We start from the raw sequence: 81,478 nt of genomic DNA on the forward strand, positions 1-81,478 counted from the left end.
TCGTCGACCTCATGCGGCACTGGAAACGGGAATCTCCCGCCCTTGAGCTTTAGGCGGGGGAGGATGTCAAGGATTCCTCTCTGACTGCCGTCCGGGGCCCTGGTCGTCCGGGTCGATCGACTGGTGGTGCCTACACCGGTTCGATGCCCCGTCGGTCTTCGGCCGGCTGCTCGACCCGGCCGGCGGGCACTGGCGGATCGCCCCGCTGGCCCCCAGCCGGGTCGAGCGGGCGTACCGGCGGGACACCCTGGTGCTGCGGACCGTCCACCACACCCCGGAGGGGAGCGTCGCGGTCACCGACGCGCTCGCCGCCGAGCCGGGCGCCCGCGGGCACCAGCTGGGGATGAACTCGCCCGCGGTCCTGGTCCGCGTGGTCGAAGGGCTGTCCGGGCGGGTACAGATGCACCTCGACTTCGCCCCGCGACCCGAGTACGGGCTGCTCACCCCGTACCTGCATGAGCGATCGGACGGCGCGGTGCTGGCCACCGCCGGGCCGGTGGCGCTCGTCCTACGCGGCACCGGCCGGGTGCTCCGCCCCGACCGCGACCGGGTCGCCCACACCTTCGAGATCTCCGCCGGCCAGAAGGTCGGTTTCGACCTCGCGTACGCCCCGGCCTACGGGAACCCGCCGGCCCAGCTCGACCCGATCACCACGGTCGAGGACGCGGTGCAGGCGTGGGAGGCGTACCGGGAGAGCCACCACTACTCCGGCCAATATCGCGATCGGTCCGCACCAGCGTGACCGTGCTGACCGGCCTGACGTACGCCCGCAGCGGCGCGGCGGCCGCCGCGCTGACCACCTCGCTGCCGGAGCGGATCGGCGGCAACATGCCGCAGGCGCTGTCGCACATCGGCCTGATCAACACGGCCTGGCGCCTGACCGAATTGGCCGGTGATTGAGGCTGTTAACCGGTGGCCCCTGTTAACAGAGGCCCTTTTCTTACGTGTCGATGCTCAGCCAGTGTGGGCTGCGCCGGCCCGGCTCGTACGGGGAGTCGAGGCGCTTGGCCACCACGCCCGGGAGCCCCTGTTCGCGCGCGGTTCGCAGGGCGTCCGCGCCGACGCCCGGGAACCACGGCGGAGTCTGCCAGTGCGGGCCGGTCAGTGCCAGACCGTCGAGCAGCTCACGGCGCTGCGCGTACGGCACGTCGAGGCTGGTCACGCCCTCCAGCCAGAGCAGGTCGACGGCGAGGAACTGGCCGTCCCGCTTGGTGGGCGGCTTCACCCGCCCGCCGGGGTCGATCCGGACCAGCACGCCGTCGAGCACCGCCTCGGTAGGGGCCAGCTCCTCGGCCATCGCGCGTAGCCACGGGTACGCCCCGGTGATCTCCTCGTCGGCCTCGTCCAGCAGCCGCAGCCGGCCGCCCGAGACGTACGCCATCGCCCGCACGCCGTCCCAGCGCAGCTCGTAGCCCCACGCGGCCTCGTCCCTGGGCAGCCGCTTGCCGGGGGTGGGCTGCATCGGGCGGACCAGCTCGGGCATCGGCGTCCAGCCCGCCGGGGCGGGGCCGGTGCGCCGGACCATCCAGTCCCGGCCCCCGGTGGCGAACAGCACGTACCGGCCCTTGGTCCGCTTCCCGTCGAGCACCACGATCACCTCGTCGTCGCGCCACTTCTCCGCGCGGTACGTCCCGGTGTCGTGGATGGTCATCTGCCCGCCGCCGTACTCGCCGGCCGGGATCTCACCGTGGAAGGTCAGGTACTCCATCGGGTGGTCCTCGGTGTGCACGGCGAGGTGGTTGCGGCCGGGGTCGCGGGGCAGGCCGCGCGGCACTGCCCAGGACGCCAGCACGCCGTCGTGCTCCAGCCGTAGGTCCCAGTGCAGGCTGCGGGCGTGGTGCTGCTGGATCACGAAGCGGGGCTCGCGCCGGCCGGCCCGCTTCCGCTGCGGGGTCCGTTCCGGCACCGGCTCGGGGGTACGCGCGGCGTTCCGCTTCCGCCGGTACTCCTCCAGCCGGTCAGCCACCCTCGCATTCTCCGGTACGGCGCGACTGATCGCCCGCTTCCTGCGACTTCTGTCCGTTTCGCCGCGCCGCACCGGGGCGCCGGCATGGGTGCGGCGATCACGGGTAGAACAGCCGCCATGACCAGCCCTGAACAGCCCACCGTCCTGCTTCCCGGCGAGGTCCGGATGCCGCTGCTCGGTTTCGGCACCTGGCAGGCCACCGGCGAGACCGGGTACGAGGCGGTGCTCGCCGCCCTCGACGCCGGCTACCGGCACATCGACACCGCCACCATGTACGGCAACGAGCGGGAGGTCGGCCGGGCGGTCAAGGAGAGCGGGCTGCGCCGGGAGGACGTCTTCATCACCACCAAGCTGCCGCCCGAGCGGGTGGGCCGGGAGCGGGAGACCATCGAGGCGAGCCTGACCGCCCTCGACATCGACTACGTCGACCTGTGGCTGATCCACTGGCCGCCGGACACGCCCGGCGAGGGCATCCCGGTCTGGCGGGAGTTCCTCGCCGCCCGCGACGAGAGCCTGGCCCGGGCTGTCGGGGTGAGCAACCACAGCATCAGCCAGATCGACGAGCTGATCCAGGCCACCGAGGAGAATCCGGCGGTCAACCAGATCCGGTGGAGCCCGTTTCTGTACGACCGGCAGGTGCACGCCGCGCACCGGGATCGCGGGGTGGTGCTGGAGGGCTACAGCCCTCTCCGGGCCACCGACCTGGCCGATCCGGTGCTGGCCCGGGTCGCCACCGCGCACGACGTCTCGCCCGCGCAGGTGGTGCTCCGCTGGCACATCGACCACGAGATCGTGGTGATCCCGAAGTCGGCCACCCCGGACCGGATCCGGGCCAACGCCGACGTGTTCGGCTTCTCGCTGACCGCCCCGGAGATGCGCGACATCGACGCCCTCGGCACCTGACCGGCGTGCGAACCGCCCCCAGGATCCGCCCAGATTCACGGGAATGAGTGCCCTCGGCGTGGCCCGATGGGCACTCATTCCGTGAATCAGTGGGGCCTGTGCGGACGGGGTCGAGCCAGATGTCGTACGACGGCGACGATCGAACCGGCGGCCAGCAGTCCGGCCGCCGCGATCGCTCTCAGTGGACGCTTCATTGATGCTCCTTGGCTTCGCGGCGGGGCACCGGGTTCGTGCCGGGGGACACGGCCGGGAGCGCTCCCAAATCCAGTAAACACATTTACATGTCTGAAACCATTGCGCAACCGTCACCCGACTCGGGATTGCGGCGCGCCGAAGGGTGGGTCACGCCAGGGCCGATGGGGCCTACCGTGCGGCGATTGCGGCGAGTAGTGTCTTGCCTCCAGCGCGTTCCGAACCCCTCCGGAGGCGTACACCACGATGGGCGCTTCCCCCCTGCGCATCCTCGTCGTCGGGGCCGGCATCGCCGGTCTCGCCGTGGCCCGGGCGCTACGCCTGGCGGGGTTCCGGCCCGACGTGACCGAGAAGCTGCCGCCCACCGAGCGGACCGACATCGGCCTCTACCTGCCGGGCAACGCGGCGCGGGCGCTGCGTCGGCTCGACCTGGACGGCCCGTTGCGTCCGCTCGGCCAGGTCATCCACCGCCAGCGCTTCCTCGACGCCGCCGGCGCGCCGCTCTGCGAGGTCGACCTCGATGCCCTCTGGGCGGGCGTGGGGGAGTGCCGCGCCCTGCCCCGCGCCGAGCTGCACCGGGTGCTGCTCACCGGGGCCGGCGGCGCCGTCCGGTACGGCGCTGAGATCAGCACCGTCGAACCGCTGCCCGGCGGCGTCGCGGTCGGCTTCGCCGACGGCGCCACCGCGGAGTACGACCTGGTGATCGGCGCCGACGGGGCGCGTTCGGCGGTGCGCACCCTGGGCGGGCTCGGTGGCCCGCCCCGCCCTGCCGGCCAGGTGCACTACCGGGCGATGGTCCGCGGCGGCCCCCGGGTCGCGGAGTGGACCGCCCTGCTCGGTGAGCGCGCCGGGTTCCGGGTGGTGCCGATCGGCGCCGGCCGGCTGCACTGCTACGCCGACGAGGCCGGGACCACGCTGCCAGCCGACCCCCTGGCCCGGCTGCACGAACTGTTCGGCGCCTACGGCGGCCCGGTCCCCGAGGTCCTCGACGCGCTGGACACGGTGCACGTCGAACTCACCGAGGAGGTCGAGCTGGGGCGCTGGTTCCACGGCCGCGTGCTGCTGATCGGCGACGCCGCGCACGCCACCGCGCCGATCCTCTCCCAGGGTGCCGCGATGGCGTTGGAGGACGCCGTGGTGCTGGCCGAGTCGCTGCGGGCCGCCGGCAGCGTGGAGGCGGCGCTGATCGCGTACGAGAGCCGGCGGCGGCCGCGTACCCGCTGGGTGCGGGACCGGACCCGGGACCGCAACCGGACTCGCGACGTGCCGTCGGCGCTGCGCGATCCGCTGCTGCGCGGGCGCGGCGGGCGCATCTTCCAGGAGCACTACCGGCTCCTCGTGGGCCCGCTCTGAGGCGCCTCCGCCGGGCGGCGGTGATCGTAGCCCGCCACCCCCGGCGGCGTTGCCACCTGCCGGGGACTATCCTCCTTGCGGATGACGGCTGCGCAGATGAACAGCGTTTGCCGAGCGGGACAACCCAGAACCGGAGGCCACTCGTGACCACCGTCGCACCCAAGCCGGTCGTGACCCGGCCCTGGCCGGTCCGCGAGCCGGTCAGGGGTTCGGCCCTCGCGCGGCTGCTGCGCACCACGGACGCGAAGCAGATCGGGATCATGTACATGGTCACCGCGTTCGCGTTCTTCATGATCGGCGGCCTGATGGCCCTGATCATGCGCGCCGAGCTGGCGCAGCCGGGCCTGCAGTTCCTGTCGCCCGAGCAGTACAACCAGCTCTTCACCATGCACGGCACGATCATGCTGCTGTTCTTCGCGACGCCGATCGTGTTCGCCTTCGCGAACTACGTGGTGCCGCTGCAGATCGGCGCGCCCGACGTGTCGTTCCCGCGCCTGAACTCGTTCGCCTACTGGCTGTACCTGTTCGGCGGCACCATGGCCACCGCCGGCTTCATCGCTCCGGGCGGCGCGGCCGACTTCGGCTGGACGGCGTACACGCCGCTGAGCACCGGCGAGCACTCGCCGGGCGTCGGCGGGAACATGTGGGTGATGGGGCTGGCCATCTCCGGTCTGGGCACCATCCTCGGCGCGGTCAACATGATCACCACGATCCTGACCCTGCGCGCCCCCGGCATGACCATGTTCCGGATGCCGATCTTCACGTGGAACATGCTGGTCACCAGCCTGCTGGTCATCCTGGTGTTCCCGCTGCTGGCCGCCGCGCTCTTCGCGCTCGCCGCGGACCGCCTGATCGGCGCCCACGTGTACGACCCGGCCACCGGTGGCCCGATGCTGTGGCAGCACCTGTTCTGGTTCTTCGGGCACCCCGAGGTCTACATCATCGCGCTGCCGTTCTTCGGCATCATCTCCGAGATCATCCCGGTCTTCTCCCGGAAGCCGATCTTCGGTTACAAGGGTCTGGTCGCCGCGACCATCTCCATCGCCGCCCTGTCGATGAGCGTGTGGGCGCACCACATGTTCTCCACCGGCCAGGTGCTGCTGCCGTTCTTCAGCTTCCTCAGCTACCTGATCGCCGTGCCGACCGGTATGAAGTTCTTCAACTGGATCGGCACCATGTGGCGGGGCCAGATCACCTTCGAGACGCCGATGCTGTTCGCGGTCGGCTTCCTGGTGACGTTCCTCTTCGGTGGTCTGACCGGTGTGATCCTGGCCAGCCCGCCGCTCGACTTCCACATTCACGACTCGTACTTCGTGGTGGCGCACTTCCACTACGTGCTCTTCGGCACGATCGTGTTCGCCGTGTTCGGCGGCATCTACTTCTGGTTCCCGAAGATGTTCGGCCGGATGCTCGACGAGCGGCTCGGCAAGATTCACTTCTGGCTCACCATGATCGGCTTCCACACCACGTTCCTGGTGCAGCACTGGCTGGGCAACGAGGGCATGCCGCGGCGGTACGCCGACTACCTGCCCGGCGACGGCTTCACCTTCCTGAACTCGTTCTCCACCGTCGGCGCGTTCATCACCGGCATCTCGACCCTGCCGTTCATCTGGAACTGCTGGAAGTCGTACAAGGCCGGTCCGGTGGTCGAGGTCGACGACCCGTGGGGCTACGGCAACTCCCTGGAGTGGGCCACCAGCTCCCCGCCGCCGCTGCGGAACTTCGACCGGATGCCGCGGATCCGCTCCGAGCGCCCGGCGTTCGACCTCAAGTTCCCGGAGCTGGCCGCCGGGGTGCAGAGCCTGGCCGGCCCGCCGGAAGGTGGCGCCAAGCCGCTGACCAGCGAGTCCAACGGTGGTGCCAGCTACGTGGAGGACACCAGCGGCAACCGCGACCAGCGCTGACCCGCGCTGCCGACAACCGCGCCACGGGCGCCGCACCCACCGGGTGCGGCGCCCGTCGCCGTTTCCGCCCCTGGCTCTGCGGTTGAGGGTCAGGCAGCGGCAGGGGCCAGCTCCGGCTCCAGGGCTGCCGCGGCCGCCACCCGCCGCTGGCGCAGCACGACAGGGAGCACGACCAGGGCCACCAGCGCACCGATCGTGCCGGTGACCGCGAAGCCCCAGAGCGGCGCCGAGGCGTCGATCACCGCGCCGGCGAGCGGCGCGCCGAGCGCGATGCCGACCGTCACGGCCGAGCCGTGCAGGCCCATCGCCTCACCGCGCACGCGGGCCGGGACGAGCCGGCTGACCGCGTCGGCGGTCGAGGCGAGCGTCGGTGCGCAGAGCGCCCCGGCCGGCAGCAGCGCCAGGCAGAGCAGCCACCAGTGCGCCCCGCCCAGCCCGACCGGGATCGTGGTGAGGCTGAGCGCCGCCACCAGGGCCAGCGGGGAGAAGGAACGGCTGACCGCCCCGTACGCGAAGCCGCCCACCAGCGACGCCACCGCCCACACGGTCAGCACGGCGCCGGTCCATTCGACCTCGCCGCCGGCCCGCAGCACGGCGACCACCGCCACGTCGGTGCCGCCGAGCACCAGGGTGGCCGCCAGGCTCACCGCCAGCACGGCCAGCAGCCGGGGGGTCAGCCACTCGCGGCGGGGCACCTTCCGGTACGGGCCGGCCGGCTCTTCGGCGCCGCGGGTGGGCGGGTCGAGCAGCCAGAAACAGATCCCGGAGGCGACGAGCCCGGCACCGACCGCCCACATGGTGAACCGCGGGGAGACGGCCGTCGCCAGGGCCACGGCCAGCGCCGGGCCCACCATGAACGACAGCTCCACCGACATCGAGTCCAGCGCGTACGCCGGGCGGCGCCGCTCGGCCGGCACCAGCGCGGCGACCGACTGGCGGACCACCGAGAAGACCGGCAGGGCCACCAGCCCGGCCACGAACGCGGCCGGCAGCAGCACCAGGTACGACAGCTCCGGCGCGGCGGCCCAGAAGACGCCCTCGGCGATGGTGGTCAGGATGAGCACCGGGCGCAGCCCGCGCTGGTCGACCAGCCGCCCGAGCAGCGGGGAACCGAGCGCGGCGCCGACGGTCGACGCGGCGCCGACCAGCCCGGCGGCGCCGTACCCCCGGCCGAGGTCGAGCACGACGTGGAAGGTGAGCGTCACCCCCATCGCGGTGAACGGGATGCGGGCCAGCACCGACACCAGCAGCAACGACCGGAGACCGGGCAGGGCGAGCGCCTCCCGGTAAGGCTTCAATTTCACGACGGTCCGTACCTCCGGCGGCAATCCTCGGGCCGGGGTACGACAGCCGCAAGCGATTACCTGGTCAAGCGGTCCTGATCACAGGCTCGCCGAGCATGGCGACCCCGGCGCCCTCCATCGTGCGCAGCGCCACGTCGAGCGTCTGCGGCGCGACCGCGGCGGTGAGGTCCAGCAGCACGGTGGTGTGGAAGCCCTCCCCGGCGGCGTCCACGGCGGTCGCCCGTACGCAGTGGTCGGTGGCGATCCCGACCACGTCCACCCGGTCGACGTCGTGCCGGCGCAGCCAGTCGGCCAGGCACTCGCCGCCGTCGGCGTGCCCCTCGAAGCCGGAGTACGCGGCCGCGTGCTCGCCCTTGTGGAAGATCGCCTCGACCCGGTCGGTCGCCAGGTCGGGGTGGAACTCCGAGCCGGGGGTGCCGACCACGCAGTGCCGGGGCCAGGAGTCGACGAAGTTCGGCGGATCGCCGAAGTGCGCGCCCGGGTCGATGTGGTAGTCCTTCGTCGCCACCACATGGTCCCAGCGGCCCGGCTCGGCGGCGAGCAGCCGGGAGATGCCCGCCGCCACGCCCGCCCCGCCGGCCACCGCGAGGGAGCCGCCTTCGCAGAAGTCGTTCTGCACGTCCACGATGATCAACGCGTTGGTCATGTCGGTCTTCCTCCTCAACTCGCGGGTACGACGGTCACCGGCACGGCCGGGTCGCCGCCGGAGAGCTTCAGGCCCTCCCACGGGATGGAGATCAGGCACTGCCGCAGGTGCTCCCGCGACTCGTCGAGGGTGGGCCGCGCGACCGTCTCGCCGTCGACGATGAAGGAGTGCTGGAGCAAACGGTCGTTGGGCTGCCGGTCCGGCACCCCCTGCGGCACGACGAGTTCCTCGGTCGCGGTGCCGCTCGGCTTGTGCCGGCGTACGGCCACCTTCCGGCCGCCGATGGTGGCCTTGTGCTCCGAGCGCTTGACCACCCCGCTCCCCTCCACCTCGACCAGCTTGTAGACCAGGCCGGCGGTCGGCGCGCCGGAGCCGGTCACCACGGCGGTGCCGGCGCCGTACATGTCGACCGGTTCGGCGGCGAGCGCCGCGATCGCGTACTCGTCGAGATCGCCCGAGACGATGATCTTCGTCTCGGTGGCGCCGAGCGAGTCGAGCAGCTCCCGGCACTGCTGGGCGATCACCGCCAGGTCGCCCGAGTCGATCCGGACCGCCCGCAGCTCCGGCCCGGCCACCGCGATCGCGTTGCGGATGCCCTCGGTGATGTCGTACGTGTCGACCAGCAGCGTGGTGTCCTTGCCCAGCGCGGCGACCTGCGAGGCGAACGCTGCCTGCTCGTCGTCGTGCAGCAGGGTGAAGGCGTGCGCGGAGGTGCCGGCGGTCGGGATGCCGTACCGCCGGCCCGCGGCCAGGTTGGAGGTGAACCGGAACCCGGCCAGGTACGCCGCTCGGGCCGCGGCCACCGCCGCCTCCTCGTGCGCCCGCCGGGAGCCCATCTCGATCAGCGTGCGGCCCCGGGCGGCGGTCACCATCCGGGCGGCCGCCGCGGCGACCGCGCAGTCGTGGTTGAGCACCGACAGCACCAGCGTCTCCAGCACCACGCACTCGGCGAAGCTGCCGGAGACGGTGAGGATCGGGGAGTTGGGGAAGAAGAGCTCGCCCTCGGCGTACCCGTCGACGTCGCCGGTGAAGCGGTAGTTGGTGAGCCACTCGGCGCCCCGGTCGTCCACCACGCCGGTGCGGCGCAGGAAGTCGACCTCCTCGGCGTCGAACCGGAAGTCCCGGATCAGCTCGATCAGCCGGCCGGTCCCGGCCACCACGCCGTATCGCCGGCCCGCCGGCAGTCGCCGGGTGAACACCTCGAAGACGCAGCGGCGGTCGGCCGTGCCGTCCTGTAGCGCGGCGCTGACCATGGTCAGCTCGTAGTGGTCGGTCAACAGTGCGGGGCGAAGGGTGCTCACGGCTCCAGCCTAGGAGTTCAGGCCGGACCGGTGCCGTCCTGGCCCGGCAGCGACCACAGCGCGGCCCGCAGCTCCGCCCGGCTGGTCACCCCGAGCTTGCTGTAGACCCGCTGGAGGTGGTTCTCCACGGTACGCGCCGACAGGAAGAGCCGCTCGGCGATGGCCCGGCTGGTGACTCCCTCCGCGGCGAGTCCGGCGATCTCCCGTTCCCGTTCGCTCAGCGTCGGCCGGAGCAGCCGCAGCGCCGGCGTGTCGACCTGGTCGCAGCGGCGGAGCAGGGCGGCGAGCCGTTCCCGGGCCGGACCGGTGCCGGTGGCGCGGCTGCCCCGCATCTTGTGCAGGGCCATCGCGGTCGCTTCGGCGGCGTACACGATCAGGTCCCGGGCGGCGAAGCCGTCGGCGACGGCGAGCAGCTTGGTGGGGGAGCCCTCGACCGCGGCGCGGGCGTACCGGGAGACCAGCGGCGGCAGCACCCCGTCGACCCGCTCGGAGAGCTCGGCGAGGCGCTGCGCCGCGGTACGCCGTCCGCCGTCGACGCAGGTCGGTCCGACCGGGGCCCCGGCCTGCCCGAGCCGCACCAGGTCGAGCAGGACCAGCAGCTCGTGGCCGGCGAGGCCGTCCTCGCGGAGCCGGTCGGCCAGCGTGCAGAGCTGCTTGGTGGCCGCCGGCAGGTCACCGGCGGCGGCGTGCACGGCGGCGCGGGCCTGCTCCAGCCACGGGTACAGCACCGCCATGCCCGGCGCCTGGGTACGGTCGGCCTCGGCCATCGCCTCCGCCGCGTGTGCCGCGTCGCCGCGCAGGGCCGCCGACTGGGCGCGCTCGGCGTGTGCCAGCCCGGCGTAGACCCGGCTCGTCGCGAGCACCGCGCAGGCCCCGAGGCTGGTCTTGAGCGCCTCGTCGCCGCGGCCGCGCAGCCGCGCCGCGTACGCCTGCAGGATGGCCAGGTAGCCGGTGCCGAGCCGGAAGTCTCCCGCGCCAGCCAGGTCGGCGAACTCGTCGGCCACGATCTCGTCGATGCCGGCCAGGTCGCCGGAGAGCGCGAGCTGGGTGCCCCGGGCCAGCTCCATCGCGAGCTGGAGGTAGGGCATGTCGCCCCGCCAGCGGGCCACCTCCGCCTGCACGCGGGCTACCGCGGTGGCGCTGCGTCGGTATTGCCCCTGCGCGGCCTGCAGGTAGGCGATCGTGCACCGGGCCAGCTCCCGCGCGGCGGTCGGCGAGGCAGGCCGGTCCAGCACGGCCTGGGCGAGCCGCAGCGAGGTGCCGGTGTCCAGCCGGTGCAGCCGCATGATCGCCTCGAAGGCGCGGACCCGAGCCTGGTCGGCCGAGTCGGTCAGCTCGTCGCCGCTTGCGGCGATCTCCTCCACCGTGGACTCCCGGCTCAGTCCCCAGTAGCTGACCATGCCGCGGACCGTCAGCCAGCGGCTGCGCCGCCGGTCGTCGCGGATCAGCCCGGCGACCGAGTCGAGGACCTCGATCGCCTCGTCGGGCCGGTCGCCGAACATCAGGATGGTGGCGAGCAGCTCCGCCGCGTCAAAACCGCCGTCGGCCTCCAGCGCCGCCCGGGCCAACCGGGTCGCCAGCGGTACGTCGTACCGGCCGAAGGCCTGGGCGGCCGCGCCGAGCAGCAGCGCCGGATCCTGTGCCGTACCCGAGTCGAGCCGCCATACCGCGACCCGCAGCAGGTCGTCCCGGCGGCGGGTGCCGACCTGCTCCAGCAGCCCGGCCAGCGTGGCCTGCAGCCGCCGGGTACGGCTGACCGGGCAGTGCCGGCGCATCACCTCTCCGTAGAGCGGGTGGGCCAGCCGCACGTCCAGCCGCCGGTCGTCGTGGACGATCGTGATCAGGCCGCGCTCCTCGGCGACCTCCACGTCGGCCGGGTCGACCGCCTTCTCGAGCAGTTGCAGCCCGAGTGGTTCGCCGAAGGCGGCCAGCTCGACCACCGACCGCACGCCGGGGGTGAGCTGGCCGATCCGGGTGTCGATCAGTTCGGTGAGACTGGGCGCCAGTTCCAGCCGGCCGGTCCACTTCCAGATCCCGTACGGGCGGCTCAGCTCGTCGCCTCCGGAGGCGGCCAGTACCAGCTCACGTAGCAGCAGCGGGTTGCCGGCGGAGAGCTGGAACAGCCGGTGCGACGATTTCGCGTCGACCGGCCCGTCCAGGATCGCGCCGAGCAGCCCGGTGGTCTCGTCCGGGCTCATCGGGCCCAGCTCGACCAGGTCGACGAGGTCGTCGGTCCACAGGGCGCGGATCGGCAGCGGGATCTGTTCGCCGTCGCGCAGCGTCCCGATCACGGTCGCGTTCTCGGCGCGGGCGACCAGGTGGACCAGCGCCGCCGAGGGCGAGTCGAGCAGATGCGCGTCGTCGACCGCCAGCACGATCGGCCGGCCGGCGGCCTGTTCCTGGAGCACGTCCACGGCCCAGCGGAGGATGCCGGCGGGGGAGAGCCCCTGCGGTTGCTCGGCGGGGAGCACCTGGACCAGCCCGCCGAACGGTAGGGCCGCGGTGGTGGCGCTGGCCGAGACGGACCAGACCGCGTACCGGTCGGTGGGGAGGTTGGCCACTCCCTCGCGGAGCAGGCGGCTCTTGCCGACCCCGGCCTTGCCGCTGAAGAACAGCCCGCGCCCCTCGAGGCCGCCGACCGCCGACAGCAGGCGGTTGAGTTCGTCAGTTCGGCCGACGAAGTCCCAGCGACTCATCGCTGCAGCATATCGACGGTAATCCGTTCGCGTGCGGACCGTCACGCTACGAGATTGAGTAACCTGTTCATTACTCCTAGGTATCCGGGGTGTTCGGTGTCGGGTGCCTGACACACGTACTCTTCCGGCATCCGGACGCGATGCCGGAGTTTCCACGCGGCCGGCTCACCGCCCGGCCGCCTGACCGGGAGGCGCCTGATGATGCCGGATTCTCTCCCCTCGGTCGGCGTGCCCGACCCGGGCGGGCCGGCCGAGTCGGCGCGCCGCGTGCTGCTGCCCACCCGGCTCGGGGCAGCCGACCCCGGCCCCGACGATCCGCTGGCCGTCGTCGTCGCGGGCCCGGCCGGTGCCGGCCGCCGCGAGCTGCTCGCCGGTCTGCTCGGGGTGGAGCCCGGCATGCTGGCCGTGCCCGCCGGCAGCTATCTGCTCATCAACCACGCCAAGACGCCGACCCGCGCCGCGTACGTGCCGGGCTACCGCCAGCCGCTCTCGTACGGCGCCGACCCGCTCGCCGCCGGCCCGGCGCTCGCCCGCCCACCCCGCCGGGTGGAGCTGAGCCTGCCCGACCCGCTGCTGCGTCGCTTCGCGCTGCTCGACGCGCCCGAGGACGGCCCGCTCGGCGTCGCCGCCGCCCGGGTGCTGCTCGACACGGTCGGCCGGGCCGGCGCCCTGCTCTTCGTGATCTCCGCCGACCAGGCGTTCACCGCCGCCGAGCTGCACCTGCTGGCGGAGGTGGCCCGCGCCCGGGTCGAGGTGGTCTTCGCGGTCACCCCGGGTGCCGGCTGGGCGGCCACGGCGGACCGCCCGACGACGACGGACGACACGGGGGTGTCCGTCGCGTCGGCCGGCTCCTCCCCGCCGCCGGCCCCGGGGGCGGCTGAATGTCCCGTCGACCCGGTGCAGGTCTCGGTCGAGGCGCACCGCGCCGCACTGCTGTCCGCGGTGCCCGAGCTCGCCACCGCCCGCTGGTATCCGGTGTGGGAGGCTGACCACTCGGCCCTGCGCCGCGCCCTGGTCGACTGGGCGGCGGACGAGGGGCTACGCCGGGCCAGCGCCTGCCCGCCGGAACCGCCGGGCGCGCACGGTCGGGTGGCCGTCGTGCCCGGGCTCGGCCCCGGTGGCCTCGCCGAGCACCTGGACGGCCAGATCCGCACCTGCGCCCAACGGATCCGCCAGCACATCGCGCTGGAGCTGGCCAACATCCACCTCCGCGTGGTCCAGGAGATCGTCTTCGGGGTCGGCTGCGCCGGCCTTCCGCAGCTGCTCGACCAGGAGATGGCGGCGCTGTCGCTGCTGGCCACCGCACAGTGCGACGAGGCTGTCCGGGCCGTCGTCGACGACGCGGCGGCCCGGGTCTTCGGCGCGCCCCTGGCCGAGGGGGTGCGCCGCCGGATCATCCACGCGGTGCGGTGGGGCTTCGCCGAGCAGCCGGCCGGCCGGGAGTTGGACAAGGTGCTCCTGATCACCAGCACGGCCGGGGTGGCCGGGCTGACCGGCAGCGGCGCGCTCGACGCGCTGGCCGGCTTCCCCGGCGCGGTGCGCGACGAGGCGCTGCCCCCGGTCGGGGTCGCCCTCTCCGGCGGCTGCTGGCAGCGGTGGCGCGTCCCCGGCAACGACGACACGAACCTCGCGCGCTCCTGGGCGCAGCGGGCGCTGCGCGAGGTCGAGCTGGAGCTGCCCCGCGAGGTGTCCCGGCGCTTCGAGGCGGTGCGACTCTCGCTCGGCGGGGTGCTCACCGATGCGGTCGACCACGGCATCCTGCTCGCCTGAGGTCGGCGTCGCCGGGCGGTCGCCCGGGTCGCCGTACGCGGTTTGGGCGGATGAACAGAGCCGACCCGCCGTTCCGGTTCATCGGTCGCCCGGATCCGGTGGCACGATGGGGGGCATGGCGGCTCCGCAGGTTGCTCCGGTCGAGACGCCGGACACCGATGAGGTGCCGGTCTCCGACCGGCCGTGGGTGACTATCGTCTGGGACGATCCGGTGAACCTCATGACGTATGTGACCTGGGTGTTCCAGAAGCTCTTCGGATACAGCCGGGAGAAGGCCGAGCAGCTCATGCTGGACGTGCACCACAAGGGCAAGGCCGTGGTCTCCAGCGGCGCCCGCGAGCGGATGGAGCACGACGCGTCGCAGCTGCACGCGTACGGGCTCTGGGCGACGGTGGACCGATCGTGAGCATGTTCCGTCGCTACGGCGACCGCTACGTGGCCACCTTCGCGCTGGACGAGGCGCGGGTGCTGCGCAAGGTCGCCTCCGAGGTGGTCGGCCTGCTCACCGACGGCTTCGAGCACGGCGATCCGGTGGTCGGCCGACTCTTTCCCGAGGTCTATCCGGACGACGCGGCAAGCACCGCCGAGTTCCGCCGCTACACCGAAGGGGACCTCAAGACCGCCAAGATCGACCAGGCTGGGGCGATCCTCGCCGCGCTGCCCAACGGCGAGGTCGGAGGCGAGGTACGCCTGGACGCGGAGGCGGCCGAGGCGTGGCTGCGCGCGCTCAACGACGCCCGGCTGGCGATGGGGGTCCGGCTGGAGATCAAGGACGGCACCGACGTGGGGGAGGAACTCGACGACGCGGTCGCCGCGGACCCGACCTCGTCCAGGGTGTTCCAACTGTCGGTATACGCGTATCTGGGATATCTGCAGGAATCCCTGCTCAACGCCCTGCTCGACTGAGTCGTGACGGTCGCCACCTCGCCGCTCCCAGCCGTCAGGCGCTAGGCTGGTCGGCGTGCTGAGCATCGACCGGTCGATCATCGACGCGATCGTGGCCCACGCGCGTCGGGACCACCCGGACGAGGCGTGCGGCGTGGTCGCCGGTCCCGTCGGCAGCGGCACCCCGAGCCGGCACATCCCGATGGACAACGCGGCCCGCTCCATGACGTTCTACGAGTTCGACTCGATGGAGCAGTTGCGGGTGTGGCGGGAGATGGACGACCGCGACGAGGAGCCGGTCGTCATCTACCACTCGCACACCGCGACGGAGGCCTACCCGTCCCGCACGGACATCTCCTTCGCCGGTGAGCCGGGAGCGCACTACCTGCTCGTCTCGACCCGCGAGCCCGACACGGAGGAGATCCGCTCCTTCCGCATCGTCGACGGCGTGGTCACCGAGGAGCCGGTCCGGATCGTGGATGCCGCCGTGGACCCGCACGCCGTCCAGTCCTACATGTTCGGGCAGAGCCCGGCGACGGTCGACTACGAGTGTTCCGGCCGCTGATCTTTCCGGCGCCGGCACATCTTCCTCTTCCCGTCACCTGGCACGACCCGAACAAGGAGCAACCATGGCCATCGAGGTCCGTATCCCCACCATCCTGCGTAGCTACACCGGCGGCGCCAAGGCCGTCGAGGGCACCGGCGACACGCTGAGCGACCTGCTCGCCGACCTGGACTCCCGGCACGCCGGCCTGAAGGCCCGGCTGGTCACCGACACCGGCGTGCTGCACCGGTTCGTCAACGTCTACGTCAACGACGAGGACGTCCGCTTCCTGGGCGCGCTCGACGCCAAGCTGGCCGACGGCGACAGCGTCACCATCCTGCCCGCCGTGGCCGGCGGCGCGTTCGGCTTCGCGGCGGCAGCCGCGATCGCGCAGCACAGTGCCGCCGCTGCGGCAATCGCGCAGCACGGTGCCACGGCGGCGACCGCAGCGCGGTCGGCCGCCCACTGAGGGCGGTCGTCGTGGCGCGGTACGACAGCCTGCTCGAGGCGTGCGGCGGCACGCCCCTGGTCGGGCTGTCCCGGCTCTCACCCACGGTGCCCCACGGGGCGCCGCCGGTGCGGCTCTGGGCGAAGTTGGAGGACCGGAACCCGACCGGCAGCATCAAGGACCGGGCCGCCCTGTACATGGTCCGGGCGGCCGAGGAGTCCGGCCGGCTCCACCAGGGTGACACGATCCTGGAGCCGACCAGCGGCAACACCGGAATCTCGTTGGCCATGGTGGCCAAGGTGCGTGGCTACCGGCTGGTCTGCGTGATGCCGGAGAACGTCTCCACCGAGCGGGTCCAGTTGCTGCGGATGTACGGCGCGGAAATCATCTTCTCGCCGGCCGCCGGCGGCTCCAACCAGGCCGTGGCCACGGCGAAGCAGATCGCGGCCGAGCACCCGGACTGGGTGATGCTCTACCAGTACGGCAACGAGGCGAACGCCCGGGCGCACTACGAGACGACCGGTCCGGAGCTGCTGCAGGACCTGCCCACGATCACCCATTTCGTGGCCGGCCTGGGCACCACCGGCACCCTGATGGGCACCGGGCGCTACCTGCGGGAGAAGGTCGACGGCATCCAGGTCGTCGCCGCCGAGCCCCGCTATGGCGAGCTGGTCTACGGCCTGCGCAACATCGACGAGGGCTATGTCCCCGAGCTCTACGACGCCGGGGTCCTCTCCCGGCGTTTCTCGGTGGGCACCCGGGACGCGGTGCTGCGTACCCGCCAGCTCGTCGAGGTGGAGGGGATCTTCGCGGGCTTCTCCACCGGCGCGATCCTGCACGCCGCCCTCGCGATGGCACACGAGGCGATGCGGGAGGGCCGCCGGGCCGACGTCGCATTCGTGGTCGCCGACGGCGGCTGGAAATACCTCTCGACCGGGGCGTACGGCGGCACCCTCGCGGACGCCGAGGGCGCCCTGGAGGGACAGCTCTGGGCTTGACGGTCCGCTACTCGGGCCGGTCGGCGATACCCGCCGGCCGGCCCGGCCGTTTCCTGCGCGGCCGATCTCTGCCCGGACGAGACGCGTATGGGTGTCACGTTGGTGACAACTTCCGTCAGATGATTTTTGCTGACCGGGCCGGCGCGTAGGCTGCCCACCGTGGCGTACAGCGTCGGTAGAGATCATCGGCGGGGCGGCTGCCGGCGTTTCGACTACGAAGCGTGACATCGAGGCGACCGGATGCGATTGACCGTCCTCGGCTGCGCGGGCAGCTTTCCCGGCCCCGAGTCCCCCTGCTCCGCCTATCTGCTGGAGGCGGAGGGCTTCCGGCTCCTGATCGACTTCGGTTCGGGGGCGCTGTCCACCCTCCAGCGCTACGCCGGGCTGCACGCCCCCGATGCCATCCTCCTCACCCACCTGCACTGCGATCACATGCTCGACGCGGTGTCGTACGTGGTGGTGCGCCGGTACGCCCCGGACGGCCCGTACCCGCCCCTGCCGATGTACGCACCCTCCGGCGCGCCCGACCGGCTGGTCACCGCCTACGGCGAGGAGGACGGCACGGTCGAGGACGTCTACCAGTTCTACGGGCTCCAGCCCGGCACCTTCCCGATCGGCCCGTTCACCGCCACCGTCGACCGGATGAACCATCCGATCGAGACGTACGGTGTGCGGCTGGAGCACGACGGCCGGATCTTCTGCTACTCGGCGGACACCGCGCCCTGTGAGGCGCTGCTGCGCCTGGCCCAGGGCGCCGACCTGTTCCTCTGCGAGGCCAGCTACCTTGACGGCGTGGAGAACCCACCCGACCTGCACCTGACCGGCCGGGAGGCCGGCGAGGCGGCGACCAAGGCCGAGGTCGGCCGGCTGCTGCTCACCCACCTGGTCGCGGCGTGGGGCAGCGAGGCGTACACCGTGGAGGCGGCAGCCGGGGCGTACGCCGGGCCGCTGGAAGTGGCCCGCCCCGGCGCCTGCTACGACATCTGACCCGGCGGCGACGACCTAGGCGTGCCGGCCGGCTCCACCGGCGCCCAGCCCCGACGGGCGGACGGCACGACCGCTGCTCCGGGACACCCGGGGAGGCCGCGGTCAGGGCACCGCATAGGGTGCAGGCATGGCGCGACCTGACGGGCGGCAGCCCGACCAACTCCGACCGGTGACCCTGACCCGGGGCTGGAGCACCCACCCGGAGGGCTCCGTCCTCGTCGAGTTCGGGGCGACCCGGGTGCTGTGCACGGCGAGCGTGACCGAGGGGGTGCCCCGCTGGCGCAAGGGCTCCGGGCTCGGCTGGGTCACCGCCGAGTACGCGATGCTGCCCCGGGCCACGAACACCCGATCGGACCGGGAGAGCGTCAAGGGGAAGGTCGGCGGGCGCACCCACGAGATCTCCCGGCTGATCGGCCGCAGCCTGCGGGCCTGTGTGGACCTCAAGGCTCTCGGCGAGAACTCCATCGTGCTCGACTGCGACGTGCTCCAGGCCGATGGCGGCACCCGCACCGCGGCGATCACCGGCGCGTACGTGGCGCTGCACGACGCGGTGACCTGGCTGGCCGAGCGCAAGGCCCTCGTCGGCAAGGTGGAGAAGGTGATGCACCGATCGGTGGCCGCGGTCAGCGTCGGCATCATCGCCGGCGAGCCGCGGCTGGACCTCTGCTACGCCGAGGACGTGGCCGCCGAGGTCGACATGAACGTGGTCTGCACCGGCACTGGCGACTTCGTCGAGGTGCAGGGGACGGGCGAGGCCGGGATCTTCGCTCGTGAGCAGCTCGACGCCCTGCTGGACCTGGGCGTCATGGGCTGTCTGGAGCTGGCCGACGCGCAGCGGAAGGCGCTCACTTCATGAACAAGGTTCTGCTCGCCACCCGGAACCGGAAGAAGCTCGTCGAGCTGCAGCGGATCCTCGACGGCGCGCTCGGCGCGCACCGGATCGCCCTGCTCGGCCTCGACGACGTCGAGGAATACCCGGAGCTGCCGGAGACCGGCCTGACCTTCGGCGAGAACGCGCTGATCAAGGCCCGGGAGGGCTGCCGGCGTACCGGCCTGCCGACCATCGCCGACGACTCCGGCCTGGCCGTGGACGCGCTGAACGGCATGCCGGGCGTGTTCAGCGCGCGCTGGTCCGGCCGGCACGGCGACGACCAGGCCAACCTGCAGCTCGTGCTGGACCAGATCGCCGACCTGCCCGACGAGCACCGGGGCGCGTCGTTCGTCTGCGCCGTCGCGCTGGTGCTGCCCGGCGGCAAGGAGCACCTGGTCGACGGCCGCCAGGCCGGCCGGCTGCTGCGCGCATCGCGCGGCGACGGCGGCTTCGGGTACGACCCGATCTTCCTCGGCGAGGGGCAGGAGCGGACCAACGCGGAGCTGACCCCCGAGGAGAAGGACGCGGTCAGCCACCGCGGCAAGGCGCTGCGCGAGCTGGCCAAACTGGCCGCCAAGGTCCTCCCGCCGGCCGCCTGACCGGCGGGCTCAGGAGCGGAGATACGCCACGACCGCCAGCACCCGGCGATGGGTCTGGCGGTCGTTGGCCAGCCCGAGCTTCGTGAAGATGCTGGCGACGTGCTTCTCCACCGAGCCCTCGGAGATGTACAGCGTCTCGGCGACCGAGCCGTTCGACTGGCCCTGGGCCATTGCGGCCAGCACCTCGCGTTCCCGCTTGGTAAGCGCGTCGAGGGCGCTGTGCCGGCGGCTGCGCCCGACCAGTTGACGGACCACCTCGGGGTCGAGGACGGTGCCGCCGGACCCGACCTCGGTGACCGCCCTGAGGAAGTCGGCGATGTCGGCGATCCGGTCCTTCAGCAGGTAGCCGACGCCGCGCGGATCGGCGCTGAGCAGGTCGTCGACGTAGCGTTCCACCACGTACTGGGAGAGCAGCAGCACCGGAGTGGCCGGCTGCCGGGACCGGACCGCTCGCGCCGCGCGCAGTCCCTCATCCGTGAAGGTGGGTGGCAACCGGATGTCCAGCACGGCCAGGTCCGGTGCGTGGTCCCGGACCGCGGTCAGCAGCGCCTCGGCGTCGTCGACCGCTGCCACCACCTGGTGCCCCTTGTCGGTGAGCAGCCGGCCAAGGCCGTCCCGGAGGAGGACGGAGTCTTCGGCGATCACAACTCGCATGGCAGCTCCATCCTGATCGCGGTCGGGCCGCCGGGCGGGCTGGACACCGACACGGTTCCGTCGACACTGTCCACCCGGGATATCACGCCGTCCAGGCCGCCGCCGGTCACGACGGTCGCACCGTCCTGGCCGTCGTCGGCCACCTCGATCAGCAGCCGATCGGCGCGCCGCCGGACCCGGACCGACGCCGTGGTGGCGCCACTGTGCTTCGCGATGTTGGTGAGCAGTTCCGCCACGCAGAAGTAGGCGGTCGCCTCCACCGCGCCCACCGGTCGTTGCGGCACGTCGATATCGGTGCTGACCCGTACGGGGCAGCGGGCGGTGAGCAGCGGCACCGCTCCGTCCAGACCGAGGTCGTTCAGCACTGCCGGGTAGATGCCCCGGGCCAGCTCGCGCAGCTCGACCAGCGCCTGCTTCGCCTGCTCGTGCGCCGCGGTCACCCGCTCGGCGACCTCCTGCGACCCCAGCCCGTGCGCGATGTCGTCCCGCGCCCGGCCGAGCTCTATGGCGAGCGCGACCATCCGAGCCTGGACGCCGTCGTGCAGGTCCCGTTCGATGCGGCGCAGGTGGGTGCCGGACTGTTCGACCGCCCGGGTGCGGCGGCGTTCGGAGAGCTGTGCCCGTTGCCGGGCGGTCGAGCCGGCCAGCAATGCCTGTAGCCGGACCCGGTCGAGGTTGGCGAGCCCGGCAACCAGCCACGGGGCCAGCAGCACCCCGACCAGGCCGACGGCGCAGACGACCAGGGGGTACGGCCACGCATCCGGGTACCAGTGCCAACCGCCGATCCGGATCTCGTCCGCGCGGTGCCCGTCCCGGAGCGGCATCAACCACGACCACAGTGGATAACTCAGGGTGCCGAGGGACAGCAGCCACCACAGCCCCACCAGGTACGCCTGGACGACGCCCACCGGAACGGCCACGAGCGCGTGCAGCAGGCATCGCCAGCCGGTGGGGTCGGCCAGGGCGTTCCGGACCCGACCGACCGCGCCGGAGTGTCGGCGGGCCCGCGGTGCGGCCGGCGGCAGGTCGAGCGCGAGCAGGCGCCGGGCCCGGACCCGTTCCAGGACGCCCATCCCGCGCGAGGCCGTGACGACCCCGGCGAGCAGCACGAGCCCGACCACGGTGACGCTGGCCAGGACGGCGTATGCGGCCAGCCCGACGAAGAGCAGCCCGACCGCCGACAGCGGCGCCCCGAAGAGCAGGTGCAGGGTCTCCCGCCAGGTGCGGGCGCGCACCGGGGCTGCCATGACCCTCCGGATCGCCCTCCCCACCGAGCTCATTGGTGCACCCTTGTCTCACTCGAGCTGATGTTGGTTCGAGTGCACCGGTGATCGTCGGGCCATCGCCCTGCTCGCTCGACCTTCGAGGTCCAGCATGAGTTCTGCGAGGCCCGGCGGCCCGGGACATCCCGATCGGCCACAGGGCTATGCGTGTGCGAACGCCGCTCAATGAGCAACCGGCTGTGGTGTCCCGGAACCGCCAGGTGCTTCCCCACTGGTAGCGCAGCGGAGAGGCAACAATGAGTGTGCAGGACACCCCCGGTACGAAGCGAGCGGTCACGGCCGGCGTCGACTGGGCGAAGGACAACCATGCCGTGTGCGTGCTCGACGCGGACGGAGAGCCGATCGAACGGTTCATCGTGACCCACAACAAGACTGGCCTGAACAGGCTGAACACGGTCCTGGACCGTCATGGAGTCGACGATGTCGGCATCGAACGCGGTGACGGACCGGTCGTCGACGCGCTGCTCGCTGCTGGCCGCACGGTGTTCGTGATCCCGCCGTCGCAGGTCAAAGCGCTGCGCCGCCGGTACGGCTCGGCCGGTAACAAGGACGACCGGTTCGACGCCTACGTCCTGGCCGACACCGTCCGCACCGACCGCCGCAGGCTCACACCGCTGCTGCTGGACAGCGAACCGACCACCGCGCTGCGGAAACTGTGCCGAGCTCGTAAAGACCTGGTCGCGCACCGCGTCGCCGCGACCAACCAGCTGCGCGCGCACCTGCAGACCGCCCTGCCCGCCGCCGTCGACCTGTTCGCCGACCTCGACTCCGCCGTCAGCCTGCGCTTCCTGACCCGTTTCGCCAGCCAGGACGCCCTCGACTGGCTCTCGCCGAAACGCCTGGCCGCCTGGCTGACCAGCGTCGGATACTGCGGCCGCACCGACCCCGCCGTCCTGCACACCCGGATCACCACCGCTGCCCGCGGCGCCACCGGCGACCACGGCCAGGCCCTGGCCGGTATCACCCGCGCCTACCTGGCCACCATCCAAACGATCACCGCTCAGATCGAGGCCCTGGCCCAGCAGATCACCGAAGCCCTCACCGTCCACCCCGACCGGCAAATCTTCACCAGCATGCCGAAATCCGGCACCGTCCGCGCTGCCCGACTGCTCGCCGAGATCGGCGACGCCCGCGGCAGGTTCCCCACCCCGACATCCCTGGCCTGCCTCGCCGGTGTCGCACCATCCACCCGCGAGTCCGGCAAAGCCCGCGTCGTCGCGTTCCGCTGGGCCGTCGACAAGCAACTGCGCGACGCCGTCTGCGACTTCGCCGGCGACAGCCGCCACGCCAACCCCTGGGCTGCCGACCTCTACCGACGCGCCCGCGCCCGCGGCCACGACCACCCCCACGCCGTCCGCATCCTCGCCCGCGCCTGGCTCGACATCATCTGGAAGTGCTGGACCACCGGCACCGCCTACGACCCCACCCAGCACCGAGCACTCCAACGACTCCTCAACCAAGATCAACCAGTGAGGGCTTGACACAGGGCTACTCATGCCGGCACCACCGCCGCACTCGGGCGGGTGGCCAGCCAGTACCCGGTGAACAGCAGGACCGAGGCCAGCAGGTAGAGCAGTTCCGCTGCGCCGTTCGGCCCGAGCCCGGCCGACGGGGCGTGCAGCCGTACGTGGACCAGGGCGTTTCCGTAGTCAGCGCCCGCGTCGGTGTCCAGGGAGAAGACCGTGTCCATGGTCCAGTTCCAGGCGGTGTGGAAGCCGACGGCCGTCCAGAGCGCGCCGGTGGAGAGCCGGGTCAGTATAAGGAAGCCGGCCATCAAGGTGAGATCGGCGAGCAGGACCAGGGCGAACAGCGGGGTCGGTAGGTCGGAGAAGTGCAGCACGGCGAAGATCAGGCTCGACGCGATTGCGGCCTTGCGCAGCGACCCTCCGTCGGCGAGCGTCTGCAACACGTACCCCCGGAATGCGACCTCCTGCACCACGGCGCTGGTCGTGAAGAAAAACAGGCCCATGGCCAGCAGCCCGACGGCCGGCACCACCCCTCGCTCGGTCAGCTCCGTCCCGGTGATCCGCGCCCAGCCTGCCGTCCACAGCACCGCAAAATACGCGACCATCGCCATGACGCCGGTCAGGAAACCGGTCCACAGGCCCCGACCGGGCCGGCCGGTCAGCCCAAGGTCCCGCCACGGCCGCCGGTCGACGTGCCGCCGGAAGGCGTAGGTGACGCCGAGAACGGCGACGGGCACCCCGGCGTGCGCCGCCAGGTTCGCGGTCAGGGACCGTTGCCCCCACATTCCCAGCGGCGCGGCCACCGCCAGCACCGCGACGAGGTACCCCGATACCCGCCACCATCGGCGCAACCGGTGGTCTGGCCCGAGGAACAGTCGGCCGACCGGGCCGGGACGCTGCGGTCGTCGTAGCTGTGCCGCTGTCGTCATGTCTCGTCCTCCCGTCGCCGGTGCGTGCGGATTCGACGCTATGAGCACCGTGCGGTGGGGGGTACGGGGCTGACCTCCGACCTTCCTGGGGGACAGCCCCCAGGAGTGGATCCGGTCAGCCGAGCGGGCCGACCTCCCGCTCGATCGCCGCGCGCAGCTCGGGGCCGCGCAGCACCTCGCGGGCGGCCTCGATCAGCGGGGCGAGGAACACGTCCGGCCCCGGCTCGCCCACCACGTCACCGAGGGCGGCCAACGCGGCCCGGCCGGCCGGCGACGGGGTCAGCGGGGCCCGGAGCTGGAGCCCGCGTACGGCCGCCAGCAGCTCCACCGCGAGCAGGCTGTTCAGATTGTCCAGCACGGTCCGCAGCTTCTTGGTCGCCGCCCAGCCCATCGAGACGTGGTCCTCCTGCATGCCGCTGGTGGGCAGCGAGTCCACCGACGCGGGGGCGGCCAGTCGCCGGTTCTCCGCGACGATCCCGGCCGCCGTGTACTGGGCGATCATCAGCCCGGAGTTGACCCCGGCGTCGGGGGAGAGGAACGCGGGCAGCTCCCGGGAACGGGTGACGTCGAGCAGGCGGTCCACCCGGCGTTCCGCGATCGCGCCCACCTCGGCGGCGGCGATGGCCAGGTAGTCCGCGGCGAAGCCGAGCGGCGCGCCGTGGAAGTTGCCGGTCGACTCGACCCGGCCGTCCGGCAGCACCACCGGGTTGTCGACCACGGACCGCAGCTCCCGCCCGGCCACGGTCTCGACGAAGTCGAGGGTGTCCCGGGCCGCGCCGGCCACCTGAGGGGCGCAGCGCATCGAGTACGCGTCCTGCACCGCGTGCGCCAGGTCGTGACGGTGCGAGTCCATCACCGTCGAGTCCTGCAGCAGCTTGTGGATGTTCGCCGCCGAGGCCGCCTGGCCGGGATGCGGCCGGATGACGTGCAGCTCGGGCAGGAACGGCCGTTCCGAGCCGAGCATCGCCTCGATGGCCAGGGCGGTGGTCACGTCGGCCATGGCGAACAGGTGCCGGGCGTCGTGGATGGCCAGCAGCAGCATGCCGAGCATCCCGTCGGTGCCGTTGATCAGCGCCAGCCCCTCCTTGGCGGCCAGCTCGATCGGCGCCAGCCCGACCCGGCGCAGCGCCTCGCCGCCGGGGATCCGCTCCCCGGCCGGGCCGAGCACCCAGCCCTCGCCGAGCAGCACCAGCGCGCAGTGCGCCAGCGGCGCCAGGTCGCCGGAGGCGCCGAGCGAGCCGTGCTCCGGCACCCACGGGGTGACCTCGTGGTTGAGCAGGTCCACCAGGGCCTCGGCGACCAGCGGCCGGACCCCGGAGCGGCCGAGGGCGAGCGAGCGTACCCGCAGCAGCATCATCGCCCGGACCACCTCGCGGGGCATCGGCGCACCGACCCCGGCGGAGTGCGAGCGGATCAGCGCGTGCTGCAGCTCGGCCCGGCGTTCGGGCGCGACGAAGGTGTTCGCGAGGGCCCCGAACCCGGTGGAGACGCCGTAGACGGGCCGGCCGGCCGCCTCGATGCCGTCCACGATGGACCGGCTGGTCGCCATCGCCGCCACCGCGGCCGGGTCGAGGACGACCTTGGCGGTGGCGCGGGCGACGGCGAGCACGTCGGCGGGGGCGATTCCGGTGGACTGGATGGTGACGGTCATCAGGTATGCGGCGTGGATACCCGGTCGTTGGGGGCCGGGTGAAAGCGCCGTTCCTCCTCTCGTGTGTAGGCCCATCCGTCTGCACGTTGCAGCAGGTGGACGTATCGGTGGTGCACGCTTTGTACGAGGGTGTGGCGGGTGCGGATGTTGAAACGGCCGGTGGTTCGGACAGCGACTCGGCCCTCATGTCGGCCGGTGTTCTTGCCGGTGGGTACGACAGCGCGTACCAGGTCGCCGGTTTGGAAGCCGCGTATGGTTTTGGTTCGGGGTAGTCGTAGTCGGGGGAACCCGTATTGGTCGGCACGGGTGCGGGCGTAGCTGCCGCGCCCGGTGGCGGTGGCCACGAGCACCTGCCTCGGACAGGACCGCACGGTGGTGAGTACGCCGACGTGGAGAGCGTCGAGGGTGTGGGCCTTCGGAGCGCCGGTGCGGTGTCGATTCCATTTGGTGCGCCCGCCGGTGGCGACCTGCACTGACAGGCCGGTGGCCACAAGGGCGTGCCACAACGCCCACCGGGTCGTCGACACCGCAGCGGCATCCCGGAGTGGCAGTTTCTGCTGTCGTCGGATCCGGGCCAGCACGGCGGGCCGGTCCGCGAGGAATGTGTTGGCGTCCTTGGTCTGGTTGCAGGGGATGCAGGCCAGGGTCAGGTTCGACACCCGGTCGGAGCCGCCGCGTGAGCGGGGCACGATGTGGTCGATGTTCAGCGGCACTCCGACCGCGCCGCAGTAGGCGCATTTGCGTCCGTGCTTCGCGAGGAGGTATTCGCGGACTTCGTAGCCGTGCAGGGTGCCGTGCTGGTACTCGACCCCGGAGATGTCGGGGTTCTGCAGGAGTTGGGTGTCGAACGCGACCCGCTCCACATGCAGCCGGGCCACGGGTGCCCAACGGCACAGCCGCTGAACCCAGGACATGGTGTTGTCGACCCGGTGCCGCAACGATGGCGCCAACCACCCTTGCGGCCTACGCCGATTGGCGTATCGGGGTGCGCGGTAGCGCAGGTTCCGCGACCGACGACCACGCCGCAGAGCGGCGCGGGCGGTCAATCTGTCCCGGATCTGCCCACCCCGATGGCGAACCTCAATTCCGAACAAGCCCGTCCGGACTATGTCGTCGTCCGCCTTCTCCGCGCGGAAGACCGCGATGCCGGTGAACTTTGACCCCGGATCGATCCCGACCTCAACCCCGTCCACCTGCGAGGAGGCGACCTCGCGGTCTTTGAGCCGGATCACGAACGGGGTGTGGCGGTGCACCACCGCCCGCCCGGACGCCAGCAGCTTCCGGGCCCGCGCCGGGGCGCACGGTTGTAGTGGCCGGTGGCGACGGTCGAGCACGAACACCATCGGGTGGGTATGGGCCTCACAGCCCGCTCCAGTTCCCGCCGAGGCGGGTTCCGGGTGACGCCGGCTCACGCCGGTCTCCCCTCGCCCATGTCGCACACCGGCTGCCGGGTGGCGTCCGTGTCCCGTTTCGTGGCTTCTCGGGGCCGTGTCTGCTGACGTGGATTCCAGGGTCCGGGGCTGAGGAAGCACCCCAGAGTGGGTCTTCTGACCTGTGTACAACGTAGATCCCTCCCTTCAGAGGTTTCTGGGGCTGGTCAACCAACCTGTAGGACCGAACAAGCACTGTCCTTCAGGGCCGAGAAGTTGACGGGAGCACTCCGTTGTGCAGGACGTGGCGGATCAGGGGCACACCGGGCCGGTAGGCCAGGTGCAGGTGGGAAGGGGCGTCGAGGATCATCAGGTCGGCCCGGGCGCCCCGCGCCAGCCGGCCGACGTCGGTGCGGCGCAGCGCCGCCGCCCCGCCGGCGGTCGCGGCCCACACCGCCTCCGCCGGGGTCATCCGCATCTCGCGTACGGCGAGGGCGATGCAGAACGGCATCGACGAGGTGTACGACGACCCGGGGTTGCAGTCGGTGGCCAGCGCCACGGTGACGCCCGCGTCGAGCAGCCGGCGGGCGTCGGGATACGGCGACCGGGTGGAGAACTCCGCGCCGGGCAGCAGCGTGGCGATGGTGCTGGTGTGCGGGCCTTCGGCGCACATGCAGTCGATCCGGGTCGACGCGAGCGCGTCGATGTCGGCGTCGGACAGGTGGGTGCAGTGGTCCACGCTGGCCGCACCGAGTTCCACCCCGAGCCGCACGCCCGGGCCGGGGCCGAGCTGGTTGGCGTGCACCCGCACGCCCAGCCCGACCGCCTGCCCGCAGGCGAGGATCGCCCGGGCGTGGTCCAGGTCGAAGGCGCCCCGCTCGCAGAACACGTCGATCCAGCGGGCGTACGGAGCGGCGGCGGCCAGCATCGGCCCGCACACCATGCCGACGTAGTCGTCGGGGCGGCCGGCGTACTCGGCGGGGACGACGTGCGCGCCGAGGAACGTGGTGTCCTCGGTGAACTCGGCGGCGATCCGCAGCGAGCGGGCCTCGTCGGCGACGGTGAGGCCGTACCCGCTCTTGATCTCGATGGTGGTGGTGCCCTGCCGCATCGCCTCGCCGCGCAGCCGGCGGACCGTGGCCCGCAGCTCGTCGTCGGAGGCGGCGCGGGTGGCCCCCACGGTGGTGCGGATGCCGCCCCCGGTGTACGGCTCGCCGGCCATCCGGGCGGCGAACTCGGCGGCCCGGTCCCCGGCGAAGACCAGGTGGGCGTGGCTGTCCACGAAGCCGGGCAGCACGGCCGCGCCCTCGGCGTCGATCCGGCGGTCGGCGGCCGGGGCGTCCCGGGCCGGCCCGACCCAGGCGACCAGGCCGTCCTCGACCAGCAGCGCGGCGTTCCGGCGGATGCCCAGCGGCCCGCCCTCGCCCTCGTACGGCGAGTTGGTGACCAGTTCGCCGATGTTGTCGACCAGCAGGCTTCTCATGGTCGGGTCACCTCCTCGATCGCCGCGCGCAGCTCGGTCGGCACGTCGACGGTCAGGTGCCGGCTGTCGGCGACCACGGCCCGGCCGTCGACCACCACGTGGGTGACGTCGGCGGCGGTGGCGGCGAAGAACACCCCGACCGGCGGCACCCCGGCTGTCCGCGCGCTGTCCAGCCGTACGGTGACCAGGTCGGCCCGGTTCCCGACCGACAGCCGGCCGGCGTCGCCCCAGCCCAGCGCGGCGTGCCCGCCGACGGTGGCGGCGGTGACCAGCTCGGCGGCGGTGAAGTGGCCGCGCCTGCGGGTACGCAGTCGCTCGTCCAGCTCCACCGCGCGGGCCTCCTCGAAGAGGTCGACCACGGCGTGGCTGTCGCTGCCGAGGCTGAGCGGGCTGCCCGCCTCGGCCATCCGGCGGGCCGGCCCGATCCCGTCGGCGAGGTCCCGCTCGGTGGTCGGGCAGAGGCAGACCCCGGCTCGGCTCTCCCCGAGCAGCGTGACGTCCGCGCTGGTCGGGTGGGTGGCGTGGATCGCGGTGGTGCGCCGGCCGAGGACCCCGTGGTCGGCCAGCAGCCGGGCCGGGGTGCGGCCGTGCACGGCCCGGCAGGCGTCGTTCTCGGCCGGCTGCTCGGACAGGTGTACGTGCAGCGGCAGGCCCTGCCGGTCCGCCCAGCCGGCCACCGTGGCGAGCTGCTCCGCCGGCACCGCCCGCACCGAGTGGATCGCCGCACCGATCCGGGCGTGGTCGTTCTCCGGGCGGAACCCGCTCACCCGTTCCGCCCAGCGCAGCGCGTCCCCGTCGTCGAACCGCCGCTGCGGCCCGACCAGCGGATCCCCGTCCACCGTGGCGGTCAGGTACGCCGTGTCCAGCAGGGTGATCCGGATGCCGGCGTGCGCGGCCGCCTCCACCAGCGCCGCCGACATCGCATTCGGGTCGGCGTACGGGGTGCCGTTCGGGCCGTGGTGCAGGTAGTGGAACTCGCCGACGCAGGTGATCCCGGCGAGCGCCATCTCCGCGTATGCGGCCCGGGCCAGGGCCAGGTACGAGTCCGGGTCGAGCCGGGCGGCCACGGTGTACATGACGTCCCGCCAGCTCCAGAAGTCCCCCCGCCCGCCGTGGGTACGCCCGCGCAGCGCCCGGTGGAAGGCGTGCGAGTGGGCGTTGGCCAGGCCGGGCAGGGTGAGCCCGGGCAGTCGTACCGCGTCGCGCAGCACCTCGACCCCGGCGGCCGGCGCGCCGCCGCCGACGAGCGGGGTGATCGCGGTGATCCGGCCGTTCTCGGCCTCGATCAGCACGTCGGCGGTGGGTTTGGCGTGGTCGGGCAGCCAGGCGTACTCGGCCAGCCAGCGGGTCAGCGGCATGCCAGCTCCTCCAGCACCCAGGCCAGGGCGGTCACCCCGGCGGCGCAGTCGGCGTCGGTGGCGGACTCGGCGGGGGAGTGTGACACCCCGGTCGGGTTCCGTACGAACAGCATCGCGGTGGGCAGGTGCGCGGCCAGCACGCCCGCGTCGTGCCCCGCCCCGGTGGGCAGCACCGGCGCGTCCAGCAGCGCCGCCAGCCGGTCGGCCAGCCCGCCGTCGAACGCGACGAGGGGGGTCGCCGACTCCTGCGTGCAGGTCAGTTCGGTGCCGTCCCGGGCCGCCCGATCGGCGGCCTTGGTGCGGACCGCCTCGACCAGGCCGTGCAGCGTCTCCGGCTCGGCGGCCCGGGCGTCCAGCCAGCCGGTCACCTTCGCCGGGATCGCGTTGGTGGCGTTCGGCTCCACCGACACCCGGCCCACCGTGGCGTGCGCGTCGCGTAGCCGGGCCTCCTTGTTCGCCGCGAGCACGGTGAACGCGTACGTGAGCATCGGGTCGCGGCGGTCCGCCATCCGGGTCGTACCCGCGTGGTTGCCCTCGCCGTGGAAGTCGAAACGCCAGCGGCCGTGCGGCCAGATCGCGCTGGCCACCGCGACCGGCGCGGCCTGGTCGACCAGCGCGCGGCCCTGCTCGACGTGCAGTTCCACGAAGGCCGCGAAGCGGCCGAGCAGGCCCGGGTCGGCGCCCGCCGGCCGGTCGCCCAGCGCCTCGGCGAAGCTCACCCCGGCCGCGTCGCGCAGGTCGGCCGCGCGGTCCACCGCGATCTCCCCGGTGAGCAGCCGCGACCCCAGGCAGGGTACGCCGAACCGGCCGCCCTCCTCCTCCACGAACGCGGCCACCGCCACCGGCCGGACGGGGGTGACCCCGGCCGCCCGCAGCTCGTCCACGGCGAGGAACGCGCTGACGATGCCGAGCGGCCCGTCGTACGCGCCGCCGTGCGGCACCGAGTCGAAGTGGCTGCCGGTGAGCACCGCGTTCCCCGTGTCGGGGTCGCCCCACCAGGCGAACAGGTTCCCGTTGCCGTCCTCCTGCACGGGCATGCCCCGCTGGTCGGCCTGCTCGCGGAACCAGCCCCGCAGCGTGATCTCCGGCTCGGTGAGCGCGTACCGCAGGTAGCCGCCGCTGCGGTCGTCCCGCCCGACCGGCGCGATCTCGTCCCACAACCTCCGGAACCTGTTAGGAAGGGTCCCTTCCTCTACCGAATGCGTTAACAAGGGGCCCTTCCTCACGCCTCGGCCATGGGGACTCGGACGCCGGTGCGCGCGGCGACCTCGCGGGCGTCGTCGTACCCGGCGTCCACGTGCCGGATGACGCCCATCGCCGGGTCGTTGGTCAGCACCCGCTCGATCTTCTGCCCGGCGAGGGCGCTGCCGTCTGCGACGCAGACCTGGCCGGCGTGGATGGAGCGGCCGATGCCCACCCCGCCGCCGTGGTGGATGGACACCCAGGACGCCCCGCTGGCGGTGTTGACCAGGGCGTTGAGCAGCGGCCAGTCGGCGATCGCGTCGGAGCCGTCGGCCATCGCCTCGGTCTCCCGGTAGGGGCTGGCCACGCTCCCGCAGTCCAGGTGGTCCCGGCCGATCACCACCGGCGCGCTCAGCTCGCCCGAGGCGACCATCTCGTTGAACCGCACCCCGGCCTTGTCCCGCTCGCCGTAGCCGAGCCAGCAGATCCGGGCCGGCAGGCCCTGGAAGGCCACCCGCTCGCCGGCCATCCGGATCCACCGGGCCAGGGACTCGTTCTCGGGGAACAGGTCGAGGATGGCCCGGTCGGTGGCGGCGATGTCGGCCGGGTCGCCGGAGAGGGCGGCCCAGCGGAACGGGCCTTTACCCTCGCAGAACAGCGGCCGGATGTACGCCGGCACGAAGCCGGGGAACTCGAAGGCCCGCTCGTACCCGCCGAGTTTCGCCTCGCCGCGGATCGAGTTGCCGTAGTCGAAGACCTCCGCGCCGGCGTCGAGGAAGCCGACCATCGCCTCGACGTGCTTGGCCATCGACGCGCGGGCCCGGTCGGTGAACTCGGCCGGCTTCGCCTTCGCGTAGTCCCGGGCGTCGGCCAGCTCAACCCCCTCCGGCAGGTACGACAGCGGGTCGTGCGCGCTGGTCTGGTCGGTGACGATGTCGATGGCGACGCCCCGGCGCAGCAGCTCCGGAAAGATGGTCGCCGCGTTGCCCACCACACCGACGCTGAGCGCGCGCCGGTCCCGCTTCGCGGCGAGCACCCGCTCGACCGCGTCGTCCAGCGAGTCGGCGATCTCGTCCAGGTAGCGGTCGTGCGCCCGGCGCTCCAGCCGGCTGCGGTCCACGTCCACGATCAGGCAGGCGCCACCGTTCATGGTGACCGCGAGGGGCTGCGCCCCGCCCATCCCGCCGCAGCCGGCGGTCAGCGTCAGAGTGCCGGTGAGGCTTCCGTTGAAGCGCTTCGCGGCAACGGCGCCGAACGTCTCGTAGGTGCCCTGCAGGATGCCCTGGGTGCCGATGTAGATCCAGGAGCCCGCGGTCATCTGCCCGTACATGGTCAGGCCGAGCTGCTCCAGGCGGCGGAACTCGGGCCAGGTGGCCCAGTCGCCGACCAGGTTGGAGTTGGCCAGCAGCACCCGGGGCGCCCACTCGTGGGTCCGCATGACGCCGACCGGGCGGCCGGACTGCACCAGCATCGTCTCGTCGTCGCGCAGCTCGGTCAGCGTCCGTACCAGGGCGTGGTACGACGGCCAGTCCCGTGCGGCCTTGCCGGTGCCGCCGTAGACCACCAGGTCCTCGGGGCGCTCGGCGACCTCCGGGTCGAGGTTGTTCATCAGCATCCGTAGCGCGGCCTCCTGCGGCCACCCCTTCGCGGTGCGTGCGGTGCCGCGGGCGGCGCGGACGGGCTGGTGCATCTCGTACTCCTCTCAGCTGAGGAACAACTGACGGCGGGCGGCGGACGACTCGAACGCCTCGAGTCGGGCCTGGGATTCGGCGGGGGTGGCGTCGCAGATCGCCTGGAGCACCACCATGGCCAGGGTCATCGGGGCGGTGTGCAGGTCGAAGACCAGATCGGTGCCGACGGTGGCGGGGAGCACCACCTCGGCGTGCTCGGTGGCCGGGCTCACCGGGGAGTCGGTGATCGCCACGACGGTCAGCCCGGACTCCCGGGCCTCGCGCAGCGCGTCCAGGGTCTCCCGGGGGTAGCGGGGCAGCACGAACGCCAGCAGCGCGCTCGCCCCGGCGGCGGCGGCCTGCTCCAGCCGATCGGCGAGGAGGCTGCCGCCGTCGTCGAGCACCCGTACGTCCGGGTGCACCTTCGCCGCGAAGTACGCGAAGTACGCCGCGAGGGGCGCGGCGGCGCGCAGCCCGAGCACCGGCAGCGGGCGGCTGGCCGCGAGCAGCTTCCCCACGTCGGCGATCCGGCCGGCGTCGGCGAGCTGCCCGGCGAGCCGGTCGAGGTTGCCCATCTCGGCGTGGACCGCCCGCTGCAAGGCGTTGCCGGCGTCGGCCGGGTCGGTGCCGCCGGTGGCGGACAGCTCCCGGAGCCGTCGGCGCAGCGCGGGGTAGCCGTCGTGCCCGAGCGCCATCGCGAACCGGGTCACCGACGGCTGGCTGACCCCGGCCAGCTCGGCGACCTCCGCTGCGGACAGGTACGCGGCCGCGCCCGCGTGCTGCACGAGGCAGTGCGCGATCCGGCGCTGGGTGGGGGTGAGCCGTACGCCGTGGAACAGGTCGAGCAGGCGGTCGGTGGGCGCCGCGCCGCTTTCATTCATGGTGAGACTCTATGCATAAAAACTTTCAGAGCGCAACACCGCGCCGGTCCCGCCCACCGGCCGGAGGGCGGAGGGACGAGCATCCACTCGGTACTATCCGCACGGCCGTGAGCGGAGGAGTTGGGGCATGCAGTCGGTTGGTCCGTACAGGTTCACCGAGGCGCTCGGCGTCTGCCAGGTGGGCACGGCGTGGTGGGCGATCGACGGGCATGACCGGCTGGCGACGGTGGCGGTGCTCGACGGCGCCGCGGCGACGGACCAGCCCTGGCGGGAGGCCTTCGCGAACGCGGCCAACGCCCTGGCGCTGACCCCGGACGGCCAGCGCTACGTCGACGCCGACCTGGCCGCGGCCAAGCCCTGGGTGGCGTACCCCGCGGAAGAGGGGATGGGCGCCCAGCGCCTCTTCCAGGACCTCGGCATGGAACTGCAGCCGGCGGAGTCGGCGGCGGAGATCCTGATCCCGGCCACCGGCACGGTCACCGAACCGCCGCAGCCGGTCTCCGCGGCACCGGCCTCCGGCATACCGGGCCCCACCTCCGGGGCACCACTGCCGTGGGCGATGCACGCCCCGATGGTGCCGCAGCAGGTGTCCCCCGCGCCGCAGCAGATGTCCCCCGCGCCGCAGCAGGTGTCGCCGGCGCCGCAGCCGGTGTCCCCCGCGCCGATGCCGGAGCACCCCCAACCGGTCAGCGTGCCGCCGCAGGAGCCGTTCACCGCACCCGCCCGCCGGATCGCGCCCTCCGCGCCGCCCCGGCACCGGACTGGACGCTGGATCGGGATCGGCGCACTGGTGCTGGTGGTCCTCGCCGGTGCCGGTGGTGTGGCCGTGTGGGCGAACTCGGGTGGCGACAAGAAGCCGGAGCACACGGCCAGCACCAGCGCCCCACCGCTGTTGCCGACGACGCCGCCCGAGTCGCCCGGCGTCGAGCCGCCGAAGCCCGGCGCGTGGCCGACCCAGTGGCCGAAGTTCAAGGAGCGGGACACCGTACGGACGCTGAATCTCGACGGCCTGGGCTTCCCGGTGAAGGTGCCCACGAACTGGCAGTGCACGCTCGCCGGCCGTGCCGAAGGATTCGTCAAGTACCAGTGTGGTACGTCCGCGACGGGCGCCGAGGCGCTCGGCGGTGAGGTGATCGTGCGGGACTGCCCGCAGCCATGCACCGCGCAGTGGCAGACCGCGATGCGCGGCGTCGAGGAGGCGTGGGGCACGCAGTGGATCCGTAGCGGCGAGTACGCGAGCTACGCCGAGAAGATCCTCGAGGCCGACGGCGGGCAGCGGCACGGCCTGATCGTCGTGGCCTACTTCCGCAGTGGAGAAGACGGCGCGATCGACCGGCAGCTGGTGATTCGGATGACCTCTCCCGTGCCGGAGGCCTACCAGCTGCGCCGCTTCGCCAGCTACATCCGCGACGTCGTCGTCTTCTGAGGATGTGCCGGTGAGCCTCACGTCGTCCACACCCGACTGCGCGCTCCGCCCCCTCGCCGACCACTCCGTCGCGCTGGTTCACGAGTGGTTCGGTGCCACCGGCGGTTCCGAGCAGGTGTTCCTGAGCATGGCCGAGGTCGTGCCGCACGCGGAACGATTCGTGCTCTGGAAGGACCACGACGCGACCGTGGACCAGGAGATCCACGAATCGTGGCTGGCGAAGACGCCGTTGCGGCGCAGCAAGGCGCTCGCGCTTCCGCTCATGCCGCTCACCTGGCGCACCCTGACCCGCAAGACGTACGACTTCGTCATCTCCTCGAGCCATGCCTTCGCGCACACGGTCAGAATCGGCGACCCCGACCGGACCCGGCACCTGAGCTACGTGCACTCACCCGCCCGCTACGTCTGGAGTCCAGAACTGGACCAACGGGGCGCGAACGCCCTGCTCGCGCCGGTGCGCACCGTGCTCCAGGCCGGGGACAGGCGGCTGAGCCGGCACGTCCACAGCTACGCGGCGAACTCGCAGGAGGTGCGGGCACGGATCAGCCGCTACTGGGGGCGTGACGCCAGGGTGATCAACCCACCGGTGGAAGTGGACTACTTCGGGGCGGCCCCGCCGGAGGTGCGCGACCAGGACCGCCGTTACCTCCTGGGCGTCGGCCGCTGGATCCCGTACAAGAATTTCGATTTGATGGTCGAGATCGCGGCGGCGGCCCGCCTGCCACTGGTCATCGCCGGTGGGGGCCCCGAGGAGGAGAACCTGCGCCGGCTCGCCGCCCGCGTTGACGTCCCGGTCGAATTCGAGATCAGGCCGACGAAGGAACGGCTCCGCGAGCTGTACTGGGGCGCCGTGGCGCTGCTCTACCCGGCGCTCGAGGACTTCGGCATGATCCCGGTGGAGGCGCAGGCCTGCGGCACCCCCGTTGTGGGGTGGGCCCGCGGCGGGCTGCTGGAGACCGTGGTGACGGGCGAGACCGGCTTTCTCCTCGACACCAGCGACCCGGCCGAATACGTGGTCCCGATCCGTCGGGCGTCCAAACTGTCCGCCCAGGCGGCGATGACCAATGTCCAGCGGTTCACCCCGCAGGTCTTCCAGGCGAACATCGCGGCCTGGCTGGCCGAGCAGGGGTAGCCGCCAGCGGGCGTCCATGGCTTTGGTAGGAGTTCCCGGTCTTGGCCGGGGATCGAGCCTCACATACTCTTTGCCGGGCTCAGTGCACTGCGAGTGGGGGACTACTTCATGGCGACGGCATCGCCCGTGGCGAACGTGCTGATGTTGGGCACCGCTGAGTGGGATTCCCCGATCGCGACGAACCAGCACTACGTCGCACGGGAACTCGCGGAGACCACGAAGGTGACCTTCGTCGAATCCCTGGGGCTGCGCCGGCCCAGGCTCAGCCGGGACGACGTCGTCCGGATGGCCGGGCGGATCCGAAAGGCGGTCGGCGACCGGAAAGCGCCGGCGCACCGGCCCCGGCCGGCGGGGGCGCGGATCGTGTCGCCGCTTGTGCTACCGCTGCACCGGACACCCACCCGTCCGCTCAACCGTGCCCTGCTCCGGCGCGCCACCGGCAATTGGCTCAGGAGCTCACGCCCACGCGTGCTCTGGACGTTCACGCCGGTCACGTACGGCCTGGAAGAGGCGGCAGACGTCGTCATCTATCACTGTGTGGACCTGCTGGCGACCTTTCCCGGCGTGGACGGCGTCGCCGTGGCGCGCGGGGAGAGGTCGTTGTCGGGGCGCACCGCCGTCGCCGTCGCCACCAGCAAGGCGGTCCAGGAACATCTCGTCGCCGCCGGCTTCCCCCGGGTCGAGCTGCTGCCGAACGTCGCCGACGTGTCGGTCTTCACGGCGGCGAGCAGACCGGTCGCCGAGCGCCGTCCCGTCGCCCTCTTCTCCGGGAATCTCACCGTCCACAAGCTCGACCTGCGGCTCCTCGAGTCGACCGCCGCAGCCCTGCGGGGACGCGGTGAGCTGCTGCTGGCCGGTCCGCTCGCCGCAGGTGGGGGCAGTTTCGACGCAGAGCTGCGGCGCCTCGAGGAACTCGGTGCCCGCCACGTCGGCGTTCTCACTCCCGCCCAGCTCGCCGAGCTGGCCGGAACCTGCGCAGTCGGGCTCATCCCGTACGAGATCAACGACTACACCCGGGGGGTCAGTCCCCTGAAGTGCTTCGAGTATCTGTCCTCGGGGCTGGCGGTGCTGAGCACCGGGCTTCCGGCGGTCACCGAGCTCGCGCTGACCAACTCCCACGTGGTGGCGGCCGAGGCCGACGACTTTCCGGCTCGCCTGCTGGAGCTGCTCCAGCCGGTCACCGACACCGTGGTGAACGACCGGATGGCGAGCGCGGCGGAACACGGTTGGACAGGCCGTGGCGCGGTGCTGCGCGAGCTGCTGGAGACCGAACTGGTTCGTGAGCGATGAAGCGGGTGCTCGTCGTCAGCGTCGAACCACCCTGGCCGGCGCAGCACGGTGGCCGCATCCGTACCGCTCGGGTGGCCGAGGCGCTGAGCGGCCACGCGGAGGTGCTGGTCACGTTTCCCGATCACGGTGAGCGGCAGGTGGACCCCCCGGTCCCGACCCGCCCGCTGCCCTGGTCGCCGCCGTCCGCCGTCCGTACCCGGGCGTCGGGCGGTCCCCACCTGGGCGGGCACTACATGGTTCCCATCGCCGACTCCCTCGACGCGCTCTGCGAGGAGTTCCGGCCCGACGCGGTGTACTGGTCCCACTCCTACCTGGCGGCCTGGGCGCCCCCATCCGCACGGGGGGTACCGCAGATCGTCGAATTCGCCAACATCGAAGGCCGGCGCCTGCAGACCCTGGTGACGTCGGCCCACGGGTGGCAACGGCTGGCCCGCCGGGCCGAGGCGACCAAGGCCGCCTTCTGGGAGCCGCGAGTGGCCGCCCGCGCCGCGCTCTGCGTCGCGCTCTCCCAGCCGGACCTGGCCGTGCTGCGCGGCTGGACCCGCGATGTCGTCCTGACCCCGAACGGGGTGGACGTCCAGCCCTACAGCCCCTCGCCACCCGACGGATACGTCCTCGCGCTGGCCTCGTACGACTACGAGCCGAACGTGCTGGCGTTGCGCACGTTCGTCCGGGACGTCTGGCCCCTCGTCCGCGCCGAGCTGTCCACGGCTCAGCTGGTGGTCGCGGGTCGGCGGAGCGAGGCGCTGGGTCAGGAGTTCGGCGCGGTTTCCGGAGTGACCGTGCTCGGCACGCTCGACGACCTGGCGGACGCCTACGCCGGAGCCGCGCTGACCGTCGCACCCGCGACCACCGGCGGTGGATCGCAGCTCAAGCTGACCGAGTCGATGTCGCGTGGGCGTTCCGTCGTCATGAGCACGTTCGCGGCGCAGGGCCTGCCGGGTGCCGTGCGGGGTGCCGGTGCCTACTGGGTGGCCGACGCACCGCACCCCTTCGCCGGCGCGGTCGTCGACGGGTTGCGCAACCTGTCCGCGCGGCAGGCGCGGGAGCGCACGGCGTGGCAGCTTTGTGCGGCGCTCGGCTGGCCCCAGACGGTTCGTGAGCTGGTCGCCGCCATCTCGGCCCTCGCCGACGGGAAGCCCGCGTTGTGATCCGGCGCGTGCACATGATCGAGTCGGGCGGGCGAGGCGGCGTCTTCAACCACTCCGTCGAGGTCGCCGCCGGTCTGACGGAACTCGGTGTGGACGTGGTCGTCCACACCGCCGACGACTGCGACGAGGCACCTGCCACGGTGGCCCTGTGTCGCTGCATCACCTGGCATCGGTCCTCGCCCAACCGCATCGTCCGCCAAGCCCGGACGTCGGCGCGCTACGTCCTTCGCACCCTGCCGCACCTGCGCCGGGTGATCGGCCCGGAGGACATCGTCCACATCCAGGGCATGTTCGCGCTCACCCCGGAACTCGTCTCGGTCGCCCGGCACCGCAACGCGACGGTCGTCGCCAGCCCGCACAACACCTTCGTCCGGTCGAACGCCCCGGGGGGCGGCCGAGCACTGCGCAGCGTGCTCCAGGACTCCGACCGGGTCCTCGTCTACTCGGGCGCCGACCGGCAGAGCCTCCTCGGCAGGGGAGTGGCCAACGTCGTCCAGGTCCCCCTGGTGCAGTGGACGCCGCCGGTGAACCCGGCACTCGTCGAGCGTTGGCGCACGGAGCTGAAGCCCGACGGCGGCAAGCTGGCCCTCCTGCCTGGTCAGGTCCGGGCGGACAAGAATCCGGAGCTGTTCGTCCAGGCCATGGCGCAGCTGCCGGGCTGGCTGGGAGCGGTGGTCGGCGCGGATCTCGGGCCGGGCCGGCAGGTGGACGCCCTGATCGAACAGACCGGGGCGGCGGTGACGACCGTCTACCGCTATCTGGATGTCGACGAGTTCACCGCGCTGGTCGCGACCGCCGATGTGGTCGTCGCGCCGTACGAGGTCGCCAGTCAGTCCGGCGTGCTCGCGGTGGCCGCCAGACTTGGTGTGCCGACCGCGGTGGCCCCGTGCGGCGGGCTGGGCGAGTTGGCCACCGCCGTCGCCCGCGACGTCAGCGTCGCGGCGGTACGGGACGCCATCGTCGTCGCCCACGAACTCGGCGCGAGGCCGGTCGACCCGGCGGACGCCGCCAACCGCTTTCTGCACGAGTACATCGCCACCCAGCAGAGCCGGACCAACGGCCGGACGCGCAGCCAGTGAGAGAGGACCGTATTGTCCAGGTTGACCGTAACGATGGTCTCTGTCTCGGACACCGCCGGTGGTGCCGAGGCGCACACCGTCGCGCTCGGCCAGGGAATGCGGGATCGCGGCCATGACGTCGTCCTGTACGGCCGGTGCCCGGGATGGGGCGAGCACGGCCTGACCCGACGTGAGATCGGGCTTGGGCCGAAATGGTCGCGCAGGACGATGGCCGCCGGGCTCCTGCGGGTGCCGCTCGAGCGGCACCGCACGCAGACCATTGCCGACTCCTCAATCTACTATCTGCAGTTCAAGCGGGAACAGATCGCCCTGACCGCGCCCCTGTCCCGCCGAGCGCCGGTGGTCTGGACCGAGCACGGACGGTGGATGGGTGGTTCGGCCGGTCGTCTGCTTCTCGCGGGTTACGCGCGCGCCGCCGAGCACGTCTCCCGGGTGGTCTGCGTCAGTGCGGCCGTGGCCAGCGACCTCGAACCCGTGGTCGGCCGGGACAAGCTCGTCGTGGTCCCCAATTCGATCGACACCCGGCGCTACACCGCCCCGCCGGCCGCGATGCGGGCAGCGTTGCGCCGGCAGTTGCTGCCAAGCCACTTTCACGACCGCCGGGTCGCCGTCCTCGCCGCGCGGCTGCATGGTGCCAAACGCCACGATCGGGCCATCGCGGCGGCGGCGGCCAGCGGAAGCGCCCTGCTCGTCGTCGGCGACGGGCCAGACCGCGAGCGGCTGGAGCGGCTCAGCGCGGGCAACACCGACGTGCACTTCACCGGCCACCGGGAGGACATACCTGACCTCCTCGCCGCCAGCGACTTCTATATCTACTGCGGAGCGGAGACCGACGGTACGCCGACCTGCGTACTCGAGGCTGCCGCCGGCGGGCTACCGGTCGTCGCGTTCCGGGGAGATCCCGGAACGGAGCTGGTCTCCCGCTGCGGTGGTCTCGTGATCGAGAATCCGGCGGAACTGACGGCCGAGAGGGCATCGGCGATCCTGGAACTCCGCGGCGGCGGCGTCGCGTACGTCGAGCAGCAGCACGGCCGCGGGCACTGGCTCGACGCGTACGAACGGATTTTCGGGGAGTGCCTCCGTTGACCTCGCCTGGACAGACGACGAACCCGCCGGGGGATCCCGGTACCCAGGCCGGTATCGCATCGGCGGGGCTCGAAGCGACCGGACCGGCGGGCCGCTCGCGGTCGGCACGCGGGCTCAGCATGGCCACGGCCGTCTCCCTCGGCCTCCGGCTGCTGGGCATGGCCGTGGGTATGGCGACCAACTCCGTGCTCGCGCGCTACCTCAATCCGGACGGGTTCGGCATCTTCGCCCTCGCGCTCACCCTCGGCACGGCGGCGGCACAGGTCGCCGACATGGGCACGACGATCACCGTGAGTTCCCGGATAGCCCGGGAGAAGGCGTCCGCCGGCCGGATCCTGACCACCGGCCTGCTCATCCGGACATCGGTGGCGCTGCTCGCGACCGTCGTCCTACTCATCGCCGCCGCCCGCGGGCTGTTCGGTGAGTCCAGCTCGGTCGTCGCGGTCGTCGCCGTCGCGACGCCGCTCTCCGCGGCGTCGATCCTCACCGCCGGGGCGACGGCCCGTTTCCGCCCCGAGGTGTCGTCCGTCCTCGCCCTCATCCAGGGCGTCCTCTGGCTGATCGCGGTCGTGGCCATCGCGCGCACCGGCGGCGACGTCGTACTGCTTGCCTGGTTCTTCGTCGCTGTCGTCGCGGTGCAGACCGGTGTCGGCGTGGTGATCAACCGAAGGCTGGTGCCACTCGGCCGGCCGTCGTGGGTGGAGGCGGGCCGCATCTTCGCGCTCAGCTGGCCGCTCGCGATCAGTTCGTTGGCGGTCATGGCCTACTACCGTCTCGGCTCGGTGATTCTGTTCCACCTTCAGGGCGCCGCCGAGGTGGGCTACTACTCGGCCGCCTACAAGTTCCTCGACGTCGCTCAGCTCGGCCCGGCCATGCTGGTGGCTCCGCTGCTGCCCCTCGTGGCGACCAGTGCGACCATGGACACCCACCGCCGAAATCTGATCTTCAGCCTGGCGACCCGCACCGGCGTCGTGATCGGCGCTGGTACCGCAGTCATGTTGATCGCGCTCGCCCCCGCCCTCGTCGCCTATCTCTACGGCGACGACTTCGGGCCAGCGACCATGCCTCTGATCCTGCTCGCCGTGGCCTTCGTCGGTGTCACCCTCGGCTATGTCGGCACGACGATCTGTTCCGCGCTGGGCGTCGTACGGCCGATCGCGGTGTTGACCGTCTCGGTCGCGGTGGTCAACCTCGCGGCACAGTTCTGGGCCTGTGCCCGATGGGGGGCAACGGGTGCCGCGGCGGTCGCGGCCGTGACCGAGTTCGTCATCGGGGTCGCCACCTGCCTGCTGGCGGCCCGGGCGATGACGTCACGGCTGCCCGTGCGGGAGATGGCGGGCGTCCTCGTCCTCGGTGCCGCCACGATTGTCGTGTTGTGGCTGGTCCGACTGCCGTGGCCGATCGAGGCAGCGCTGGCCGCCGGCATGTTCGGTGCGGCGGTGCTGGCCACGCGGGCGATCACCCCGACAGACCTCAAGCGCGTGCTGTCGCGCAAGGCCCTGTGAGCTTGCCGCTGGCGCGACCTCGCCCGGCGCTCCCTCAGTAGGTGGCGCCGGTCCGAACGTGCTGCCAGACCAGGCCGGCACACACCACCGGCCCTGTGCCGCACGGCAGGCGAGCGTTGGTGTTCGTGGCCCGGCTGCCGTCCACCCGGACGAGTTTGCTGATGTCAACCGCCAGGTCCGGCGCGTACGAGACCACCGAACCGCCGAAGGCCACCGCCACGCCCCGCGACCCGGGCGCCGACCGCAGCCCGTCGCCGCGCACCACCACGGCCCCCGAGCTGTGCACATTCGCGACTCCACCGGTAGATCCCTCGATGCGCACGTTCGACAGCAGCAGCTCGGTTTCGGTGTTGAGGTCGGCCAGCCAGGCCGCCCCGACCGTTTGCACGTCGCCGACGGCCAGCCGCGGCAGGTGGTGCGTGGCCGCCAAGGCGGCGACCAGGCCGCCGCTGCCATTGATCCGCACATCGGACAGGTTCGCCCGCCGCACCGCGGCCTTCGCCGCCCATTCAGGCAGTTCGAGCAGACGGCTGTCGCCGGTCGCTGTCATGCTCACCGCCCGAACGCTCAGGTCGTCCACCACGCCGGCGACCCGCAGGACCGTGGTGCCGGCCGACGTGCCGCCGACAGTCACCCCGTCCAACCGCAGGCGTCGGATCATCGCCTTCGGCTCCACGGACAGCAGGGGCAGGGCGCCGAGCTGCGCGATGTCCACATCTTCGACCGTGAGGGCGTCCAGGGCCGCGGGAGCGAGTGGCGTGACCCGCACCAGCGGCAGTGCGACCTCCGGGCCGTCGACCTTCAGCCCTCGGAGCTGGACCCGTCCCACGGACGAGCCGTTGATGTGCACCATTCCGCCTCGGCCGGGCAGGGTGGCTGCGGCGACCCGCTCCACCACCAGGTCGTCCACCCGGCCGCCGGTGGTGCGCCACTCGGCGGTGTCGTCCCCGATCCAGACCACGTTGTTGCCGGCAATGCCCGTGACGCCCCGGACCGTGGTACGCAACGCCGCGGTCTCCGGTGAGCCGCCGAGCACCTTGACCAGCGCGGCGAGCGAGGCCACGCTGATGTCCTCGATGACGGTGTCGATCACCGGCCCCGAGACGTCGTCGTAGGCCTGCCAGTCGCGAGGGGTGATGGCGACGGTGTCGTCACCCGTCGACCCCCGGATTTCGGAGATCCTGGTCCGCGCGGCCGGCCCCTGGATGTGAACCCCGTCGGAGTACACGGCGAACCTGATTCGGGTGACGGTGGTGTTGGTGACATCGCCGAGGGAGATGGCGTACTTGTCGCTCGCGGTCTCCACCGCCAGATCCTTGAGCGTCAAGCCGTCCATGTGTCGCCACCGCAGGGTGTGCAGGTTGGGACCGGTGCCGCCCACCCCCTCCGCGCGCACCCAGGTGCCGCCGATGACGGTGATGTCCCGATCCCGGCCGCCGGCCGTGACCGCCCTGTTGATGAGGAGGTTGCAGGCGCTGCCGGTGGCCAGGGTCACCGTGCACCCCGACATGATCAACGTCGTGCCACTGTGCACCACGAGGGGGGCACCGACCTGGTAATGGGCGCCGCGGGGCCCCCGGATCAGGCCGCCCACCCCGGCGACGAGCGCGGCGTTGAGCATGGCGGTGTCGTCGCCGCCGGACGGGGGTGGCAGCACCGTGGGCGCCGGACGCGGAGCATCGGCAGCGAGGACCGTACCGCCGGCGACGACCATGCCGCCGGCAGCGGCGAGGAGAGTGCGGCGGGTGATCATCTGCGGCTCCGGGGGGTGATCCCGGATGACCCTACTGGGTGGCGACCACCGACCGCGAGTACGCGAGGTCGCCGCCAGTGCCGGGGGTGCGGGGTCGGCGCTGGCCCAGGCCATCCAACCGAGAACGACCAACATCGTACTGACTCTCCGGCGCTCGTTCGGCCCCCACACCGGGCTGCCCCGTCGGGCGAGTTCGCGCCGGCGCTCTCGCCCACCTTTCCTGATACTGTGTGCCGCGCCGGCCGCTGCCGTGATGTTCGACCTACCACATTGCACGGCCGCCCTGGTCACAGGGTTGCTTCGGCTGTGGTCGTCCAGCGACTGTCATGGCAACCGGTGCGGCGTTTTTGTCAGCGGGGTCCTGGGTCAGCGAAGGCCAACCAGGATCCGATCTCGGGGCAAAGGCAGTGATGGGTTCCAGAGGGACTGTGACTGATTCGGGCATGGACGACGCGGCCCTCCATTCCGCCCAACAGCCTCTCGGCGGCTCCGACGGCGCTGAAACAGGCCGGTCGGCTCTGACGCGCCTCCCGGGCTGGGCGTCCGCTGCCATCGGTCCGCTCGCCACCACCGGCCGCCGGCCACTCGTGTGGGCATCCTGGGCGGCTGCGGCGTTCTGCGCCGCGTACATCTTCTGGACCATGCCGTCCCCGCTCGGGGTCGCCTTCGCGATCGCGCTGCCGCTGCTCGTTCTCCGCCTGCCCCTGACGGGCACCGTGCTCGTGGTCGTGCTCACCCAGGAGATCAAGCCGAACGGCCGCTTCGGCGAGTTGACCACCCTGGGCTACCAGGTGTTCTTCGGCACTGGGAAGATCCCGATCGTCCTGCCGCTCGCGTTGACGGCCGCGCTCGCTGCCGCCGTCCGGTGGTGGCCACCGAAGCGCGCTCGTCTCCGTTCGGTCGGCGGGGCGCTGCTCGGGTTGGCGGCCGCGCTCGTCGTCCTGGCCGGCGGCAGCGGTCTGCTGCACGGGCAGTCGCCTTTCTCCGCGGTCAACCAGAACGCCCGCGCCTTCATCCTGCTGGTCCTGGGCCTCGTCATCGGCATGAGCATGCGGCGGCTCCAGGACGACCAGAGGTCGTTGCGGGTGACGGTCGGAGTGGCGCTGGCCGGGCTACTCGTCGCGGCAGCCATCGCCATCCCGCTCGGCGAGATCGCTGACGACCGGCTCAGCTCCTATTTCGTCTACTACGACTCGGCGTTGCCTGCGATCGCGGCGGCGGTGTTCATCGGGATGCTCGGCGCCGGCGGGTGGCGCTGGGACTGGCGGTACGTGGGCGTGTTGGTTGCCACGCCGCTTCTGGTCCTGATCAGCTTCCGGCGCAGCGTGTGGATCGCGGCTCTGCTCGCCCTCGTCGTCGTTCTCGCGTTCACCTGGCCACGATGGAAGCGGATGCTCCGACAGTTCGCGTTCGCGGTTGCCGCGGTGGCGGTGGTCGTGTTCGCCGCGCCGGGGTTCGCCGCGGATCTCGGCCTGCGCAGCGCGGGCAGCTTCGAACTCGCGAGTGGCGGACCGAGTCCGAGCAACGCACCGAGCGTGACTGGCGCATCGAGCCCGACCGGCGCGCCGAGCCGGACCGGCGCATCGAGCCCGACCGGCGCACCGAGCGTGACTGGCCCAGCGGGCCCGACCAGCGTATCGAGCGTGGCTGGCCCCCCGAGCGTGACTGGCGCGCCGACCGTGAGCCGGGCACCGAGCCCGAGCAGTGTCCCGAGCGCGAGCCGGGCCCCAAGCGCGAACGGCACGCCGAAGGCGACTGACGGGCCGAGCGCGAACGGCACGCCGAAGCCGACTGGCGCGCCGAGCCCGAGCGATGTCCCGAGCGGGGATGGCGGGTCGGCCCGTCCGACCAGCGCGCCCGACCCCACCCGGCCTGCGCCGACTGCGCCCAACCAGGAGAGCAGCGCCCACCAGACGGCGTCGACGGGCGGGCACATCAGCGATCTTCGCCTCGGGTGGGACCACGTGCGGGCGAACTTCTGGACCGGGGTGGGCCCCCTTTCGCCCCAACTCGACGGCGCCGCCGCCCACGAGGCCACCCGCGTCTACGTGCACAACGAGCTGCTGCAGGTCTGGCTGCGGTACGGCCCGGTGGCGCCGCTGCTCGTGATCCTCTTTCTCCTCGTCGCCGGCCTGGCGGCGCTGAACGCCCTGCGAGACCCCGACAGCGACATCATCGTCCGATCCGCAGCCGTGTTCTGCCTGATCGCACCGCTGTGCGTCATGACCGCGCCGTTCCTGTCCGAGACGAGCCGGTGGCCGCTCGTGATGGGCATCGCGGCCGGAATCCTTGCCGGATCGGCGGGGGCCAGCACAAAAGTCAGTGGCGCCTGGAGCCACGGTGACCGGCGTGCTGCGCGAGCGTGAGGCGGACCGCTCGGGCGCGGCCACGGTTTCCGTGGTCGTGCCCACGCGGAACAGGTGCCAACTCGCTTGTGCGAGGGCGCAGTGGGCGCTGACGCAGCCGGCCGTGCGGGAGGTCATCTTCGTCGTTGACGGGAGCGCGGACGACACCGCAGCCCGGCTGCGGAGCCTTGCCGATCAGGACTCCCGGCTCCGCGTCATCGTCAACGAGCGCAGCGCCGGCCCCCCGAAAGCCAAGAACGCGGGCGTTCGTGCCGCGACCTCGGACTGGGTGCTCGTCATCGACGACGACGACATTCCCAGCGACGAACTCATCGCCGAGCTTCTCGGGGTCGCGCACGAGGCCGGCGCGGACATCGTCGGTGTGCCGTGGTTCAACCTCGGCGAGGCGGAGGCCGTCGAGGATCTGGTCGCGCGGGCGCCGAGAACACCGGGCGGCCCGGAGCTGGACCGGCCCGGGCTCTTCCCCGAGACACCATGGGCAGACTGCGTTTGGATGCCCGCCAACGCGCTGTTCCGGCGATCCATCTTCGACGTGGTCAGCTACGACGAGTCCTACACCGGCAACTACTACCGTGAGGAAACGGACCTGTACGTGTCGGCTGCGAGGGCTGGCCACCGGGTCCTGGTGACGGACCGGGGTTACACGTACATCCGGTTTCGGCAGGGCGGCGGTATCGATCGACAGTCGAAGCTCCGGTACGAGTACTCGGTGCTCCGCAACAACTGGTACTTCCTGCGCAAACACGGTGCCTGGTTGCGCGAGCAGGGCCTCATCCGCCGACCCCTTCACGAGCAGGCGTCGCTGATCGCTCGACGATTGAAGCCACTGGTACGCGCCGCCGGACGGCGCCTCACCCGCCGGTCGCGGCGATGAGGGTCGCCATCGTCAGTCCGAACCCGGCCAACAACTCCGGCGGGGTGGAGCGGTTCTGCCACACGCTGGGCGAGGTGATCGGCCGGCTCGGGGGTGTGTCGAGTGTGGTCGGTGCCGCCGATCTCGACAAGGTCGTACACGACCTGACGATCACGAATGGCATGGTCAGCCGCCGTACGACCGCGCCACGGATCCACGTCTACCACGGGTGCTGGGTGGACCACGTCCGGCTGGGAGCACGCACCAACGCGTACTCCCTGCCCTGGAAGACGCAATTCCTGCTCAAGGGCGCGGCCAAGGAGATCTGGGCGGGAGCCAACGCCTACCGGGTCGCGGTCTCGCAGCCGACGGCCGCCGAGGTGGCGCACTGGTACCGACTCCGGGTCCACCGGGTGATACCGAATGGAATCGACACCGGGACCTTCGCGATCGGCGACCGGGACGCCGCCCGGAAACAGTTGCAGGTCCCCGCGGACGAACGGCTCGCCCTCTTCATCGGCCGTGCGGAGGCGCGGAAACGGCCAGACATCGCGGCGGCGGCGGCCTCCCGCGCCGGTTATCGGCTGTTGACCGCAGGCTCGGGCTCCGTCCCGGGTGCGGCCGGTCTGGGCGTTCTCTCACCGACGGAGCTGCGGACCTGGATTCAGGCAGCGGACTGTGTGCTCGCGCCCAGCGACTACGAGGCGTGTTCGCTGGCCATCTTGGAGGCGATGTCCACGGGGACGGCGGTCGTGACGACGCGGGTGGGCTACGTCCGCACACTCGTCGACCAGGTGCCGGGCTACCTCGACCTGACCGCGCCGGCTGGCGACCTGGACGAGTTCACCCGAGCGTTGACGCTGCTCCCCTCCCGGCAGGGGGCGGTCGCCGATGCCACCGCCTACGTACGGGCGGAGAACAGTCTCGAGCGCTTCGCCGCGCACTGGTCAGCGGCGATCGACGAGGTGATGGCGAGGACGAGCAGGACCAGCGGTTAGTCCAGCCCAGGCCGGCTGCCCGACCTGCCGCCCCGCCTCGCCCCACGCCGGATTCGGTCAGCGGCCGCTACCGCGGAAGACCTCCGCAATCGTGCGCAGCACCACCTTCGTGTCGAGCCACAGTGACCAGTTCTCGACGTAGTAGTTGTCGAACCGCGCCCGGTCGGAGATCGGCGTGTCGCCCCGCAGGCCGCTGACCTGTGCGAGCCCGGTCAGCCCCACCGGCACCCGGTGGCGCATCGCGTAGTTCGGGTACTCGGCCGAGAACTTCTCGACGAAGTACGGCCGCTCCGGCCGCGGCCCGACCACGCTCATCTCCCCGCGCAGGATGTTCCAGAGCTGGGGCAGCTCGTCCAGCGACGTACGGCGCATGAACCGCCCGATCGGCCCGACCCGTCGGTCGTGCGCGATGGACCAGGTCGTCTGCGACTCGTGCTCGTCCACCGGGCGCATCGACCGGAACTTGATCACCTTGAACGGCTTGCCGTATCGGCCGATCCGTTCCTGACGGAAGAAGATGTCCCGGCCGCCGTCGAGGAACGTCGCGATCGCGCAGAGCATGAGCACCGGGCTCAGCACGATCAACGCCACCGAGGCGAAGAGCACATCCGAGGCGCGCTTGATCGCCCACCTCGGCCCGGTCAGCGTGATGTTTCCGATCTGGACGATCGGGATGGCACCGATGTGGTCGGGGTAGCGGCCGTGGGACCGGGAGCCCCACAGGCGGGGGATCGCCCAGAGGTCGCAGTTCGAGCTGGCCGGGCGGAGCAGGAAGTCCGTCAGCATCGACTCAGGGCAGTCCGGGTCGGCGATGACCAGGACGTCGCACTCCAGCAGCCGGGTGAGTTGTTCGAGATCGTCGAGGGTGCCGATCAGCGGAAGCGAGTCGACGCCCAGCCGCGGCCGGGCGTCGACACAGCCGACGAACCGAAGGCCGTACTGGGGATAGCGCCGGAGCAGCCGGGCGAACTCCAGGCCGATCGGACCACCACCGATGATGATGGCATTGTGCTCCACCCACCGGCGCTTGCGTGCGATGAGGATGAGCTTCCTGCCGGCTGCTCGGCCGACGATCACCAGTCCGGCGGAGAATGCGACGTCCTGCATGAACCCGCTCACATACGGCACCGAATCGTGGCGCTCGGCCGCGATGATGGCCACCACGGCGGCGGAGGCAAGCAGCCGCCCGCAGAGGCTCGGCAGTTCGTCCAGGATGCTGAGGTGCCGGCGGGCCCGGTAGAGCCCGCCGGCCGCGAAGAGGGCCACCGTGAGGGCGGCGTTGACCAGCGTCCCCCGCCAGTAGTTCTGGGAGGCCAGCAGCGGGGCGAGCAGCGCGACGACGTCGATGGGTGCCGTCATCATCCAGGCCCGCAGCGGGCGCGTGCGCTTCGAGGTCCGGGAGCCGGCGTACGGCAGCACCGTGGTCGTGTCCAGACCGATGCGCGCCCCTGCGGTGGCCGTGGGCTCCCCGGACAACGGCACGGCGGGGAGTACCGCGAGTATCCCCTCGTCGTCGGCCTCGTCCGACGGCGATGTCACCGGCCGTCGCGCTGCTTCCTCAAGCTGCATGATGGCGGCAGCCGGGTCCCTTGTGGCCGATTGGCCTGACATGGTCGATCCTCCCCCGTGACCGCCCGATGCCCGCATGACGCAGGCCTCGGGCGATCGAAGGATACGATCAGGTCAGCCGCGCCGCCAGAGCCGGCACGACAAAGCAAGATCCTACTTTTCGGCGGAAAGAATTTCCGGGACCGAGTCGCGGCGTACGGCGTCGAAGAGCGTCTTGGCCCTCGCCGTGTCCGCGAACACCACGCTCTCCGTCCCGACCCGGCCGGTTCCCTTCACCGGGCAGGTGTAGAAGCCGAGGTTGCCACCCCGCAGGTGGCGCAGCTCCATGGCCAGGTCCACAAGGGACATCGACTTGTCGACCGCCACCGAGCTCGCGGTGGCCCGCACGAACGAGTTCAGCTTGGTGGGGCTGCTCAACGTGCCGCCGGAGGCCGCCGTGTCGAGAATCGCCTTGATCACTTGCTGCTGGTGCTTGATCCGGGTGAAGTCACCGTTGGCGAAGGCGTAGCGCTCGCGGGCGTAGTCCAGCGCGGTGGCGCCGTCCATGGTCTGGTGGCCCTTGACGAACTCCCGCCGGCCGCCCGGCTTGAGAGAGTGGGTAGAGGTGAAGCTCTGCTCGACGTCGATCTCGACGCCGCCCAGGGCGTCGACGATCTCCTTGAAGCCGGCGAAGTCGACCATCGCCACGTGATCGATGCGGACGCTGGTGAACTGCTCCACAGCCTGGACCATCAGCGGGGTGCCGCCCCACGCGAAAGCCGCGTTGATCTTGGCGTTTCGGCCGCCCCGGCCCTCCTTCGATCGCGGGATGGGCACCCAGGTGTCCCGCGGGATCGAGATGAGCTGAGCGCTCGACCGGTCCTTGGGCAGGTGGACCAGGATGATGGTGTCGCTGCGGGAGCCCCCGGTGCTTTCCGGGTCGCGAGAGTCACTGCCCAGGAGCATGATGTTCATCGCGCCCTCGGCCACGACCGCCGGGCGCGACTCCTCGGGCACGTCGGTGAAGGCATCGACGCGGTCGATGGAGGAATCGACCGAGCGGTAGTACAGGCCGGCCGCGAGCAGGCCGCCGCCGGCGAGCAGCACCACCACCAGCAGCACGATCAGGGCGATACGCCGACCCCGACCGCGACGCGGAGCCGGCTCGGACGGCTGTTCGGCATCGACGGGATCCACTTCCGACGCTGGGTTGCGCGTTTCGTGGTCGGCGAACTGCTCGGGCTGTGACATGTGCGCGATGCTACTGACTCACCTTCCGACGCGGGGACCCTCGTCCGGTCGGTCAGGTCCGGCCGCCCGGTCGCAGCCCGGAACTTTTCCTCGTCATCCGCCCCCGGACCTGGTACACACGCCTCGTGGACCCAACGAAGCTCCGTCGGGCCGTCGCCCGTACCCGGCTGGCGCCGGTCGCCGCCTTTCCCAAGCGCCTGGCCCGGGTCGCCCGGCACGACGCCAAGGTGCTGCGTACCTCCGCGCGCTGGCTGTTCACCTCCCGGGAACACCACAACTACACCTACGACCTGACCAAGCTCAGCAAGCACCACCTGGCCTGGTTCGTCAGCGTCGTATGCGACGTGCCGGTCAAACAGGTTCGGGGCTGGTTCGCCGAGCTGGAGGGCGACGACAAGCTGCGCGGGCACATCGAGGCCGCCACCGCCGCCGCCTCCCGCCGCGGCCTGGCCGACCCGCACGTCCGCTACGCCCGCCGGGTCGGCTGGTACGCCATGGTGCGCGCCCGCAAACCCGCACACGTCGTGGAGACCGGCGTGGACAAGGGGCTGGGCAGTTGCGTACTGGCCGCCGCGCTGCTGCGCAACGCCGCCGAGGGGCATCCCGGCCGGCTCACCTCGCTGGACATCAACCCCGAGGCCGGCTACCTCGCCCGGGCCACCCCGTGGGCCGACGTGGTCGACCTGGTGATCGGCGACTCGGTCGCCTCCATCAACGCACTGGACCGCCCGGTCGACTTCTTCCTGCACGACAGCGACCACAGCCGGGTGCACGAGCAGAGCGAGTTCGAGGCGGTCGAGGCGAAGCTCGCCCCCGACGCGATCCTGCTCACCGACAACGTCACGTCCACCAACGTCCTCGGCCAGCACGCCGAACGCACCGGCCGGCGGTTCCTCGCGTACCGGGAGACCCCGGCCCGACACTGGTACCCAGGTGACGGGATCGGCGTGGCCTGGTGAGACTCGCGGCGATCCACACGTACCCGGTCAAGGGCTCCCACCGCGTCGACCACGACGGTGCCCGGGTCGAACCGTGGGGCCTCGCCGGCGACCGGCGCTGGATGGTCGTGGACGCCAACGGCGTGGGCGTCACCCAGCGCGAGGTCACTGCCCTGGCCGGGCTCCGCGCCGAGGTACGGGCCGGCGGACTGCTGCTCCGCGCTGCCGGCCACCCCGACCTGGTGGTGCCCGAGCCGGTGGAGGCCGAGCCGCTCCCGGTACGCACCTTCCGCAGCCGCCCGCAGCCCGTCCCCGCGCTCCCCGCCGGGCCGCCCGCCGACGACTGGCTCACCGCGCAGCTCGACCGGCCGGTACGCCTGGTCTGGCTCGGCCGACCGACCCGGCACATCCCCGCCGGCGACCGCGAATATGACACCGGCGACCAGGTCAGCTTCGCCGACGCGTACCCACTCCTGCTGGCCAGCGCGGCCTCGCTCGACGCGCTCAACGGCTGGCTCGCCGAAGCCGGCGAGCCACCGGTGCCCATGTCCCGGTTCCGTCCCAACCTGGTGGTCGAGGGCACCCCGGCCTGGGCCGAGGACGGCTGGACCGGCCGCCGGCTCCGCGTCGGCTCGGCCCCCTTCCGCGCCGCCGGGCCGTGCGACCGGTGCGTGGTCACCACCACCGATCAGGAGACCGGGGTACGCGGCAAGGAGCCCCTGCGCACCCTGGCCCGGCACCGCAACATCGGGCAGTTGCTCCTCTTCGGGCTGCACCTGGTCCCCGAGGGGCCGGGCTCGGTGACCGTCGGTGATCCGGTCATCGTGGCCGACTGACCCGACGTCAGGGCGCCTCGGGGGCCAGGTCGAGCCACATGAAGACCTCGTCTCGGTCGTCGCCGGGAGCGAGGCGCAGCGCGGCCGGCAGCCGCCCCACCTCGCGGTACCCGAGCCGGCCGTAGAACGCGCACAGACCCAGGCCGTCCCGGAGCGTCACGTGCAGCGCCGCCAGTCCCAGCTCCCGGCCGATCCGCTCGGCCTCGCGCATCAGCGCGGCACCGTACCCGCGGCCCTGGGTGTCCGGGTGCACCATCACCCGCTTGAGCACCCGCCAGTGCGACTTCAGATGGAACCGGTTGTCCGCGATGATCAGGATGCCGACCAGGCGATCCCCCTCGTAGCCAACCAGCAACCGGTCCGGTCCGTCGGCGACGTCCGCGAAGGTCTCCTCGGCGAGGGGGCGGACCTCGGCCGCGGTCACCGGGGCGACGAAGCCGACCGCGCCGCCGGCGTTGGTGACGTCCACCCAGAGCGCAACGATCTGCTCGCGCAGCTCGGAGGTCAGCTGGGGATCCAGGACGAAACGCAGGTTCACGCCGGCCATCCTGGATCAGCCCGGTCCCGACGTCATGGGATCGTGACGCTCACGACAGGGCTGCTCTGGTGCGGGAGAGGGGATTCGAACCCCCACGTCCTTTCGGACAATAGGACCTAAACCTACCGCGTCTGCCCTTCCGCCACTCCCGCAGACCCGCTGATTCTAGAGCGTCGGTCCTCGGCGGTGGTGAGGCCCGCCTCCCGCAATATCAGCTGCACCGTCTGGTGGCTGATCACCGGTCCATCGTCCGACGCCTCCGTCAGTCGTCGTGCGAGTTTCCGCGCACCAAACTCGGGGTGAGCGAGGGCCAAGCGAACGACAGCGTCTCTGATCAGCTTAGCGATCCTAAGTCGGATTGGGTTTCCGGGATCGTGTCCCACCGTGGTGGGGTGGCGTGGGCGTGGAGGTGGAATCCTGCGCCCAGTGCTGCTCCTCGTGGCCGGTGGCCAGTGGGTGTGCTGATCGTGTTCACGCTCTGGTGTCGGTGGGCTGCGCGGGGCAGTTTCCGTTCCGTTGGTGCGTGTCCCTCCGGACGCTTGCCCGCCGGACGGTTAGGTCTGGTGGGGGAGGGTGCCCTGCGTCGCCTGGGCGCGGGGCGTGAGGTGTGGTGCCGGGTAGGGCCGGTCTTCGACCGATCCGTACGGCTGGCCTTGCCGGTGGGGGTGACGACGGCTGCGGCTTCGAGCGTGTCCACAACCGCGCGGATCGCCATGTGCCCGCTGGTCTTGTCGGTGACGGTCTTGTTCTGGTGGGTGAGGCCGCGGGCGGCGATGCGCCGCCAGGCACCGTGGTCTCGGTCGCCCTGCCATCGGCAGGACTCCGTGCCCACACCGCTGATCTCGCATTGCGCGGGAGGCCGATGTGCGCTAGCGCGCGCTTCAGGCGGAATCCCGGGATCCTGCGGGCATCGGGTTCGAGTTTTACCAGCACCGCCGCGGAGGGCCGACGTGCTCCTGGGCGCCCCTTGTTGTGCGCGCTGCCGGTGAAGTGTGATGTGTCGATGCCGAAGCGTTTCAACTGCCTGCTGATGTGCGCATGGGACCCACCGCTGATCCGCACACCGAGCGCACGCATCACGCCGGTGATGCTGTGCGCTCCGGCGGCAGCCTGCGCGAGCGCTTGAGGCGTGTATTTGTACCGGACCATGCGCGGACCGTAGCGGCCCGGTACGACAGGCTCAGTCCAGGCCGAGGTCTCGGCGCAGCTTGGCGACGTGCCCGGTGGCCTTGACGTTGTAGAGCGCCCGTTCGATCTTCCCGTCCTCGTCGATGACGAAGGTCGAGCGGATCACCCCGGTCACCGTCTTGCCGTACAGCTGCTTCTCGCCGTACGCGCCGTACGCGGTCAGCACCGCCTTGTCGGCGTCGGCGACCAGCGGGAAGGTGATCGCGTCCCGGTCGCGGAACTTGGCCAGCTTCTCCGGCTTGTCGGGGGAGATGCCGACCACCTCGTAGCCGGCGGCCTGGAGCGAGGCGAGCGAGTCACGGAAGTCGCATGCCTGCTTGGTGCAGCCGGGCGTCATTGCGGCCGGGTACGCGTACAGGATGACCTTGCGGCCGTGCAGGTCGGCCAGGGAGAGCGTCCCGCCGCTGTCGGTCGGGAGGGTGAACTCGGGGGCGGGGTCACCAGGGCTGAGGCGGTCGGTCATGGCGGAGACGATACCGCCGCGCTGCCGCCCAGGGGCGGTGGCGACGCGCCGCACCGTGATGATCACCATGGCTTGTTGCAAGGGATTGGCAACAGCGGCCCGCCACAAATAAGCTCACGGGTGCCGCCATGGAGGAGGTCGAGTGGACACACTGGCCATGCACATCTCGAACGGGATCATCGACGGTCCCGTTGCCGCGATCTTCGCGGCGCTGGCGCTCGCCGCGCTCACCTTCTGCGTGCTGCGCGGGCGCCGCGACCTCGACGACCGGCTGGCGCCGATGGCCGGCCTGGTCGCCGCGTTCATCTTCGCCGTGCAGATGCTCAACTTTCCGATCTTCACCGCCGGGGTCAGCGGCCACCTGCTCGGCGGTGCCCTCGCCGCGCTGCTGGTCGGCCCGTGGGTCGGCGCGCTCTGCGTGGCCGTGGTCCTGGTCGTGCAGGCCCTGGTCTTCGGCGACGGCGGGGTGGCCATGCTCGGCCTCAACATCACCAACATGGCGCTCCTCGGCACCGCCGCCGCGTACCTGCTGATCGCGCTGCTGCTGCGGGTGCTGCCGCGCACCCAGGCCGGCCTCGTCGTGACCGCGTTCGTCTCCGCGCTGGTCAGCGTGGTGGTGGCCAGTCAGGGCTTCGTTCTGGAGTACTGGCTGGGCGGCACCACCGACCTGGGCGGCAACCTGGCCGGGCTGGCCGGCACGATGGGCGTCGTCCACCTGCTGATCGGCGTCGGTGAGGGCCTGATCACCGCGACCACCGTGGTCACCGTCGCCAAGGTCCGCCCCGACCTGGTGTACGCGTTGCGTGCCCGCAAGCCGGCCACGCCGGCTCCCGCCGTCCCGGCTGTCGGAGGTGCCCGATGAGCAAGCGTCCCTGGCCCTTCCTTCTCGGCGGTCTGCTGGTCGCCCTGCTGCTCGCCGGTGTGGCCAGCAACTACGCCTCGTCGCACCCCGACGGGCTCGACTCGTCCCTGCTCAAGGGCTGCACGGTGGACGCCGAGGGCGAGATCACCGGGGGGAGCTGCCCGGCCCAGCAGACCAAGGACCACGAGTTGGGCGACAGCCCGCTGGCCGACTACGGCGTCCGGGGCGTGACGAACGGCTTCCTCTCCACCGGCCTGTCCGGCGTGATCGGCGTACTGCTCACCTTCGCCCTGGGCGGCGGACTGTTCTGGCTGGCCCGCCGCCGTGGCCCGGCAGCCGGCACCCCGGCCGGCCCGGCAGGCGGCTCGCCCGAGGCGGCGGGCGGCGACCCGACCGGCGCGGCGGCGGAAGACGCCGCCAGGATCCGCTGAGGGGTACGCGGTCATGGGTGCCGGGCACGCGCACGTGCTCTACCGCGAGTCCACCTCCCCGGTGCACCGCCTCGCGCCCGAGGCGAAGATCGCCGCGATGGTCCTCTTCACCGTCATCGTGGTCGCCACCCCCCGCACGGCGTACTGGGCCTTCGGCGGGTACGCCCTGCTGGTCGCCGCCGTGGCGGCGCTGGCCCGGGTCGGGCCCCGCTGGCTGTTCAGCCGGGCGCTGATCGAGCTGCCGTTCGTGCTCTTCGCGTTCGCGTTGCCGTTCCTCGGCACGGGGGAACGGGTCGAGGTGGCCGGGTTGAGCCTGTCCGTGGACGGCCTGCACGGCGCGTGGAACATTCTGGCCAAGGGCACCCTCGGCGTACTGGCGTCGCTCCTGCTGGCGGCGACCACGACGACGCGGGACCTGATCGTCGGCCTGGACCGGCTGCGCTGTCCGCAGGTCCTCACCCAGATCGCCACCTTCATGCTGCGCTACCTGGACGTGCTGGTCGGCGAGGCCCGGCGGATGCGGGTTGCCCGGGTGTCCCGGGGCGACGACCCCCGGTTCCTGTGGCAGCTCCGGGGTTTCGCCGCCGGGGTGGGCGCGCTCTTCCTGCGTGCCTTCGAGCGCGGCGAGCGGGTCTACCTGGCGATGGTCTCCCGCGGCTACACGGGGCGGATGCCGGCGGTGTGGCAGGGCGCGGGCGCGGCCACTGCCGGGCAGTGGGCGGCCGCCGCGACCGTGCCGCTGGCCGCGGCCACCATCGCCGCCGTCGCGGTCGTCCTGACATGATCGGGTACGTGCAGACACCGCCCTCCCTGGACGTACGCGGCGTCCGGTACGCGTACCCGGACGGCCACGTCGCCCTGCACGGGGTGGACCTGACCGTGCCGCGCGGCGACCGGGTGGCCCTGCTCGGGCCGAACGGCGCCGGCAAGACGACCCTGGTGCTGCACCTCAACGGCATCCTCACCCCGACCGAGGGCACGGTCAGCGTCGGCGGGCTGACGGTCAGCCGGGACCGGGACACCCTCGCGGAGATCCGCCGCCGGGTGGGCATCGTCTTCCAGGACCCGGACGACCAGCTCTTCCTGCCCACCGTCGCCGAGGACGTCGCGTTCGGGCCGGCGAACCTGGGGCTGCGCGGGGCGGAGCTGGCGGCCCGGGTCGACGAGGCCCTCGCCGCCGTGGGGATGAGCGAGCACCGGGACCGGGCGCCGCACCACCTCTCCTTCGGTCAGCGGCGCCGGGTGGCGGTGGCCACCGTGCTCGCCATGCACCCGGAGATCCTGGTCCTCGACGAGCCGTCGTCCAACCTCGATCCGGCCGCGCGGCGGGAGCTGGCGGAGATCCTGCGTGCCCTGCCGGTGACGCTGCTGATGGTCACCCATGACCTGCCGTACGCGGCGGAGCTCTGCGACCGGTCGGTGATCCTGGACGCCGGCCGGGTGGTCGCCGACGCCCCCACCCCCGAGATCCTCACCGACGAGACCCTCCTGGCCGCCCACCGCCTGGAACTCCCCTACGGTTTCGACCCCCGCACCGCTCCCCGCCCGTCCTGACCCATCTCGCGCGCCGCGTTCTCAAGAACGTGCTCGATCGCGGCGGGGCGTGGGTGGTGGGGTGCGTGGCGCGCGGCGCGGAAGGCGGCGTGCAGGCGGAGTACGCCGGCGGCGACGGCACCCGCCCCGGTGGCCAGGATCAGCGCCACCAGGACCCGGGCCAGGGCCGCCGGCCCGGCCACCGGGGCGACCGAGCGGGACAGCACGGCCAGGTTCGCCACCCCGGCGAAGAGGACCAGACAGGCCCCGGCCAGGGCGAGCGCGAAGTCGGCGGCCTCCCGGCGGGCCAGCGCGTACCCGCCGGCGGCCACCGCGCCGAGCCCGGTGAGCAGCGTCCACAACTGTCCGCCGACCAGCCCGAGCAGCACCCCGCCCACGCCCTCGGCACCGGCGTCCAGCATCCGGCCCACGGTGAACGCCACCGTGGCCGCCCCGCCGAGGGCGAGCAGGCCGCCGACCGCGCGCAGCGCGCGTACGCCGGTCGCCGTACCGGCGGGGACCAGCCCGGCCGCTCCGATGAGCAGGAAGACGAGCGTGGCGGCCACCCACCAGGGGTACGCGTCCGGCGGCGGCACCCAGTCCAGGGTGCCGCGTACCTCGATCGTCTCGTCGCCGGCGCGCAGCGGCACCACCCACTCGCGGATCCGTTGCTGCCGGGTCTGGTCGGCGCTCACCTGTGGCGGTGGCGTCGACTCCAGCCAGAGCGTCCGCTGGTCGTGCCAGCGGGCCGACGGCCCGTCGTCGACCCGCCGCCAGACTGGCGTGGCCGCCGGATCGGCCTCCGGCGGCAGCTGGGTGTCACCGGCAATGGTCCGGTTCAGGTACGTGGCGGGGGAGCGGGTGTTCTCGTACACCCCGCCCGGCCCGATCCGCAGGTAAGGCTCCCCGGAGTAGCCGTTCACCTCGACGTCCCGCCCGGTGCGGTTGGTCAGCTCCAGCCGGGCCCCCGCCTCGATCATCCGGGCGGTGAGCCCGGCCCGGGCGGGGCCGATCGCGGTGACCTCGGCCCGGTAGTCGCTGCCGTCGGGGGCATCCGCGCCGTGCGCGGCGGCCGGCGTGGCGAGGGCGAGGAGGACGGCGAGCGCGGCCGTGACCACCAGCCCCGCGCGCCGCAGCGGTGCCGGGATCACGCCGCCGCCACCGCCGCCTTGATCCCCTCGGGGCTGCGGTCCGTGAGCTCCTTGCCGTTGACCTTGACGGTCGGGGTGCCGGTGATGCCCGACCGGCTGGCGTCGTCGGTGACGTGCGCGCTCCACGACTTGAACGTGCCGTCCTTCACGCAGGAGCTGAAGTTGTCCCGGTTCACCACCCCGACGCTCACGCCGATGTCGATCAGCTCGGCGTCGCTCAGCCCGGGGCTGTTCTCCGGCGGCTGCTTCGCGAAGAGCGCGTCGGTGAACTCCTTGAACCGCGCGCCGTCAGCCGCACAACCGGAGGCGGCCGAGGCGCGGGTGGAGTACTGGGTGGTGGAGAAGCGGTTGAGGAACGCGACCGGGTGGTAGAGCACCCGCACCTTGTTCTCGTTGACCAGCTGGGTGATGGTCGGGCCGCTGGTGTCCTGGAACTGCTTGCAGACCGGGCAGAGGTAGTCCTCGTAGAGGTCGATGGTGACCGGGCCTTGGCCGATGACGATGCCGGTGCCCTCGTGGTTGGCGCCGGCCGGGGAGGTGTAGGCCTTCGACTTCTGGCTGGAGTAGACGGTCCAGCCGATCAGTCCGGCGATCACCAGCAGCGCCGCAGCGGCGATCGAAGTGATGATCGTGCGGGTGCGTCGCTTCTCCCGGGCGATCTGCTTGCGGACCACCCGGGCCGCGTCCTTCCGCCCCTTGCGACTACTCATCCTCGTCCTCCACGGGTGGTTCGCCCGCCAGCCAGCCGTCCAGCGTGAACGGCGTGCGGGGCCAGATCAACAGGAACCCGGCCAGCACCAGGAACCCCAGGTCCCGGAGGATCTCCGGGAGATAGCTCGGGGCCTGGCCGGCGGCGAGCTGGCCGCCGCTGCCGAAGCACCCGCAGTCGATGGCCAGGCCACGGGCCCAGGCCGAGGCGATGCCGGCGATGAAGACCACCAGCAGCGCCGTGGAGACGCCGGCGGCCAGTCGGGTGGCCAGCCCGACGAGCAGGAGTACGCCGAGCGCCAGCTCCACGAAGGGCAGCGCGGCGCCGATCGCGGTCGCCAGGTCGTACGGCATCACCTGGTAGGCGTTGACCGCCCGGCCGGAGGCGGCAAGATCACCGACCTTGCTGAAGCCGGCGAACAGCCAGACGGCGGCCAGCCCGAGTCGGGCGGCGATGCCGAGCCAGGGCCGGAGGGCGGGCCAGCGGCCGGCCCGGGTGCTTGCTGCAGTCACGATCATGTGGTCGTCCCGGATCCGAGGAAAGTTCCGTCAACCGGTCAGCGCGTCGTCGGCGGCGCCGACGAGCCCGGAGCGGGTCCGGGCGACCCGGGAGCGGATGGTGCCCACCGGGGTGGCAGCCTCGTGCCCCACCGGAGCGGGGCCGGCGGAGCTGTCGCGCGGGGCGGGGGTCACGACAGACGAGGTTACGCGGCGTATCCGGCTCGGGCAGGGTCCTTCGGCCCTTTCTATGGTCCCGCCCACGCCGGGAACTTTTTCCCACCTCCCCCCGACTACCCGCTCATGACGTGCGACGAAGTACGCGTGGCGCTGTCGGCGCGGCGGGGTCGGCGCCGTGGCCACCCGCAGCCCCGGAGCCAGGCGCTCCGGATAGCCGTCGCCCTCGACGCGAGCCGCGGACGAGGCAGGGTCGCCGATCTCCGCGTACGTCAGGAAGCATGATGGTCATGACTGCTGCCGTACGCCGCCGGCCAGTGGCCGCCGCCGACCGTCGCCGGGCCGCCCGCTGGGCGACCCTCGCCGGCCTGCTGGTCACCCTCGTCGCCCTGCTGATCTCCCCGGCCACCCCCGCCAGCGCCCACGCGGTGCTGACCAGCACCAGCCCGACCGCCTCCTCCGTGGTGTCCGGCGCGCCGGCCGAGGTGGTGCTGACCTTCAGCGAGGGGGTACGCAAGGTCCCGGGCAAGATCCGGGTGATCGCTCCCGACGGTTCCCGGGCCGACCGGGGCGAGCCGAGGTTCAGCGGCGCGGTGGTGACCATCCCGGTCGACGCCTCCGGCGCCCGCGGCACCTACCTGGTGAGCTACCGGGTGATCTCCGCCGACAGCCACCCGGTCTCCGGCGCGTTCACCTACTCGGTGGGCGCCCCGTCGACCCCGCCGACCGACTCCGGTACGGACAACCGCGCCAACCCGGTGGTCGAGAACGCGGTCAAGGTGATCAAGTATGTCGGCTACCTGGGCCTGCTGCTGCTGGTCGGCCCGGCCCTGGTGCTGGCCGCGCTCTGGCCGCGTCGGTTGTCCCGGCGGGGCCCGGCCCGGCTGGCCTGGGCGGGGCTGGGCCTGCTGGTCGTCGCCACGCTCGCCGAGCTGTGGCTGCAGGTGCCCTACACCGCCGGGGGCGGCCTGTTCGACGTGACCGGCTCCGGCCTCGGCGACGTGCTGGGCAGCACGTACGGCGTCACGCACCTGGTCCGACTCGGCCTGCTCGCCGCGGCGGTGTTCCTGCTCCGGCCGCTCTTCGCCGGGCCGGTCGGCCGCACCGACGGGATCATCCTGGCCATCCTCGCCGGGGCGATGCTGTTCACCTGGCCGCTGGCCGGCCACGCGGCCGCCTCGCCCGCCCCGGCGGTCTCGGTGGTGGTGGACGCGGTGCACCTGGGCAGCATGGCCGTCTGGCTGGGCGGCCTGGTGATGCTCGCGGCCTTCCTGATGCGGCGGGCCAACGAGCGGGAACTGGACGCCATCCTGCCGATCTGGTCCCGCTGGGCCACCGTCGCAGTCGTCGCGCTGCTGCTCGCCGGCACCGTGCAGGCGCTGATCGAGGTGGCCACCCCGGCGGCCCTGGTCGACACCACGTACGGCCGCCTGCTGCTCGCCAAGATCGGGCTGTTCGCGCTGGTCATCGGGGTGGCGGCATACTCCAGGTCGCTGGTGCGGCAACGGACCGCCGCCGGTCGGCCGGGGATGATGCGGCGGGCGGTGGTGGCCGAGCTGGCGATCACCGCGGTGGTGCTCGGCCTCACGGCGACCCTGGTGCAGACCACCCCGGCCCGCACCGCCGCGAACGTCGCCGGTTCGTCCGACGGCTACTTCTCCACCACGCTGACCAGCCCGATCTACTCGCTGCAGGTCGAGCTGGACCCGGCCGAGCGCGGCAACAACTCGATGCATCTCTACGCGTACACCGGCGACAGCCAGCCGCAGCCGGTGAAGGAGTGGAAGGCCACCGCGGCGCTGCCGTCGGCCGGGATCGAGCCGATCGACATCCCGCTGCTGCCGCTGACCGACAACCACGCCTACGGAGAGTTCAGCCTCCCCGCGGCGGGGCAGTGGCAGGTCCGTTTCACCCTCCGTACGTCCGACATCGACCAGGCCACGGTGACCGCCACCGTGCCGATCAAGTAACGGAAGGCTCACACCCATGATTCGACTCCGGCGTCCCGCCGCCGTCGCCACACTCACCCTCGTCGCCGTCGTCACGGCCGTGCTCGGCCTCGCCGGCCCGGCCTCGGCGCACGTCACGATCAACCCGAAGGAGGCCACCCAGGGCGGCTACGGCCGCTTCGCGTTCCGGGTGCCGAACGAGAGCGACACGGCGTCCACGGTCAAGGTCGAGGTGGTGCTGCCGGAGAACGCCCCGGTCGGCTCGGTCTCCACCATGCCGGTGCCCGGGTGGACGGTGCAGGTGGAGAAGCGCAAGGTCGACCCGCCGATCGAGGTGCACGGCAGCCAGCTCACCGAGGCGGTGGGCAAGCTGACCTGGACCGCGTCCGCGAACGGCGGGGTCAAGCCGGGCGAGTTCCAGGAGTTCCCGGTGTCGATGGGCCCGCTGCCGAAGGTCGACCAGATGGTGTTCAAGGTGCTCCAGACCTACTCCGACGGCGAGGTGTCCCGCTGGATCCAGGAGCCGACGTCCGGTGGCCAGGAGCCGGAAAACCCGGCCCCGGTGCTCGCCCTGACCGCCGCGACGGCGTCCGCGGAGCCGGCCGCGAACACCCCGGCGGCCTCCCCGGTCGCCGCGTCCGGCGACGACTCCGACGGGGGCGCCGGCACGGCCCTCGGCGTGGCCGGTCTGGTCGCCGGCCTGGCCGGTCTGCTGCTCGGCGGGCTGGCCTACCTGCGTACCCGCCGGGAGCCCACGCCGAAGTCCTGACCAGCGCCGCTGTTCGCCGGCCCGACGGATCTTCCGTCGAGCCGGCGAGCTTTCTGCGGTCCTTGGGGCGCTTGCCGTGGATATCCGGCGATTGTGCGGTTCGCATCGGTAAGGTCGGCCGGGTAATTGGCTACCGAAGGGGACCACGCGAATGCGGTTCGTGCGATCGATCGCCGGCATGCTGCTGTTGATCACGGGAATTCCGGCGCTGCTGGCGGGAGCCGTTCTCTGGACCGCCGCGCGGCACGCCGACCCGAACGGCAGCTTCGGCGCCCGGTTCGAGACGATCCGCACGTCCGGCCACGCCGTCGTGGTCACCGACGTGGACGACCTGCTCCGCGCGGAGGCGCCCTTCGCCCGCACCGGGCAGGCCCGCCTGCGGCTGACCGCGCGTACCCCCGACGGCCCGGCTTTCCTCGGCCTGGCCCCGACCGACCAGGTCGAACGCTGGTTCCGGGATGTCCCGCACGCCACCGTGCGCCGCGTCGCGCTGGCCCGCGGCCCGCTGCCGGTCCGCCTGGAACCCACCGGCCCGGCCGCCGCCGGCACCGCCGCCATCGCCCCGCCCGGCGAGGGCTTCTGGGTACGCGAGGCGACCGGCACGCTGGACTGGACCCCGGCCGAGTTGGCCGGCCGGCCGTTGAGCCTGGTGGCGATGCGGCCGGACGGCCGCGCCGACCTGACCCTGGACCTGCGCGCCGAGTTGCGGGCCGGCTGGTTCCCCGGGCTGGCCTGGGCGCTGCTCGTCGGCGGGGTGCTGCTGGTGGTCCTCGCCGTGGTGGTGCTGCTGCGCCCGATCCGCCCGCGCGAGGTGGTCTTCGTGGTCGAGCCCGACCAGGTCCCGGTGCTCGCCGGGCGGCTCGGGGTCACCTCGCTCAGCGGGCTGGGCGCCCGCAAGGAGCCGCCTACGCTGCCCGAGCCGCCTACGCTGCCCGAGCCGCCTACGATGCCCGAGCGGCAACTGATCGCCGTCGGCCCGGCCGCCGATCGGGCCCGGCCGGCGATCGGGCCGGTGCCCAGCCGGTGCCCGGAGGCCCTCGCGGACCTGCCGGCCGGTGGGGCCTGGTCCTGGCCGCTCTCCTCGACTCCCGCGACACCCCGACCGGTGGATGATCCCGCCCGACCGGCGGCAGGGTCCGCCGACACCTGACCCGCACAACGGCGGGTGGCCCCCCGCGCTGCCGACGCGGAGGGCCACCGTCACCGGGGGAATTCGGTGCTACCTGGGAGAAAATGAGGTAGTTGGGATCAGATTAGCGCCGAACCCCACCGGCTGCGAGCTCTGTCCATTTGGTGCAAGTTTCAGGGGGCGGCGGGGTGGTCCGCCCCGACCGGCCGGCGTGCCGGCAGCGCCACCAGCAACAGCAGACTGAGCAGCACGTACGCGTTGCGAGCGACGAACTCGCCGACGCTGTCGGTACGCGTCGGGGCCACCCCCCAGTCCAGGAACGTGACCACCCCGTAGATGATCACGAAGCCGGTGCCGACCGCCAGCGTGAACAGCCAGCGACGCCGCCGGGCACTCGCCACCGCGTCCCGCCGCGTGTCCAACCCGGCGTCGACCAGCACCACCACCGCCGGGATGAACCAGTAGAGGTGGTGGGTCCAGCTGATCGGGCTGACCAGGCCGCCGACCAGGCCGGTCAGGGTGAGCCCGGCGAGGGCGTCGCCGGCGCGGGCGACGCGCGCGGCCCGCCACAGCCCGTACCCGATGACCACCCCGACCAGCAGCAGCCAGGGCAGTTGGCTCGGTCTCTCCGGGGCAGTGAGCCGGCTGAGCAGGCCGAACAACGACTGGTTGCCGGTGTAGTCGGTGCGGCCCACCCGGTCGGTCGCCCACAGCTCGTGGGTCCAGAACCGCCACGAGTCCGTCGGTGCGACCGCCGCGGCCAGCAGGGTGGCCACCGCCGCGGCCACCGAGGCGACCACCGCCGCCCGCCAGCGCCGGGTGGCCAGCAGGTAGAGGATGAAGATGCCGGGAAAGAGCTTGAGCGCCGTCGCCAGCCCCACCCCCACCCCGCCCCAGCGTCGCCCCCCGGGTACGGCGAAGAGCAGGTCCGCCAGGATCAGCACCACCAGCAGCATGTTGATCTGGCCGAAGGTGATCGTCTCCCGGGTGCTCTCCACCGCGAAGACCAGCAGGACGGCCACCGTGACGGTGAACAGCCGGGGCAGGTCGTGCCGCTCCACCAGGGGCATCACCAGCCAACGGGTCGTCACCACCAGGCCGAGCACGGTCAACACCGTGAAGATCGCCACCGTGACGCCGAGCGGCAGCAGGGCGAACGGCCGCAGCACCAGTGCCGTGAACGGCGGGTAGGTGAAGTAGAGCGCCCCCTGCACCCGGTCCGGCTGGACGTAGTCGTAGAGCGGGTGGCCGGCCGCCCACCAGTCCATCGCCCGCATGTAGATCTTCAGGTCGAAGAAGTCGTGGCTCAGGTTGAGCTGGTACAGCGCCGGCAGCAGCGCCGCGAGTGCCACCACCGTGACCAGGTGGCGAGCCGTACGACCACCCGGATCGTCCTCGGTGACGGCGGGTGGCGCGACGGGTTCGGCGGGCACGCAAGAACACTAGTGCGGTGTCCGCAAAAGTTCACCGGGTTGCCGGTGCACTGTTGTGGATCCTCGCCGTGTGGGCGAGCGACTCCCCGTCACCGGGCGGTGGTGGGGCGGGCCTCCGCAGGCCAACTGACCCTCGCGCCACCCGGGCTGGGCGGCGGGGGTCACGCCGGGACCGGCCGGCACCGGGTAGGTGCCGGCCGGCTCGACGGTGCGTGACCACCTCCGGCAGCACAACAGTTGCTGTGGGGGTGGTGGGTCCGCCACCCGGGCTACGGGTGGCGATGATCGCAGCCGCGACCAGGTCACGGTGCCCAACAAACTCGCAGTGCGGGCATGACAACGTCCGCTCACGCGGCTTCGGCACCCGCCGCAGACAGGCAGGACAGGTCGAGCGTCCCGCGCTCGTCAACAAGACCTGCACACCGCCGGTCTGCTGCGTAACCGGCGTCTGGCCGCCGCCATCTCCGACGCGGGCTGGGCTGACCTGGCCCGCATCATCGGCTACCAGCAACGCTGGCGGGGCGGGCACGCCATCCTGGCGCCCCGCTGGTACCCGTCGACCAAGATGTGTAGTGCCTGCGGCACCGTCGGCCCGGCCCTGCCCCTGTCCGTACGCATCTTCCGCTGCGGCGCGTGCGGGCATACGGCGGACCGGGACGTCAACGCGGCGGTCAACCTCGCTGTCTGGGCCGAGCACCACCACGCCCAGACCCGGGACCCCGAAGTACGAGGCCCGGTCACCAACGCCTCCCGAGAGGACGGCTCTGGCCAGCGCCTACGCGCCGGTGAAACCAGCCCTGGTGACGGATGCCGCCACGAACACCCGTGACGGCAGGGACGCCCGAGAAGGGCGGTGTCTCATGAGCCAACAGACTTATGAGACACGCTGTAGCGGTCCACCTCCCTCGGGTGCTCCAGGCGCGGGCGGTTCGGTGGCGCGTAGTCTGGTCCGGTGGCTGATCTTCTCGTCTGGATCGACTGTGAGATGACCGGGTTGGACCTCGGCCGGGACGCCCTGATCGAGGTCGCGGCGCTCGTCACCGACCCCGACCTGAACGTGCTCGGGGAGGGCGTGGACGTGGTCATCCACGCCGACGAGGCGGCGCTGGACGGGATGCCGGAGATCGTCCGGACCATGCACGACAAGTCCGGCCTCACCGAGGAGGTACGCCGCTCCACGGTCACCCTCGCGGAGGCCGAGGACATGGTGCTCGACTACGTCACCACGTACGTCAAGGACGTCCGCAGCGCGCCGCTGTGCGGCAACTCCATCGCCACCGACCGGGGTTTCATCGCCCGGGACATGCCCCGCCTCGACGCGCACCTGCACTACCGGATGATCGACGTCTCCTCGATCAAGGAGTTGTGCCGGCGCTGGTACCCGCGGGTGTACTTCGGGCAGCCGCAGAAGGGGCTGGCCCACCGGGCCCTCGCCGACATCCGGGAGAGCATCCGCGAGCTGGAGTACTACCGGCGTACCATTTTCGTTCCGCTGCCCGGCCCGGACGTGGAGAGCGCCAAGGCCATCGCCGCCCAGCTCTGACCGCCGGCGGGCGGCCCGACCGGAACCCGCTGGACGGGGCCGGCAGGAGTGTGGCTATTATTAGTCCGCGCCCCGCCCGGGACGACCGGCGCGGAGAGCATGGTGGCTGTAGCTCAGTTGGCAGAGCACCGGGTTGTGGTCCCGGTTGTCGTGGGTTCAATTCCCATCAGTCACCCCAGAAGCGAAGCCCCCTCCACCGGAGGGGGCTTCCGTCATTTCTGCGGCCAACGGCACGCGGGCGGCCCCTTCCCGAAGGAGGGGGCCGCCGCGTACGCGCCGGTCAGGTGGTCGGCTCGGCGGTGGGATCGCCCGTGGTGTCCGGGGCCGCGATTGGGTTGACGTCCTCGTCCGGCTGTGCCGGCGGCTCGTACGGCAGGGCGCTGCCCTTGACGTACTCGCCCCAGCTCATGTTCCAGTCGGTCCAACCGTTGCCGTTCAGGAGCTTGCGTTCGGTGCCCTTGACCGTGATCGGGTCGCCGATCCGGGTGTTGGCGAAGAGCCAGGCCCCTTCCTTCATCGAGACGTTCACGCAGCCGTGCGAGACGTTGACCTTGCCCTGCACCCCCTCGGACCAGGGGGCCGCGTGGATGAACTCGCCGCCCCAGGTGATCCGCTGGGCGTAGTCGATCTCGGTGCGGTAGCCGTCCACCGGGCCCAGCTCCGCCATGGTGTCGAAGACTGTGTGCCGCTGCTTCTCCATCACCACCATGGTGCCGCTGGACGACGGGGTGGTCTTCTTGCCGAGGCTCACCGGGATCGTCCTGATCACCTTGCCGTTCTTGGTGACCGTCATCCGCTTGGTGCGGTTCTCGACGGTCATGACGAACGACGGGCCGATCTTGATGTCGACGGTCAGGTCGGCGCGGCCGTACCAGCCGTCACCGAGCGGCAGGCCGGCCGCCTGCACCCGGTAGGTCACGGTGCTGTTGGCCCTCCAGAACTCCTTCGGCCGGTAGTGCACCTCGGTGGGGCTCACCCAGTACCAGATGCCCTCCTGGGCCGGCTTCGCGGTGACCGTCATCCGGCGCTGCACGTCGTCCCGATAGTCCTGCGGGATGGGCCGGCTGAACCTGACGATCAACGGCATGCCCACGCCGACGACCTGGTTGTCGGCGAGGAAGCTGCTGACCCTGACCTGCTTGGCGGGCTTGGCCATGATGGTGAAGGTGCTGGTCGCCGTCGCCGGCTTACCGTCGTCGCCGGTCGCGGTCACCGTCGCGGTGTACGTCTGGCCGTACTGCAGCGCACCGGCCGGGAGCCAGCTCTTCCCGTCGGGGGCGAGCTTGCCCTTGACGGCCTTGCCGGCGGCGTCCGTCAGCTCGACTGTGGTCTCCGTCGCCTCCTCGGTGGTGAAGGAGATGGCGGTGACGGCGGTGACGTCCTTGGCGTCGGCCTTCGGTTCGGTGATGTTGGCCGTCGCCTTCGGGGCGCTTTCGCCGCCGCTCTGCCAGCTGCCGGAGGGCTTGTCGCCGTCCGTGCTGCTGGTGCAGGCAGAGGTCAGAGTCACTGCGGCGGCGAGCACCGCGGCCGCGAACAGGCGACGCCGCCCGCGGCGCCGGGTGCCCGAACGGAACAGCTCGTCCTGGCTAGCTCGCATTTTTCCCTCACAAGTTTCGATCCCCGATCCCATCGTCCTTTACAGACGCGCGGGTGCGGACATCCGTTGCCGGAAGTGAACGGAAACACCACATCGCACGGTAACGATTCTGCTACGGTGCGACACCTCATGAGTGGGCCTCGTATCCGCCCCGGCCCTCGGCGCACGACCGGCGGCCCGATCCGGGGTGGACGGCCCGCCCGGGCCGTGTTGCGCCGGCCTAGAGGGCCGGCCCGGCCCCGCTGTCAGGCACCGGCAGCGCGCTGCCCGCGACGAACTGCGACCAGCTCATGCTCCAGGCCGTCCAGCCGTTGCCCGGCACCAGCTTCCGCTCGGTGCCCTTGACGGTGATCGGATCGCCGACCAGGGTCTGGGCGAACAGCCAGCGACCGTTCGCCATCGAGACGTTCACGCAGCCGTGCGAGACGTTCTGCCGGCCCTGCACCCCCTCGGACCAGGGCGCGGCGTGGATGTACTCGCCACCCCAGGTGATCCGCTGGGCGTAGTCGATCTCCGTGACGTACTGGTTCCTCGGGTCCGGCTCGTCCCGGGTGTCGAAGACCGTCGACTCCTTCTTCTCCATCACCACCATCGTGCCGCTGGAGGAGGGGGTGCTCTTCTTGCCCAGGCTCACCGGCAGGGTCCGGACCAGCCTGCCGTTCTCGTACACGCTCATCTTCTTGGTCGCGTTGTCGACCTTCATCTCGAAGCTGCGGCCGATCTTGGCGGTCGCGCTCCGGTCGACGTTGCCGTAGCGGCCGTTGCTCAGCGGGATCCCGGCCAGCGCCAGCCGTACGCTGATCGTCGTGCCCGGCTTCCAGTACTCCGGCGCCCGGTAGTACGCCTGCGTGCCGTTGCCGATCCAGTGCCAGGCGCCCGGCTGCGGCGGGTCGGTCTGCACGAACATCCGCTTCTGCACCGCGGCCCGGTCCTTCTTCGGGATGCCCGGCGAGAACTCGGCCACCACCGGCATCGCCACCCCGTACGTCTTGCCGCTGAACAGGTACAGCCCCGAACCGATCATCGACTTCGGCTTGGCCATCGTGGTGAAAGTGCTGGTGCCCTGGTAGGTCTGGCCGTCCGGGCCGGTGCCGGTGACGGTGGCGGTGTAGCGGGTGGCGTACTTCAGCGGGGCGGACGGCACCCACGACGAGCCGTCGCGGCGCATCCGGCCCTGGACGGTCCTGCCGTTCGCGGTGGCGAGGGCGACCTTCGACACCGTCCCGCCGCCCGGGAGCTTCGCGCTGATCTCGCTGCTGACCGGCTGTCCGGCCGAGCCGTCGGCCGGCCTCACGTCAAGCGGTGGCACGTCCGGCTGCGCCGGCTCGCCCGTCGTGCCGGACGTGCTGCCGGGCGTGCTCCCGGGCGTGCTGCCAGGCGTGGTGGCGGGAGCCGTGGCGGCCCTGTCGGCCTGCTGCCCGCCCGGCCTGAACGCCGACTTCTTCTGGTCGTCCCCGCAGCCGGCCAGTGCCAGCGACGCCGTGAGGACCAGGGCGCCCATCATCGCCCCGGCCCGCGCGAGCCTGCCCATCCCCACCTCTGTTCTCGCGTGCCTGGCGCACATCGTGCCGTATCGCCGCCATGGCATTGCGCCCTTCGCGCTCGCAGGCGACGGTTTTAGGGGTTTTTGACCGTTAAGCTCGACCGAAGGGGGGAGCCGGGGATCGGATTGGAACCCGGGTCAGAGGCCGTGCTACTGTTCTCCCCGTTGCCAGCGAGCGCCGCTAGCTCAACTGGCAGAGCAGCGGACTCTTAATCCGCGGGTTCGGGGTTCGAGTCCCTGGCGGCGCACCTGTGATCAAGGCCCTGACCTGGCGTTTCGCGCCGGGGTCAGGGCCTTTTCATGTCCCCGCCGATGGGTCGGGTGCTCGGTGGGTGCTCGGGAGCGGTTGGACGGTTCCGGCAAGCCATGGACGCGGTGCCGTGATCGTGGACACAAGCCACCCAAACCGTGGCGCGGCGCGCGACTGGCAGCCGGGGTGCTGGGCGAGGCGTGGCTCCGTCCGTGGGGTTCCCCATGGCCGATCTTGGCTCTGGCCCCTTGTCGGGCGCGGCGTCCTGTGGATTCATGCGGGAAGATCCATGCCGTGGATGTCCCCGAGCTTCTTCGCCGAGCTGCCTGTCACGTGCCTGCGGCCGCGACGGGTGAGGCCGGCACGACGGTGGCCGATGCGAACGAGTACCTCGACCATGATGAGTGGGAGATCGCCCTGGACATCCTCGTGGAACTTGGCGACGCGTATAGCTCCGAGATCGCCTTCTGGGATCTGCTCGCGGAGGCTGCCCGGATGATGTGGCTTTCCCGGACCGAGCGGTGGTGCCGCTGGCGTCGCTTCGAAATTGTTCACGGGGTGGTTCGCGCCGACCTTCAGCTCGTCGATCCGGGCATCGCCGACGGTAGGCGGACTCCCATTCCCGGCGACGGGCGCCTCCGTCCGCTGTGGGACATCGGCGATATGACGGCGGCGGGCGACGCGGACCTGTACGTGGCGCGGATCTGGGTCGAGTCACAGCCGGATCTTCAGCCCGGCGGCAGAGCGGTGGTCCGCCTGGCTCCGCTAGCTCCCGGAAGGTGGCGACGTCTGGCGGCCGGCGACGTGATCACGATGCACGAACAGGGGCCGGTGGCCGGAACCGCGACCATCGTCGAGTCAGTGTTCCCCGTTGACGATGATCACAAGCCGTGACGGAGGGTGACGGCGGGCGGGTTCAGGCATGTCTCGGCGTTGACCGGTTAGCGGGCGGTTAACGCCGTCCCTGGGGCTGCCTGCTCTGAAGCCGGTGTGGCTTTAGAGATCAACTGCAGGCTGTCCGCTATGTGTTTTGTAGACGTTCTTGTGCTCGTCTCTTCGGTTGATTCGCTGAACAGTGATCTCCAAAATCCGCCCCTAAACCACGATTAGGAGGGTGCGGGTGCTCGGCGGGGTGCGCCAGTGCTTCATCCGGCGGTCCGTACGGCATCCGATGCTGGTGCAGATGATCGTGGTGGTCGTTCGCGACGACGGATCTTCCATAACGTTGCGTGATGAGCGGTCGAAATGGCTATGAGCGGTTGATGTTCGGCGGGATCATCGGGACATGGGTGACCGTACGGCCGTGCGGCGGCTGTCGCCACGGCGGTGGCGGATTCTGTCGTTCCTGGCGCAGCACGGTTCGGCGTCGACACTGGATGTGGCGCTGGTTTGTGACGTGTCGCGGCTGACGGCCCACCGGGACCTGGTCGGGCTGTATGACGCGGGGCTGGTGCGCCGCGAGCATTCGGCGGAGGACCGCACCCACACGTGGTGGTACGAGGCCACAGCCGAAGGGACCGAGGTGCTTCGCAGAGATCTGGCGGCCTCGGGGCGGCCGGTGCCCCTGCAGCTGGGCCGCCGGCCTCCAAGTATGGCGGATGGCCTGCTGTTCCTGCCCTTGGTTGAGGTGTCGCGGCGGAACCCGGGGCGCTGTGAGCTGTTCCAGTGGCTGGCGACCATGGAAACCTCGGCGTGGCTGCGCCAGCACGACCTGGCGCACCTGCGCGCCGACGGCTACGGCGTCTGGCTAGAGGACGGGCAGTGCCTGCGGTTCCTGGTGCACATTGATCGTGGCCCGGTCGGCGATGCCATCGCCGAGCAGGAGGAGCGGACGTCGGGACTGAGCGGGCTGCTTACCGGCTACCGGCGTACCGACCGAGCGCTGCCGGTCGGGGCGGTGTTGATCATCGCTCAGGATGCTGAGCGGGAAGAGCAACTGCTGGATGATCTGGTCCGAGAGCCCCTGTCGACACCTGTTGCCACGACCAGCAGAGATTCCCTATATCGCTACTGGCCCGATGAGCAAGTGTGGCAGCTCCCTGGCTGTCCATGCCGCTGCCGCCTGATCGAGGTCGGGACCTCTCGATAGGGCGAGGTGTTTCGTCGATTATCTATGTCCGAAACTTGGTCAAGCCGCGAGGCTTGTTGCGTGGAGTCGGCGTCGCCACGCAGTCTCTCTACCCCTACGCTGGCGGCATGAGGGAACCCAGCGCCGACCGGACCTTTGCCACGCCTGACGACCTTCCGGTGTCAGCTGTGCTGCCTGAGCTGCTGCGGAGTGTGCGTGAGGGCCAGGTCGTCTACCTGAGTGAAGGGGAAGAGCCGATCGCCGCTGTTGTTCAGCTGGAGGTGGCGAAGGCTGGCCTGGCCGCCCGGGGAAGGCCCGACGAGGGGACCCGGTGAACGCCCTGCTTGGCGGGTGCTGATGAACCGGCATACGAAGGCGGCCGCCCCGGCGATACCCGATGAGATCCGGGCGGACGTGGAGACGCTGTGGCGCTACCACGACATGCACCACCAACTGCGGCCATGCGAGGTGGGGATTGGGCTGGGCAGTCATGACCTCGGCGTCGCGGTGATCGCGACGCGCCTGTTCCACGAGGGGCTGTATCCCCTGATCGTGTTCACCGGTGCGAACGCGCCGACAACGGTCGAGCGATTCCCGCGTGGAGAAGCGGTGCACTACCGCGAGTACGCGGTCGAGCAGGGCGTGCCCGCGGAGTCGATTCTCGTGGAGCCCCGTGCCAGAAACACTTCTGAAAACCTGGAGTACTCGCGCCGGCTCCTTGCTGAGCGGAAGATCCCGGTGGAGTCGGTGCTGATCATGTCGCGGCCGTATCAGCAGCGCCGGGCCTACGCCACGTGCAGGCGGGTGTGGCCGGAGGTTGATGTGGTGTGCGCGTCGAATTCGTTGGAGCTCGACGACTACGTGCGTAGCATCGGCGATCCGCGGCGGGTGGTGGACATGTTGGTCGGAGACACGCAGCGGATCGAGGTGTACGCGGAGCGCGGGTTCGCGATCCCGCAGGAGGTACCGGACGAGGTGCAGGCGGCCTTCGGGCGCCTGGTCGCGGCCGGCTACACGAGCCGGCTGATCTGAGGCCGGGCTACCAGCGAGGCTCTCCCGACCGTACGCCCATGCGCTCGCTGAGTTCGACGGCCAATCGGGGCGGACGGGGGCGGGTGAGGAAGTCCCGGACGAGGTCCCGGGAGAGCTGGTGGTAGCGGACCTGGTCGGGACCGATCGCCTCGGCGTCCAACAGTGCGGTGAGGGCCTCGTCGATGCGGTTCCACCGGGCGAGGGCCCGTGCGGTCTCGATTGCATGCCGGACCTGCCGCTCGATCGGCAGAGCGGTGGTGGCGAGCGGTGCGCCGATGGCGATGGCGCGTTGCACGTCACCGAGCTCCATCGCCACGGTCGTCTTGTGGATCGAAACGTTCGTCGGCCCGAACGCGGTCCAGACGTGGTTGCCGTCCATTCCGAGCCTGCTCGCTGCGGCGTCGGCCTCCGTGATGTGAATGTCGGCGGAGGCGCGATCGTCGTCTCGGGCGGCGGCGAGCGCGCAGACAAGGTGCAGACTGCCGTAGACCGACAGCAGTTGCGGCGTCGGCCGGATCAGCCGTGGTTCGAGGAACTGCGCCGCCGTGGCGGCGAGGCCGCGGGCTTGGGCGTACTCGCCGATGGAGACGAGGGAGTGCGCGGCCGATCGGCTGAGTGAGCCGATGACGACGTGGTCGTGGCTGGCGTCGGCGGCGGCCAGTCCCCGGCTGGCAGCGGTCCAAGCGAGGTCGCCTTCGCCGAGCTTGGTGAGAAACAGCGCGGCGAGTTGGTGGGCGTAGGCGGTCATCGCGTGCGCGCGATGACCGTCGTCGCCGTCGTAGGCCGCGGTGGCGGTGAGACAGTCGTGGATGAGGTATGGCAGCCGGCGGGCGAGGGTGCCGTACCGCGAATGCTGGTAGGCGGTCCAGATCTCGGCGACGTCGTTCTCGATCCCGCGCAGGGCGGGTGCCTCGACGGCGGCCGGGCTGGCCAGCGCGGGCGCGAGATGCCGGTAGTCGTGGAGCGCGGCGCGCAGCGCGGGAATGGTCTCGCGCCCTGAGTCGTCGGACCATTCGAACAGAGTCGGTGCGCCGATCAGGTCCCCGAGGGACACGTCGAGGGCCTTGGCGATCGCGCGAATGACCGAGAGGCGGTCCAGGTCGGCGCGATTCGTTTCGACCTTGCGCAACCACTCCTGCGTTTTTCCGACCAGACCAGCCAGCACCTCCTGGGAGAGCCCTCGCCGGCGCCGGTAGAAGGCGACGCGCTGCCCGATCGTCATGTCTTCTGTCATGCCTCGCACACCATCACCTTGCCCTTCGATGGCCGACGGACCCGGTACGGATTTTCCCGGTCTTCCAAACAGGCCGCCCCTACGTTCAGTTCACCGCAGATCACCGGCGCGTGTCGATGCCGGTGGCGGGGATACCTGACAGGGAGCTGCAGATGGAGGGACCGATGAGCGGCACACGGGAGCACGGCTTGGGCCGCCGGCTCGGAAAGTCCTGGAGCGGCCTGTCTCAGCGTCTTCCCCGCCTGCGTACTGCCATGGGGGCTGCGTGGGTGGGTGATCGGCGGTCTGCTCTCAACCGCCGTGGTGCGGCGGCGGGCTCGCCTTTCCCCCAGCGAGCCCACCGCCGGCCGTCTCGGACGGGGGTGCCGGCATGACGGTGTACGTCTCGCGTAACGCGACGGACGACCAGTACCGGCGGCCCGAGCCCGGGTGCACGCCTTCGCAATGGCAGGTGCGGCCCGCTGATCCGCCGTTGCTCACCCATGTCTGGCGTCGACTTTTCGAACAGCAGGCCAGGAAGCGTGATCGCCGGTGACCGGCCAGCAGCGCCGCCTCACGACGCACCGGACCTCGCCGACCGTTGAGCATCTGCCGTTGCGTCCGCTGTGGTTGTGCCGCCGCTGCGGGCAGCCGTGGCCGTGCAGGGCGGCGAAGTTGGCTCTCGTGGTCGAGTACCGGGACAGCCCGGTGAGCCTCTTCCTCTACCTGGCGGGCTGCCTGCACGACGCGATCGACGATCTGCACCGGCTCAACCCGAGCATGACGGGCAGTGCATCCGACATGTTCGACCGGTTCCTCGGTTGGCCCGCCCGACACACGGACTCCTACCGGGTCACCAACGCCGAGGCCATTCGGGGCGAGGGGACCTCATCGTGAGCGGCATCGGCGTCATCAACGCGACCGGCCAGCCGGCGATCGCCAGTAGCTTCCACACTCTGGTCGTGCAGCCGACTAGCTTCTGCAACCTCGACTGCACCTACTGCTACCTGCCCGACCGCAGATCCCGCCGCCTGATGACGGATGCGGTCGCGCAGGCGTGCGCCGAGTCGATCGCGCAGCAGAACAGCAGTCATCCGGTAAGCGTCGTGTGGCATGGAGGCGAACCCACCACAACACCCATCGGGCTGTTCCGGGAGCTGCTGGCCCCGTTCGAGCAGCTGCGGCGTACGGGCATGGTGCATCACGAGATCCAAACGAACGCCACGCTGATCAACCGGCAATGGTGCGAGATGTTCAGTACCTATGGATTCGACATCGGAGTCAGCATCGACGGGCCGGGTGCGCTGAACCGTAACCGCCTTGACCGGGCCGGCAACCCGACGGATGCCCGAACGCTGCGCGGGATGCAGACCTTGACCGGCGCCGGTCTGGAGTACTCGGTGATCTGTGTCGTCACGCCGGAAACCATCGACCACGCCGATGCCCTCGTCGACTTCTTCACCGGCCTTCCAGGCTGCCAGTCGGTTGGCTTCAACATCGAAGAGCAAGAAGGCGCCGACCGAGCGCCAGTGACAGAGGACGCCGCTTACCTGTTCTGGCAGCGCCTCATTGAGCGCCGCGTCGGCGGCAGTCCGCTGCGGATCCGCGACTTGGACCGCTTGGCCGACTACCTCGCCGCCACCCGCGCCGGACGCGTCGACCACGCCCCTTTCGAGCCGATCCCGACCGTCTCCTGGGACGGGCAGGTGGTGCTGCTGTCACCGGAGCTACTCGGCATCACCGACCGGCGATACCGCGACTTCATCGCCGGCAACGTCCTCGACGAGCCGATCACTGACATGCTCGCCCGCGCAAGCGACCTGCGCTACGTCGCCGAGTTCGTGACCGCCCTCAACGACTGCGCCAGCCACTGCACCTTCTACGACTTCTGCCGTGGCGCCCAGGCCGGCAACCGCTACTTCGAGCACGCGACGTTCACCGTCCATGAGACCACCTACTGCCGGACCACCCGACAAGCCCTCGTCCACGCCGCCGCGGACCACCTCACCCCTCAAGGAGGACCACCATGACCAACGCTCTCGCAGCCCTCGTCAACGCCGCGCCGGAGCAACTCGCCCGCCTCGGCGTCGATTCGGACCGGTCGGTAGCGTCGATCGACGCGGCGAAGTTCGACAACCGACCCACCTGGGACAACCGCGGAAAGTTTGACAGCCGACCCGGCTGGGACAACTGGAACAAGAAGAAGTAGCCACCCACACACGGGACTCGCGGGGTGGCGTGCCCACCCCGCGCTCACAAAGGTTGAGGTCATATGCGCACCACCACGATCGGCGACGTGAGGATCTTGCTGCCTGATCTCGACCCCGACGACCTCGACAGCGTGACCGAATTGGGGGACGGCCTCACCGACGCTCGTGTCGAAGGCGTATCCTGGCATGGCGCGCAGCTGGAGGATTGCCGCATCCGTAGCAGCCGGATTACCGGTGGGGACCTCAGCGGGAGCACCTGGGAAGCCGGCAGCCTCTACGGCTGCGAGATCACCCGTACCGACTTCTCCGGCACTACCCTGAACGGCATCACCATCGAACGGTGCGCCATCACCGGCTCCCGGTTCACCGGCATCAGACTCACCGACGTACGTCTCAAGGATGTTCTGTTCGACGGCTGCCGCTTCGACTACGCCACCTTCCAACGCGTCACCGCCGCCGGCTCGGTCGCCTTCACCGACTGCACCCTCACCAATGCCACTTGGTCTACCTGCCGGCTCCCTGGTATCGCCCTGCGGTCCTGCGACTTCGACGGCCTGGAATTGGACGCCTGCCATCTCGACGGCACCGACCTGCGGGGCAGTCGCCTCCACGGGTTGAAGACGTCCCTCGACAATCTGCACGGCGTCACCCTCACCGAGGATCAACTTCCTGACCTCACCGAACTGGCCGTCGACGCCCTGGGCCTCACCGTGCGCAACGACTGACTCGGAGGAGGCCTCGTGCCCGTTGAACCCGTGCCCACCGGCAGCCCGGACACGATCCTCGTGTGCATCCGGGGCAACTCCGGCTCGGGCAAGAGCAGCATCGCCCGGGAGCTACGGCGCCGGCACGGCCGGGGCTGCGCCCTGGTCGAGCAGGACTACCTGCGCCGCATCGTGTTGCGCGAGCGGGACGAGCCTGGCGGCGCGGCCCCCGCGCTGATCGCGCAGACCGTCCGGTTCGCGCTCGATCACGGTTACCACGTGGTGCTGGACGGCATCATGCACACGGACCGCTACCGGGGCATGCTGACCGCCCTGCGCGACGGTCACGGGGGACGGTCGATGTTCTGCTACCTCGACGTGTCCCTGCCCGAGACGCTGCGGCGGCACTTGACCCGGGCCCTTTGACCCTGACGGGTCGAAGCATGCGACGTTGCCTGACTGAACTCACCCGAGAGCCGCTTATGATGATCGCTCCGCTCACCATCGACCGGATCTCCGACGTGGAGAAGCTCCTGGCTCTCGGTGAGCCCTACATCAAGCTGCGCGGGTCATCCGAGTACTGGTTGTACGCGAAGCTGTTCTCCACGACCTGCCCCATCGCCGTCCTGGACGGCGAGGTCGTCGGCTGCGTGATCGCATTCCGGAGCCAGGATGACCCGGCCGAGATCTATCTGCAGGACGTGATGACACACCCCGACCACCGGCGTCATGGGATAGCCCGGGCGTTGGTGGACGAAGTCCGGCGGCAGGGCTCGCGCTGGGGCTGCCAGCGTCTCTACCTCACGTCCGAGCCCGACAACCGCGCCGCTCACGCCGCCTGGCTTGCGCTCGGCTTCGTGAACGTAGAAGGCGACAGCCTGGTAGACGGTGTGTTCGTGATCTCCAACTACAAGGGGCCGGGGAAGCACCGCGCCGTGTACGAGCGGCTCATCGGCTCGTGAGCACCGTTGACACGCGGTGCCAGGTCACCGCCTTGATCGCTGCGGCTGAATGCCGTTGACACCGGGGCTTCGGTCGAGCGGTACTGGATCCACGTTCCCCGTGCGGCGGTCTCGTTCGCAGGGCCATATCGGTCGATGCGCGGGCGCTCCCCTGGAGCGCTCGCTGTCGTTGCGGCCCGGCCTGGGCGGACTCGTTATCAGGAAACCTAGCGAGACGACAGGAGTGCCGCGATGAAGGATCTTCTTCCGGCGAGCTGAGCCCGGCGCGCCGCGCCGCAGTACGCGGTCGGCCGTTGAGCGCGTAGCCGTGCCCCTATCCCATGCCGTTTCTGGGCCCGGGCGTCGGCCCGGGATGACACCGCCAGGTCGCTCAGCCGGTGTTCGCGTATCTCGCGTACCTGCGCGTGCAGGTCACGAATGCGGCGGAGGGCGCTGAGCTCATCCGCCGGGCCGGCCCGGTAGTGGCCGGCATGTTCCTTGGCATCTCCAGAGCGGATCGCGCCCGCTCACCCTCTGAATACCTGCCGGGCGCTCCCCGATTCGGTCGGGCGCCTGGATCGGTTCTGGCAGGCAGCGCGGCGTACCGCCGCCGGTCTCACACCGGCGGCGCCGACCACTTCGTCAACACCACAGAGGAGTTTCCTTGTTTTCCCCAGTTCTCTCTGCCGCCAGGGTCGCTGGCGGTGACAGATTCCGGCTTGGCCCCCGTTCGGGTGTCGGGCTTGACGTCCTCGTTGGGGTCAGTCTTCAGCCGGACCCCCGAACGGACTCCCTATTCCTTCTCACACCGCAGGTCGGTCCGTCTGTCAGCGCTGGAGCCTTGTCCTGCGACAGACCCTGCCTGGTCTCGGGTCTCTCCCCCTGGGGAGTGGCATCCGCATCGAGGGAGGTGGTGGCTGGTGGATGATCCGGTTCTGCGGGTCCAGTCGCAGCTGACCGACCGAGACCGGGTGCTGCTGGGCTGGCTATACGACCATGGAGTGCTGACGTCGTTCCAGATCGCCCAGGCGCTGTTCCCATCGCTGGACTTCTGCCAGCGCCGGCTGCGGACCCTGTATCGGTTGCGGTTGGTGGCCCGGTTCCGGCCGCAGCGCGCCGACGGGGGCTCGTATCCGTATCGCTACGTCATCGACCAGCTCGGTGCCGAGGTCGTCGCCGCCAGTCGGGACGAGCGGCCACCCCGGCGCGACCACGCCCGCGTGGAGCGGCGACGCTGGACCTCGAGCCGGAGCCTGGCGCACCGGCTCGGGGTGAACGGTTTCTTCACCGACCTGGCCAGCTATGCCCACACCAATCCTGGCATGCAGCTGGTCGACTGGTTGTCGGAGGCGGCGTGCCAGCGTTCTGGCACGTTTACTCGGCTCCGGGATCCGGGCCTGGTACGTGCGTACCAGCCGCAGGTGCGCCCGGACGGCTACGGCCTCTGGGTCGAGAACGGCGTCACGGTGCCGTTCTTTGTCGAGTACGACACCGGCAGCGAGCCGCTGTCGGTTCTGATCGGCAAGCTCGCGGGGTCTCGGGAGTTGTTCGCCAAGATTGGGCGGGCGTGGCCGGTGCTGTTCTGGCTGCACTCCGCCGCCCGAGAGGCCAATCTGCGCCGCGTACTCGCCGACACGGCACCGCAGGTGCCCGTCGCTACCGGCGCCCGCGACCACGCCGCCGCGGCGGGCCTCTGTCCCGCTGAGGCGGTCTGGGCCGTGCCCGGCGGGGGAGGGCAGCGGCGGCGGCTGGCCGACCTGGCCGCGTATGTCGTTGACGGCGACGTACGGGCGGGTGAGGCGGCGTGATGCCCGGCAGTGGCAAGACGGCCGCGGACGGTACCTCGCGCCTGCGGGAGACAACAAGACCCGGCTACTGTCACCGGTCTGTCAGTCCCCGGTCGGCTGGTCCTGACAGATCGGTGAGAGTGCCGGTCCGTTCCGACAGCGACAGGGCAGAGGTATCGTCGCGCGCCCACCGCGGACGGTCCGCGACCGGCGGCTGGTCCCCGTCCGCCACCGTGGTACCGGACGACGACTCAGGACCGTCCGCGTACTGCCCTACAGAGGTGGCGGACGAGCCTTCGCCACCGACCGGTCCGGGGAGGTGGTCCGCCACGACGGCACCGGCATCTGACCCGGACGCTGGTCTGAGCAACAGCCGCATAGAGGGCGGCGTCCAAATCGTGATCATCCTCGCCATCGGTGGGGCGGCCGGAGCGGCCAGCTTCACCCACGTCCACAACGTCGCCGCCGCCCACGGCCAACCCGGATGGCTGGCCTGGGCCGACGCGATCGTCCTCGAACTGATGTCCATCGCCTCCGGCCTGGAGCTACGCCGCCGCAAACGCGCCCACACCTCGACAGCGTTTCCCGCGAGTGTGCTGGCCTGCGCGGTCACGCTGTCTCTCGCCGCGCAGGTCGTGGAGGCCGAGCCGTCACCGATCGGCTGGATCGCCGCGGCCGTGCCCGCGCTCGGCTTCCTCGTCATGGTCAAGGTCGCCCTCGGCCACGCCGGCACCACGCCCTCAACCAACGTCGCCCGGACCGCAGACCATCTGCCGGACCAGGCCGTTCAAACCGCGCCCGAGAACGGACCGGCCGAGAGGACGCGGTCCGGCGGGACGGCGGGGGAGCGGTCCAGCCCGCGGACCGTCCGCCCAACGGATGCCGCCCACCAACCTCGCGAACGGGACCGCCGCCACCGCAAAGCAGGCAGGGGACGGTCCGCGCAGCACTCCGGCGACGTGGCCGAGTTGCTGCCGGCGGCGCGACGGGTCCAGGACCGACTTGCCGCGGACAGGCAGACGCTGACCCGGGCAGCGCTCGCCGAAGCCCTCCGTGGAGTGGGCGACACCGTATCCAACACCCGGGTATCCGAACTCCTCATGCCACGGGGTGCTCCGTGGGTGCTCGGGCGCGATGGACGGGCCAGCAGTTGGTGGACTGAGCGGAATGCTGCCTGGGCGAAGTTGGGGCCTGACCGCGAACAGATGGACTCATGCGACCGGGCTGGATGCAATGACTCGACCAAGATCAGGCT

The 81,478-nt window shown here is 71.5% G+C and carries 76 protein-coding genes, 3 tRNA genes and 2 pseudogenes; 51 read left to right on the forward strand and 30 right to left on the reverse strand.

Annotated features, from left to right (window positions below; all coding sequences use genetic code 11):
• Positions 1–70: 70 nt before the first annotated feature.
• Positions 71–825, forward strand: a pseudogene (locus ACNAW0_RS16380) (trehalase-like domain-containing protein); the annotation flags it as partial.
• A gap of 115 nt (positions 826–940) precedes the next feature.
• On the opposite strand, the gene ACNAW0_RS16385 reads toward ACNAW0_RS16380, so the two are convergent.
• Positions 941–1,966: a DNA polymerase ligase N-terminal domain-containing protein gene (locus ACNAW0_RS16385; RefSeq protein ID WP_416288733.1), complete on the reverse strand. Its 1,026-nt coding sequence runs from the start codon at positions 1,964–1,966 to the stop codon at positions 941–943.
• 117 nt (positions 1,967–2,083) lie between these two features.
• Here ACNAW0_RS16385 and ACNAW0_RS16390 point away from each other — a divergent pair, with 117 nt between their 5' ends.
• The 3 genes from ACNAW0_RS16390 (at position 2,084) to ctaD (ending at position 6,318) form a co-directional block, all read left to right on the forward strand.
• Complete coding sequence (locus ACNAW0_RS16390; RefSeq protein WP_416288734.1) at positions 2,084–2,869, forward strand: aldo/keto reductase; 786 nt, start codon at positions 2,084–2,086, stop codon at positions 2,867–2,869.
• Positions 2,870–3,307: 438 nt separating this feature from the next.
• Positions 3,308–4,414: an FAD-dependent monooxygenase gene (locus tag ACNAW0_RS16395; protein WP_416288735.1), complete on the forward strand. Its 1,107-nt coding sequence runs from the start codon at positions 3,308–3,310 to the stop codon at positions 4,412–4,414.
• Between the two features lie 143 nt (positions 4,415–4,557).
• A complete protein-coding gene (gene ctaD / locus ACNAW0_RS16400) occupies positions 4,558–6,318 on the forward strand; it encodes a cytochrome c oxidase subunit I (protein ID WP_416288736.1) in 1,761 nt (586 codons plus the stop codon).
• Between the two features lie 89 nt (positions 6,319–6,407).
• Here ctaD and ACNAW0_RS16405 read toward each other — a convergent pair whose 3' ends face one another.
• The 4 genes from ACNAW0_RS16405 to ACNAW0_RS16420 are packed head-to-tail and all read right to left on the reverse strand — an operon-like array spanning position 6,408 to position 12,265.
• Positions 6,408–7,646, reverse strand: coding sequence for an MFS transporter (locus tag ACNAW0_RS16405; protein WP_416288737.1), 1,239 nt, complete (start codon positions 7,644–7,646; stop codon positions 6,408–6,410).
• 40 nt (positions 7,647–7,686) lie between these two features.
• The gene (locus ACNAW0_RS16410) at positions 7,687–8,268 is read right to left on the reverse strand and encodes an isochorismatase family protein (RefSeq protein ID WP_416288739.1); all 582 of its coding nucleotides are present in this window, start codon (positions 8,266–8,268) and stop codon (positions 7,687–7,689) included.
• A 14-nt stretch (positions 8,269–8,282) separates the two neighbouring features.
• Positions 8,283–9,569 carry a nicotinate phosphoribosyltransferase gene (locus ACNAW0_RS16415; RefSeq protein ID WP_416288740.1) on the reverse strand — a complete coding sequence of 429 codons (1,287 nt, stop codon included), beginning with the start codon at positions 9,567–9,569 and terminating at the stop codon, positions 8,283–8,285.
• Between the two features lie 17 nt (positions 9,570–9,586).
• On the reverse strand, positions 9,587–12,265 hold the full coding sequence (locus ACNAW0_RS16420; RefSeq protein ID WP_416288741.1) for a LuxR C-terminal-related transcriptional regulator: 2,679 nt from the start codon (positions 12,263–12,265) through the stop codon (positions 9,587–9,589).
• Positions 12,266–12,463: 198 nt separating this feature from the next.
• On the opposite strand from ACNAW0_RS16420, the gene ACNAW0_RS16425 reads away from it, so the two are divergent.
• The 9 genes from ACNAW0_RS16425 (at position 12,464) to rdgB (ending at position 19,367) form a co-directional block, all read left to right on the forward strand.
• Positions 12,464–14,035 (forward strand): hypothetical protein, encoded by a 1,572-nt coding sequence (locus ACNAW0_RS16425; RefSeq protein WP_416288742.1) that lies wholly within the window; start codon positions 12,464–12,466, stop codon positions 14,033–14,035.
• A gap of 115 nt (positions 14,036–14,150) precedes the next feature.
• Positions 14,151–14,441, forward strand: coding sequence for an ATP-dependent Clp protease adapter ClpS (gene clpS, locus ACNAW0_RS16430; protein WP_091201734.1), 291 nt, complete (start codon positions 14,151–14,153; stop codon positions 14,439–14,441).
• A gap of 2 nt (positions 14,442–14,443) precedes the next feature.
• Positions 14,444–14,941, forward strand: a complete 498-nt coding sequence (locus ACNAW0_RS16435; protein ID WP_416288806.1) for a DUF2017 domain-containing protein — start codon at positions 14,444–14,446, stop codon at positions 14,939–14,941.
• A gap of 55 nt (positions 14,942–14,996) precedes the next feature.
• On the forward strand, positions 14,997–15,485 hold the full coding sequence (locus ACNAW0_RS16440) for a Mov34/MPN/PAD-1 family protein (RefSeq protein ID WP_416288743.1): 489 nt from the start codon (positions 14,997–14,999) through the stop codon (positions 15,483–15,485).
• Positions 15,486–15,549: 64 nt separating this feature from the next.
• Positions 15,550–15,933, forward strand: coding sequence for a MoaD/ThiS family protein (locus ACNAW0_RS16445; protein WP_416288744.1), 384 nt, complete (start codon positions 15,550–15,552; stop codon positions 15,931–15,933).
• Positions 15,934–15,944: 11 nt separating this feature from the next.
• Positions 15,945–16,910 (forward strand): PLP-dependent cysteine synthase family protein, encoded by a 966-nt coding sequence (locus ACNAW0_RS16450; RefSeq protein ID WP_416288746.1) that lies wholly within the window; start codon positions 15,945–15,947, stop codon positions 16,908–16,910.
• Between the two features lie 240 nt (positions 16,911–17,150).
• Positions 17,151–17,897, forward strand: coding sequence for an MBL fold metallo-hydrolase (locus ACNAW0_RS16455; RefSeq protein WP_416288747.1), 747 nt, complete (start codon positions 17,151–17,153; stop codon positions 17,895–17,897).
• Between the two features lie 127 nt (positions 17,898–18,024).
• The gene (rph, locus tag ACNAW0_RS16460; RefSeq protein WP_416288748.1) at positions 18,025–18,753 is read left to right on the forward strand and encodes a ribonuclease PH; all 729 of its coding nucleotides are present in this window, start codon (positions 18,025–18,027) and stop codon (positions 18,751–18,753) included.
• On the forward strand, positions 18,750–19,367 hold the full coding sequence (gene rdgB / locus ACNAW0_RS16465) for an RdgB/HAM1 family non-canonical purine NTP pyrophosphatase (protein WP_416288749.1): 618 nt from the start codon (positions 18,750–18,752) through the stop codon (positions 19,365–19,367). The genes rph and rdgB overlap by 4 nt, the downstream gene beginning before the upstream one ends.
• 9 nt (positions 19,368–19,376) lie before the next feature.
• On the opposite strand, the gene ACNAW0_RS16470 is transcribed toward rdgB, so the two are convergent.
• Together ACNAW0_RS16470 and ACNAW0_RS16475 are read right to left on the reverse strand one after the other, a co-directional pair.
• A complete protein-coding gene (locus ACNAW0_RS16470) occupies positions 19,377–20,021 on the reverse strand; it encodes a LuxR C-terminal-related transcriptional regulator (protein ID WP_416288750.1) in 645 nt (214 codons plus the stop codon).
• Entirely contained in the window at positions 20,009–21,268 is a 1,260-nt protein-coding gene (locus tag ACNAW0_RS16475; RefSeq protein ID WP_416288751.1) for a sensor histidine kinase, read from the reverse strand. Before ACNAW0_RS16475 ends, ACNAW0_RS16470 begins: the two co-directional genes overlap by 13 nt.
• A 272-nt stretch (positions 21,269–21,540) precedes the next feature.
• On the opposite strand from ACNAW0_RS16475, the gene ACNAW0_RS16480 reads away from it, so the two are divergent.
• Complete coding sequence (locus ACNAW0_RS16480; RefSeq protein WP_416288753.1) at positions 21,541–22,785, forward strand: IS110 family transposase; 1,245 nt, start codon at positions 21,541–21,543, stop codon at positions 22,783–22,785.
• A gap of 11 nt (positions 22,786–22,796) precedes the next feature.
• Here the strand turns inward: ACNAW0_RS16480 and ACNAW0_RS16485 are convergent, their stop codons facing one another.
• From ACNAW0_RS16485 to ACNAW0_RS16520, 8 genes are all read right to left on the reverse strand, one after another.
• A complete protein-coding gene (locus tag ACNAW0_RS16485) occupies positions 22,797–23,699 on the reverse strand; it encodes a lysostaphin resistance A-like protein (protein WP_416288755.1) in 903 nt (300 codons plus the stop codon).
• A gap of 115 nt (positions 23,700–23,814) precedes the next feature.
• Entirely contained in the window at positions 23,815–25,353 is a 1,539-nt protein-coding gene (hutH, locus tag ACNAW0_RS16490) for a histidine ammonia-lyase (protein WP_416288807.1), read from the reverse strand.
• Complete coding sequence (iscB, locus tag ACNAW0_RS16495; protein WP_416288757.1) at positions 25,350–26,693, reverse strand: RNA-guided endonuclease IscB; 1,344 nt, start codon at positions 26,691–26,693, stop codon at positions 25,350–25,352. Before iscB ends, hutH begins: the two co-directional genes overlap by 4 nt.
• Before the next feature lie 289 nt (positions 26,694–26,982).
• Positions 26,983–28,203: an imidazolonepropionase gene (gene hutI, locus ACNAW0_RS16500; RefSeq protein ID WP_416288758.1), complete on the reverse strand. Its 1,221-nt coding sequence runs from the start codon at positions 28,201–28,203 to the stop codon at positions 26,983–26,985.
• Positions 28,200–29,555 carry a formimidoylglutamate deiminase gene (locus tag ACNAW0_RS16505; protein ID WP_416288808.1) on the reverse strand — a complete coding sequence of 452 codons (1,356 nt, stop codon included), beginning with the start codon at positions 29,553–29,555 and terminating at the stop codon, positions 28,200–28,202. Before ACNAW0_RS16505 ends, hutI begins: the two co-directional genes overlap by 4 nt.
• Positions 29,552–30,772, reverse strand: a complete 1,221-nt coding sequence (locus tag ACNAW0_RS16510; protein WP_416288759.1) for an allantoate amidohydrolase — start codon at positions 30,770–30,772, stop codon at positions 29,552–29,554. The genes ACNAW0_RS16505 and ACNAW0_RS16510 overlap by 4 nt, the downstream gene beginning before the upstream one ends.
• Positions 30,773–30,783: 11 nt before the next feature.
• Positions 30,784–32,433 carry a urocanate hydratase gene (hutU, locus tag ACNAW0_RS16515; protein WP_416288760.1) on the reverse strand — a complete coding sequence of 550 codons (1,650 nt, stop codon included), beginning with the start codon at positions 32,431–32,433 and terminating at the stop codon, positions 30,784–30,786.
• A gap of 12 nt (positions 32,434–32,445) precedes the next feature.
• On the reverse strand, positions 32,446–33,294 hold the full coding sequence (locus tag ACNAW0_RS16520; RefSeq protein WP_416288761.1) for a MurR/RpiR family transcriptional regulator: 849 nt from the start codon (positions 33,292–33,294) through the stop codon (positions 32,446–32,448).
• 127 nt (positions 33,295–33,421) lie between these two features.
• Here ACNAW0_RS16520 and ACNAW0_RS16525 point away from each other — a divergent pair, with 127 nt between their 5' ends.
• The 7 genes from ACNAW0_RS16525 to ACNAW0_RS16555 all read left to right on the forward strand — a co-directional run bounded on the left by ACNAW0_RS16525 (position 33,422) and on the right by ACNAW0_RS16555 (position 41,963).
• Positions 33,422–34,720: a hypothetical protein gene (locus ACNAW0_RS16525; protein ID WP_416288762.1), complete on the forward strand. Its 1,299-nt coding sequence runs from the start codon at positions 33,422–33,424 to the stop codon at positions 34,718–34,720.
• 10 nt (positions 34,721–34,730) lie between these two features.
• Complete coding sequence (locus ACNAW0_RS16530) at positions 34,731–35,852, forward strand: glycosyltransferase (RefSeq protein WP_416288763.1); 1,122 nt, start codon at positions 34,731–34,733, stop codon at positions 35,850–35,852.
• Positions 35,853–35,960: 108 nt separating this feature from the next.
• A complete protein-coding gene (locus ACNAW0_RS16535) occupies positions 35,961–37,142 on the forward strand; it encodes a glycosyl transferase family 1 (RefSeq protein WP_416288764.1) in 1,182 nt (393 codons plus the stop codon).
• Positions 37,139–38,293: a glycosyltransferase gene (locus tag ACNAW0_RS16540; RefSeq protein ID WP_416288765.1), complete on the forward strand. Its 1,155-nt coding sequence runs from the start codon at positions 37,139–37,141 to the stop codon at positions 38,291–38,293. Before ACNAW0_RS16535 ends, ACNAW0_RS16540 begins: the two co-directional genes overlap by 4 nt.
• A 14-nt stretch (positions 38,294–38,307) precedes the next feature.
• Positions 38,308–39,372 (forward strand): glycosyltransferase, encoded by a 1,065-nt coding sequence (locus ACNAW0_RS16545; protein WP_416288809.1) that lies wholly within the window; start codon positions 38,308–38,310, stop codon positions 39,370–39,372.
• A 33-nt stretch (positions 39,373–39,405) separates the two neighbouring features.
• Complete coding sequence (locus ACNAW0_RS16550) at positions 39,406–40,458, forward strand: glycosyltransferase family 4 protein (RefSeq protein ID WP_416288766.1); 1,053 nt, start codon at positions 39,406–39,408, stop codon at positions 40,456–40,458.
• 119 nt (positions 40,459–40,577) lie between these two features.
• Positions 40,578–41,963, forward strand: a complete 1,386-nt coding sequence (locus ACNAW0_RS16555) for an oligosaccharide flippase family protein (protein WP_416288767.1) — start codon at positions 40,578–40,580, stop codon at positions 41,961–41,963.
• Positions 41,964–41,997: 34 nt separating this feature from the next.
• Here ACNAW0_RS16555 and ACNAW0_RS16560 read toward each other — a convergent pair whose 3' ends face one another.
• Positions 41,998–43,716 carry a hypothetical protein gene (locus ACNAW0_RS16560; RefSeq protein ID WP_416288768.1) on the reverse strand — a complete coding sequence of 573 codons (1,719 nt, stop codon included), beginning with the start codon at positions 43,714–43,716 and terminating at the stop codon, positions 41,998–42,000.
• Between the two features lie 326 nt (positions 43,717–44,042).
• Between ACNAW0_RS16560 and ACNAW0_RS16565 the strand changes: the two genes are divergently transcribed.
• From ACNAW0_RS16565 to ACNAW0_RS16575, 3 genes are read left to right on the forward strand one after another with little or no spacing between them, the layout of a single operon-like run.
• Complete coding sequence (locus ACNAW0_RS16565) at positions 44,043–46,082, forward strand: hypothetical protein (RefSeq protein WP_416288769.1); 2,040 nt, start codon at positions 44,043–44,045, stop codon at positions 46,080–46,082.
• Positions 46,083–46,119: 37 nt separating this feature from the next.
• The gene (locus tag ACNAW0_RS16570; protein ID WP_416288810.1) at positions 46,120–46,956 is read left to right on the forward strand and encodes a glycosyltransferase family 2 protein; all 837 of its coding nucleotides are present in this window, start codon (positions 46,120–46,122) and stop codon (positions 46,954–46,956) included.
• On the forward strand, positions 46,953–47,933 hold the full coding sequence (locus tag ACNAW0_RS16575; protein WP_416288770.1) for a glycosyltransferase family 4 protein: 981 nt from the start codon (positions 46,953–46,955) through the stop codon (positions 47,931–47,933). Before ACNAW0_RS16570 ends, ACNAW0_RS16575 begins: the two co-directional genes overlap by 4 nt.
• A gap of 57 nt (positions 47,934–47,990) precedes the next feature.
• Here ACNAW0_RS16575 and ACNAW0_RS16580 read toward each other — a convergent pair whose 3' ends face one another.
• Together ACNAW0_RS16580 and ACNAW0_RS16585 are read right to left on the reverse strand one after the other, a co-directional pair.
• On the reverse strand, positions 47,991–49,544 hold the full coding sequence (locus ACNAW0_RS16580) for a sugar transferase (RefSeq protein WP_416288771.1): 1,554 nt from the start codon (positions 49,542–49,544) through the stop codon (positions 47,991–47,993).
• A 111-nt stretch (positions 49,545–49,655) separates the two neighbouring features.
• The gene (locus ACNAW0_RS16585; RefSeq protein WP_416288772.1) at positions 49,656–50,732 is read right to left on the reverse strand and encodes an LCP family protein; all 1,077 of its coding nucleotides are present in this window, start codon (positions 50,730–50,732) and stop codon (positions 49,656–49,658) included.
• A gap of 125 nt (positions 50,733–50,857) precedes the next feature.
• Between ACNAW0_RS16585 and ACNAW0_RS16590 the strand changes: the two genes are divergently transcribed.
• On the forward strand, positions 50,858–51,691 hold the full coding sequence (locus ACNAW0_RS16590; protein WP_416288773.1) for a class I SAM-dependent methyltransferase: 834 nt from the start codon (positions 50,858–50,860) through the stop codon (positions 51,689–51,691).
• Positions 51,688–52,506: an MOSC domain-containing protein gene (locus tag ACNAW0_RS16595; protein WP_416288774.1), complete on the forward strand. Its 819-nt coding sequence runs from the start codon at positions 51,688–51,690 to the stop codon at positions 52,504–52,506. The genes ACNAW0_RS16590 and ACNAW0_RS16595 overlap by 4 nt, the downstream gene beginning before the upstream one ends.
• 7 nt (positions 52,507–52,513) lie before the next feature.
• Here the strand turns inward: ACNAW0_RS16595 and ACNAW0_RS16600 are convergent, their stop codons facing one another.
• The 3 genes from ACNAW0_RS16600 to bcp form a co-directional block, all read right to left on the reverse strand.
• Positions 52,514–53,044 (reverse strand): GNAT family N-acetyltransferase, encoded by a 531-nt coding sequence (locus ACNAW0_RS16600; RefSeq protein WP_416288775.1) that lies wholly within the window; start codon positions 53,042–53,044, stop codon positions 52,514–52,516.
• Between the two features lie 66 nt (positions 53,045–53,110).
• Positions 53,111–53,196: transfer RNA gene (locus ACNAW0_RS16605), tRNA-Leu, on the reverse strand.
• A gap of 1,028 nt (positions 53,197–54,224) precedes the next feature.
• Positions 54,225–54,695: a thioredoxin-dependent thiol peroxidase gene (gene bcp, locus ACNAW0_RS16610; protein ID WP_416288776.1), complete on the reverse strand. Its 471-nt coding sequence runs from the start codon at positions 54,693–54,695 to the stop codon at positions 54,225–54,227.
• 142 nt (positions 54,696–54,837) lie between these two features.
• On the opposite strand from bcp, the gene ACNAW0_RS16615 reads away from it, so the two are divergent.
• Genes ACNAW0_RS16615 through ACNAW0_RS16630 form a run of 4 tightly spaced genes read left to right on the forward strand, consistent with a single transcriptional unit; the run spans position 54,838 to position 57,542 of the window.
• Entirely contained in the window at positions 54,838–55,557 is a 720-nt protein-coding gene (locus ACNAW0_RS16615) for an energy-coupling factor ABC transporter permease (RefSeq protein ID WP_416288777.1), read from the forward strand.
• Positions 55,554–55,988: a PDGLE domain-containing protein gene (locus ACNAW0_RS16620; RefSeq protein ID WP_416288778.1), complete on the forward strand. Its 435-nt coding sequence runs from the start codon at positions 55,554–55,556 to the stop codon at positions 55,986–55,988. The genes ACNAW0_RS16615 and ACNAW0_RS16620 overlap by 4 nt, the downstream gene beginning before the upstream one ends.
• 13 nt (positions 55,989–56,001) lie before the next feature.
• Positions 56,002–56,772, forward strand: coding sequence for a cobalt ECF transporter T component CbiQ (gene cbiQ, locus ACNAW0_RS16625; protein WP_416288779.1), 771 nt, complete (start codon positions 56,002–56,004; stop codon positions 56,770–56,772).
• Positions 56,769–57,542 (forward strand): energy-coupling factor ABC transporter ATP-binding protein, encoded by a 774-nt coding sequence (locus ACNAW0_RS16630; protein WP_416288780.1) that lies wholly within the window; start codon positions 56,769–56,771, stop codon positions 57,540–57,542. Before cbiQ ends, ACNAW0_RS16630 begins: the two co-directional genes overlap by 4 nt.
• On the opposite strand, the gene ACNAW0_RS16635 is transcribed toward ACNAW0_RS16630, so the two are convergent.
• From ACNAW0_RS16635 to ACNAW0_RS16650, 4 genes are read right to left on the reverse strand one after another with little or no spacing between them, the layout of a single operon-like run.
• Positions 57,503–58,672, reverse strand: a complete 1,170-nt coding sequence (locus tag ACNAW0_RS16635; protein WP_416288781.1) for a hypothetical protein — start codon at positions 58,670–58,672, stop codon at positions 57,503–57,505. The genes ACNAW0_RS16630 and ACNAW0_RS16635 overlap by 40 nt on opposite strands.
• The gene (locus ACNAW0_RS16640) at positions 58,669–59,382 is read right to left on the reverse strand and encodes a DsbA family protein (RefSeq protein ID WP_416288782.1); all 714 of its coding nucleotides are present in this window, start codon (positions 59,380–59,382) and stop codon (positions 58,669–58,671) included. The genes ACNAW0_RS16635 and ACNAW0_RS16640 overlap by 4 nt, the downstream gene beginning before the upstream one ends.
• On the reverse strand, positions 59,375–59,899 hold the full coding sequence (locus ACNAW0_RS16645; protein WP_416288783.1) for a MauE/DoxX family redox-associated membrane protein: 525 nt from the start codon (positions 59,897–59,899) through the stop codon (positions 59,375–59,377). The genes ACNAW0_RS16640 and ACNAW0_RS16645 overlap by 8 nt, the downstream gene beginning before the upstream one ends.
• 30 nt (positions 59,900–59,929) lie before the next feature.
• The gene (locus ACNAW0_RS16650) at positions 59,930–60,073 is read right to left on the reverse strand and encodes a hypothetical protein (RefSeq protein ID WP_416288784.1); all 144 of its coding nucleotides are present in this window, start codon (positions 60,071–60,073) and stop codon (positions 59,930–59,932) included.
• 272 nt (positions 60,074–60,345) lie between these two features.
• On the opposite strand from ACNAW0_RS16650, the gene ACNAW0_RS16655 reads away from it, so the two are divergent.
• The 3 genes from ACNAW0_RS16655 (at position 60,346) to ACNAW0_RS16665 (ending at position 63,923) form a co-directional block, all read left to right on the forward strand.
• A complete protein-coding gene (locus ACNAW0_RS16655; RefSeq protein WP_416288785.1) occupies positions 60,346–62,025 on the forward strand; it encodes a copper resistance CopC/CopD family protein in 1,680 nt (559 codons plus the stop codon).
• A 16-nt stretch (positions 62,026–62,041) separates the two neighbouring features.
• Positions 62,042–62,773 carry a YcnI family protein gene (locus ACNAW0_RS16660; RefSeq protein ID WP_416288786.1) on the forward strand — a complete coding sequence of 244 codons (732 nt, stop codon included), beginning with the start codon at positions 62,042–62,044 and terminating at the stop codon, positions 62,771–62,773.
• Between the two features lie 151 nt (positions 62,774–62,924).
• Positions 62,925–63,923, forward strand: coding sequence for a hypothetical protein (locus ACNAW0_RS16665; protein WP_416288787.1), 999 nt, complete (start codon positions 62,925–62,927; stop codon positions 63,921–63,923).
• Between the two features lie 152 nt (positions 63,924–64,075).
• On the opposite strand, the gene ACNAW0_RS16670 is transcribed toward ACNAW0_RS16665, so the two are convergent.
• Together ACNAW0_RS16670 and ACNAW0_RS16675 are read right to left on the reverse strand one after the other, a co-directional pair.
• A complete protein-coding gene (locus tag ACNAW0_RS16670; RefSeq protein ID WP_416288788.1) occupies positions 64,076–65,335 on the reverse strand; it encodes a glycosyltransferase 87 family protein in 1,260 nt (419 codons plus the stop codon).
• Positions 65,336–65,366: 31 nt separating this feature from the next.
• A complete protein-coding gene (locus ACNAW0_RS16675) occupies positions 65,367–65,864 on the reverse strand; it encodes a zinc ribbon domain-containing protein (protein ID WP_416288789.1) in 498 nt (165 codons plus the stop codon).
• On the opposite strand from ACNAW0_RS16675, the gene ACNAW0_RS16680 reads away from it, so the two are divergent.
• The 3 genes from ACNAW0_RS16680 to ACNAW0_RS16690 all read left to right on the forward strand — a co-directional run bounded on the left by ACNAW0_RS16680 (position 65,820) and on the right by ACNAW0_RS16690 (position 67,056).
• Entirely contained in the window at positions 65,820–66,164 is a 345-nt protein-coding gene (locus ACNAW0_RS16680) for a zinc ribbon domain-containing protein (protein ID WP_416288811.1), read from the forward strand. The genes ACNAW0_RS16675 and ACNAW0_RS16680 overlap by 45 nt on opposite strands.
• Before the next feature lie 123 nt (positions 66,165–66,287).
• The gene (gene orn / locus ACNAW0_RS16685) at positions 66,288–66,878 is read left to right on the forward strand and encodes an oligoribonuclease (protein ID WP_416288790.1); all 591 of its coding nucleotides are present in this window, start codon (positions 66,288–66,290) and stop codon (positions 66,876–66,878) included.
• A gap of 102 nt (positions 66,879–66,980) precedes the next feature.
• Positions 66,981–67,056: transfer RNA gene (locus ACNAW0_RS16690), tRNA-His, on the forward strand.
• 102 nt (positions 67,057–67,158) lie between these two features.
• Here ACNAW0_RS16690 and ACNAW0_RS16695 read toward each other — a convergent pair.
• Both ACNAW0_RS16695 and ACNAW0_RS16700 read right to left on the reverse strand, forming a co-directional pair.
• A complete protein-coding gene (locus ACNAW0_RS16695) occupies positions 67,159–68,475 on the reverse strand; it encodes an Ig-like domain-containing protein (RefSeq protein ID WP_416288791.1) in 1,317 nt (438 codons plus the stop codon).
• Between the two features lie 220 nt (positions 68,476–68,695).
• Positions 68,696–70,006, reverse strand: coding sequence for an Ig-like domain-containing protein (locus ACNAW0_RS16700; RefSeq protein ID WP_416288792.1), 1,311 nt, complete (start codon positions 70,004–70,006; stop codon positions 68,696–68,698).
• A gap of 187 nt (positions 70,007–70,193) precedes the next feature.
• On the opposite strand from ACNAW0_RS16700, the gene ACNAW0_RS16705 reads away from it, so the two are divergent.
• The 6 genes from ACNAW0_RS16705 (at position 70,194) to ACNAW0_RS16730 (ending at position 73,368) form a co-directional block, all read left to right on the forward strand.
• Positions 70,194–70,266: transfer RNA gene (locus ACNAW0_RS16705), tRNA-Lys, on the forward strand.
• Between the two features lie 296 nt (positions 70,267–70,562).
• Positions 70,563–71,162, forward strand: a complete 600-nt coding sequence (locus tag ACNAW0_RS16710; protein WP_416288793.1) for a hypothetical protein — start codon at positions 70,563–70,565, stop codon at positions 71,160–71,162.
• Between the two features lie 220 nt (positions 71,163–71,382).
• Entirely contained in the window at positions 71,383–71,523 is a 141-nt protein-coding gene (locus ACNAW0_RS16715; RefSeq protein WP_416288794.1) for a hypothetical protein, read from the forward strand.
• Between the two features lie 30 nt (positions 71,524–71,553).
• Positions 71,554–72,357 (forward strand): DeoR family transcriptional regulator, encoded by an 804-nt coding sequence (locus tag ACNAW0_RS16720; protein ID WP_416288795.1) that lies wholly within the window; start codon positions 71,554–71,556, stop codon positions 72,355–72,357.
• Between the two features lie 107 nt (positions 72,358–72,464).
• Positions 72,465–72,671 carry a hypothetical protein gene (locus tag ACNAW0_RS16725; RefSeq protein WP_416288796.1) on the forward strand — a complete coding sequence of 69 codons (207 nt, stop codon included), beginning with the start codon at positions 72,465–72,467 and terminating at the stop codon, positions 72,669–72,671.
• 16 nt (positions 72,672–72,687) lie between these two features.
• Positions 72,688–73,368: a YdcF family protein gene (locus ACNAW0_RS16730; RefSeq protein ID WP_416288797.1), complete on the forward strand. Its 681-nt coding sequence runs from the start codon at positions 72,688–72,690 to the stop codon at positions 73,366–73,368.
• Between the two features lie 7 nt (positions 73,369–73,375).
• Here the strand turns inward: ACNAW0_RS16730 and ACNAW0_RS16735 are convergent, their stop codons facing one another.
• Positions 73,376–74,602, reverse strand: a complete 1,227-nt coding sequence (locus tag ACNAW0_RS16735; RefSeq protein ID WP_416288798.1) for a helix-turn-helix domain-containing protein — start codon at positions 74,600–74,602, stop codon at positions 73,376–73,378.
• Positions 74,603–74,972: 370 nt separating this feature from the next.
• Here ACNAW0_RS16735 and amcA (ACNAW0_RS16740) point away from each other — a divergent pair, with 370 nt between their 5' ends.
• The 9 genes and pseudogenes from amcA (ACNAW0_RS16740) to ACNAW0_RS16780 all read left to right on the forward strand — a co-directional run.
• Entirely contained in the window at positions 74,973–75,137 is a 165-nt protein-coding gene (gene amcA / locus ACNAW0_RS16740; RefSeq protein WP_416288799.1) for a multiple cyclophane-containing RiPP AmcA, read from the forward strand.
• Positions 75,134–75,478 (forward strand): hypothetical protein, encoded by a 345-nt coding sequence (locus ACNAW0_RS16745; RefSeq protein ID WP_416288800.1) that lies wholly within the window; start codon positions 75,134–75,136, stop codon positions 75,476–75,478. Before amcA (ACNAW0_RS16740) ends, ACNAW0_RS16745 begins: the two co-directional genes overlap by 4 nt.
• The gene (gene amcB, locus ACNAW0_RS16750) at positions 75,475–76,611 is read left to right on the forward strand and encodes a cyclophane-forming radical SAM peptide maturase AmcB (RefSeq protein ID WP_416288801.1); all 1,137 of its coding nucleotides are present in this window, start codon (positions 75,475–75,477) and stop codon (positions 76,609–76,611) included. The genes ACNAW0_RS16745 and amcB overlap by 4 nt, the downstream gene beginning before the upstream one ends.
• The gene (amcA, locus tag ACNAW0_RS16755) at positions 76,608–76,790 is read left to right on the forward strand and encodes a multiple cyclophane-containing RiPP AmcA (protein ID WP_416288802.1); all 183 of its coding nucleotides are present in this window, start codon (positions 76,608–76,610) and stop codon (positions 76,788–76,790) included. Before amcB ends, amcA (ACNAW0_RS16755) begins: the two co-directional genes overlap by 4 nt.
• Before the next feature lie 63 nt (positions 76,791–76,853).
• Positions 76,854–77,516, forward strand: coding sequence for a pentapeptide repeat-containing protein (locus ACNAW0_RS16760; RefSeq protein WP_416288803.1), 663 nt, complete (start codon positions 76,854–76,856; stop codon positions 77,514–77,516).
• 66 nt (positions 77,517–77,582) lie between these two features.
• A pseudogene (locus ACNAW0_RS16765) lies at positions 77,583–77,912 on the forward strand (AAA family ATPase); the annotation flags it as partial.
• A 68-nt stretch (positions 77,913–77,980) separates the two neighbouring features.
• Positions 77,981–78,457 (forward strand): GNAT family N-acetyltransferase, encoded by a 477-nt coding sequence (locus ACNAW0_RS16770; RefSeq protein WP_416288804.1) that lies wholly within the window; start codon positions 77,981–77,983, stop codon positions 78,455–78,457.
• An 899-nt stretch (positions 78,458–79,356) separates the two neighbouring features.
• A complete protein-coding gene (locus tag ACNAW0_RS16775) occupies positions 79,357–80,244 on the forward strand; it encodes a replication-relaxation family protein (RefSeq protein ID WP_416288805.1) in 888 nt (295 codons plus the stop codon).
• Between the two features lie 383 nt (positions 80,245–80,627).
• Positions 80,628–81,478 (forward strand): DUF2637 domain-containing protein (locus ACNAW0_RS16780; protein ID WP_416288812.1); only part of this gene is annotated, 851 nt, incomplete at its 3' end.

This window comes from Micromonospora sp. SL1-18 (assembly GCF_047921505.1).
Classification (GTDB): Bacteria; Actinomycetota; Actinomycetes; order Mycobacteriales; family Micromonosporaceae; genus Micromonospora.

Bases quoted from the DNA above. Each gene is read 5' to 3' on its own strand.
- ACNAW0_RS16525 (WP_416288762.1), top strand. From the start codon at position 33,422: ATGCAGTCGGTTGGTCCGTACAGGTTCACCGAGGCGCTCGGCGTCTGC.
- amcA (WP_416288799.1), top strand. From the start codon at position 74,973: ATGACGGTGTACGTCTCGCGTAACGCGACGGACGACCAGTACCGGCGG.
- ACNAW0_RS16420 (WP_416288741.1), bottom strand. From the start codon at position 12,265: ATGAGTCGCTGGGACTTCGTCGGCCGAACTGACGAACTCAACCGCCTG.
- amcA (WP_416288802.1), top strand. From the start codon at position 76,608: ATGACCAACGCTCTCGCAGCCCTCGTCAACGCCGCGCCGGAGCAACTC.
- ACNAW0_RS16535 (WP_416288764.1), top strand. From the start codon at position 35,961: ATGGCGACGGCATCGCCCGTGGCGAACGTGCTGATGTTGGGCACCGCT.
- ACNAW0_RS16560 (WP_416288768.1), bottom strand. From the start codon at position 43,716: ATGATCACCCGCCGCACTCTCCTCGCCGCTGCCGGCGGCATGGTCGTC.
- ACNAW0_RS16395 (WP_416288735.1), top strand. From the start codon at position 3,308: ATGGGCGCTTCCCCCCTGCGCATCCTCGTCGTCGGGGCCGGCATCGCC.
- ACNAW0_RS16520 (WP_416288761.1), bottom strand. From the start codon at position 33,294: ATGAATGAAAGCGGCGCGGCGCCCACCGACCGCCTGCTCGACCTGTTC.
- ACNAW0_RS16475 (WP_416288751.1), bottom strand. From the start codon at position 21,268: ATGGCAGCCCCGGTGCGCGCCCGCACCTGGCGGGAGACCCTGCACCTG.
- ACNAW0_RS16580 (WP_416288771.1), bottom strand. From the start codon at position 49,544: ATGTCAGGCCAATCGGCCACAAGGGACCCGGCTGCCGCCATCATGCAG.
- ACNAW0_RS16760 (WP_416288803.1), top strand. From the start codon at position 76,854: ATGCGCACCACCACGATCGGCGACGTGAGGATCTTGCTGCCTGATCTC.
- clpS (WP_091201734.1), top strand. From the start codon at position 14,151: ATGGCGGCTCCGCAGGTTGCTCCGGTCGAGACGCCGGACACCGATGAG.
- ACNAW0_RS16470 (WP_416288750.1), bottom strand. From the start codon at position 20,021: ATGCGAGTTGTGATCGCCGAAGACTCCGTCCTCCTCCGGGACGGCCTT.
- ACNAW0_RS16645 (WP_416288783.1), bottom strand. From the start codon at position 59,899: ATGATCGTGACTGCAGCAAGCACCCGGGCCGGCCGCTGGCCCGCCCTC.
- ACNAW0_RS16770 (WP_416288804.1), top strand. From the start codon at position 77,981: ATGATCGCTCCGCTCACCATCGACCGGATCTCCGACGTGGAGAAGCTC.
- ACNAW0_RS16700 (WP_416288792.1), bottom strand. From the start codon at position 70,006: ATGGGCAGGCTCGCGCGGGCCGGGGCGATGATGGGCGCCCTGGTCCTC.
- ACNAW0_RS16620 (WP_416288778.1), top strand. From the start codon at position 55,554: ATGAGCAAGCGTCCCTGGCCCTTCCTTCTCGGCGGTCTGCTGGTCGCC.
- ACNAW0_RS16390 (WP_416288734.1), top strand. From the start codon at position 2,084: ATGACCAGCCCTGAACAGCCCACCGTCCTGCTTCCCGGCGAGGTCCGG.
- ACNAW0_RS16660 (WP_416288786.1), top strand. From the start codon at position 62,042: ATGATTCGACTCCGGCGTCCCGCCGCCGTCGCCACACTCACCCTCGTC.
- ACNAW0_RS16630 (WP_416288780.1), top strand. From the start codon at position 56,769: ATGATCGGGTACGTGCAGACACCGCCCTCCCTGGACGTACGCGGCGTC.
- ACNAW0_RS16655 (WP_416288785.1), top strand. From the start codon at position 60,346: ATGACTGCTGCCGTACGCCGCCGGCCAGTGGCCGCCGCCGACCGTCGC.
- hutU (WP_416288760.1), bottom strand. From the start codon at position 32,433: ATGCACCAGCCCGTCCGCGCCGCCCGCGGCACCGCACGCACCGCGAAG.
- ACNAW0_RS16565 (WP_416288769.1), top strand. From the start codon at position 44,043: ATGGCAACCGGTGCGGCGTTTTTGTCAGCGGGGTCCTGGGTCAGCGAA.
- ACNAW0_RS16555 (WP_416288767.1), top strand. From the start codon at position 40,578: ATGGCCACGGCCGTCTCCCTCGGCCTCCGGCTGCTGGGCATGGCCGTG.
- ACNAW0_RS16485 (WP_416288755.1), bottom strand. From the start codon at position 23,699: ATGACGACAGCGGCACAGCTACGACGACCGCAGCGTCCCGGCCCGGTC.
- iscB (WP_416288757.1), bottom strand. From the start codon at position 26,693: ATGGTGTTCGTGCTCGACCGTCGCCACCGGCCACTACAACCGTGCGCC.
- hutI (WP_416288758.1), bottom strand. From the start codon at position 28,203: ATGAGAAGCCTGCTGGTCGACAACATCGGCGAACTGGTCACCAACTCG.
- ACNAW0_RS16445 (WP_416288744.1), top strand. From the start codon at position 15,550: ATGGCCATCGAGGTCCGTATCCCCACCATCCTGCGTAGCTACACCGGC.
- cbiQ (WP_416288779.1), top strand. From the start codon at position 56,002: ATGGGTGCCGGGCACGCGCACGTGCTCTACCGCGAGTCCACCTCCCCG.
- ACNAW0_RS16665 (WP_416288787.1), top strand. From the start codon at position 62,925: ATGCGGTTCGTGCGATCGATCGCCGGCATGCTGCTGTTGATCACGGGA.
- ACNAW0_RS16410 (WP_416288739.1), bottom strand. From the start codon at position 8,268: ATGACCAACGCGTTGATCATCGTGGACGTGCAGAACGACTTCTGCGAA.
- rdgB (WP_416288749.1), top strand. From the start codon at position 18,750: ATGAACAAGGTTCTGCTCGCCACCCGGAACCGGAAGAAGCTCGTCGAG.
- ACNAW0_RS16540 (WP_416288765.1), top strand. From the start codon at position 37,139: ATGAAGCGGGTGCTCGTCGTCAGCGTCGAACCACCCTGGCCGGCGCAG.
- ACNAW0_RS16575 (WP_416288770.1), top strand. From the start codon at position 46,953: ATGAGGGTCGCCATCGTCAGTCCGAACCCGGCCAACAACTCCGGCGGG.
- ACNAW0_RS16695 (WP_416288791.1), bottom strand. From the start codon at position 68,475: ATGCGAGCTAGCCAGGACGAGCTGTTCCGTTCGGGCACCCGGCGCCGC.
- ACNAW0_RS16480 (WP_416288753.1), top strand. From the start codon at position 21,541: ATGAGTGTGCAGGACACCCCCGGTACGAAGCGAGCGGTCACGGCCGGC.
- rph (WP_416288748.1), top strand. From the start codon at position 18,025: ATGGCGCGACCTGACGGGCGGCAGCCCGACCAACTCCGACCGGTGACC.
- ACNAW0_RS16435 (WP_416288806.1), top strand. From the start codon at position 14,444: ATGTTCCGTCGCTACGGCGACCGCTACGTGGCCACCTTCGCGCTGGAC.
- ACNAW0_RS16425 (WP_416288742.1), top strand. From the start codon at position 12,464: ATGATGCCGGATTCTCTCCCCTCGGTCGGCGTGCCCGACCCGGGCGGG.
- ACNAW0_RS16585 (WP_416288772.1), bottom strand. From the start codon at position 50,732: ATGTCACAGCCCGAGCAGTTCGCCGACCACGAAACGCGCAACCCAGCG.
- bcp (WP_416288776.1), bottom strand. From the start codon at position 54,695: ATGACCGACCGCCTCAGCCCTGGTGACCCCGCCCCCGAGTTCACCCTC.
- ACNAW0_RS16720 (WP_416288795.1), top strand. From the start codon at position 71,554: ATGGGTGACCGTACGGCCGTGCGGCGGCTGTCGCCACGGCGGTGGCGG.
- ACNAW0_RS16545 (WP_416288809.1), top strand. From the start codon at position 38,308: ATGATCGAGTCGGGCGGGCGAGGCGGCGTCTTCAACCACTCCGTCGAG.
- ACNAW0_RS16735 (WP_416288798.1), bottom strand. From the start codon at position 74,602: ATGACAGAAGACATGACGATCGGGCAGCGCGTCGCCTTCTACCGGCGC.
- ACNAW0_RS16640 (WP_416288782.1), bottom strand. From the start codon at position 59,382: ATGAGTAGTCGCAAGGGGCGGAAGGACGCGGCCCGGGTGGTCCGCAAG.
- ACNAW0_RS16550 (WP_416288766.1), top strand. From the start codon at position 39,406: ATGGTCTCTGTCTCGGACACCGCCGGTGGTGCCGAGGCGCACACCGTC.
- ACNAW0_RS16455 (WP_416288747.1), top strand. From the start codon at position 17,151: ATGCGATTGACCGTCCTCGGCTGCGCGGGCAGCTTTCCCGGCCCCGAG.
- ACNAW0_RS16725 (WP_416288796.1), top strand. From the start codon at position 72,465: ATGAGGGAACCCAGCGCCGACCGGACCTTTGCCACGCCTGACGACCTT.